The following is a 112,401-nucleotide window of genomic DNA, read 5'->3' on the forward strand; positions in this document are numbered from 1 at the left end:
TACCCAGTTCGAAACCCGTGGCTCGGTCACTGCCTCGAACCGCTCGCTTCAATGGCGCGACAAGGTGGTGGATCCCCTGTTCGAAAGCTTGCCGGACGAGGTCATCATGGCCAAGTTCGCCAACAAGTTCGGCTGGGCGGATCGTCTGTTCCGCAACATCGAGATGGACGACCCGGAAACCCCGAATGTTGAAAGCATCACGCGTGAGTTCAACTCGGGCCTCTGGACCATCGGCTATACCGGTCAGTCGCCAGAACGTCTGAAAAGCCACATGGCAAACCAGCACACGTTCGATAGAACCACGCTGCAAGCCATTGGTGGACCCAACGACGGCGAGTATTACGGTCTGCCCTGGCCTTGCTGGGGAACGCCAGAGATGGGTCACACAGGGACACCGAACCTTTATGACATGTCCAAGCCGGTGGCCGAAGGTGGCCTGACCTTCCGCGCCCGTTTCGGGGTGGAACGCGATGGTGACAACCTGCTGGCCGAAGGGGTCTATAGCGTCGGATCGGAAATTCAGGATGGATATCCCGAATTCACGATGCAGATGCTGATGGACCTTGGTTGGGATGGAGACCTGACGGCGGAGGAACGCGCGGCAATCGACGCCGTTGCGGGACCAGAGACCAACTGGAAGACCGACCTCAGCGGCGGTATCCAGCGGGTCGCGATCGCTCATGGCTGTGCGCCCTTCGGGAACGCAAAGGCACGCGCGGTTGTCTGGACCTTCCCGGATCCGATCCCATTGCACCGCGAGCCGCTCTACACGAACCGGCGCGATCTCGTGGAGGACTATCCAACCTACGAGGACCGTCAGGCCTATCGTCTACCCACCCTTTACGCTTCGATCCAAAAGAACGACTTTTCAAAGGATTACCCGATAATCCTCACGTCAGGTCGTTTGGTCGAATACGAAGGCGGTGGCGATGAGACACGGTCTAACCCGTGGCTGGCCGAGCTTCAGCAGGACATGTTCGTCGAGATCAATCCGCGCGATGCCAACAACCTTGGTATTCGGGACGGATCGCAGGTCTGGGTCGAAGGTCCTGAGGGCGGCAAGGTCAAGGTGATGGCGATGCTGACCAACAGGGTCGGTGCCGGCGTGGCCTTTATGCCGTTCCACTTTGGCGGCCATTTCCAAGGCGAGGACCTGAGGGAGAAATACCCCAAAGGTGCCGATCCCTACGTGCTGGGTGAAAGTACCAACACTGCCCAGACCTATGGCTATGATTCAGTGACCCAGATGCAGGAGACCAAAGCGACTCTCTGCAAGATCTGGTCAGCGTAAGGAGGAGAAGAGAAAAATGGCAGCAAGAGCAAAATTTCTCTGCGACGCTGAACGCTGTATCGAGTGCAACGCCTGTGTCACCGCGTGTAAGAACGAACACGAGGTGCCATGGGGCATCAACCGCCGTAGGGTGGTAACGATCAATGACGGCAACCCAGGCGAACGCTCGATCTCGGTGGCCTGTATGCATTGTTCGGATGCGCCTTGCATGGCGGTGTGCCCGGTCGACTGCTTCTATCAGAACGAAGAAGGCGTCGTCCTGCACTCCAAGGACCTGTGCATTGGCTGCGGCTATTGCTTCTACGCGTGCCCCTTCGGCGCGCCGCAATACCCGCAGGCGGGCAACTTCGGATCGCGTGGCAAGATGGACAAATGTACCTTCTGCGCCGGCGGCCCCGAGGAAACGCACTCGACTGCAGAGTTCGCCAAATATGGTCGCAACAGGATCGCTGAGGGCAAACTGCCCATCTGCGCCGAGATGTGCTCCACCAAAGCCCTGCTCGCCGGTGACGGCGACGTCGTCTCGGCCATCTACCGCGAGCGTGTCGTCGCGCGCGGGTTTGGCTCGGGCGCGTGGGGTTGGGGCACGGCCTACGACCAGAAAGACGGCTAATTCGTCTGTGTAAGAAACAGGTGACCCGCAAATGTGGGTCACCTGCATTTGGAATTTTGACCGAGGTTCAGATGTTCCGTCTCATTTTCGCCCTTCTGTTCACCCTTGGGCTGACCCAGTTCGCCCTTGCCCAAAGCACCGAGACCGAAGACCCCGCCGCGGATGCGCGCGCCTCGACTGGCGGTGCCACGACTCTCGAAGATATTCTGGCGCGGCAGCGGGGCGAGAAAGTGGACAACGCCTATCGCTCGGAAAACACCGGTCAGGGCAATGTCGAGGGGCTGCTGGGCCAATTCGGAACAAGCGGCGTTGCCTCGGACAGCGACGTGTATCGGGCTATTCGCTTTGGCTCGGCCGATACAACGGTGTCGTCTCAAGGGCCTGCCGCTGGTGTCCTGATCCAAGATGGAGGCATGTGGTGGTGGAACTTCCGAACGGGTCCACTGCGTGAATACGGCAGCTACATCATTGCTGGGATGGCGGCCGTCATTCTGCTGTTCTTCCTGATCCGCGGTAAAATCCGCATTGATGGGGAAAAAACGGGCCGCACGGTTCTGCGCTTCAACAGCTTTGAGAGGTTCGGGCACTGGCTGTTTGCCGGATCGTTCCTGATCCTCGGTATCACCGGCTTGCTGACGCTTTATGGCCGCGACTTCCTGATCCCAGTCTTCGGCAAGGAAGGCTTCGCCACCATGGCGCAGGGCTGTAAATGGCTGCACAACAATCTCGCTTGGGCCTTCATGTTGGGCTTGATCATCGTCACTGTGAACTGGATCGCCCATAACATCCCAAACAAAACCGACCTGAAATGGCTGGCCGCCGGAGGGGGATTGTTCACCAAAGGCAGCCATCCGCCTGCAAAGAAATTCAACGCGGGCCAGAAAATCATCTTCTGGGCCTGTATCCTGCTGGGTATCTCGATCAGCCTGTCCGGCCTGTCGCTGCTGTTCCCGTTCGAGTTGCCGATGTTCGCCAAGACCTTCTCGATCGCCAACTCCACCGGCATTCCGCAGGCGCTTGGCTTAAACCTGCCCGTCCAGATGTCGCCGCAGGAAGAGATGCAATACGCACAGGTCTGGCACGTCATGGTGGCCTATGTCTTCATCGCCATCATCATCGCCCATATTTACCTCGGCTCGGTCGGGATGGAGGGCGCGTTCGACGCCATGGGTACCGGCGAGGTTGAAGAGCAGTGGGCGCGTGAGCATCACTCGCTGTGGCTGGAAGAGGTGCAGGAAAAAGAGGCGGGCAAAGCAGCGGCCTCTCCCGCTGAATAGATGCGCTGGCTCGCCGTCGCGCTGGCCCTGATCCCCCTGCCCGCATGGTCCGAGTTCTTTACGCTCAAGGGCCATGGCGGGCCAATCATGGGCATCGCAACCGCGCCTGACGGGCGGATCGCCACGGCCAGTTTCGACAATTCGGTTGGCCTGTGGTCGGATCAAATGCCCGAATGGTTGGAGGGCCACGAAGCCGCCGTCAACTCCGTCGTCTTCAACGGAACCGCCATCTACTCCGCTGGAGACGACTTCACCCTGCGCCGCTGGCCGGGCGGAGAGGTTGTTGGCCAGCACAAAGGCAAAATCGTGGGCCTTGCAGCCTCAAAAGCCCATGTCGCCACAGCCAGCTGGGACGGTACAATAGGGTTGTGGCCGGTGGACGGCTCCGCCCCACAAATGCTGGGCCCGACAGCAGGCGGTGTGAACGCGGTGGTGTTTTCACAAGATGGAACCCGGCTGTTCTCGGCGGGTGTGGACGGCAGCCTACGCGAATGGGACGTGGCCAGCGGTCAGGAAACCCGGCGCGTGGTCGAACATGGCTTTGGCATCAATGAGTTAGCTCTGAACGAACAAGACGGCTGGATCGCCTATGGCGCTGTAGACGGCGGGACCCGTATCCGCGACCTCAGCACGGATGAAGAGAGGGATTTCACCCTGGACCGACGCCCTATTCTGGCACTAGCCCTCAGTCCTGATCGCAGTCTGTTGGCCGTCGGGGATGGCGAGGGCTACATAATGGTGATCGACACAATAGACTGGCGTATCGCCCAAGATTTCCGCGCCACGCTGCGAGGGCCGGTCTGGGCGCTGGCGTTCTCGGCTGACGGCAAGAACATCCACGCGGGCGGAATTGATGAGGCCATGTATAGCTGGCCGGTCGCCGCCCTGAGGGATCAGGAGCAGATGGCTGCGTCTGAGCCCAGCTTTTTGAAAGACCCCGACCAGATGAGCAACGGCGAACGGCAATTCGCCCGCAAATGCTCAATCTGCCACAGCTTGACACCGGACGGGCAGCGCCGTGCAGGTCCAACACTCTACGAAGTGTTCGGACGGCAAGCCGGAACCCTGCAAGGTTATTTCTACTCGGAAACGTTGCAAGACTCTGATATCATTTGGAATGACGAGACGATAAATGCCCTTTTCGATGAGGGGCCGGATCACTACATTCCAGGATCAAAGATGCCGATGCAGCGGATCACGCAAGAACAGGACCGGGACGACCTGATCGCATTTCTACGTCGCGCAACGGTTGATCCGAACTGAACCGGAGGAAACGATGAAAGCCTTTCTTGCCGCCGCAACTGCAATGGTCGTCATCACTGTTGCCGCCCCCTTTGCGCTGAATCAGATCGGTTTCAGCGCGGAACAGGCGACCTCTGGCCCTGCTGTGCGCCTCGACTGAATGTCCGAATACCTGACGACGAAAGAGCTGGCCGACCTGTTACGGATCGGCGAGCGGAAAGCCTATGATCTCGCCTCCTCGGGTGAGGTTCCTTGTGTTCGCGCCATGGGCAAGCTGTTGTTTCCCCGCTCCGAGGTGATTGCATGGCTTAACGCTTCCCGCTCCGGCCCACAGGTAGCGGAACCGCTCCTGCCGCCGATCGTTGCGGGCAGCCATGATCCACTGTTGGACTGGGCGCTGCGGGAGAGCGGGTCTGGCCTAGCGACGTATTACGATGGCTCCTTCGACGGTCTTAGTCGCCTTGGCAGTCGCAGCGCGCAGGCCGCAGCGCTGCATATCCATGAGGACGGCGGCTTCAACACCCAATCCCTGCGCGATGCTTTGGGCGAGGCCCCCGTGGTCCTGATCGAGATCGCGCAGCGACAACGCGGGCTTTTACTGTCCCCAGAGACCTCGGACATTGCCGGTTTTGACGACCTCAGAGGCCGCCGCGTCGTCCTGCGCCAGAACAGCGCCGCCAGCCAACGTCTGTTTGATGCCGAACTTACAACCCATGGCCTGACCCGAGACGACCTGACCGCTCTGCCTGCCTGCGCCCGCACCGAGGAAGAGCTGGCCATCACTCTGCACGACAACAAAGCCGAGGCCGGGTTTGGTCTGGGCGCATTGGCCAGCCTCTACAACCTACGTTTCGTACCGACCCACTCGGAACGGCTGGATCTGGCGATCTGGCGGCGGGCCTATTTTGACGAGCCAATGCAGAAACTGCTGCGCTTCATACGCTCAGATCAGTTCCGCACCCGCGCCTCTGAATTTGATGGATATGACCTGACGGGTTTGGGCCAGGTCCACCACAATAGCGCCAGCGGTTAACGCTTCATCGTTTCAAGAATACGCTCACCGCAGGCCAATTTACTGCGCATTTGGGAAAAACACCTGCTGCCCTTCTAGCCGGAAGTCCGCAATCGCCGCCTGCCCGTCCGGCCCCGTCAGCCAATCAATGAACCTCTGCCCGGCATTGGCGCGCGTTTTCGGATGCCGCTCGGGATTCACCAAGATCACACCATATTGGTTGAACAATCGCGGATCGCCCTCGACCTGAATCTCAAGATCCCCTCTGTTGCCAAAGGAAAGCCAGGTCGCCCGGTCGGTCAGCGTATAAGCCCCCATGCCGCTGGCGATGTTCAGCGTTGCCCCCATGCCGGAACCGGTCTCGCGATACCATTCACCCGACGCTTCGGTCGGATCCAAACCGGCATCCGCCCAGTGGCCCATCTCGGCCTTGTGCGTTCCGCTGTCATCCCCGCGCGAGGCGAATACGGCCTCAGCCGCCTCGATCGCAGAAAGCGCGGACAGGATATCTGACCCCCCTTTGACGCCCGCCGGGTCCGATTTTGGTCCGACCAGAACAAAGTCATTATACATCAGATCAAAACGCTCAACTCCCCAACCATCTGCGACGAACTTCTCTTCCGCAGGCTTGGAGTGGACCAGCAACACATCCCCATCGCCATTCACCGCATTGCGAATGGCCTGACCAGTGCCAACGGCCACGACGCGGACATCAATACCGCTTTCCGCCTCAAAGCCCGGCAACAGATAGTCCAGCAACCCCGAATTCTGGGTCGAGGTCGTGGATTGCACCACGATAAATGGCTCTTCCGCTGTGGCTATGCCGGCCATCATCCCAAGCCCAAGCGCCGCTGCGCGCAAAATTGCCCGTCTCATCACATGCTCCAATGTTTTTGTTATGTAACCAATGCGCCCGAGAGATAGCGACGTGATGCGTCGCTTTCTGGGGCATCCAGAACCTGTTTGGCAGGTCCGTGTTCCACCACACGCCCGCCCTGCATCATGACAATATCCGCAGCCAACCGCCGCGCCTGTCCGATATCATGTGTCACCATAACGATCCGCACCCCACGCGCCGAGGCTCGCAGGATCATACGTTCAATCATCTGCACAGCGCTTGGGTCCAGTGCGCTGGTCGGCTCATCCAGAAAAAGGGTCTCAGGAGTCATCGCCAAAGCCCGCAGGATCGCCAGCCGTTGCGCCTCCCCGCCCGACAAAGACCGCGCGGGCTGGCGGGCCTTGCCCTCAAGGCCACCTTCGGCCAACAGCTCGGCAATCCGAAGTTTGCGCGCGCGACGCGCCAGCCCCTGCCGTTTTAGCACAAAGTCCAGATTGGCGGACACCGATCGACGCAGAAGAACGGGTTGTTGAAACACCATTGCCTGCCGTGCTGTATGAGAGGCATTTAGCGGAGTGCCATCTTGAACAACCTGTCCCTGATCTGGTGAGATCAACCCATGCAGACACCGCAAAAGCAGGCTTTTGCCCGCGCCGTTCGGACCCAGCAACAGTGTTGGACCAGGTCCGCCCAGCGTCAGATCGGCCACATCCAACAAGACCTGTCCGTTGCGTCGGATGACCAGATCGCGGACCTGCAGGGACTGTGTCATCTCGAAGGTCAGATCACGCATGGCGCAACCCCTCTCGTTCGGCGCGGAGGCTGGCAGCGCTGACCATGGCGTTCACAGCCACCGCGATACCGATCAGGATCGTACCCAGCGCCAGCGCCAAAGCCAGGTTCCCTTTCGAAGTCTCGAGCGCAATTGTCGTCGTCATGACCCGCGTTACGTGATTGATGTTGCCGCCAACGATGATCACGGCGCCCACCTCGGCAATGGCACGTCCGAACCCGGCCAGAAGCGCGGTGATCAAAGCCAAGCGCGCATCCCACAACAACACCGGAACCGAGGCCAAACGCGACACTCCAAGTGAACGGAGTTGTTCTGAATACTCCTCGGCCAGCATCTCGACCACTTGCCGGGTCAGTGCGGCGACGATGGGCGTGACCAAAACCACCTGCGCGATGATCATGGCGGTGGGCGTATAGAGCAGTTCCAACACTCCCAAAGGTCCCGAACGGGACAGCATCAGGTAGACTAGCAGGCCGACCACTACCGGCGGGAACCCCATCAGAGCATTCATCAGCACGATCAACGCTCGGCGGCCGGGAAAGCGCGCCACGGCCAGCGCTGCCCCAACGGGCATCCCAATCAGCGCCGAGATCAGCACCGCGAATACGGATACTTTCAGAGACAGGAAGACAATCGCCCATAGCTCCGCATCCCCATCGAGGATGAGAGAGAAGGCGTGACTGAATTCTTCTGCAAATCCTTGCATTTTATCCTTCTAAACGCGCCAAGATGGATGATTTGCGTTAAATTACAAGGAAATACTACTATAGATTCACCAAGAGTACATACACGAAACCGACAGTCAGAATAGAAAACGCGGCCCCGTTTGAGACCGCGTCTTTGTTTAAGAAAAGTCTTGGTGGTTTAGTTGAGCGCCGCGTCGGTCACCTGATGGGTCCATGCCCCTTCCGGCTTCGCGGTGATGACCGGATCGGAACCACCTGCAAGCAGTGTGCTCACCGTCCGCTCAAAATCAGCCGGGTCCAGCGCCCCGTTCGATCCTGCGGTCAGTTTAGCAATCTCGCCCATCATGCGTTTCTGATGCTCTTCGGTCTGCGCACCAGTAGCGTCATTGTCGAGAACGATCAGAGCGGCCTCATCCGGGTTCTCTTCGGCATATTTCCAACCTTTCATCGAGGCCCGCACAAAGCGCTGCATTTTCTCAACAAAGGCTTCGTCGCTCAGGTTCTCTTCCAGCACGTAAAGACCATCTTCCAGCGTTGCCACGCCCTGATCTTCGTACTTGAAGGTCACCAGCTCGTCCGGGTTCACGCCTGCATCAATGACCTGCCAGTATTCATTGTAGGTCATAGTGCTGATGCAATCTGCCTGACGCTGCAGCAGAGGATCCACGTTGAAGCCTTGCTTCAGCACCTCTACACCGTTTTCAGCCTTACCGCCTGTGTCGATGCCCAGCTGGCTCATCCAGCTCATAAACGGGAATTCGTTGCCAAAGAACCAAACGCCGAGGGTGCGGTTCTTCAGATCCTCGGGTGAAGAAATCCCCGCGTCCTTCCAGCAGGTCAGCATCATGCCTGAGCTTTTGAAGGGCTGAGCGATATTGACCAGCGGCAAGCCTTTTTCCCGTGCGGCCAGTGCGGCCGGCATCCATTCGACGGTCACATCCGCACCGCCACCCGCGATCACCTGAGTGGGCGCGATATCGGGACCGCCCGGCAGGATAGTGACGTCCAGATCTTCTTCCTCGTAGAACCCCTTGTCCTTCGCGACGTAGTAGCCTGCAAACTGCGCCTGCGTGACCCATTTGAGCTGCAACGTTACCTCATCGGCGGCCAGTGATGCACTGGCGGCCAGGCTAAAGGCGGCAACCGCCCCGCTGAGTAGCTTTTTCATCTTCATCTTCTCCTTGTTACGAATTGTGCCCCGTTTTCGGGGTCTGGTTGGTCTTGTTATCTGCGTTGTGAGGGGTGCCAAAAGGTTACCATTTTTTCGAGCCCTGCCACCAAAGCATAGAACACTGTTCCGGCGACTGCTGCCACTGCGATTTCTGCCCAGACGAGGTCGATCGACAAGCTGCCCACCCCGGTTGAAATCCGAAAGCCCATACCGCGCGTGGGTGAGCCGAAATATTCGGCCACAATCGCCCCGATCAGCGCCAGTGTGGTGGCGATCTTGAGGCCATTGAATATGAACGGCATGGCCGCAGGCAGGCGTAGCTTGATCAGCGTTTGCGTATAGCTGGCGGCATAGGTCCGCATCAGGTCGCGCTGCATCGCGTCCGCCTCACGCAGGCCTTGCACTGTATTTACGAGGATCGGGAAGAACACCATCACCACAACCACCGCCGCCTTGGAGTGCCAGTCGAACCCGAACCAACTGACCAGAATTGGGGCGATCCCGACGATAGGCAGCGCGGCCACAAAGTTACCGATTGGCAGCAAACCTCGGGTCAGAAAGACGGACCGGTCGATAAGAACGGCCGTCAGAAACGCGGCAGAGGCACCGATTGCGAAGCCGGTGAACGCCCCTTTGAACACGGTCTGTTTGAAGTCCTGCCACAGAATATCGGTCGAGTTCACAAAGGTCTGCGCCACCATCGACGGCGGCGGCAAGATCACGGGTGAGACGCCCAGTCCTTGCACCAGCCCCTCCCACAGGATCAGCAGCGTTACACCAAAAAGTACGGGAACAAAGACGCGCACGCCTTTGGAATCACGGTAGATTGACCGCGCCAGCCATGCGTTCAGCCACCAGGCACCGGCCCAGAAGAGGAGGGAAAAGATCAACCAGCTCATGCGCTCATCCCCATACGTTTCAGAGTCACTCGCTGCAGTATGTCCAGTAAGGTCACCAGAATTCCCGCCAGAATTGCAGCTGCGAACAAGGCCGCCCAAATGGCCAGAGGCGTACCGAACTGATCTCCGATCAAAATGCGCGCGCCGAGGCCTGAAATTGCACCGGTCGGCAGCTCGCCCACAATTGTCCCGACCAAGGCCGCCGCGATTCCAACCTTCAGCGAAGTGAACAGGTAGGGCACTGAGGACGGTAGGCGCAGTTTCAGAAACGCCTGCAATCCGGTCGCGTTGTAGGTCTGAAGCAAATCCAGCTGCGAAACGGCTGGCGAGCGCAGCCCTTTAACCATCCCAACCAGTACAGGGAAATAGCATAGGTAAGCCGAGATAATCGCCTTGGGTACCCCGCGCCCTTCGATCCCCAACTGAGAACTCAGGACGATGATCATAGGGGCCAGTGCCACAATCGGCACGGTTTGGCTGATGATGGCCCATGGCATCAGGCTCATATCCACAACGCGGGAATAGACGATGGCCACGGCCCCCAGGATGCCAACGGCCGTGCCCAGCACAAACCCCCAGAGCGTGGATTGCAGCGTGATCCACCCGTGATAGATCAACGAGCGTTTCGACAACGCCCGCCCTCGCATCACCATTTCGCCGGTGGTTTTCCAAAGCTCCTGCCCGACTTGAACGGGCGTTGGCAGGCGCGGCCGGTCCAGCTCATAACCACCTGCAATATGCGACGGGTTTTGCACCATCAGAACCCAGACCGAGACCTGCTGACGGTCCCTCGACGTCTCGGGCGTCACGGTTTCCCCTGCCCGTTCCGCCTGATCGAGCGAGACACGAACATTCATTGGCGCGACGGCCAGATACCAAAGGACCGCAATGGCCAACAGCACAGTCAGTACAGATAAGACCTGCTTCATGCGTGCCACTCCATCCGGTAGACCGGCACGGTGTCCGGGGGCACGGGAGGCTCTTCGCTTGTAACCTCGAACCCTTCGCGCTGATAGAACCGTTGCGCCGAAGTGTTCGGTGTGTGTGTCGTCAGCCAAAGAAACGCGCGTCCCTCTTTGGCCTTGTCGACAAAGCGCTTGCCGATGCCCTGACCGGTCCGCCTGCAATAAAGCGCACCGATCTTCTGCTCATTCGGGTCCACGGACATGTAGCAATCGACCGGGTTACCGGTGACCCAGACCTCACGATGATCGAACGCCTCTTCAATCAAGGCTGTCAGTTGATCAACAGGCAGCTCTTCCGGCATCCAATCTGTCCGGCGGGCCCAATCATGGATCACTTGCGCACAGGCCGGCACGTCCTGCAACGTAGCGCGCCTTATCATATCCGAGGCCCCATCAGTCATCATAGGAATGCCCCGCCCGCAGGCCGTCCCGCACCCGGTGTGCAACCTCAATAAACTCCGGGGTATCGCGGATATCCAACGGCCGCTCCTTGGGCAGAGGGCTGTCGATCACATCCGTAATCCGCCCGGGCCGAGGGCTCATCACCACGATCTTGGTGCTGAGATAGACGGCCTCAGGGATCGAGTGCGTGACGAATCCAATCGTCTTCTCGGTACGCGCCCAGAGCGCCAGAAGCTGCTCATTGAGGTGATCGCGAACGATCTCGTCCAACGCACCAAACGGTTCGTCCATCAGCAGGATATCCGCGTCAAAAGCCAAGGCCCGCGCGATACTGGCCCGCTGCTGCATACCACCCGACAGCTGCCACGGGAATTTCCCACCAAATCCAGCAAGATCAACGAGTTCGAGAACTTTGTTCACGCGCTCTTCCTGCTCGGACGCGGAATAGCCCATGATCTCAAGCGGCAGCTTGATGTTCTTGGAAATGGTCCGCCACGGATACAGACCCGCCGCCTGAAACACATAGCCATAGGCCCGCTTGCGCCGCGCCTCATCCGGGGTCATGCCGTTGACGGTCAACGTACCGCCCGTCGGGGTCTCCAAAGCCGCGATGCAGCGCAGAAAGGTGGTCTTGCCGCAGCCCGAAGGGCCGATAAAGCTGACAAAGTCGCCTTTGTCGATCGTCAGGTTCACATCTTTCAGCGCGTGAACCGGGCCGTCATTCGTCTGGAAGGTGAGATCCAGCTGCCTTGCCTCGATCACAGGCTGGGTCGTAGAGTCAGTGTTCATTCCATAGCCTTGAAAAATTTGATTGCGGGCCGCCCAAAAGCGGCCCGAATGCGTCAGACACCCGTCGCCGGAATACCCGTCCGCTCCACCGGGCGCGGGGCGGTCAGTTCTTTCCAGGTGCTCAGCGCCTTGTTCACATGGGTGTTGGCCTCACGCGATACGAATTTCCCGTGCCCTTCCTGTGTCTGGATCTCACCATCATGCACAGCAACCGAACCACGGGTCAGCGTGAATCGCGGCAACCCGCGCACTTCTTTACCCTCGAACACGTTGTAGTCGATCGAAGACTGCTGCGTTTCGGCCGAAATCACCTTGGCCTTGTCCGGATCCCACACCACCAGATCAGCATCTGCGCCCGCCAAAACCGCACCCTTTTTCGGATAGCAGTTCAATATCTTGGCGATGTTTGTTGAAGTAACGGCTACGAACTCATTCGGCGTCAAACGCCCTGTATTCACCCCATAGGTCCAGAGCATCGGCATCCGATCCTCCAACCCTCCGGTCCCGTTCGGGATCTTGGTGAAATCACCCACGCCATAGCGTTTCTGTTCGGTCGTAAAGGCACAATGGTCCGTCGCGACCACGCTCAACGTGCCCGATTGCAGACCGTTCCATAGGCTATCCTGATGCTGCTTGTTCCGGAACGGAGGGCTCATGACCCGCCGCGCCGCATGTTCCCAATCGTGATGGAAATACTCGCTTTCATCCAAGGTCAGGTGCTGGATCAGAGGCTCTCCCCACACCCGCTTGCCCTGCATCTTAGCGCGCCGAATGGCCTCATGCGCCTCTTCGCAGGAGGTATGCACCACGTACAGAGGCACACCGGCCATGTCCGCAATCATGATCGCGCGGTTGGTCGCTTCGCCTTCGACCTGCGGCGGGCGGGAATAGGCGTGTGCCTCGGGGCCGGTATTGCCCTCGGCCAGCAATTTTGCGCTCAGCTCGGCCACAACGTCACCGTTCTCGGCATGAACCATCGCGGTGCCGCCCAACTCTGCCAGGCGTTTGAACGAGGCAAACAACTCATCGTCATTCACCATCAAGGCGCCTTTGTAGGCCATGAAATGCTTGAACGTGTTGATGCCACGCGTCTCGATGACAGTCTTGATGTCATCAAACACCTGCTCTCCCCACCAGGTCACCGCCATGTGGAACGAGTAGTCACAATTCGCCCGCGTCGATTTATTGTCCCAACGCTTGAGCGCGTCCAGCAAGCTTTCGCCCGGATTGGGCAGCGCGAAATCCACCACCATCGTGGTGCCACCGGCCAAGGCCGCACGCGTGCCGCTTTCGAAATCGTCGCTGGAATAGGTCCCCATAAAAGGCATCTCAAGATGCGTGTGCGGGTCGATCCCACCGGGCATGACGTAGCACCCCGAGGCGTCCAGCTCCTTGTCGCCGCGCAGGTCCGGCCCAATCTCGGTGATCACGCCACCTTCAACTTTCACATCCGCCTTATAGGTCAGATCGGCGGTTACGATGGTCCCGTTCTTGATGACAGTACTCATTTCAAACTCCCTGTTGCGGTCTGCGCCGCTTGCTTCATCTGGCTAATAATATCCCGGGGGAGTCGCCCTTTGGGCGACGGGGGCAGCGCCCCCTATTCCACGATCTCCGCCGTCTCAACGACCGCATGCAGCAAAACATCCGCCCCGGCAGCCGCCCAGTCCTTGCTGATCTCTTCAGCCTCGTTGTGGCTCAGGCCATCTACGCAAGGGCACATCACCATCGCGGTCGGCGCGACCCGGTTGATCCAGCAGGCATCGTGCCCGGCCCCCGAGATGATGTCCGTATGGGAATACCCCAGCCGCTCTGCCGCGTCGCGCACGGCGGCGACACAACCCTCATCGAATTTGACCGGATCGAATCCACCGACCTTTTCGAATTCAATCTGAAGGCCCATTTCGTTCACGATATCCTCGGCCGCCACACGCAGGCGATTTTCCATATCAGTGATCACATCCAACTCGGGCGAGCGGAAATCGACGGTAAACACCACCTTGCCCGGAATCACATTGCGAGAGTTCGGATACACATCAATATGCCCCGCAGCCCCAACCGCATGCGGCGTATGTGACCACGCAATCTCATCCACTTTTTCAAGAATACGTGCCATCGCGAGACCCGCATTTTTGCGCATCGGCATCGGGGTCGAGCCGGTATGGGCATCCTTGCCGGTCACTGTGATCTGGGTCCAACTCAACCCCTGGCCGTGGGTTACAACACCGATATCCTTGCCTTCGGCCTCCAGAATCGGCCCTTGTTCGATATGCAGCTCAAAGAACGCATGCATCTTGCGCGCGCCGACCTCTTCCTCGCCGCGCCAGCCGATACGCTGCAATTCATCGCCGAATTTTTTGCCCTCGGCATCCTCGCGGTCATAGGCCCAATCCTGCGTGTGCATCCCGACAAACACGCCCGAGGACAGCATCGCGGGGGCATAGCGCGTGCCCTCTTCATTCGTCCAGTTGGTCGCCACGATTGGATGTTTGGTTTTGATTCCCAGATCGTTCAGCGTGCGGATGATCTCCAACCCGCCAAGCACCCCTAGAACCCCGTCGTATTTCCCGCCGGTCGGCTGTGTATCCAGATGAGAGCCAACATAGACAGGCAGCGCGTCCGGGTCCGTGCCCTCACGCCGTGCGAACATGTTGCCCATCTGATCCAAGCCCATGGAACAGCCCGCATCCTCACACCAGCTTTGGAACAGCGCGCGCCCTTCGGCGTCTTCATCGGTCAGCGTCTGTCGATTGTTGCCGCCCGCAACGCCGGGGCCGATCTTGGCCATCTCCATCAGGCTGTCCCACAACCTGTCGCCATTGATCCTGAGATTCTGCGCCGGAGCTGCCATAGTCTTCTTCCCTGTTGCTTGCGAGTTTGCTTGCTTTTGGTGTCTTGATTTGACCAACTGGTCAAACTCACGCTATCACGGGTTCGACATCAGTCAAGAAATTGCGCGCCATCGCTGGAGTTTTCAGCAAAATCCCCTATGAACTGGCGCAAAAACAGACACGTTGGATACATGCCGAAAGACCGCGCACCCACCAGAATACAAAAGAAAAATCGCGCTGCGATTCTGGAAGCCGCGCTCGAGGTCTTTTCGACCCACGGGTTTCGCGGGGCAACCGTGGATCAGATTGCATCCGCTGCCGGGCTGAGCAAACCCAACCTGCTCTATTATTATCGCAGCAAAGACGCGATTTATGCCGCCCTACTCGAGCGTCTTCTGGACACTTGGCTAGACCCGATGCGCGCGATTGATCCCGATGGCGACCCCCTGACCGAGCTGTTGGGATATATCCACCGCAAGCTGGAAATGAGCCGCGACTACCCGCGTGAAAGCCGCCTATTTGCCAATGAGATCATTCGTGGCGCGCCTCATATCTATGACGTGCTGTCCACCGATCTGAAAGCACTGGTTGATGAGACCTCGGCCCTGATCCGACGCTGGATAGCCGAGGGTCATATCGCCGAAGTGAACCCCTATCATCTGATCTTCTCGATCTGGTCTTTGACCCAACATTACGCGGATTTCGACGTCCAGATCCGCGCCGTTCTTGGCTCTGATGAAGCCGATCCCTACCCCGACGCGAAAATCTACCTTGATCAGGTGTTCACGCGTCTTCTGACGCGGTAGCCGCTATTTCGCAGGTTTTAGCGCCAGAATACGGCGCAAAAGCACGATCACCATTGCGATCAGAATGGTCAGGTCGCCCATGGTTTTGACCGTATTGATCTTGGGCACCTTGCCGGCATCCTTGACGATCGCGGTGTACATTTTCGGCTGCTGCACCCCAGCCATGTGATCCTTGGCCGAGGCCTTCACGTAGGCGTCAAAATTCTGCAGCGCCTTAACTTTTTTGACCACCTGCCCAAGGAAACGTTGGTCCAGTTGACGCTCTTCCTTCAACTTCGACATCATCTCTTCGAGAGAGCGTTTCAGCTTCTCAAGACTGTCCACGTCACGTTTGATCTGCTTCTGATGCTGAAGAAAATTCTTGGCCGCCATCGCATCACGTTGCTTGGCCTTGGAGAGGGCAACGTTCTTTTTGGACGTGTCACGGTCAAGCTTGGTGACCTTGTTGCCGCCCTTGTTCCGGCCCGGTGGTGCCGCTGGCATGACATTCTCCTTTGATCCTGTCTGTCAGCGGCAGTGTAGCACCGAACCGGCTTTTTAGGGATGAGTGTTTCCCTTACTCCGCCGCTTTCGCCATCGGATTGTTCGGATGCGAGGTCCAGTTGGCATAGTCTGGCTGCACAGTTTTGCCGGTGCGCGGATCGACCTCACCAGCTGCCATCGGCTCCATCGTGATGCAGCCTTCGATCGGGCAGACATCGACGCAAAGGTTGCAGGCAACGCATTCGTCATCCATCACCTCAAACACTCGATCATCAGACATCGAGATCGCCTGATGGCTGGTATCCTCACAAGCCGCATAGCACCGGCCGCATTTGATACACTGGTCCTGATCAATCTTGGCCTTGGCAACATAGTTCAGGTTCAGATACTGCCAGTCGGTGACATTGGGCACCGCACGACCGATGACCTGATCGATGCTGGTATAGCCTTTCTCATCCATCCATTCGGACAGTCCCGCCGTCAGTTCATCAATGATCTTGAAGCCGTAGGTCATCGCGGCGGTACAGACCTGCACATTGCCACAACCAAGCGAGATAAACTCGGCCGCGTCGCGCCAGGTGGTTACGCCGCCAATGCCGGAGATGGGCATGCCATGAGTGGCCTCGGCCCGCGCGATTTCGGACACCATCGACAGGGCAATCGGTTTGACCGCAGGACCGCAATAGCCGCCATGGCTGCCTTTGCCATCAATCGAGGGCTCAGGGCTGAACGTATCCAGATTGACGCTGGTGATCGAGTTGATCGTGTTGATCAGCGACACCGCATCTGCGCCACCATTCCGCGCGGCCGCTGCAGGTTTGCGGATGTCGGTGATGTTGGGCGTCAGCTTCACAATGACCGGGCGGTCATAGTATTTCTTGCACCAACGGGTCACCATCTCGATATATTCCGGCACCTGCCCCACGGCAGACCCCATGCCGCGTTCGCTCATGCCATGCGGGCAGCCGAAGTTCAGCTCGATCCCATCCGCGCCTGTCTCGGCGACGCGCGGCAGGATGGCTTTCCACGCCTCCTCCTCGCAGGGCACCATGATCGAGGCGATCAGCGCGCGATCCGGATAGTCCGCCTTGACCCGCGCCATTTCCTCAAGGTTCACCTCCAGCGGGCGGTCGGTGATCAGCTCGATGTTGTTCAGACCCAGCAGCCGCCGATCAGCACCATAGATCGCGCCATAGCGCGGCCCGTTCACATTCACGACCGGAGGGCCCTCGGCCCCCAGTGTTTTCCACACAACGCCGCCCCATCCGGCCTCGAACGCGCGGCGGACGTTGTATTCCTTGTCCGTCGGCGGCGCAGAGGCCAGCCAATATGGGTTGGGGCTGGAAATGCCCAGAAAGTTTGTCGTCAGATCGGCCATGGCTTCTCCCTTCCCGGCTCAGCCGGTTTTTTTGAATATCATTTCAGTCGGGCGAATGCGCCCGGCCTTTAGGTTTTTTACGTAGTTTTGGAACTTCTCAGGTGCCGTCTCGCCCATCATCAGGTGGATCCCCAACGCGGGCGGGCCGCTTTCTGCCATGCGCGCAAAGACTTCCTCGAAGAACACTAGAGCGAACTCGGTACGATCCGTCTCAGTCACCAGTTCCAGGCCCACAGCGCTTGCGGCAACGCGGTAGACATCGGGCGCGTGGACGAAGGACGTTTCGGCCACGGTGGACCATGGCAGAGGAAACGCCAACGGCTCAGCCGCCTCACCGCCCATCACGTCGAACAAGGCAAAAGTACCGCCTGTCGCCAGAGCCCGAGAGACTTCGGCGAACAATCCCGCTTTGTCTTCGATGTTCATGCCAACATGAAACATCACAGCCAGATCGAACCCAGCATCGGGAACCGGCATGTCGAGGGCGCTGCCGACCAGAAACTCTGACTTGTCGGAATGTCCCACAAGATCGCTGAGCGTCTTGGCCGTTTCGACAAATTCGGGCGTCAGGTCGACGCCTGTGACCGTCGAGTCATACCGATCCACGATATAGCGCGATGTCCCGCCGATACCGCAGCCAACGTCCAGCACGCGCGTTGCGTGGGTCGGCGAGAGCTGGGCGAACAGGTTATCGGTCGCCTTCACACCACCCGTATGAAACTCGTCGCCGGCCTTGAGGTCGGCTACGGTGGCTGCATCCGGGTCAATACCACTGGCCTCAAGCGCCGCGCGGACGCGTTCGGTCAGGGCACCGGTTGTGTAGTGTTGGGCAACAGCTTGTTCGATCTGGGACATGACGATACCTCAGCAGCAAAAAAAATGGGGTGAATACCCCACCTTATCACGAAACGAGCGTTGCGTGGATGTCCATCGCCGCGTCCCGGCCCTCGGCCACGGCTGTCACGGTCAGATCCTCGCCGCCCGCGGCACAGTCACCGCCGGCCCAGACACCATCCAGAGAGGTTCTCCCCGCCCCAGTGACAGCGATCTTGTTGCCGTCGAGCGTCAACCCTTCGGGCGCACCTTCAAGCGTTTGACCGATGGCCTTGAGGACCTGATCAGCCGGAAGCCGGATCATCTCGCCCGTCCCTTCAAGCCTACCGTCACGAGTGGTCGTGTATTCCAGCTCGATATCGACCGCAGAGCCATTGCCGTAAACGGCAACCGGCTGCACGTTCGTCAGGATCCGCACCCCATGCGAGGCGGCGAGGTCCTGTTCGTACCGACTGGCACCCATCGCATCGCGCCCTCGGCGATAGGCAATAGTGACATGCTCAGCGCCCAGCAGTTTTGATTTCACGGCGGCGTCCACCGCTGTCATGCCTCCGCCGATCACGACCACATTCCGCCCGACCGGCAAGTGAGCCAGATCTTCGGCCTGACGCACATCCGAAATGAAATCCACAGCAGCCCGCACACCGTCCTTTTCGGTGCCTTGCGCACGCAGCGCATTCACACCCGCCAGACCGATCGACAGGAACACGGCATCATAGTTCTCGACCAACCCGTCCAGCGAAATCGTATCTCCCAGAACCGAGCCCGTCTCGATCGCAATGCCACCGATTTTCAGAAGCCAGTCCACTTCGGCCTGAGCAAAGTCATTGGTCGATTTGTAGGCTGCAATCCCGTATTCGTTCAGACCGCCGGGTTTCGGCTTGGACTCGTGAATAACCACGTCATGCCCCAGCATCGCCAGCCGATGGGCACAGGCAAGACCAGCTGGCCCTGCCCCAATCACGGCAACCGTTTTGCCCGTAGGCGCGGCGCGTTCGAAGGGGTGATCCCCCGCTTCCATAACGGTGTCAGTCGAATAGCGCTGCAAGCGACCGATCTCGACCGGTTTGCCTTCGGCGGCTTCGCGAACGCAAGCTTCCTCGCACAAAGTCTCGGTCGGACAAACGCGGGCACACATGCCACCTAGAATGTTTTGCTCTAGAATCGTGCGACCAGCTGCTTGCGGCTGACCGGCCTGGATCTGGCGAATGAACAATGGAATATCGATATCCGTCGGACAGGCCGTCACACACGGCGCGTCATAGCAGAAATAACAGCGATCTGCCGCCACGGCGGCCTCATGCGGGGCCAAAGGCGGATGCAGATCGGTGAAATTCGAGGTCAGCTCATCGCTGGAAAGCCGCCCTGGGACAATCCCGGGTGCCATCTGGCCCTGTGCCATCACTCTACTCCCTGTAGATATGTTTGTTGTGAGGCTCAGCTTGCCACAATCTGATTTTTTATCAATTGGTAAATTTTATCATTCGGTCAAAAAATGAAAAATCCGGGCTTTTGACCCGGATTTCCTTGATTTTGCTCAAAATTGATGCGGGATCGGGTCAGATCATGCCCGTCAAATGCCCAGATTTCATCCAAACACGCGCGCCATCCGGCCCCGCAACGGCCTTTGACTGCGATCCGGGAGGCAGACGCAGCCAATCCCAAGCAGCGAATGAATCACCGCCCTCGTCAAAGCTGCCGGTGATGACAAACACCTCAAGCCCACCTTCAGCGTTCAAATCAATGGTCTCACCCTCGGCCCATTGCGCGATGCGCACATCCTCATGCTCATCCTTGAACAGGCGCAGATCGCCCTGACCGTTGATCGAGCGTTTAACCTCGGTCCGGTCGGAGGGGTCGAATTGATGCAGCTTTACCAGAATGGTCGCCCCGTCGCCCGCCGAAGGCGTGTGGGATGAGGTCGGAGGGTTGCGAACATAGCTGCCCACCGGAAAATCTCCGGTTTCGTCCTGAAAGACGCCATCCAGAACCAGATACTCCTCCCCGCCATCATGAATATGGGCCGCGAAGGCGCTGCCGGGGGCGAAACGCACGATCGTAGTGGCGCGGGCGACTTCCTCACCGATGCGGTCCAGCATTTTGCGCTCGACCCCTGCCGCTGGCGATTGCACCCACTCGGTCTGATCAAAATGCACCGCAGCGCGTTTGGTGAAATCCGCGTTGATCCTCATGGTGGCCTCTTGCTTTGAGTTTCCTGTTTGAGATGGGATGGAGAACGCGAAAATCAATCCAACGGTTTTGACGCCCTCTGCGGCTTGCTGTAATCCCAAGGAAAACGGGCGACAGGAACAGACACGAATGGCTTCGCAGAAATTCAACATCGTCGTCATCGGGCAGAACAACCGCCTGCAATATGAGGCCCTTCTGTTCGCCGCGTCCCTGCGCCACTGTTCCCCCGGTTTTGACGGCAAGCTGTATGTCGCCACGCCAAACCCCGGCCCCCGTTGGAGCCAGAACCCCAGCCTCCAAAACGAGGATGTGCGCAAGGCGCTGTTTCAGCTGGATGCTGAGATCCTGCCCTTCGACAACCATGTCTTCGGCGAGAGCTATCCGCATGGCAACAAGATCGAGGCCCTGCTGGCCCTGCCCGAAGGGGAACCGTTTGTCTTCTTCGACAGCGATACGCTGATCACCGGCGACCTGACCTCGGTCCCGTTTGATTTCGACCGTCCGGGCGCCTCGCTCAAGGTTGACGGGACTTGGCCAAAACCCACCCTCTATGGGCCCGGTTTCGAAGGGATCTGGAGCGCGCTCTATCGCCGCTTCGGGCTGGATTTCGACAGCTCGATTGATGACAGCCAACCCAAGGAGCACTGGAAGCGGTTTCTGTATTTCAACGCAGGCTATTTCTTCTACAAATGCCCGCGCCAATTCGGCGAGCGGTTTTTGGACTATGCGAAAACCATTCGCGACGAGGAGATACACGAACTCACCGGGCAGAACCTTGATCCCTGGCTGGATCAGGCCGCATTGCCGCTGGTGATCCACTCCTTCGGTGGCGGGCGCGATGCCTTGCCGGACGGGCTTCTCGATAGATCGGTCAGTTGCCACTACCGGCTGTTTCCGCTGCTCTACGCTCGTGAGAGTGACCACGTGATTGAGGTGCTCGAGACCGTTTCAGCCCCCAACAAAGTCAAGAAAGTCCTCAAGGCCTATGACCCGATGAAGAGACTGATTTTCCAAGGCAAAGGCCACAAAATCCGCGAGATGTTCGACCAGAACGCCCTGCCCGGCCGCGAACAGGCCATCCGAAAGGCGATCAAGACCAAAGGTCTCTGGCTGCGCTGACAGGATCGTCCAGAGGATCGTTGTGCAAGGGTCTGCAATAGCCTACAGATTCGCCAACACACATTCCAACAGGAGATTTTCACGATGTCTGACGGCCCTACCTACGGTTTCGACACTCTGCAGATACACGCGGGCGCACGCCCCGATCCCGCAACCGGCGCGCGCCAGACTCCGATCTATCAATCGACGGCTTATGTCTTTCGCGATGCGGACCACGCGGCAGCGCTGTTTAACCTACAGGAAGTGGGCTTTATTTATTCGCGCCTGACCAACCCAACCGTCGCCGTTTTGCAGGAACGTGTCGCGACGCTGGAAGGTGGCGTTGGCGCGGTGTGCTGTTCCTCGGGGCACGCGGCGCAGATCATGGCGCTGTTCCCGCTGATGGGACCGGGCTGCAACGTGGTGGCCTCAACCCGCCTGTATGGCGGCACTGTCACGCAGTTCAGCCAGACGATCAAACGCTTCGGCTGGTCGGCCAAATTTGTCGACACTGATGATCTGGAGGCCGTGAAAGCCGCCATAGACGAAAACACCCGCGCGGTATTCTGCGAATCCATCGCTAACCCCGGCGGCTATGTCACCGACATCCGCTCTCTGGCGGATGTCGCAGACGGCGCAGGCATTCCGCTGATCGTCGATAACACCTCGGCCACGCCCTACCTGTGCCGCCCGATTGAACACGGCGCGACTCTGGTCGTGCACTCGACCACCAAATATCTGACCGGCAATGGTACCGTCACCGGCGGCTGCATCGTGGATTCGGGCAAGTTCGACTGGTCGGCGAATGACAAATTCCCTTCACTCAGCCAGCCCGAACAGGCCTATCACGGGTTGAAGTTCCATGAGACCTTCGGCCCGCTGGCCTTCACCTTCCACGGCATCGCCATCGGCCTGCGCGATCTGGGCATGACGATGAACCCGCAGGCGGCACATTACACGCTGATGGGGATCGAGACGCTGTCCCTGCGGATGGAGCGCCATGTCGAGAACGCCCAGAAGATCGCCGCCTGGCTGGAAGCGGATGACCGGGTCGACTATGTGACCTATGCGGGCCTGCCCTCGTCGCCCTATCATGACCGGGTCAAGGCGCAGTATTCGCGAGGTGCCGGTGCGCTGTTCACCTTTGCGGTCAAGGGTGGTTATGACGCATGCATCAAACTGGTGAACGCATTGGAGATCTTCAGCCACGTTGCCAACCTCGGCGACGCGCGCTCGCTAATCATCCACTCCGCCTCGACCACGCACCGTCAGTTGACCCCCGAGCAGCAAGAGGCCGCAGGCGCTGGCCCCAACGTCGTGCGCGTCTCGATCGGGATCGAGGATGCCAACGACCTGATCGCCGATTTGGATCAGGCTTTGGCCAAAGCCAGCGCATAAAGCCATGAGCGGACACGACACCAACGCACTTGGTCAACCCATCGGACGGCCGGTCACGGGCGAGTTCCCGCGCCCGACGCCGCCTTATACCCCGATGGAGGGCCAGTATTGCTCGGTCGTGCCACTGGATGTGAACAGGCATGCGCCCGGATTGTTCCGGGCGTTTGCCAATGATGCCGAACACCGGAACTGGACCTACCTGCCTTACGGGCCGTTCGGGTCTGAACAGGAGTTCGAAACCTGGGCTCGTGCGAATTGCATGGACGCCGATCCGATGTTTCACACGGTTCTGGATACAAACGACGTGCCCGTTGGCATGGCATCATACCTCAGGATCGAACCGGCCGCCGGTGTGATCGAGGTCGGACACATCCACTTCTCGCCCCTGCTGCAGCGCAAGCCGCAATCGACCGAGGTCATGTATCTGATGATGCGACGTGTATTCGATGAGTTGGGCTACCGTCGCTACGAATGGAAATGCGACGCGCTGAATGCGCCATCTTGCAGTGCGGCCCAAAGGTTGGGTTTCACCTATGATGGCACGTTCCGCCAAGCGACACACTATAAGGGGCGCAATCGCGATACGGCCTGGTATTCGATCCTCGACAGCGAATGGCCACGTATTCGAGATGCGTTTGAGGACTGGTTGTCCCCGGATAATTTTGACGAAGCGGACCAGCAACGAAAGCCGCTGATGGCCCGCACGAGTGCGTGAGCCTATTCTGAAATCTCGAACTCCATCGAGACACTGACAGAAACCGAGATCTCTCCGCCAGCCACAGGCACTCCGCCTGTGTCGGCCATCGCCATCGTTCGCATCTCGGCCATCGGGCGCACACCGCCACCACGCTCCGAGATTGTCTGAACTGGCCCCAATGTGACATTGGCGGCTTGGGCAAGTTGTTCAGCCTTTGCGGTTGCTTCGCTCACGGCTTTTGCACGGGCCTGAACCTCAATCGGCTCAGGGTCTTGCAGACCAAAGCTCAACCCGCTGAAATCGTTGGCCCCGTCCTGAATGACCGCATCCATGACCTCTCCCAGTTGGGTCAGATCACGCACCCGCACGAACACCCGGTTCGAGGCGACAAATCCGGTGATCTCCGGCGGTTCCCCGTTTTGCTGATTCCGATTCGACCAGATCGGCGACAAAGACAGGTCGCGGGTCTGCAAATCCCGCTCGTCGATGCCCATGTCAGCCAACCGCGCTAGCACCTGTGCCACAGCCTCGGAGGTGGCTTTCATGGCTTCTGAGGCCTCGGGGTTTTGATGTGTCACACCCAGGGTGATCGTCGCCATATCGGGGGCAACCTGAACGGTTCCGGTAGCATCCACGTTGATGCGACGTTCTTCCGCATGTGCCAGCCCAGCGGTGGTTGCGGCCATCATCGCGGCCAGAAAAGCGAATGTCTTCAAGGTGATCCCTCCAACTTACTCTGTCTCAACATGGGTCCGAGGGGCATACACGCACAAGGGGAAGTCCCGGCTTTTTCTTTCCCTCGGCGGGTTCCTGCTTTAGTATCACCCTGCGAATACAAAGGTATTTGCGTTGATATGGTTAACTGTGGTTCCTCCGGATTATGAAACCCGCTTTTGCGCTGACCTTTTCTGCGACCGGAATTTCCCTTCAACACCATTCGGATGGTGAATGGTACGACATTGGCGAAGTGCCTTTGTCGGCCCCGGATCTGAGTGACCAGATCAAAGCCCTGCACGACAAAGCGTTTGCATTGGAAAACGACCTCAGCTGCAAACTGGTGCTGCCCGCAGATCAGGTACGGTATCTTGCCCTGCCCACGGAAGGCCAAAGCGAAGATCAGATCGCGTCCGAGGTTCAAGCCGCAGTCGCCGAAGCAACGCCCTATGAGTTGGCCGATCTGTCCTACGACAGCGCAACCGAGGGGTCGACCACCTTTGTCGCCGCCGTCGCGCGCGAGACGCTGGATGAAGCGCAGGCCTTTGCCGCGCAGCACGGGTTCCTGCCAGTCACCTATAGTGCAGCCACGACTGAGGCCGAATTTCCGCGCGAGCCTGTATTTGACATGACCAGCGAGCCGCAGGTCGCTGCGCCTTCACCCGAGCCCGAGCTAGAAAGACCCCCGGTTCACGCCATAGCGGATGACGCGGCGCCCACAGAGTTCCGCTCTCCTGACCCTACTCCGGCTGCAATCGCGTTACCTCCCACATCGAACAAAGCGCAACGTTGGGCGTTTCCTGCGATTGCCGCGCTGCTCTGCGTCGGGTTTGGTGTTTGGGCGTGGTCTCTGATCGGGGCAGACCCAGACAACGACACGTCTGCCGAAAACGATGTGGCCGAACTGTCTGCACCGCAGTCTCAGGACACTTCACCGCCTGAGACGGATCCAGAGCCTGAAACCGAAATCGCGGCGGCACCGGCAGCGGAAGAAGCGCCAGAACCTGAAGCCCAGCCAGAATTGTCCCCGACAGATGCCGCTATCCTCGAAGCGCTGAAAGTTGCGCCGACACCTGTCGAACAGATTGCACAGGACCCCGAAGCACAAAGCGACATCGAAGAGGTCGCGGGCACCCTAGTGGAGGCCCCCGAAGCGCCGATTACCCCGGCATTGATTTCCGAGGATGACCTCTACCTCGCGTCTATTCACAACCCGGATCTGTCCAGCGACGCGATTGCCCTGCCCGATCAAGGCAGTTTCGACACGGATGCCGCCTTTGAACGCATCCCCGGCCCCGCAATCGCAGGCGCGCAATACGAACTGGACGAACGCGGCTTGGTCGTACCGACCGCAGAAGGCGCGCTGTCGCCCGAAGGTATCCTGGTCTATTTGGGTCGCCCATCAAAAGTCCCTCCCAAAGTACCGGTACGGTTCGAAGAAGAACCTGTGGTCGATGAGGTCAATCAAAGGCTGGCCGAACTCCGCCCCCGGCCTCGCCCCGTCAATCTGGTCGAGAATTTCGAACGCACGCAATTGGGTGGGCGCAGTCTTGAAGAGCTTGCGGTCGTACGGCCCAAGTTGCGGCCCGAAAGCCTGCAGGTGCAGCCCGAGGTCGACGACACACCTACCGCCTTGGCCGTTGTTCGCGTCCCGCGCCCTAAATTGCGGCCCGCGCGGGCCGTAGCCTCGGCCAGCGCGAGCGGATCAAATCTGGGATCAACCCCAGCAGTCGCGTCCAGCAATGACGAGGCCGGGTCATTCCAACCGAAATCCGTGGCCCCCAAAATCCCGACAACGGCCTCGGTCGCACGGCAGGCCACAATCGACAATGCTCTGAACCTGCGCAAGCTGAACCTGATCGGCGTCTATGGCACACCCGCAAATCGCCGTGCCCTCGTCCGGCTTCCGAGTGGTCGGTACAAAAAGCTCAAGATCGGAGACCGGATCGACGGGGGCAAGGTCATCGCCATCAGCGACAGTGAGTTGCGGTATCAGAAGAAGGGTCGCAACCTGACTTTGAAAATGCCGCGTGGCTGAAGACGACCTGCATTTTCAGACTGTAAAAGCTGGATACGAGCATGCCGCCCACCGATTGATCCCGGCCTATGAAAACCTTTCTCCTACCGATGTCCTGCGCCCGGTTCTGGATCATGTGCCTGATACCGGGGCGAGTGTTCTGGATGTGGGCGCTGGTACTGGAACGGTGGCGCGTTGGCTGGCCAAACGAGGCTGCAACGTGACGGCGATCGAGCCAGTCGACGCCTTTCGCAACCACGCGATGCACGGTGACGGCGCGCAATCCGTTCAGTGGCTTGATGCTTGTCTGCCTAGACTAAGCGCTCTGCCAGATGGTGTCGTTTTTGACTCCATTCTGGTCATCGGCGTCCTGCATCACCTGCCCCCGCGCGACCAACACATAGCGATCCGCGCCCTGTCTAAACGCCTGCGACCGCAAGGACAGATGATTTTGTCGCTCAGACATGGCCCCTGCCCGCCAGACCGACCCGGTTATGTGATTTCTGACGACGCCATCGTCGATCTTGCGGTAGGTTCAGGTTTGCGGGTTCACCACAGGTCCCGAACCTCATCGATACAACCGGCCAACCAGCGCGCTGGTGTGACCTGGACGTGGCTGGTCTTTGGCGCAGCTTTTAGCGTTTCGGTTTAAACCTGCGACACGAATACCCTGCCACGCTTTCAGCGTTCTCGGGACATTCGTGCCACTTGGCGCTTCAGGTAAAACCGAAACGCTTTAGGCCGCCGAAATCTCACCGCTTTCGATCTGTTCGCGTTCGATGGATTCAAACAGGGCCTGGAAGTTACCCTCACCGAACCCGTCATCCCCCTTGCGCTGGATGAACTCGAAGAAAATCGGGCCGATCACGGTTTTTGAGAATATCTGCAGCAGAATCCGCGTCTCTCCCCCATCCACAACGCCTTCACCATCGATCAGAATGCCGTGCTTCATCATCCGATCCAGCGGCTCATCGTGGTCCGTTACCCGGTCTTTGGACATGTCATAATAGGATTGGTTCGGACCCGGCATGAACTTCAAACCGTTCTCGGCAATGGCGTCGGTCGAGGCATAGATGTCCTCGCTGCCCACCGCGATATGCTGAATGCCCTCGCCCTTGTACTTTTTCAGGTAAGAGACGATCTGACCCGTCTCACCCCGGTCCTCGTTGATCGGGATACGGATGCGGCCACAGGGCGATGTCAGAGCGCGGCTATAGAGACCGGTGAACTTGCCCTGGATATCAAAGAACCGGATTTCACGGAAGTTGAACAGGTCGCCATAGAACTTGAACCACTTGTCCATGTTGCCCCGGTAGACATTGTGGGTGAGGTGATCGAGATAGTAGAACCCCTCGCCGCGCGGTTTCGATTCTTTGATCCACGCGAATTCCTCATTGTAGGGCGAGGTATCGTAATACTGGTCAATGAAGTAGATCAGCGATCCCCCAATCCCCTTGATGGCCGGGACATTCATCGTCCTGTCCGCGCCGTCATACGGCTCCGCCCCTTTTGCGACGGCATGCTCGTAGGCTTTCTGCGCGTCCACAACGCGCCAGCCCATCGAAGGTGCGCAAGGGCCGTGTTCCGCGACGAACTTGTCCGCATAGCTTTCGGGATCCGCGTTCAGGATGTAGGTGACATCGCCCTGCTGCCACAGCTCGACCAGAGGTTTGGTTTTGTGGCGCGCAACCAGATCGAAGCCCATTTTCGCGAACAGATCACGCAGCTCCTGAGGTTCAGGATGAGCGAACTCGACGAATTCAAACCCGTCGGTACCTGCGGGGTTTTCGGGACTGATGACAGATTTCGGGGCGTTATGCGGGAAAGGACCCATGGCGCGTCTCCTTCGAAACAGGAATTTCTTTGCTGATTCCAAAATACGCCTTAAGCAGTGCTGTTTCCGCGCATTGTTTTCATGTAAACTATCCAAGTGCGCGCAAACTGCGCATGAATGACCTGAAATTTGAGATCTTGCCGCATATGCTTGATGCAACCGATACACGCCTGCTCTCAGCGCTTCAAAAGGACGCGCATCTGACTGCGCATCAATTGGGTGAGCTGCTGAACCTCTCCCCCAGCCAGGCAGGCCGCCGCCGTCAGCGCCTTGAGGCTGAGGGCTATATCACCGGCTACGCGGCTCGGCTGGATCCGCTGAAACTCGGCTTGCAGGTTCAGGGCTTCGTTCAGGTTCATCTGGGCACTCACGGCCCCGATCAATCCGCCAGCTTTGCCCGGATGGTCAACACCCAACCCGAGATCACAAGCGCCTGGACGATGACGGGCGAGGCAGACTACCTGCTTCACGTCTATTGTGACGATCTTTCTGCACTCAACAGCTTGCTTCACGAGGTGATCCTGCCGCATCCTGCAGTGGCACGGGTACAAAGCCAGATCGTGATGGACCAACTCAAACGCGACGCACCCCTGCCAACCTGAGCGGGCAATGAGGACATAGATGGACGATTTCCTATATCAGGCTTCTATTTATCTGGCTGCGGCCGTGATTGCTGTGCCCCTGTCGGCGCGGTTGGGCCTTGGGTCGGTTCTCGGATACCTGGCGGCTGGCCTGATCATCGGCCCCGTCCTCGGCCTTGTGGGCGCCGAGACCGAGGACCTGCAACATGTCGCCGAGTTCGGCGTGGTCATGATGCTGTTCCTCATTGGGCTCGAGTTGGAGCCGCGCGCCCTGTGGGATATGCGCGACAAGCTGTTGGGTCTTGGCGGGCTTCAGGTTCTGTTGTCCACCGCCGTTATTGCCGGTGTCGCGATGTACGCAAACCACCCGTGGTCCGTCGCTCTGGCGGTCGGGTTAACTCTGTGTTTGTCCTCGACCGCGATCGTGCTGCAAACCCTGTCTGAAAAGGGCTTGATGCAAACGAACGGAGGCCGCGCGACGTTCTCAGTTCTGCTGACGCAGGACATTGCCGTCATCCCGATTCTGGCCCTACTGCCGCTGCTCGCGCTGCCTGCCATGCCGCATATTGAGGCGGACGGCTCCATCGACCGCGGCGCGGAGCATCTGCATGAAGCCGGGCATCATAGCCTGTCTCTGGTCGAAGGACTGCCGGGCTGGGCTGTCACTCTGGTCACCATCGGCGCTATTGCCTTTGTCATTCTGGCGGGCGTCTACCTGACCCGCCCACTGTTCCGGTTCATTCACGCAACCCGCCTGCGCGAGATGTATACCGCGCTGGCGCTGATGATCGTGGTCGGGATTTCATTCCTGATGACACTGGTGGGCCTGTCACCCGCTCTGGGCGCGTTTCTGGCGGGTGTGGTTTTAGCCAGCTCGGAATTCCGCCATGAAATGGAAAGCGACCTTGAGCCGTTCAAGGGCCTCTTCCTAGGGCTGTTCTTCATTACGGTCGGAGCCGGGATCAACGTCGGCTATTTCTTCAACGATCCGTTTGACCTGATCGGTTTGGCCCTGCTGGTTATCCTTGTCAAAGGCATCATCCTCTATCTCGTCGGCAAAGCCTTCAAACTGAAGGGCCGGGATCACTGGCTGTTCACCCTTGGACTGGCCCAGGCGGGTGAGTTCGGCTTTGTCCTTCTGGCGTTTTCGACGCAGCAGAATGTCATCCCGCCGGACCTGTCGCAAAAGATGCTGATGATCATTGCGCTGACCATGCTGATCACCCCGCTTCTGTTCATCATCTACGACCTTCTGTCCCGCAAGATGGCCGACACCAGCGCTGCGCCAGAACCCGATGAGATCGACGAAAAAGGCCCCGTGATCATCGCCGGGATCGGTCGGTTTGGTCAGATCGTCAACCGGCTGGTTCGCGCCAGCGGGTTCAAAACCGTTGTTTTGGACCACGATATCGAGACGATCCAGTTGATGCGTCGTTTTGGCGTAAAAGGCTTTCTAGGCGATCCGACCCGACCGGAACTTCTGCGCGCTGCGGGGCTTGAGAAAGCCTCGGTGCTTGTAGCTGCGATGGATGATCGAAAGACGGTGACCCGTTTGGTCGGCTACGCCCGCCGCCAGCGCCCCGATCTGCACATCATCGCGCGAGCTCATGATCGGACACATGTGTATGAACTGTATCAGGCCGGGGCCAATGACATCGTGCGCGAAATGTTCGACAGCTCTTTGCGCGCGGGCCGCTATGTGCTCGAGAATATCGGGCTGAGCGAGTACGAGGCCGCGCAGGCCGAACAGACCTTCTATCACCACGACCGGACGTCCGTGCGCGATTTGGCCGAGTTGTGGATTCCCGGCATGCCCACGTCCGAGAATACGAAATACATCGAACGCGCGCAAAAGCTCGAGAAGGATCTGGAAACCGCGTTGCTGGAATTGGCGGAACAGCACGCAAAGGATTCTGCCTGACCGAAGCAATTGCCCGGTCAGGCTTTGGGGTCATCCGTCCGAGACGCCCGCCTCAGCAAAGGTTGCCATGCCCGAATGGCAGGCAACCGCGCTCTTGAGAATGTTGATCGCGAGCGCACCGCCGGATCCCTCACCCAGACGCAGGCCGAGGCTCAGCAGCGGCTCTTTGCCCAGTTTTGAGAGCATCGCTGCATGCGCGCCTTCTGCGCTTTGGTGCCCCGCGATGGTATGATCCAGAGCCGAGGGCGAGATACGCGCCAGACAGGCCGCGGCCGATGTGCAGATGAAGCCATCCAGAATGACCGGAATGCGCAACATACGGGCCGCCGCCATCGCTCCGGCCATGGCCGCGATCTCGCGCCCGCCGAGGCAGCGCAAAACCTCCAACCCGTCGTCACTGCCATGCAGCGCAACGCCTTCAGCCACTACGCGGGTCTTGTTGGCAAGGCCCGCATCGTCGACCCCTGTACCGCGACCGGTCCAATCGGCGGCCTCGCCTCCGAAAAGGGCGCAGGCAATAGCAGCGGCGGGGGTGGTGTTGCCGATCCCCATCTCGCCGACCACCAGCAGGTCGGACTTCGGGTCCACCGCCTGCCAGCCGGTTTGAAGTGCGCTCAGCAACTCGGCCTCACTCATGGCCGGGGCTTGGGTGAAATCTGCAGTGGGATGATCCAGATCCAGCGCGTGGACGTCCATCTTCGCGCCCGCCGCCTTGGCCAACTGATTGATCGCCGCGCCGCCATGTTCAAAATTCATCACCATCTGAACGGTCACTTCGGGCGGAAACGCTGAAACGCCCTGCGCCGTGACCCCATGGTTACCCGCAAAGACAATGACCTGAGGGGCCGTAACCTGCGGTCGCGCATCCCCACGCCAGGCCGCGTACCAGATCGCCAGATCCTCAAGCCGCCCCAGTGCGCCCGGCGGTTTGGTCAACTGACCGTTGCGTTCAGCCGCGCCATCCGCCGCCGCCATGTCCGGCCCTCGAGCGTTGGTCAACGCGTCGCGGAACGTGTTCAAATCATTCAGTTCAGGCAGCATCAAAGCCTCATTGCATCAGAGTGGTCCTGTGTGTTTAACCGAAGCACTGAATCCAACAAGGCCTCGAAAGGCGCAGAAGTGCAAAAAAACGACACCAATCCAGTTTCCGCATGGGATATCCCGTTGGCTCTGGTCCTGTTGACGCGCCTGCCCTTGCCCCGTTTGCCTGAGAGGGTCTTTGCCCGGCAAGCGCAGGCGGTTTGGGCCTTTCCGGTGGTCGGCTTGGTGATTGGTATATTGGCTTGCGTCATCGGATGGCTTGCACTCACACTGTCGGTTCCGCCATTCGTCTGCGCCGTTTTGCTCGTGGCGACCCTGACCATGACAACGGGCGCAATGCATGAGGACGGGCTGGCCGATACGTTTGACGGCCTATGGGGCGGGTTCACGCCAGAACGCCGGTTGGAGATCATGAAGGACAGCCACATCGGCACATATGGCGTGCTGTCCCTGATTGGTTCGCAGCTGATACGGATTGCAGCGGTCGCCGCCCTTTTGTCAGCCGGTGCGTTTCTGGCGATCATTGCCGCCTGTATGGTGTCACGCGCTTTCATGCCCTTGCTGATGGCTGCATTGCCCAATGCGCGTAAATCCGGTCTCAGCCATTCTATCGGTGCCCCGTCCGTGGGTCCTGTCGCGGTTTCGCTTGCTCTGGCGGGATTGACGGGACTGTTGCTGATCGGTGGGCAGGTCATTTTGCCCGCCCTATGCGCCGCGCTCGTCGTGGGTGCTCTGGCCCTCGTGGCGAAGGCCAAGATAGGCGGCCAGACGGGAGATATCCTCGGCGCTTCTCAGCAATTGGCTGAGATCACCTTTTTGATCGCAATGGCAGCGCAGCTTTAAGACACCCCACCCGTCTCAATCCGCAGGGTGCAGCCGCAGTGCTTGCAATGCACCGCGTCCGGATCATGCCGAAACAGCCCGCAGCTGGGGCATTTGTGGCGCACTTTCTGCGGCATGAAAATCGCCTGCGCGAGGCGCACGAACAAGGCAACTCCAACCACCATGATAAACACCGAGAACAGCTTGCCCCAAGGCGTAGACAGGGTGATGTCGCCAAATCCCGTCGTCGTCAGGGTCGCCATGGTGAAATACAGCGCGTCGATATAGGGGTTCTTAGCATCTTCAGGGATGAAAAAAACAAGAACGGCTGTCGATGTTGCAAACACGAAAACCAGCAGATTGATGGCCGCGATGACCGCATCTTCATGCGTGCGGAAAAAGGTACTGTCGCGCCGCAAATCCCACAGCAGATGGTACGAGTGGATCAGCCGAAGGGCGCGCAGGATACGCAGGAATGCGAGATTGCCGGTTAAAAACGGGTCGAGGATCAGCGACACGATCACCACGATATCCGCCAGCGTGTAAATCTTGCGCAGCAGCTTCCAGCGGTCCTTGGCGATCCACATTCTGGCCGAAAAATCCAGAAGGATAATAAAGCCAACCACCCAGCTGATCCCTGTCACCCATGGGCCGTGCGGAAAATGCGCAGTGGCAACAAAGAAGATGATCGTGACCACATCGAACAGGATCAACCCATAGCGGAACCAGACCGAAATCGGGGCCTTTCCGATATATAGGAACTTGACCGTCTTCTTCATGCCGAACCGGTATCTGCTTGCATCTACAGAAAAACTAACCGGTTTTCACCAATCCACCAAGCAACGAAAAAGGCCGCCCCGATGCCGGAGCGGCCTTGCAGTTTCAATCGTCGTAGACTTAGGCTGCAGCGGCGCGCGAAGTCAGGACATCATCCACCTGCTTGGCGGCAGAAATCTCTCCGTCTCCGGACACGGCGGCAACCTCACGGGTCAGACGCTCTAGCGCGGCTTCATAAAGCTGACGCTCAGAATAGCTTTGTTCGCGCTGGTCATCGGTGCGGTGCAGGTCGCGAACCACTTCGGCGATCGAGATCAGATCACCCGAATTGATCTTCTGTTCGTATTCCTGCGCCCGGCGCGACCACATGGCCCGCTTGACCTTGGCCTTGCCCTTCAGCGTTTTCATCGCCTGAGAGATCACATCCGGCGAGCTGAGCGAACGCAAACCGGATTCGGTCACTTTGTTTGTCGGCACGCGCAGGGTCATCTTGTCTTTCTCAAAAGAGATGACGAACAATTCGAGCGAAAATCCAGCGACGTCCTGCTCTTCGATCGAAATGATCTGACCCACACCATGGGCGGGGTAGACAACATAGTCGTTCGGGCGGAACTCAAGCTTTTTCGACTTCGACATTCAATTCATTCCTTGGTTTTGGACCGGGATGCGAACAACAAAAAACCCACGCTCGGTGCCTATTGTGGCCCCGGCAGGCGGTCTGTTTGTCGCAAATTCAGAACTCCAAAGCGAGCATACTTACGGAGTACATCCCAATCTCAGTCATCATGTAGGGATGGAGTATATCACAAAAATAGGACACTCAAAAGTTTCCCTAAGGGAATTTTTTTATAAACGGCCTGCAATCAAGGGATTAGGCTTTGCAGACCGCTTTTCTTAGCCATCCAAATGGGGCGCGAATCACTTACCCGCCTTCCCCCGGAGCTTCGGAGAAATACTTCTCCATCTTGCCTTCCTCGCCATCGCGCTCCTCCGCCTCTGGCAACGGGTCTTTTTTGGTCACGATGACCGGCCACATTTCAGAGTATTTGCGGTTGAACTCGACCCAAGTTTCCATGCCTGGCTCGGTGTCGGGACGGATTGCATCAGCCGGGCATTCAGGTTCACAGACACCACAGTCGATGCATTCGTCGGGGTGAATGACCAGCGTGTTCTCACCTTCATAGAAACAGTCCACAGGGCACACTTCCACACAGTCGGTGTACTTGCAGCCGATGCAGTTTTCGGTAACGACGTAGGTCATGTTCAGAATCCCATTCAGGTTTGGCGTCTAGCTAGTTCAGTCCGGGTTTGGCTTCAAGATGTGGGGCCGCTTGGCGTGCGAGAAAGATCAAGCGCGCGCCGATCTTTCTTGGTTGGACGACCTTTTCCCTCATATGACGGGTTTTGGGGCGCTGCGTCCTGCTTTTCCGTCATATCGAAGTACAATGTTTGTGCTTCGGGGGCCGGACCGCGGCGCTCGCCGAGTTTTTCAACGCGCACAACCCGGATGATTTTACCCTGCGGAAAGGTTAGAACGTCGCCCGGGCTTACCGTCTGGGCGGGTTTCAGGACCCGGTTGCCGTTCAGCCTGACATGGCCGCCGCTGACCTGTTTGGCCGACAGGCTACGGGTCTTGAAGAACCGCGCCTGCCAGAGCCATTTGTCGATCCGCAGCTTGGCCTGATCCATGACGGATCAGTTGCCGCCCTTCAAACCCATCAGCGCTGCTGCAAACGGGTTGTCGGGGTCGATCGCCTTTTCCTTCTTCGGAGGTCGGGAAGAGAAGGATTTTGCGCCCTGCGGCTTGCCGCCCTTCTTGCCTTGCGGCTTGCGACCGTCCTGAGGTTTCCCACGCGGCTTGCCTTTGCCCTGCCCCTGCTCGCGGCGAGGGCCGCGATTTTGCTGGCGCTGACGGCCCCATGTGAAGGTGTAGAACACCTCAACCTCTGGTTCGTCACTTGCGGGTTCTGCGGCCGGAGCCTCGGCTGCCGCCTCGGTGCTTTCGGTGGCCTCGGCTGGCGCCTCGGCGGGTGCGGCGACCTCATCTGTCGAGGCCTCGACGGTCGGCGTTTCTTCGGCGGCGGGGTGTTCTGCCGCTTCAGTCGCTGGTGCCTCAGCCGGTGCCGCTTTGACCTTTTCACGCTCGCCGCGTTCGGCCTTGTAGCCCAGTCCCTGCATCAGGTCCGCAAACTGATCCAGCGTCATGCCGGTGATCGATAGCATGTCAGGTTTGGCTTCAAAGCCGCCCCGGCTGTCCTCAGAGCGCAGCATATCGGCCAGACGCTCCAGCATGTCGATCCGGATCGAGCGTTCGCCCGCATCGCGGTAGCCGCACATGGTATCGTAGCCCTGCGGCGCATCCTTTGCGACCGGTATAGTAACTAGACCCGGGGGCGGTGCCTCGGGGAATTCCTGCAGACCACTGGACAGTGCCCAGAGAACCAGACGCAGGCGCGTCGGAGCAGGTTTCAGCAGCAGCGGCATGAAGATGGTGAACTGACCAAAACGGATGCCGTGCTTGCGCAGCGCGCCGCGAGCGTCCTGATCCAGATCCTTGACCTCTTGCGCGACCTGCGCGCGGGGCAGCACGCCCAGCGCCTCGACCATGCGGAAGGCAAAGCCTTTCGCCAGACCGGACAGTTCCTCATCTCTCGACAGGTTCAGCAGCGGTTCGAAAAGCGCGGCCACTTTGCGGTCGATGAAGTGCTGCAGACGGCGCTGCACCTTCTGTTCGACGTCCGGCCCCGCGGCCTCATCCACAAAAACCTCGACCATCGGCTTGAGAGGCTCGGCCCCGGCAACCAGTTTGCCGACAGCGTATTCGCCCCACATCAGGCCGCCCTGATCCGTGAAATCAATTTCGGTATCGGGTGCATTGTAGAAGCGATCGGCACGCAGATGGAATTGCGGCGCGAGTGCTTGCAATGAGGCCGACTTGAGCGCTTTCGCCTCAGCCCCTTGCGCGCTTTTGTCCGGTGTAAACCGGAACCCTTCCAGACGACCGACGAATTCGCCTTCGACGGTCACTTCACCCTTGTCATTTACTTCGGCCAAAAGGGCCTCCTTCTGTTTGAGCCGGCGCAACAACACCGAGGTGCGCCGGTCCACAAATCTTTGCGTCAAACGATCATGCAGAGCGTCCGACAACCTGTCTTCTACAGTGCGCGTTTCCTCACGCCAATGCGATTCGTCACGGACCCAGCCGTTTCGTTGCGCAACATATGTCCAAGTGCGAATATAAGCCAACCTTTTGGACAGCGCATCAATATCTCCATCCGTGCGGTCAATCCGGCGGATTTGCCGCGCCATGAAGTCGTCCGGGATCGCGCCGCGTTCGTGCAGGTGGCCGTAGATCACCTCGAGCAGATTGGCATGTTCCGAATGGCTAATGCCCCGAAAATCAGGAATTCGGCACACATCCCATAGCAAACGGATCGACGGGCCATCGCTGGCGCGGGCTGCGACCTCAGTCACTTGGGACAGCGATTTCAACACGTTCAGGTCGTCTGCAGGGCGGGCCTTGGTCAGATGTTCATCATTCGGACTGACTTCTAGCGAGTCGATCAGCGCATCCACCGAGCCGAAGCGAAGGGCGGCATTCCGCCAGTTCAGCTTTTTCATCGGCGTAAAGCGGCTGTCCATGATGGCCTGCGCAACGCCTTCGTCCAATGGCGGGGCCTCGCCGGTCACGCCGAACGTGCCATCCGACATGCCCCGGCCTGCCCTGCCCGCGATCTGGGCCAGCTCATTCGGGGCCAAGGGGCGCATCCGGCGACCGTCGAATTTGGTCAGGGACGAAAACGCCACGTGGTTCACATCCAGGTTCAGGCCCATCCCGATGGCATCGGTGGCCACCAGATAGTCGACCTCACCATTCTGATACAGGTCGACCTGCGCGTTTCGCGTGCGCGGGCTGAGCGCGCCCATCACCACAGCGGCCCCACCCTTTTGGCGACGCAGTAGTTCTGCGATGGCATAGACGTTTTCGACCGAAAACCCGACAATGGCGCTGCGCGGGGGCATTCGGCTGATCTTTTTCGACCCCGAATACACCAGCTGAGACATCCTCTCGCGCCGGACAAACTGCGCCTCGGGCACCAGTGCCGCAATCGGGCCGCGCATGGTGTCGGACCCCATGAACAGCGTCTCATTCGTTCCCCGCGACCGCAGCAACCGGTCGGTAAAGACGTGGCCACGCTCGGGATCCACGCAGAGCTGGATTTCATCAATCGCGACGAAATCGGCGCCCATGCCTTCGGGCATCGCCTCGACTGTGCAGACCCAGTACTGCGTGCGCGGCGGTACGATCCGCTCCTCGCCGGTCACCAGCGCCACGACCGAGGGGCCGCGAATGGCGACGATCTTGTCATAGACCTCACGCGCGAGCAGACGCAGAGGCAGGCCGATAACACCAGTCCGATACCCCAGCATGCGTTCGATCGCGTAATGAGTTTTACCTGTGTTCGTTGGGCCAAGTACGGCCACTACTCGGGATGACCCGCTCACCTTTGCCCCCTGCGCCCTGAGACTTACAGCGCCTTGCCTTCAACCTGAGGCTTCAGCCGATTCACGGCATTGGTTACTTCTTCATGATGGGGATGTATAGCCAACGCGCGGGAATAAGCCTCAAGCGCCTGATCGGGTTTGCCGACGACCTCGAAGATCAGGCCCAGACCGTAAATAGCCTGATAGTTGTTCGGGTTGAGGGTCAGCGCGTGTTCAAGATCGGCGGCTGCCATTCCAAACCGGTCGATGCCGAAAAAGGCCGAGGCCCGCACGTGCCAGCCTTCGGCAAATTCGGGCGCGTGGTCGGTCAACGCGGTGAGATGTTCGATCGCGGCCTCGATATCGCCGTCATCCAGCGCTTCGCGCCCCCGCTCAAGCAACAGATCAGCCGAGGCTGAACCCGATTGCGACCAGAGCGCCTGCAACTGACGATCCAAACCGATGGCCTGCTCTGGCGTTGCCTGCGCCAGTTGCCTCAACAGCGCTTCTTCGTCGCGGGAATCCGCTTGTTGCGCTCCACCACTGGTGGAAAACATGACTAGAACGGCAAGTGCCGCAACGGTACCTTTGAGATTGGTGATTGCAATACCCATAACAATGGTCAGTGTAGCGTTGCGACCGAGGATGTCCATTCACGGCGCATAAACAATATGAGGAAAAGCATGAGCGAGATTCTTGAAAAGGCTGCGGCCGCGCTGAACGAAAAGCTAGCCGGCGGTGGCTTTGATGCGTCCGCCAAGTTTGCAATCGCCGATCTGGGCGCAATTGTTCTGGACGGAGACGGTGCCCGCGTCAGTGATGACGAAGCAGATGTGACACTCAGCGCGGATGCGGACACGTTCGAACAGATCCTCAGCGGCGATCTGAACCCGACCGGCGCGTTCATGTCCGGCAAGCTCAGCGTCGACGGTGACATGGGAATCGCCATGCAGCTTGCATCGGTTCTGGCCTGATGGAGTACTCGCCGGCCCCCTTTTATGATGACGTGGCCGGCGACCCTGCCGGTGGTACAGCCCATTGGCTCCACACCGCCGACGGCAAACGCATCCGTGTCGGGCATTGGCTGCCCGAGGATGCAAAGAACGGCACGGTCTTCCTGTTTCCGGGCCGCACCGAGTACATCGAGAAATACGCGAGCACCGCAGGGGAATTCCTGAATCGCGGATTTGCCGCCCTCGCCGTCGACTGGCGCGGACAGGGTTTGGCCGACCGCATGCTGGACGAACCCCGCATCGGGCATGTCGATAAATTCACCGATTATCAACATGACGTCGCCGTGGTGCTGGAACTGGCTGAGACACTGGACCTGCCGCGCCCGTGGTACGTGATCGGGCATTCGATGGGGGGCGCCATCGGCTTGCGCGCGGTCATCCAGAACGATTGCTTTGCAGCCTGTGCGTTTACCGGGCCGATGTGGGGCATTTTCTTTGTCCCGCTCATGAAGCCCCTAAGCCGTCTGACCGCCTATTGGGGCACGGCGCTGGGATTGGGGGAACGCACCCCGCCCACCACTTCGTTGACCAGCTATGTTCTGGCGGAACCGTTCGAGGGTAACTCCCTGACGCGTGACCCGGACATGTTCAAGATGATGCAGGATCAACTTAAGGCGCACCCTGAGCTGGCGCTGGGCGCCCCGTCCAACCAGTGGTTGCGTGAGGCGCTCAGCGAATGTGAATGGCTGATGGAGCAACCGGCGCCTGACACCGCGTGCCTGACCTATCTGGGCAGCCACGAACAGATCGTTGACCGCAAGGCGATCCGGGCACGGATGGCGAACTGGCCCAACGGCCGTCTGGTCGAGATCCCCGATGGTGAGCATGAGGTGCTGATGGAGGCCCCCGAAGTTCGCAACCCGGTTCTGGACGAGCTGACCGCGCATTTTCTGGCAAATCGCCCCTAAGGCGTCCGCACGGCACTGATCTTGACTGGCGGCTTGTGATCCGGGCGCGCCAGCCCTAGATGTTTGGCAACAATGCTATTCAGAGGTGTTCCATGCGCGACCTGCCCTTTCCCGTCCGTGATGCAAATGCAGTCGGCGGTTCCGACAACCTTGGCAACCTGCCCGAATGGGACCTGACCGACCTCTATGCCTCGGAAGAGGCGGCCGAGCTGACGCGGGATCTGGACTGGCTTGAGGGCGAATGCGCGTCATTCGCGGCAGACTACGAAGGCAAACTGGCCGATCTGGACGCCGAAGGCCTGCTGACCTGTGTGCATCGCAACGAAAAGATCAACGCCATCGCCGGGCGGATCATGTCCTTCGCCGGTCTGCGCTACTACCAACTTACGACCGACGCCGATCGCGCAAAATTCCTGTCGGACATGCAGGAAAAGATAACCGTCTTCACCACCCCTCTGGTGTTCTTCACGCTCGAGATCAACCGCATCGAAGACGACGTTCTGCAGGCGCATTTCGCGGCCAATGCTGATCTTGCGCGTTATGAGCCCGTCTTCCGCCGCATTCGCGCGATGAAACCCTACCAACTGCCTGACGAATTGGAGAAATTCCTCCACGACCTCGGCGTTGTCGGTGACGCGTGGGAGCGTTTGTTCGACGAAACCATCGCGGGCCTGACCTTCACCGTCGACGGCGAAGAGCTGAACATCGAAGGCACCCTGAACCTGCTGACCGAACAGGACCGCAGCAAACGCGAGGCGGCCTCGCGCGAGTTGGCCTCGGTGTTTCAGGAGAACATCAAAACCTTCGCCCGCGTTCACAACACGCAGGCCAAGGAAAAGGAAATCGTCGACCGCTGGCGCAACATGCCAACCGCTCAGACCGGTCGCCACTTGTCGAACGACGTCGAGCCCGAAGTGGTCGAAGCCCTGCGCGAAGCCGTGGTCGCCGCCTACCCCAAGCTGAGCCACCGGTACTACGAACTCAAACGCAAATGGCTGGGGCTTGACGTGATGCAGGTCTGGGACCGCAACGCGCCACTGCCAATGGAAGACACCCGCATCGTCGGCTGGGACGAGGCCGAGAAGACGGTGATGGATGCCTATAGCGCCTTTGATCCGCGCATGGGTGAGATTGCCTCGCCGTTCTTTTCTAAAGGCTGGATCGACGCGGCGGTGAAGCCGGGTAAAGCGCCCGGCGCCTTCGCCCATCCGACCGTGACCGATGTCCACCCTTACGTGATGCTCAACTATCTGGGCAAACCGCGCGATGTGATGACCCTCGCACACGAATTGGGCCACGGTGTCCATCAGGTCCTGGCGGCGGATCAGGGCGAGATGCTGTCCTCGACCCCGCTGACACTGGCCGAGACCGCTAGCGTGTTTGGTGAAATGCTGACTTTCCGCAAAATGCTGGACAAGGCCGAAACCAAGGAACAGCGCAAGGTGCTTCTGGCTGGCAAGGTCGAGGACATGATCAACACGGTCGTCCGCCAGATCGCCTTCTACGATTTCGAATGCAAGCTGCACGCCGCCCGCCGCGAGGGCGAACTGACCCCGGACGACATCAACGCCCTATGGATGAGCGTTCAGGCGGAAAGCCTCGGGCCGTCATTCGAATTCATGGAAGGGTATGAAACGTTCTGGGCCTATATCCCCCATTTCGTGCATTCCCCCTTCTACGTCTACGCCTATGCGTTTGGAGACGGCCTCGTGAACGCGCTTTATTCGGTCTACGAAAGCGGTGCTGAGGGGTTCGAGGACAAGTATTTCGAGATGCTGCGCGCCGGTGGGTCGAAACACCACAAGGATCTGCTCGCTCCGTTTGGGCTGGACGCAAGCGATCCCAAGTTCTGGGACAAGGGCCTGTCGATGATCTCGGGATTCATTGACGAACTGGAAGCGATGGAGGGCTGATCACTCCTGTTTCTTTGTCGTCAGGAAGACTGCAGCCACAATCAAAATAGCTCCTAGGGCCGCAATCGGTGTGATCGCGGCCCCCAGGAACAGCGCCGAATTGATAAACGTGAAAACGACAGAAGCGGCAAACATCAACGTTGCCGTCAAGGTCGATACGCGCGCGGCGGCCTCGTACCAGAGGTAGTAGGCCATCGCCGTGGGAAGGACGCCCAGTAGGATCAGAAAAATCACATCCTTCGCCGTCGGGGTTTGCAGGGAAAACGCAGCCAATGGTAGCAACAGTGCACCAGCGCAGACAAAAATTCCGAATAGAAAGTTCAATCGCTCGGCTGTTGAGGTCGAATTGCGCATGGCCCGGCTACTTGAAACCAGAAACACGGCCCAACTAAGCCCTGCGCCAATTTCCAAAAGATCACCGAACAAAGGCTCTCCGCCACCCTGAAAATCTCGGAACACGGTCAGGAACACCCCAAAAATCGCTAGTATCGTGGCGAGTACATCCACGCGCGTAACTGGTGTATCTGCAAAGAAATAAAGGAAAAGCAGCACGAAAAACGGGGCGGTGTTTTCCAAGACCATTGCATTGGCGGCGCCTGTATGTTCCAGCCCTATGTGAAACAGGACATAGTTCACGAAAGTCGACAGTACGGCTAGCCGAAAGTTCCAGTCTTTGTGTTCGATCGAAACGGGCACACGCATGACCCGCAAAATGCAATAAATCGCCAGTGCCGCGATGAACAAGCGGGTCACTGCGATCTGCAGTCCACCCAGATCGCTCGTCAGATAGCGTACGATTACACTATGCGTGCCCCAGAGAAACGCGGCTAGAAACCCAAGTAGCAACCCGTTCTGCATCATTGGTTGTTTCGCAGCAGAGTTAGGCATCTTGCGCCTAGCCTATTTCAACTGGCTGTCTTTTGATCCGCGCCGGTTGATGCCTGCCCGTTGCTGATAGGTCCCATCCCTATCCTGCTGGCAGTCCAGACACAGCTTGACACCGGGCAGCGCTTAGCGGCGCTTTTCGGGAATGGGTTCCTCACATTCCGCGCAATGGGTCAGGCTTTCGCCTACGGGGCGTTTTTGCGCCTGCATGCGGGCCAGTTCGTCGGAGATCGACGCTTCGATCTGTTCACTGACCGCACCATCGCGGGCCCAACCTCCGGCCATGACACCTCTCCTTTTGTGGATGCAGCACAGAATACGCGCTGCGGGCGACTGCTGGCAAGTCAGAGGGGAACGGCATCCGCGAACACGCGATCAATCATCTCTTGCGTCCCGCGCGAGAATTCCAGCGGGCATGGATAGGCCACCCCGTCGCGGACCGAGCGGCAGAAGGCCTCAACTTGCAGTTTGTAGTGATCGTCGCCTGGGAACCGGGTCACCTGAACCTCAAGCCCCGGTCGATGCACCTCGACCCGCGCCTCGCCGAACACCCGCGCGTTGAACGGGGCTGTCAGGCGGATAACACCGCCCTCGCCGTGAAACACCATCTCTTGATGCGGGTGCATCCGGATCGAGACATAGGCCGAATAGGTAAAGCTCGGGAATTGCGCGCGAATTTCGGTGAACGTGTCGATGCCGTCCTGCCAACGGACCGCGGACTGAACCGCGGAGGGCTCCTGGCCTGTGGCAAACCGGGCGCCGCCGATAACGTACACCCCGATATCCCGCAGCCCGCCCCCGCCGGTCTCTGCACGATTGCGAATGTTGGTCACTTCCTCTCGATTGTCGAAACTGAACGCGCCGGTCACATGGACCAGCTTGCCAATGGCACCATCAGCGATCAGTTTCTGCACCAACTGCCACTGAGGGTGATGCACGATCATATAGGCCTCAGCCGCCAGCAAACCTGTCTGATCGCGCTTATCGATCAGAGCATCGAACTCAGCCGCCTGCATCGTCATCGGCTTTTCACACAGCACATGTTTGCCCGCGTCCAGCGCCTTCAGGCTCCATTCGACATGCATGTGGTTTGGCAGAGGAATATAGACGGCCTCGATCTCGGGATCATCCAGCAGCGCGTCGTAGCTGTCATATACGGTCATATCCGGGCAAAAGGCCTGAAAAGGCTCGGTCTTGGCCGCGTCCGAGGTCGCTAGCCCGGCCAACCGCGCCCCATTCGCCGCGTGGATCGCCGGGGCCATATACTGACGCGCGAACTTGGCCGCGCCAAGGACACCGAATTGAACAGGTTTTTGCATCGTTTTCCCCTCGCGTTTTCCGGCCCGATATTGGATCGCCTGTGTAGATCGTAGCCCGTGCAACCTAACAGACAGCCACGATCTCGCCAGTCTTTTCCCTGACTAAAAAACGCGACTTCTCAGCTAAAAATAGTGAGAGCAACTCTGGCTTGAAATTGACGCTTCTCGACTTTTCAAACTACACCTCGCTGGCCTCACACGTTTTTTTGCAAACATTAACATTCATTCGCAAACCACCGTGAAGTCATTATTTTTCAGTGAAACCGCTCTAAAACCTCAGATCAAAAAGAAAAAAGCTCTCATATTCAGTGATCCGTATCCGACTACGACCCGTAGCCCATTACATCGCACGACTTGGCTTGGGGTTGTTTCTGACGGACCTCCAACCTGGGTCGAATAACTGGGTGGGAGATTCAGAAATATGAAAGATATTCAGACTGAAGTTGAAATGGACGACACAGGGTCATCCGACGGCACACAAACGATCACCGGTTTGGTTCTTGAAAGCGGCGCTCCGGGAGAGTTCGACAAGGATTCAGAGGATTTCGATATACTGAGAGAAGCGGTACTCTCAGCCGATCTGGGTAATGCTCTCAACAACCCCGATGCGATGCTAACACTCTTCGCACCACGAGACTCGGCCTTCATCGGTCTGGCGCAACAGTTGGGATACACCGGCTCAGACGAGGCTGGGTCGCTCAGCTTTATCGTTAAAGCGCTGACATTGCTGGGCGGCGGCGATCCCATTCCGTTGCTAACCCAGATCCTGACATACCACGTCGTGGGTGACGCTTTCACGCTGGAACAGGTCGCGGGTTTGGGCAATGGTGCAGAGATTCCTACCCTTCAAGGCGGAACGCTGGAGCTAAACCTCGAAAGCACGCCGCCAAGTCTCGGAGATGCAGATGATGGCATCGAAGACCCTGGGCTAGTTGCTTTCGACACGATTGCTTCCAACGGTGTCATACATGAATTAGACGGTGTGCTGCTGCCTGTGTCTGTCACCAGCATTCTATCGCAGAAAAACACCGATTTCGTGCTGGGAGATGACACTGACGAGTTCATTTTCACAGGACGTGGCCAGGACTTCATCCATGGCGGGGGCGGCAAAGATGTCATACGCGCCGGGTCGGGTGACGATGTAGCCCTTGGTGGCGCAGGCAACGACGTGATCTTCGGTGGTCGCGGCGCTGACATTTTGCGCGGCGATGAAGGCAACGACAAAATCTTCGGTGGTCGAGGTGCCGACCTGATCGATGGTGGTGCTGGCAACGACAAACTATACGGTGGGCGCGGGCCGGACACGTTCGTCTACGACGAAGGCGACGGAGATGACTGGATTTTCGGGTTCCGCGCCGGTCAGGACAAAATCGATCTGACTGGATATGACGGAATCACAAGCTTCGAAGATATCGAGGATGACATCTCTGGTCGCTTCTTCCGTACGGAAATCGAATTCGATGATGGTGGCAGCATTACCCTCGCGGGCGTTCGGGCGCACCAATTGTCGGAAGAAGACTTTATCTTCGCATAGTCGTACAAGCATCGGCCCGCAAAATGTGCGGGCCGATGTAGTTGCTATATCAGCGGGTCGCCAACATGCCCTTCTCACGGGCCAGATCGCGCATTTTCTTTTGAAGTTTCTCAAAAGCGCGGACCTCAATCTGACGAATACGCTCGCGGCTCACATTATATTGCGTGCTGAGCTCCTCCAAAGTCACCGGCTGATCCATCAAGCGGCGCTGGGTCAGGATGTCCTTTTCGCGATCATTCAGCACCTCAAGGGAGGCTGCTAGCAGCTCACGTCGGGCGTCCAGTTCATCACGGGCTTCGTAGTCACCCGCCTGATCGGCGTCTTCGTCCTCAAGCCAGTCCTGCCATTGCATGGTGCCTTCGCCTTCGGACCCGACGGTCGCGTTCAGCGAAGCATCGCCGCCCGACATACGGCGGTTCATGCTGATGACTTCTTCCTCGGTCACGCCAAGATCATTGGCGATCTGAGTGACGTTCTCAGGACGCAGGTCGCCCTCTTCCAACGCACCGATACGCGCCTTGGCCTTGCGCAGGTTGAAAAACAGCTTTTTCTGAGCCGAGGTCGTGCCCAGCTTCACCAGCGACCAGGACCGCAGGATGTATTCCTGGATCGAGGCGCGAATCCACCACATTGCATAGGTCGCCAGACGGAAGCCCTTTTCCGGGTCGAACCGTTTGACCGCCTGCATCAGGCCCACATTGGCCTCGGAAATAACCTCGGCCTGCGGCAGACCGTAGCCGCGATAGCCCATGGCAATCTTGGCCGCCAGACGTAGATGCGACGTGACCATTTTATGAGCGGACTCGGTGTCCTGCTCTTCGACCCAGCGCTTGGCCAGCATGTATTCTTCTTCCGGCTCCAGCAGAGGAAACTTGCGAATTTCCTGCATATAGCGGTTCAGGCCGCCCTCAGGCGTCGGCGCGGGGAGATTTGCGTAATTTGCCATTTTGATGTCCCTCCGACAAATGTTTAGCTCTTTAACATACGATATGGGTAAAGAACCCATCCCTTTCAAGAGGTACCGTTAACAGTTTGAAATTAAGCTTGGGTAAAGGAAAGCTAAGAAACTCTTACTCACAGGAGTTTGCGTTTTATGACAGAGGGGCGCGCAGCGTTTCAATCAGATCCTGCATGTCCTGCGGCAGATCCGCTTCAAATCGAAGGTTTTCGCCTGTTACCGGGTGTTCAAAGCCCAAAACGGCGGCATGCAGTGCCTGACGCGGAAAGGCGCGGACGGCCTCAGAAGTTGCCGCACTGAATGCTTTCGCTGCCAATTTGCGTTTGCCGCCATAGACCGGATCGCCGACCAGACCATGACCTGCATGAGCCGTGTGCACGCGAATCTGATGGGTGCGCCCTGTTTCCAGCCAGCATTCGATAAGTGCCAGCCCCGCCGGAGCACCAAATGTTTCAACCACACGCGCCCGCGTCACCGCGTGCCGCCCTCCGTGAAACAGAACCGCCTGTTTCTGACGGTCGGTCTTGTGCCGAGCTAGCTGAGTGGTCAAGCGCATGATGTTGCCCGGCTCGAAACTGACACCTTTGACACCCCGCAAGCGCGGATCATTGGCATCCGGCACTCCGTAGCAAACCGCTCGGTAGTAGCGTTCAACACTATGCGCCTCGAATTGCGCCGCAAGCCCGTGGTGAGCTGCATCCGACTTGGCGACCACAAGTAGCCCACTGGTTTCCTTGTCGATACGGTGGACAATGCCAGGTCGTCTAATCCCGCCAACCCCGGACAAGTCTGCCCCGCAATGATGAAGCAGCGCATTCACGAGCGTTCCACTCGGCGAACCTGGCGCAGGATGCACGACCATCCCCGCAGGTTTGTTCACCACAATCAGGTCGTCATCCTCGAAGACCACGTCCAGCGGGATATCCTCGGGGCCGATATGGCTGTCTTCGGCCTCTGAAACCGTGATGACCACCGTGGCGCCTTCCGCCACCTTGGCCTTCGGATCGCGCACCTCAGTGCCCTCGACCAGAACTGAGCCCTCTTCGATCAAACGCGCCAGACGGGTGCGTGACAGGTTTTCCTCGGCTGGCACATCCCGCGAAAGCGCCTTATCAAGGCGAGGCGGCGGAGCGGCCGCGATCTGAAACTCAACCTGTCGGGTGCCCATGACTGTCCCTTCTGAACCCCAAGAAGAACCGCAGGAAACGCCGCAGCTGAGGCTGCTTCGGCGCATGGTCATGCTACTGACCGCGGTGATGATTGGCGGGGTTCTAGTGACATTCGCACTGATTGTCATCCGGCTATCGGACCGAACCCCGACCCTGCCCGATCAGATCGAACTGCCGGACAGCGCCAAAGCACAAGCGGTCACGATCGGCAACAACTGGTATGCCGTCGTTACTGACGACAACCGCATCCTGATCTTCGACAAAACCACTGCGAAACTGCGGCAAGAAATAGTGCTGGAACCCTAGGCGTCGGCTTGTTCGAAGACTTCCGCAAAGGTCTTTTGCAGGGCAGTATCCACATCTGCCATGGTAACCGGCAACCCCAAGTCAACCAGCGATGTCACGCCGTGCTCCCGAATGCCGCAGGGCACAATGCCCGAGAAATGGTCCAGCTCAGGCTCAACATTGATCGAGATGCCGTGAAAGCTGACCCATTTGCGCAGGCGCAGACCAATAGCGGCGATCTTGTCTTCCGCGGGTTGTCCGGTGATTGTCAGCGGTTTGTCGTCTCGCTGCACCCACACGCCAACGCGCCCGTCGCGAATCTCGCCTTTGACGTTGAACTCATCCAATGCGGCGATCACCCAGGTTTCGAGCTGTTTAACGAATAGGCGCACATCGCGGCCTCGCTTGTTCAAGTCGAGCATGACGTAGGCGACGCGCTGACCGGGGCCGTGATAGGTGTATTCCCCGCCGCGCTTGCTCTCATAGACAGGGAACCGGTCAGGGTCAGTCAGATCCTCGGGTCGCGCAGACGTACCTGCCGTGTAAAGAGGCGGGTGTTCGAGCAACCAAACGCATTCCTCGGCCTCGCCTGCAGCAATAGCCGCTACGCGTGCCTCCATAAAGGCGACGGCCTCTTGGTAGTCGGTCAGCCCGTCTGAGATCTTCCATTCCATGCTTGCCTCATACCGTGCCGGTCGGTTGGGGGAAAGAGGTCACGCGGCCTCTTCCAGACATTGCTTGAGGACATTGGCGTACGTCTCGACCCCTTGCGCCCCTGTAGTCAGGTATTTCCCGGCGAATACCATCGAGGGTACGCCGGAAATGCCGCGACTGGTCCAGAATTGCTGTTTCTCCCGCACCGAGGCCTGATGATCCCCGGATGCCAAAGCCGCCCGCGCGGCTTGCGGGTCCAACCCGGCAACCTCAGCCGCGTCTGCCAGTACATCGATGTCAGAAACATCCTTTTGATCCGTGAAATATGCTTCGAAAAGCGCAAGCTTCAGGGGATGCTGCCGCCCCTGCCCCTCGGCCCAGTCCAACAACTGATGCGCCAGGAACGTGTTCACCATGCGGCTGTCGTCGGTGAAATTGAAAGCAAAGCCAAGCTCTGCCCCAATCGAGGTCAGCCTCTCGCGCGCCTGAACGCTTTGCTCGGCGGTGCTGCCGTATTTCTTCATGATGTGTTCGCGCAGGTTCTGCCCCTCGGCTGGCATCTGCGGGTTCAGCTCGAACGGATGCCACCTGAGCCGCGCGAGTACGTTTTGCTGCTGCAACGCCTCATCAAGCTGTTTGAAGCCGACGATACACCAAGGGCATACAACATCAGAGACAACATCGATCTGAACAACGGGGCGGGTATCCGGGGTGGTCATCGGGGGCTCCTACTGGAGGTTTGGCTTTTACAGATATGAACGCCGGTGTTGAATTTAAACCAACGCGTTTTTGCCTCTTCACATCCTGGTTCCAAGGGTCTATACGCCGCGCTACCAAGTCATTGGCAGTGCGGTCGTGGCGGAATTGGTAGACGCGCAGCGTTGAGGTCGCTGTGGGGTAACTCCCGTGGAAGTTCGAGTCTTCTCGACCGCACCATTTTCATAAATATAATCTAATAATTACAGTATTTTAAAGTAAAACTTCGAAACGTGGACTACCTTGTAGACCACCCTCTTCATTTCCCTGTAGGCAGCTTTTCCATCAAAAGTGGCTTTCAAGAGAAGACTAAGCTGCCCAAGCCCATCTCTCTTCGACGCCCGTGGACATGAACCCGCAGGAACCACTTGCCGCCGTCACCATCTTTTTTGTGCAACCAGAGGCCCCCGCCGTCCGAGTATTTGCCGGGTTGGGCATTCTTTACTTGCAACGATGATAACTTGTTGAGTGCTGGTATTGGCCCACCCTCTGGTCCACCTTTTACTGTCAGACACAGTGAACCATCCTGAAACGGTCGGAAACATGCGTGTTCAAGTCTTTAATACATCTCGACCGCGTCACGAAAATTCATTTCGTTGTGTAATTTCAGTTTATCGTGTTGGCGTGAACGATCTTGGTCCACCTAAAGGCTTGTGAATTGGTCATTAGCACGACGTAGTCGCTTTCGCGGCTTCTGCACGCGTGCGCTGATGCCTCCGATCATCGAGTAGAGTGCCCTACAACCGATCAAGTACATAATTGGCTTCCACCAATTACTGTTTATCGAGGATGACTCTCCATTGCTGGTTAAAAGTCAGTATGAGTGCGTCAACGAAATTAGCTGCCGCACTTGTGAAGGCTGATCAGCCGCGAATATAGAGATAAACGTGCAATACGGGCTTAAGTACTGTGACGACCATACAATCTGAGTTGGGCGTCAAAACTTGAGTGAATTAGTTCAGATAGAGTGCGTCGAATCGATGAAGAAGCTGAATATGTTGACAGTCCGGCGGTCATTAGCTTCTTTGTTTCCGGTTTACATCAATTAGAACAACTGAAACGAACAAAACACGAGAAATTCTCGGTGCTTGGACAGCTCACCCCTTATGATGTTCGTTGAAATATTGCGGCCTGCAAGTAGTAGGCCTATTTGCCGAAAGTTGTGATCCTGCTGCGTCTTCGGAAATGTATCTGGTAACGAGTGTGCTGTTCCGATCTCATGACCGGAACAGCATTTTCTTTTTTTGGGAGTTGCATTGGCAATATGCAGGCTCCCTCATTTTACCGCAGGCGGTTTTGAGCTTGTCATGAGGGCATGTAATTTTGGCTTTAACTTCACTGCGAAAAATCCGCTCTGAAACCATGGGATTCCTTCGAAAAGCATGGTGACCGGCTTAGTGGGATTCGGCTAAAGTTGCTTGGATTGCACGGCGCAGGTTAGTGAGGTGTGCTCGGCTCGGGCGGAACCTACCTCGTGCCCGCTTATTGCGGGAAACAATACAAAGAACTCTGTGCCTTCACCAAGTTTGCTTCTGTAGTCTATTGTACCGCCAAATTGCTCAACAATTTCCTTTGAAATGTGCATCCCGAGTCCGGTACCGCCTGCGTGACGTTCATCGGAGGAGTCTATCTGGGAAAAGCGATCAAAAACTTTGTCATGGAATCCCTCAGGTATCCCGATGCCATGGTCTTTGACGAAGAGGCGAATATTCCCGCCGACTTTCTCGCATCCGACGGTTATCTCGCCTCCATCGAGGGAGAACTTAGCTGCGTTGGAGATAATGTTAGCCAAAACCTGAAGAAGGCGGGAGGCATCACCTTTAACGTACAGATCGTTGTTTCCCCTTAAGTCTTCTGCAATTTCTACGTTGTGAGCACTGGTGTATCCCATGTTACAGGCAATCGCTTCCTGAATCAGCGCATGTACATCGACAGTTCCTTCACGGTAGTTCATCTCGCCCGCTTCCATTTTTTGAATGTCCAGCACATCATTGATTAGGGATGCGAGCCTTTCGCAGTTTTTACCTGCTAAATGAATGAGGCTTTGCATTGATTCGGGAGCTTCACCCAATGCGCCTGTGTTGATTAGGTCAAGTGATCCCTTGATCGAAGTGAGAGGCGTACGCAGTTCATGGCTAACTGTCGATATGAACTGAGTTTTCGCAATGTAGGCCGCTTTTGTTCTTTCGTGCTCTGCTTTGAGCTTTTCGAGTTGTTCCAAATTCCTGCGGTAGAGCTTCAGAAACACCATCGAACAGTCAATCAGAAAGTACATTACAAAGATAACGGTGAAGAAGTGCAGCCAGAGTTCAGATGAAAGCTCGGGGCGTTCGGTCCAGATATCCTTGACGACAATCAACATGAACGATACGCCGTACATGGTCAGACGGACAATCATTGCCCACAGAAACTGATGGTTGTTCATTGCTGCAAACAACGCCGCAGCAAACAAGAAGAACATTGGAGTAAAGTGACCGCCGGCGGGTTGTGCGAAAGCTACTGAAACAGCATACAGGCAGATTGCAGTTGAGCTGAGGATCGTGTTCAACAGAATCCAAACAACCATCATACTAATTGCTTTGTGCTGATCTGGTTTTAAGCGCGGTACGCGTTTGGCCAGCAATAAATCTTGCGCTTCGCAAATGAGGATTGTCCCGTAGAACAGTATGGCGTTAATGGGATCGAAGAAGAACGCAGTCAAAATGGTCGTGGCCAGATAAATAGCCTGCCGCTGCCACAGAAGCGCAAAGCTCATGGCAGTATAATCTATGATGTTTTGCAGAAGCCGGTTTTCCGTTTCACCGGAGTCCCGGTCCGGCAGACTGGCGTCGATGGCTGTCATCTAGATGTCTTCGTTTTATTAGCGCTTGGACAGTACCATTAGCGGCACAATGAGGACTTAGTTGGTCTGAATTGGGTTCACAGTTTGGCGCTAATCCTTTGAAGGCCACCGTGATTGTTGGCGTTACACGCAAGGTTCTGGTGTGAGAGGTTGAAAAATTTTTGTTGCGCAAATGCAGTTTGGGGCGCCCAAAATTGACGATCTCGTTGCTAAGTGCATTTTTTTTTATCTTAATGTGCCAGAAAGAAGGAGAAAATCTAAAAGGGTTGGGGTTTGACTGCAGTTGAATTTACGAAGTTGGGACAGGGCGCTGTCGCTCCTGTTTCGGCTAGGCTTGCAAAAAAGCCGGTGACACTGCTTCAGTTTGCAAGGTCCGCTGGTCGAAACATGTTTGAAGTCATCCCGGCCGATACTTTGCGTGAAACTTATGTTCGTGGGCCTTTGAACATACACTATATCTGCGATCCTGAAATAATAACCGAGTTACTTGTCGGGCAGGGCCGTTCGTTTCCCAAAGCCAAGTTCACTAAAGACATTATTGGATCGGCTGTAGGCAACGGGTTGATACTCTCTGAAGGGGAAAAATGGCGTCAGCAGCGGCGTAGGTATTCTCCACTATTCGCCGCCAGGAACCTCCCGGTTCTGACTCGGCATTTTGCAGAGACTGGTGTCGAGATTGCAGATTCATTGGCGGAACACGAAGGCCCCGTAGATGTTGCACAAATTGCGCCTGCATCAACGTTGACGAATATTTCTAGGGTGATTTTTTCGGGTAACAAGAAAGTCAGTTCAGAGCAAATACGCGTGGGGCTGATCAAGTATTTTGAGTACATTTCTGATTTGTCTCTTTTCGATTTAATGGGTTTGCCAAAATGGGTGCCGCGCAAGAATTGGCTACGCAGCCTGGCCCCGGTCACCAATATGCGAAACCTCGCCAGACAGGTTATTGATCAGCGTCGCTCCGAATGCCGCAGCGAGCCACAGGATTTCCTCGATTTCATGATTGAGGCGTTAAAAACAGATTTCGAGGATGAAGCGACAACCGTTGACAACCTTTTAACCTTTGTCGTCGCTGGTCATGAAACTTCCGCCAACGCTCTGGCCTGGGGGTATTATCTGCTGGCGTTGCACCAAGATATGCAAGCTATGGTTAGACAAGAAATTCGGTCGGTTCGCCCAAAAGGTCCAATGGAGTTTTCTGACCTGGAGGCAATGCCACTCCTGCGCGCCCATGTAAAAGAGACGCTGCGGCTTTACCCTTCAGCCGCGTTCTTTGCTAGAGACGCATCTGCCGACCTCGAAATCAAAGGGGTAAAGATTGCAAATGGTGACGCGCTGTTCTTTCCAGTTTACTCTTTGCACAGAAACGAAAAACTATGGGATGCTCCTGACCACTATCGACCGGAACGGTTCTTGGGATCTGCACTATCTCGAGGTCAGTACATTCCATTTGGAGATGGTCCCAGAATCTGCATAGGTGCTCAGTACGCTGAAACTGAAATCATGGTACTTATGGCTTCGGTGCTCCGTCGAATAAATTTTTCGATTACAGAGTCTCAATTACCAGAACCAGTTTTGACATTCACCATGCGTACCAGTGGCCCACTCATCCTCAATGCCGAACGGGCTCGCGAATAAAGTTGATATCTAAACTACATTGCCTAACCTTTGATCGACGTCAGGCCTGACGATAGAATTAGCTTACTGCCGGCGAGTGAGGTAAGTGTTATCGCCGTACAGCTCATGTAAGACTACATCAAACAATCTATCGTCGACCATTTCTTTGCGATGCGGTGTGGGCTCTGAAAATGTGGAAGAGGTTGTAACCAGGCCCTTTCTGAGATTGGCCTCGCGATGATTCACTTTTTTGATAGCCATGTCCAAAGAAGCGAATGCTCCAACCTTCGTAAAAGAACGAAGCGATACCGGTGTACCTTTCACCACTTTAAGATGGACAGATGCGCAGCGGTTGCTGAGAACAGTCCCTAGTTCTTGGTTTAGGAAAGCTTCGGTCGGAATATTCTGGGTGCGTTCCCGCCCATGTGTAACAACGAGAAATGTGCCACTCCCGCGATAGGAATAGATTCCCCCAACAGCCTGTGTTGTTCTTTCAATGCAGAATCCAATGTCGGAAACAGATCGCCGAAAATCACCAAAATTCCCCAGATCAAAGTGATACTCGGCGTCACGATATTTGATTGCGGTGACCCAGGTGTCAAATCGACGCCTCCGTGAAAGCTGCTCGACATAGTTGTCGAATTCGACATACCCCAAGCATTTTTCCTGCTCGTCGATTGACAAAGGATCCTTAAAATTGAATTTCTGGTTGAATTCCAATTCACTGCGAAGATTTTCTATCGACACCGATGAGGATTGGGTTTTCTTTCTCTCCATCATCAGAAGGTGAGCAGCGTTCATACGGCTGCGCAATTCAAAGAAGTCGAAGGGTTTAGTCACATAATCAAACGCGCCTTCCAAAAATGCCTTCTCGATGTTCTGCCTGTCATCCAGTGCAGTCAGCATTATGACAGGTGTTTCCAGATTTTCCGGCAGGTTTCGGATTTGTGAAAGCAACTCTATCCCTGAGGTTCCGGGCATCTGAATGTCAACAAGCATACAGTCGAACGGGGATTCTGCTGATTCTATCATCCCAAGCGCTTCATCAGCTGAACTGGCAGCAGCCACATTGCAGTTTTCGAGTTCAGGAAGTGCTGACTGGAGCAATTTCAAAATGTCAGGATCATCATCAACCGCCAGTACAGTAAGTGCGGTCTTTCTTTGTGCTCGATGCTCTAAATTTCTTTGGAACCGATCACTGCCAATTGTGGAATGTCTCATAACTGGTGAACCACCGATATCCTCATAACGGGATAAACTTATGAGGAGAGTGGGTCGAAACAGCGGCAAAAATGGAGAAAGTCTTCGTAGAAAGGGGCTTTTTCTTGACCTTTATTTGGCGCCAACGGCCTCAACAACGAATTGCCAGTTTTTGTTGTGAACTAGCGTCGCTTTCTCTTAACCTTTTTTTTCGGCAATCTGTTGGCGCTAAATGGCAGTCTACGATCGCAAAACTACGGGATTGAACAACGTTTGGAAGTCTACGCATCGCCTCTGGAAACCCCACGAAAATGCAATACAGCCGAGTTTTCCCAATAGTCTCAAAATCAACCTTAGTTGCAATGAAATATGCGTCGGGCGTCCAAGAGAAAATAAGACAATCTAGTGGGTGAGGTGTTCCATTTACTTTTGGATATTGAATAAAACCGACTGACTGATGGTGCCATCGATGGAAAACTTTGCGCCGACAGGCGAGGCATTGATGCCCAGTCGCCGTGACCACCGCGCCCAGACTGACGGGACGATGCCCAGGATGCTGGTTGCACCACCTTCCATCGCGACAGTAGTCATCTGGTGAAACAACTCCTGTTGAACCGGAAGCCTGCGTGACGATGCAACATCCTTTGCCACGAAGAAACGGGATGCTTCCCAAACAGAGCGCTTTACCGGGGCGTCAATAAATAGAACGTCAGATGGTATTCCTTTAAGGATACCTCTTTGCGCGTCGCGCAGCATATAACTATATACCCCGCACTCTGCGGTCGTGGGCAGAAGTCGCACACCTCCTAAGACCTCACCGAACTCATGCAACACAACCCATCGACAGGCTGGCGTGTCGTATTGGTCAAATTCCATACCGTCAGCTTCACCAACTTGCCACTTTAACTGGTCAATGAAAATTGATTTTCTCGTTTCAAGGTATTTTGTCAGAAGGTTGCCATGCTCGGAAATATTGCGAAAATTAAGTGTAGTCGCGCGAATATGGCCAATATTGCCTCGTGGCATTGGCGGACTGCTATTGACAGCAAAAATTTCTAGTCGCGCCACAGTATTTGGTGCGCCTAAAGTGCCGTTAGCAGGTGTTAGTTCCGGAAGCTTCTCCGGGACCGGGTATGTTTGCTTATACCTGAGTGGTTGGTCCATATTTTACTCATACTTCTGACACACTTATGGCAAGATTCAACTCAGCTAGTCCACAACCCTATGCGGTAGTTGCCCGAATAGATGGACAGGTGTGTCTAAATCTCCTCCCTTCCTTTGATTACCTTCGCTGACTGACCAAAAACTTTAGAAAGTTCTTGGCTTCTATTTTCTCCCGCAGGTTCCGTTTTTTTCCCATGTCTGGCAACACTTTGAAAAAAATACAGCTTCTCTGTTGTATTCATTTCAAATTCTCGATGGATCAGGCGCTGTTTAGCTATCCGATAGTATTTCGAGGCCGTCGTGACGGCTGATAGGAGCAAAGATAAAATGGCATCAAGAATTGGAGGGATTTGCTTTTCAGTATGCGCTCTCGCACGGGAAGGATTGTACAAATTAAAAAAATGTACAAACATAAGGAAGCCCACCTTATGTCACCGTTTTGCCGCCTTCGTAAGAGAGGCTGAGAAAATCCTGAGTGTATCATTCGCGAGCCAACCGTTGCCTGAAGTCTGCAATGCCCAACGTTTGGTGAGATGTAAAAGGTTGGTGAAAAGTTATGCGTATACTTGCTGTAGACGACGATCCTAGCATCCTGGAGTTGCTGGATAGAGTTCTAGACGCGTTCGGTTATAAAGACGTTGTCACCGCCAGAAGTGGGCCAGAGGCCATTGAAATACTGTCACGACCTAACGAAGCGTTCGACTGCTTGCTACTAGATGTGCAGATGCCGCAAATGAACGGCATAACTCTTTGCGAAGAAGTGCGAAAATTACCAGAGTACACGTACACGCCCATTATCATGGTGACCGCCATGGTGCAAAAAGAGTACATCGACGAAGCATTCGGAGTTGGGGCAACGGACTACGTTACAAAGCCTTTTGAGTTCTCTGATCTAAAGCAGAGGTTGTCTGACGCCTATAGAATGGCAGCGGAACGCAGAGCCGCAATCGAAGTGCTGGAAGCTGAAGCGGATTTTGAGTTGTGTTTTGGCAATAGTCCGAACGTTCGCTTAAGTGATCCGCAATGTTTCGGAGATGTGCCCGGTTTCATTGGGTTAGCTGAATTTGAGAACTACGTAATTCAGCTTTCGACGATGCACTCTATGGCTGCAAAGCTTGTGGCGGTGAAATGCATAGAAGCCGAACAAATCTATGAGACGAGCACGGTCAGTGAATTCCGTAGTGCCATGACTTTAGCTGGTACCGCGCTTCTGACAGCCAATCAGCAAGGGCGCAAAGTGGCGACCTATTGGGGAAATGGCATATTCTTGATGATCTATGACAATCAAATTGATTTGAGTGTGGACCAGTTGGGTGCTCCGCTTCCCGAGTTATTGAAGGAAATTTCCGGTGACACAACTTCAGGTCGGCCAATTGGCTTCCAAGTTAGCGAAGAAGTTATGCTTAAAGCCAAAACCAAGATGGAGGCGTTGTTCTTGATAGACAAGGCCGTCGAAATGGCTGAAATGTCGGAGGATCGAGCGGCGAATATCGCTTGAAAGACTGCATATATGGATGGTGATTAAGACCAGGCTGTTGGTGCAAAAAATACACTAGCACGCCCTGAGTTTTTCATCTTGCTGGTTGAAATAGATCCGCGCGCTCGTTCATCAGACGTTCAACCTTTGTGCTTTTGGCCTACTTTGTCCGATCTCAGTGCCTACCCGGCGGCGGCAACTCGGAGAAAGAACCTGTAAGCTTCTTCTCGAAATTTGATCTGATGCGAGATCTGGCGTATTCGCCTTTCTCTAATTTCCTGAAGGTATCTTTCGCGACCACGGTCAAAGCGTGATCGGTCTAAGCAGCTTCCCGGCGTATCCGTTCTTGTTCTTTGATGGGGTCTTTGCCTTTACGGGCTACGGGCCGCCATTTCTCGGCTTCCTCGCGCTTCCTTCAAAGATACGGCTGACAAAGCCCCCAAACCCATCTCTCTACGACGCCCGTGGACATGTACTCGAAGGAACCACTTACCACCTTCACCATTATTTTTGTGCAACCAGAGGCCCCCGCCGTCCGAGTATTTGCCGGGTTTGGCATTCATTACCTGCAATGATGATAGCTTGTTGAGCGCTGGCATTGGTCCACCCTATGGTCCACCTTCTACTGTGAGACACAGTGAACCATCCTGCGACGAATGTAATCTAAGTTTTTATGTTTTGCAGTGGTTTAGAACAATTCCTGAGGCAACCTGAAACGGACAGAAATATGCGAGTTCAAGTCTTCAATGCATCTCGACCGCACCAAAAAAACAATAGCTTGGCCGTTTCCCCTCAATGCCGCGACTAATCTTTGTAACTGAAAAGTAGCTTTGCGTCCGTCTTTGACGGATCACCATTGCCGCGCCTTTGTTTTCTGACTGTCGCACAACAAAACGACTTTAGCTCCAAGAAGGTTGTCCCAGGCACCCAGATACGCGATCTTGTTTGGAAGGCTGAAGTACCGGCGGCGCATTGCAATAGGGTAGGACTAGAGCCTCAAGGCACTATTGTCCGCAACCGCGTTCGTCGCACTCTTTTCCTATTGGCTATTGGTCCCGAGCCTAGCGCATCAAATGCCCTGATCGAATCGCCGAGACGCCCAAATCCACGTACAATCCCTACGCACGCGCCCCTCTGTTTCCAAGCTGCAGCTATCGGTCATTTCAACCCTGCAATATTCGACGGCAATTGTGGCCATTTAAGTAAAAGCTTAACCAAATTCCACTAAACCGGCATACATTCGCCCGGTTAAAGAGTAACATTGTCCTACCAGTCTTGAGTGAGTGGTATGTTAACCGGTAACCCGGATCTGCTCCGGTGACCCGTAAAGTGTATGAGTACGAGTCTGCCGTTCCGACCCCAAATCGGAACGGCAATTTCGTTCCGGGCTATGTTTCAGGCGCCTATGGCGGTCCAATACCCGAATGCTCTAAGCTTAGAGCGCGGCCTTGATTTGCTCAGCGTGTTTGGCGATCGCTTCGAAATCCCCCATCTTGCCAGGTGCGCGCAGGGGTTCACCTTCATGTCGAGGCAGAATGTGAAAATGCAGGTGGAAGACCTCCTGCCCGCCTGCGGCTTCGTTGAATTGCTGAATCGTCACCCCACCGGCGTCGAACGCCTGCTTGGCAGCACGTGCCAGTTTCTGAACGGTTGCCATAACGGCATTCAACTGCTCGGGCGTCGCATCCAGCACATTGCGGCACGGAGTTTTCGGAATGACCAGGAGATGACCATCGGCGCGAGGCATGATGTCCATAAACGCCAGCGTCTCATCATCTTCGTATACGCGGGTCGAGGGGATCTCTCCTCGCAGGATTTTGGCGAAAATATTGTCCGGATCATATGCTGACATGTCGGGCCTCTGAAATTGCAATGGGTTCAAAGGAGTTCTGCGGTTCGAACGTGCGTCGGTCAAGGCGGAACTCGGCCGATTCAGGCCAACGAACCTGCGCGACCTCTTGAAAGAAGAAATGAAATAGCCAGATTCGAGCCACTCATGATCTGAATTCGCGGCGCAGCGCTCTGCCCGCGACAATTATTCTTGATCCAGATCAAACTCGGCCATTGAAGGCAACCTCAACGCAATCTAAAACCAGCAGTAATCGCGCGCACCGGAGAGGTCTGGTTGCGCGGCGTAGTTGCAACAGGAGGCACCTAAAATGGCAGACGCAGCCATTCATGGCCACGATCATGAAGACGAGCGCTCGTTCTTTCAGCGCTGGTTCATGTCGACCAACCACAAGGACATCGGGATTCTCTACCTGATCTTCTCGGCTATCGCCGGGTTCATCTCGGTGGCAATGACCGTTTACATGCGGCTTGAGCTGATGCACCCCGGTGTTCAGTACATGTGCCTGGAAGGCTTCATGGCCGATCCATGTACGCCAAACGGCCATCTGTGGAACGTGATGATCACCTATCACGGTGTTCTGATGATGTTCTTCGTTGTCATCCCCGCCCTGTTTGGCGGATTTGGCAACTATTTCATGCCGTTGCAGATCGGCGCGCCGGATATGGCGTTCCCGCGGATGAACAACCTGTCCTTCTGGCTGTACGTCGCTGGTACCTCTCTGGGTGTGGCTTCGCTGCTCAGCCCCGGCGGTAACGACCAGCTGGGTTCAGGCGTAGGCTGGGTTCTATATCCACCGCTGTCCACGACTGAGGGCGGCATGTCCATGGACCTCGCGATCTTCGCCGTTCACGTTTCGGGCGCGTCATCGATTCTGGGCGCGATCAACATGATCACCACCTTCCTGAACATGCGTGCCCCAGGCATGACCCTGTTCAAGGTGCCGCTGTTCAGTTGGTCGATCTTCGTCACTTCCTGGCTGATTCTGCTGTCGCTGCCCGTTCTGGCCGGCGCGATTACCATGCTGCTGATGGACCGCAACTTCGGCTTTACGTTCTTTGATCCGGCCGGTGGCGGTGACCCAATCCTGTATCAGCACATCCTGTGGTTCTTCGGCCACCCGGAAGTGTACATCGTGATCCTGCCCGGCTTCGGCATCATCAGCCACGTGATTGCAACCTTCGCACGCAAGCCGATCTTCGGTTACCTGCCGATGGTCTGGGCAATCATCGCGATCGGTGTTCTGGGCTTCGTCGTTTGGGCGCACCACATGTACACCGTTGGCATGTCGCTGCGTCAGCAGGCCTACTTCATGCTGGCCACGATGGTTATCGCAGTTCCGACCGGCGTTAAGGTGTTCTCGTGGATTGCCACCATGTGGGGCGGCTCGATCGAGTTCAAGACACCGATGCTGTTCGCCTTCGGATTCCTGTTCCTGTTCACCGTAGGCGGTGTGACCGGTGTGGTTTTGTCGCAGGCCGGTATCGACCGTGCCTATCACGACACCTATTACGTCGTGGCACACTTCCACTATGTGATGAGCTTGGGTGCCGTCTTCGCGATCTTCGCTGGCGTCTACTTCTACTTCTCGAAGATGACCGGTCGTCAGTACTCGGAGTTCTGGGGCAAGGTTCACTTCTGGATGTTCTTCATCGGCGCCAACCTGACCTTCTTCCCGCAGCACTTCCTGGGCCGCCAAGGCATGCCGCGCCGCTATATCGACTACCCTGAGGCATTCGCTCAGTGGAACTTCGTGTCATCGATCGGTGCATTCGTGTCCTTCGCTTCGTTCCTGCTGTTCTTCGGAATCGTGTTCTACGCCCTCTTCCGCGGCGCAAAGGAAACACGTCCGAACCCATGGAACGAATACGCGGATACGCTGGAATGGACCCTGCCCACCCCGCCGCCCGAGCACACGTTCGAGCAACTGCCAAAGCAGGAAGACTGGGACAAAGGCCACGCGCACTAAGCCCGAGCTGAGAAACAAACAAACCCCGCCATCCCGGCGGGGTTTTTCTTTTCGCACTCACCTTTTGGAACAACACATCGCCAGATCGGGCAAAATAGGCTATTCTGGTAAGGGAAACTCATCCGGCAATCCGGGGAGGGTCCAGATGCCCGAAATTGACTTTTGGTATTCGATCGGCAGCACATACAGCTTTCTGACGATCATGCGCCTTGATGATTGGTGTGCCGAAAACGACGCCTCTGTGCGTTGGCGTCCGTTCAACGTGCGCAGCGTGATGTCCGAACAGCAGAACGTACCCTTTGCCGGTAAGCCGGTGAAATCTGCCTATATGTGGCGCGATATCGAACGCCGGGCGGCCAAGTATCACATCCATGCCAAACTGCCCGCGCCCTACCCTATTTCGGACCTGCCTCTGGCCAATCAGATCGCCCTACTCGGGATGAGTGAGGGTTGGGGTAAGGATTTCACCCAGAACCTCTATCGGATCTGGTTTGAAGACGGCGTCGAGGCGGGCAGCGAGACCGCTCTGTCCGAGGCCCTTTTGCGGTGCCAGCAAGATCCCCGCCTTGTACTTTCCCGCGCGCGCAGCACCGATGCCGTCGCGGCGCTAGAGGCTGAGACAGAACACGCAAAACGCCTCGGGGTTTTCGGCGCACCCAGCCTTGTCGTCAGAGGCGAGGTATTCTGGGGCGATGACAGATTGGACGATGCGCTTTCCTGGGTCCGGGTTGGCCATGTCGTTTGATCTTTAACCTTAGACAGCACATAACTTTGCGCTAGTTTTCCGCTATGCCCTATCAATGGAATCATACATCGGACACCGAACAGGAATTGCGCCTCTGGCCGCATAACTCATTGCCTCCGCGTGGCGCGATGATTGTGATTCTGTCGGTTTTCACCTTCGGTCTTATTCCCGTTCTGGCCATGCTGGGATCGGTAGTCTTGTGGGGGTTGCTGCCCTTCCTGTTGCTGACAGTTCTGGGCCTGTGGCTCGCGATCCAGACGAACTACCGAGCGCGCAGCGCGGTCGAGGTTCTAACCCTCAGCGGCTCACAGGCGCGTCTGATCCATCAGTCACCGGGAAAACAGCAGCAGGAATGGTCTTGCAACAGGTATTGGGCCCGCCCCGAGATGCACGAAACCGGTGGGCCAGTGCCGCACTACGTGACCCTGATCGGAGCTGGTCGCGAGGTCGAGATTGGCGCGTTTCTGTCCGAGGATGAGCGGATCACCCTCTATGACGACCTGATAGCAAAACTGCGCGGACCGGCCGCGCAGTAAAGGGGTTCAGTCTCAGCAGTCGCCGTTCGAGGCGGCGCACAGATGGTCTTTGACCATCGGACCGACCTTGCCGAAATCCATCTGACCGGTGTAGCGCGTCTTCAACTCGCCCATCACCTTGCCCATATCGCGGATCGAGCCCGCGCCAGTCGCGGTGATGGCGGTCTGAATCGCTTTCGAGACCTCATCTTCATCCAGCTGCTTGGGCAGGAATTCCTCGATCACCGAGACTTCCAGCAATTCCCGTTCCGCCAGATCCAGACGTCCGCCCTCTTCATACGCGCGGGCGCTTTCCTTGCGCTGCTTGGTCATTTTACCAAGAATTTCAAGAACCTCGGCGTCGCCGCAGCCCTTGGCTTCTTCGTTTTGCGAGCCGCGTGCGGCGATATCGCGATCCTTGATCGCAGCATTGATCAACCGCAGAGTCGACAACCTTTCAGCGGCCTTGTCTTTCATCGCTTGCTTCAGGGCGGCATTCACCCGTGATCGCATATCCATATGGTTTGTCCATCCCCATGACAAAGGAACCCCGAACATATCCAAACAAAAAGCGTGATACAACAGGGGGCGAATACCGATAAGCTATTGAAAAACAACAATAGCCTAAAAAATGATCAGACTTGACCCGAACGTGTAACCCCCTTAGGTATGCGCCGATTTACCTATAGGAGAGTTGCGCCATGGCCCAGAACGCCCCGTCCAAGCCCACCGCATGTCTGGCTTTGGCCGACGGAACTTTGTTCTACGGAATGGGCTTCGGCGCCACCGGACAGACCGTGGCCGAGCTGTGCTTCAACACTGCCATGACCGGCTACCAAGAGATCATGACCGACCCCTCCTATGCCGGGCAGATCGTGACCTTCACCTTCCCGCATATCGGCAATGTCGGCGTGAACCCCGAAGACGATGAAACCGGTGATCCGGTGGCTGCGGGCATGGTCGTCAAATGGGACCCGACCGAGCCATCGAATTGGCGCTCAGCTGAAGAGTTGAAGGGCTGGCTGGAGCGTCGTGGCCGTATCGCGATCGGTGGCGTCGACACCCGCCGCCTGACCCGCGCGATCCGCCAGCAGGGTGCGCCGCACGTCGCATTGGCCCACGACCCCGAGGGTAATTTCGACATCGAAGCTCTGGTTTCCGCCGCACGCGGCTTTGCCGGGCTTGAAGGGATGGACCTCGCGAAAGACGTCACCTGCGCCCAAAGCTACCGCTGGGATGAGATGCGTTGGGCCTGGCCTGACGGCTACCAACGGCAAGAGGCCCCTGCCCACAAGGTTGTAGCACTTGATTTTGGCGCAAAGCGCAACATCCTGCGCTGCCTGGCGTCGGCCGGATGTGACGTGACCGTTCTGCCCGCAACTGCCACAGCGGGCGAGGTTCTGGCCCATGAGCCTGATGGCGTCTTCCTGTCCAACGGCCCCGGCGATCCGGCGGCCACAGGCGAATATGCCGTACCGATGATCAAGGAGATCCTCGACACCACCAAGCTGCCGGTGTTCGGTATTTGCCTCGGTCACCAGATGCTGGCCTTGGCGCTTGGCGGGCAGACCGTCAAGATGAACCACGGCCACCACGGCGCGAACCACCCGGTCAAGGATCTGGAAACCGGCAAGGTCGAGATCACCTCGATGAACCACGGATTCGCGGTGGACGCGCAGTCACTGCCCGACGGCGTGGTGGAAACACACCGTTCGTTGTTTGACGGCTCCAACTGCGGCATCCGCATGACCGACCGCCCGGTGTATTCGGTTCAATACCACCCCGAGGCCTCCCCCGGACCGCAGGACAGTTTCTACCTGTTTGAACGTTTTGCCAGCGCGATGGCGGACGCAAAAGCACAGGCGTAAACACAAAAATTCCGTGTGTTTATCAGAGTTAACCGCGCGTTAACCTTAGTCGTTCAACCCTGACGCCAACAAAAGGCGTCGGGGTTTTTTTCTTTTATGGTTGATTTGAACGCACAACAAATCTCTGCAACACATCCGATCCCGTCGCCTGAGCTTCGCAAACCCGTAGGGGCGTGTCTGGTTGATGCCGGGGTGATCACGCAGGACCAGCTGGCTCAAGCGTTGGACCTTCAGGCCCGCCAGAACGCTCCGCTCGGAGAAATTCTGGTGAGTGAAGGCTGGGCCAACCGCAAAGATGTTCTGGCCGCTTTGTCCGCGCAAACCAATCTGCAGATCGCCGATCTGCTACAAACCCCGCCTTCGGCAGAGTTAAGCACTCTCAAACCAATGGAGTTCTGGCTGCGCCACAACGTGATCCCTTGGCTGCAGATCGGTCCGTTTCTATTTGTCGCCACCGCGCGCCCGGATCGCTTTGCCACTGTGTCAGCCGAAATGGTGGGCTGCGACTTGACCATCGTTCCGGTTGTCGCCGCTGCCGATCAGATCGACCGCTCGATTGCGCAGATCTTCTCGGACCAGTTGGCCCAAAACGCCGAGGCCCGCGTGACCGAGGATCATAGTTGCCGCACCTGGACCGCCTGGAGCCGGACCCGAAGCGCCAGCATAGTGGTGCTGGCATTACTGGCTTTCGTTTCGTTTCCGTTGACGGGGATGGCCGTTCTGGCGACGGCGGCTGTGGTGTCCCTGCTGTTGTTCATGATCATGCGGTTCTCAGGCCTCTTGGCCTTTGCCCACCAAAACTTGCGCCCGCAGCCTGCACCGTCCTCGCCGGTGACCGCTCTGCGGCAGCCCTGCGTGTCGATCATGGTGCCTTTGTACAAAGAGCGTGAGATCGCAGGCGCGCTGATCCGACGCCTTCAACGCCTGACCTACCCCAAGGCGCTACTGGATGTGATTTTGGTGCTAGAGGAAAAGGACGATGTCACACGGGACACATTGTCAAAGGTTGACCTTCCCAGTTGGATCCGAACCATCGAAGTGCCCGAGTTGAACGGCCTGACCACCAAACCTCGCGCCATGAACTACGCTTTGGATTTCTGTCGGGGCGACATTCTGGGGGTCTGGGATGCCGAGGACGCCCCGCAACCCGATCAGATTGAGCGGGTCGTTGATCATTTCACACAGGCTGCGCCCGAAGTTGTCTGCCTGCAAGGCGCGCTGGACTACTACAACCCGCGCACTAACTGGCGCTCTCGCTGCTTTACGATCGAATATAACAGCTGGTTCCGCGTTATTCTTCCGGGGATCGCCAAACTGGGTTTCGTGGTCCCTCTGGGCGGCACGACCTTCTTCTTTCGCCGCGACAAACTGCTGGAGCTTGGCGGATGGGACGCCCACAACGTGACCGAGGACGCCGATCTGGGCGTGCGCCTCTGCCGCGCCGGCTACCGGACCGAGATCGTGAACACCACCACCTTTGAAGAGGCCAACTTTCGCGCCTGGCCTTGGGTCAAGCAACGCTCGCGCTGGCTCAAAGGCTTCATGGTCACCTACCTTGTCCATATGCGCGCACCCTTGCGCTTGCTAAGGGATCTGGGGCCGCTGAAATTCATCGGTATTCAGGCGTTTTTTATGGGTACGGTAGGGCAGTTTTTGCTGGCCCCCGTTTTGTGGATGTTCTGGCTGACCACGCTGGGGTTAGATAACCCATTCCTACAAGTGATCCCGATGCAGACCTTCAAAACCCTGATCTGGCTGTTTTTGGCCGCAGAAGCGTTGAACTTCATCATCGGCGTCATCGCCGTCTGGGCGAAAGAGCGACGGTTCCTGCTACCCTGGGTCCCTACGATGATCCTATACTTCCCACTGGGGGTCGTGGCGGCCTACAAAGCATTGTGGGAACTGGCCGCCAAACCGTTCTTCTGGGACAAAACCCAGCACGGGCAGGCTTCTGAGGACCTGCCGCCGCAAGAGGTCTAGCCGTCACGCCGGATCGCATCCTGCTTCAGACGGGTCATGAACGCGACCGAGATATGCTCTTTCAGGGCCTTCGCTGCGGCCTCTTCATCCCGTGCGGCGATGGCTTCGACGATGCCCTTATGTTCACTCTGCGCGATTTCACTACGCCCTTGCGCGGCCAGAGACGTGGTCGCCATCAGCGCCATGGTGCGATGCACAAGGTCCAGTTGCTGCACCAGATAGCGGTTGTGTGAGGCCAGATGGATCTGCTCATGAAACCGTCGATTCGCCCTCGACAACGCCGCCGGATCATCGACCAAGGCGTCATCCTCGGCCACCATCTCCTGCAACACGCGAATTTCTTCCTCGGTCGCATGTTTGGCCGCGAGGCTCGCCGCCAGCCCCTCCAGCTCGCGCCGCACGATGTAAAGTTCGGCCATCTGGTTGTGGTTCAGGGAAGCCACGATCAGCGATCGCCCGTCCCGTTCCAGCAGAGACTGCGTTTCCAGACGTTGCAGCGCCTCGCGAATGGGGGTGCGGGATACGCCGAACCGTTCGGCCAACTCGCTTTCGACCAGACGATCTCCGGGCTTGTAGATACCGACATCAATGGCGTCGAGTATCAGCGTATACGCGTCTTTGCTGGGGTGTCTGGATTGGGGCATGGGGCGATTGGTCTCCTCGTTCGAACCTGTCTATCCGCCCTGACCGCCTGCAATCAAGTGCGGCATTGAAAACCCGCCCGCAGCGCCCTACACCCTAGGCATGGTCAAACCGTCCTTCAGCCACGTCACGCAATGGGTGTTCGATCTGGACAACACCCTCTACCCGCCACAGATGCGCCTATTCGATCAGATCGAGGTGTTGATGACGGATTACGTCGTGCAAGCGATTGGTGTCGACCGGGCCGAGGCTGATCGGCTGCGCGGGCACTATTGGCGCGAGTACGGAACCACGCTGGCCGGTTTGATGGCCGAGCATGACCTGGACCCCGACCCTTACCTAAACGCGGTTCACCAAGTCGACCTGAGCCATATGGACCCAGACGCGGAACTTGCCGACCATATCCGCGCCCTGCCCGGTCGCCGCATTGTCTACACCAATGGCAGCGCGCCCTATGCGGAGCGTGTCCTTGAGGCGCGCGGACTGAATGGTCTGTTCGATGCCATCTACGGGGTCGAGCATGCCGGATATCGTCCCAAACCCGAAAAGGCCGCGTTCGAGGCAATCTTTGCACAGGACGGAATCACAGCAGAATCGGCCGCAATGTTCGAAGACGACCCCCGCAACCTGGCCGCTCCGCATGAGATGGGAATGCGCACGGTTCACGTCGCGCCTGACCCTCATGACGCCGATCATATCCACCACCACACAGACGATCTGACCGCCTTCCTCGCCCGCCTGCGATAGGCTGTCACACTGCGACGATCTGTATATTCTGCAGCTGCAAAATCATCCCTATATGCCGGTCTGCGACGAACAGAACGGAGACCCCGATGACCGCGACAATGATGCCGCAGCGCCTGCCGATTTGGCAGCGCCTGCTCTTTGCAATTCCCCTCTTTGGCTGGATGGCCCGCGACGTGGCCGATGGCCGCCCCGAGGATCTGGGCTATACCGCCGCTGCGATTGTCAGCATGTGGGGCTGTTCGGCATTGCTGTTTGGTCTGCCGGGCCTATACATCCCTGCATTGATGATGGTTCCGATGATGTTTCTGGTCCTCATCCTGATTTCGCGGGGCTGACACGCGGGACAGGATGTCGCTTGGCGCAGAGGCATGAACCGAACTAGGTTTTGCCGAGAACGGAGAATGCGCCATGACTGACAGCTGTGACATCCTGATTTCCGGCGGCGGCATCGCCGGGCTGACCGCTGCCGCCGCATTTGGCGCCGCTGGGTTCAACGTGGTCTGCGTGGACCCGACACTGCCAATCACCGAACGCGACGCGGATGGCTCTGACCTGCGGACCACCGCGTTTCTGCAACCCTCCCGCATTTTGCTGGAACAATGCGGAGTGTGGGACCGGCTGGACAGCCCCGCCGCACCGCTGCAAGTCATGCGGATCGTTGACGCAGGCGGAGACATTCCCGAACCGCGCGTCGTGCGGGACTTCAACGCCTCGGACATTTCCGAGCAACCTTTTGGCTGGAACCTGCCCAACTGGCTGCTGCGGCGCGAGATGGTCGCGCGCCTGTCCGAGCTGCCCAATGTCGATTTCCGTCCTGGCACCGCGACGGTCAGCCTGTTCACTCGTACCGCCGAGGCCCGAGTAGGGCTGAGCGACGGTAGCCGTATCCGCTGCAAGCTGGTGATCGCCGCAGACGGTCGCAACTCACCGATGCGCGAAGCCGCCGGGATTTCCGTTCACACCACGCGTTACGGTCAAAAGGCCCTGGCCTTTGCGGTGACACACCCCATTGCGCATGAGAATGTCTCGACCGAGATCCACCGTTCTGGCGGGCCATTCACCTTGGTGCCCTTGCCCGATTGGCAGGGTCAGCCATCGTCGGCCATTGTCTGGATGGAGCGCGGCCCGCGCGCGGTCGAACTGCTGAACCTCGACACCGAGGCTTTTGAGGCCGCGATGACAGAACGCTCTTGCGGGTTGTTCGGACCTTTGAAGCTGGCCTCACGCCGCACGATCTGGCCGATCATCAGCCAATCGGCTGAGCGGTTGTCGGGTGAACGTATTGCCCTGATGGCCGAAGCCGCCCATGTCGTGCCGCCCATCGGCGCGCAGGGTCTGAACATGTCATTGGGCGATCTGCGGACTCTGCTGGACCTTGCACAGGCCCGCCCCGATGGTCTGGGTGACGCACAGATGCTAGAGGCCTACCACAAGGCCCGCCATGCCGAGATCGAGCTGCGGGTGAAGGGGATCGACCTTCTGAACCGCACCTCGATGCTTGAGGCGCGACCCCTGAGGGACGCGCGCGCCATGGGCCTGAACGCGCTTTATTCCATGGCGCCGGTGCGCAAGACTTTGATGCAGATGGGCCTCGGCATGCGCTGAGGCCCTAGTGGCTTACAGAACCTGATCCAACACGCGCTTCAAACGCGCAATCGTACCATCGACGTCGTAGAGCTTGTCGAGACCGAACAGACCCAACCGGAAGGTGCTGAAACCGGCAGGCTCATCACATTGCAGAGGCACACCAGCCGCGATCTGCATCCCCAAAGCGGCGAATTTCTTGCCGTTCTGGATCTCGGGATCAGCCGTATAGCTGACCACGACGCCCGGAGCGCCAAAGCCCTCGGCCGCGACCGAAACGATGCCCTTGTCTTTCAGCATCGCGCGCACGCCATTGCCCAAGGCCCATTGCGCCTTACGCAGTTTCTCAAAACCGTAGTCCTGTGTCTCGGCCATCGTATCGCGGAACGCGCGCAGCGCGTCGGTTGGCATGGTCGCGTGATAGGCATGACCACCATCCTCATAGGCCTGCATGATTTGCCGCCACTTCTTGAGATCAATGGCAAAGCTGTCGGACTGGGTGTCCTGTAGCCGCGCCTCGGCCCGGTCCGAGAGCATGACCAGACCGGCACAAGGCGACGCGCTCCACCCTTTCTGGGGGGCCGAGATCAGAACGTCCACACCGGTGGCCTTCATGTCGACCCACACGCAGCCCGACGCGATGCAATCCAGAACCATCAGCGCGCCGACCTCATGCGCTGCTGCGGCCATGGCCGAAACATAGTCATCCGGAAGAATCACCCCGGCCGAGGTTTCCACATGCGGGGCAAACACCACATCCGGGCGCTGCTCGCGGATCGCCGCAACCACATCGTCAATTGGCGCGGGCGCAAAAGGCGAAGGACTGTCATTGCCGGTCTCACGCGCCTTCATCACGGTGACCGATCCGGTCAGAGCGCCGTTTTCGATAATCTGGCTCCAACGGTAGGAAAACCACCCGTTGCGCACCACCAAGACATTGGCATCACGGGCAAATTGACGAGCCACGGCCTCCATCCCATAGGTGCCACCACCGGGGATGATGGCAACGCCATCCGCATTGTAGACCTGTTTCAGCATGCCCGAGATTTCGCGCATCACCTGCTGAAAGCTTGCAGACATGTGATTCAGAGATCGGTCCGTAAACACAACCGAAAATTCTTCGAGGCCATTTGGGTCGATGGAGTCCAGCAAGGCGGGCATTTGATGTCCTTTCAATCAGTGTTGATGGCACCTTCAACACATTATCATTGCGGGTAAAGCGCATTTCCGACGAAAAGGTGACGCAAAGTCACCTTTGTTTTTCAGTTAAAATTAACCCTCAAACACGCCAATTCTTTAGTATTGACGCCAACTAGTATCACATACCCTTTACACTTCTGCGTGCTTCTGCCCAGATGCATACACTTTTAAAACGAAGGGAAATTAAAACCCGTGACTGCAAATAAGCGGATCAGCTTTCAGAGTGTTCGAGATGAGGTAAAACGCAGGATCGAAAGCCGAATTTGGCCTCAGGGATCATTGCTGCCGACCGAGACCCAGCTGGCGGAAGAATTCAATTGTGCCCGCGCGACCGTTAACCGCGCCCTGCGCGAACTGGCTGATCAGGGGGTCGTCGAACGCAAACGCAAAAGCGGAACACGCGTCAAGAAAGAGCCCAGCAAACATGCCAAGCTGGAGTTTTTCTTGACTCGTCAGGTGGTTGAAAACCAGAACGCGGCATATCGCTATGCCCTGGTCGAGCGCAACGTTGTCACCAGCCCCGGCTGGCTGGCATCGCAGCTCAGCGTGGCGCCAGATGCCCGCATCCTGCATGTCATATGCATGCACTACGCCGACAATAGGCCATTTCAGCTGGAAGAGCGCTGGATCAACCTTGATACCGTGCCCGAAGTCGAGGAGGCTGATCTGAACGACAATGGCCCACATGAATGGCTACTGAACGCAGCGCCGTTCACCGATGCCGAGGTCGCCTTTTGCGCCGTGTCAGCCGACAGCCGATTGGCCGAATTCATGGGCACCACCGCGGGCACGTCGATGATTCAATTGGAGCGCACAACCTGGAAAGATGAAAAGCCCCTGACCTTTGCGCGGATGACGCATCATCCGGGCTTCTGCATTCGCACCAAGTACTGATCCGGTTCAACCAATTGGTCCGGGTAACCGTTCTTCGCTGAGCAAGACATTTGCCTCGACATCGCCGGCACCGGGAAGGGTCATAATCCGCCGCCGCAGGACCCGTTCGAAATCCGACAGGTCTCGGGCAACCACGCGCAGGCGGTAATCGTATAACCCCAGAACATGCTCGACGGTCTGTACCTCGGGGATGGCGCTGACGGCGCGTTCGAAATCCTCAAGACTCACCTGCCCCTTGCGCGCCAGTTTAACTCCTAGGAAGACGGTCACGCCGAACCCCAAAGCCTCGGCATTCAGGCGAAGACGACGGCCCTTGATTACGCCCGCCTCTTCCAGCCGGCGAATGCGCCGCCACGTGGCGGGTTGCGACAGGTCCAGACGACGCCCAAGCGCGCCGGCGCTTTGGGTTGCGTCCTGAACCAGCGCGCGGAGAATCTTGCGGTCGATCTCATCCAGCTCGATCATACTGGTAGTACCTCATCCCGTTTGACGCGCGCGATGTGCATCAAGGCCTCGATATCGGCGATATGCGGTAGGGTCAGAATGCGGTCCCGATAGACCTGCTGATAGTGGGCCATATCCCGCGCTAGTACCGAAAGGCGCACATCCACGCGGCCAAGGAAGGTTTGAATCTCGATTACCTCGGCAACCTCGCGCGCGGCCGCAGTAAATTCGTCAAACGCACGTGCTTGTGTCTTGTCCAGTGTGATCCTCAACGAGACCTCGACGGCGTAGCCCAAAGCGGCCCAGTCGATCACGGCCTCTTGGCCTTCGATCACCCCCGCCGCCTGCATTTTTTCGATCCGTCGCCAGCAAACACCCGAACTGATACGGCACCGTTCGGCAAGTTCGGCCGTTGTCAGGCTTGGCTCCGCCTGAAAATGGCGCAGTATCCGCCGATCAACATCATCAAGCATGATTTTTTCACGTTTCCACAATTCAGAGAATTATTCTTCATCTTTTTTACAAATACTCAGTCTCAACCCTATCGCCAATACCAAAGGCTCAGGCTAAAAGCACAGCAATCGAAACAGAAAGGACCAGCGAAATGCGCGTCTATTACGATCGCGATTGCGACATCAACCTGATCAAAGACAAAAAAGTGGCCATCCTGGGCTATGGCTCGCAAGGTCACGCGCACGCGCTGAACCTGCGCGACTCGGGTGCGAAGAACCTGGTCGTTGCCCTGCGCGAAGGCTCGCCCTCGGCCAAGAAAGCCGAAGCTGAAGGTCTGGAGGTCATGGGTATCGCCGAAGCGGCAGCCTGGTGCGACGTCATCATGTTCACCATGCCCGACGAACTGCAGGCTGAAACCTACAAGAAATACGTGCATGACAACATCAAACCGGGCTCAGCCATTGCCTTCGCTCACGGGCTGAACGTCCATTTCGGCCTGATCGAGCCGAAAGAAGGCGTCGACGTCATCATGATGGCTCCCAAAGGCCCCGGCCACACCGTACGTGGCGAATACACCAAAGGCGGCGGCGTGCCTTGCCTTGTTGCCGTCAACAACGACGCAACCGGAAAAGCACTGGAAATCGGCCTTTCCTACTGCTCGGCCATCGGTGGCGGCCGCTCGGGCATCATCGAAACCAACTTCCGTGAAGAATGCGAAACTGACCTCTTCGGCGAACAAGCCGTTCTGTGCGGTGGCCTCGTAGAGCTTATCCGCTGCGGCTTTGAAACTCTGGTCGAAGCGGGCTACGCGCCCGAGATGGCTTACTTCGAGTGTCTGCACGAAGTGAAGCTGATTGTTGACCTGATCTATGAAGGCGGCATCGCCAACATGGATTACTCGATCTCGAACACGGCTGAGTACGGCCAGTACGTCACCGGCCCGCGTATCCTGAAATACGACGAGACCAAAGCGCGTATGAAAGAGGTTCTGAACGACATCCAGCAGGGTAAATTCGTTCGTGACTTCATGCTGGAGAACGCGGTTGGCCAGCCCACTATCAAAGCATCGCGCCGTGCCAACGACGAGCACATGATCGAGGAAACCGGCGCCAAACTGCGCGCCATGATGCCCTGGATCTCGGCCGGCAAAATGGTCGACAAAGAAAAGAACTAAGCCCGGCTTGGTCGGTGAAAGGGCGGCCCGTATGGCCGCCCTTTTCATTTGCACTTGCATAAAACTCAGCCCATAAACGCCTGATAAAAAGTGTTTTTACCCCAAACCCACAGGTACTACTATGGTGTCCCAGCCCACAAAACAGGATTGGATCGGCGTCTTCTCGCTTGGCCTTATCTGGGGCGGTACATTCATGGTCGTAGCCATGGCGCTTGAGGGGTATGGCCCGATCACGGTTGCGACATCCCGCACTACGCTTGGCGCTTTGACGTTGCTCTTGCTGATGCGGATCACTGGACGCCGGTTTCCAACCCTCACCACGGCACTTGGCGGCTCAATCATCCTGATCGGCCTGCTGTCCACGGCGATACCGTTCATGCTGCTGAGTTGGGGGCAGCAATTTGTGCCGTCGGCCTTTGCGGGCCTGTCTATGGCGACCATCCCCTTGATGGTGCTGCCACTGGCGCATTTCTTCTCGGACGAACCGCTCAACTTGCGTCGTTTTCTGGGGGTGTGCCTTGGGTTTTCCGGCGCATTGGTCCTGATAGGTCCGGGGCTTTTGCAACTGGGCCAAGGAACCGAGCCACTTGCGCAAATGGCCTGCATCACGGCGGCATTGTGCTATGCGGTTTCATCCATCCTGACGCGACGGTGCCCCCCGGTTGATCCGGTTGCACTGGCGGCCCTGACATTGCTGGTGGGCGCGGCGCTGCTGCTGCCAATCATGCTGATGACCGAGGGGTTGCCCGAATGGCAAGGCACCCGCCCCACTCTGGCGCTGATCGTACTGGGCCTGGTACCGACAGCCTTGGCGAACCTCTTGCGTGTCTCGATCACGCGCAGCGCGGGGTCGGTATTTCTGACCCTCGTGAACTATCAGGTTCCCGTCTGGTCGATGGTTTTCGGAGCATGGATTCTGTCCGAAGCCCTGCCCCTGCGATTCTACATCGCACTGACCTTGATCCTGACGGGCATGGCCATCAGCCAGTGGTTCAGCCTGCGCAAAGCTCTGATGGGCCGCTAGTACGCCGCCGCCTCAACCTCGGCCACGATGCCATCAACCACCTGCGCCAACAGGGTGGCGTCCTCGCATTCAGCCATGACGCGGATCAGAGGCTCGGTCCCTGACTTGCGGATCAGCAAACGACCCTGCCCGTTGAGGCGCGCTTCGGCATCGGCAATCGCTGCTTGAACGCTGGCCACCTCAAGCGGCAGTTGACCCTGTTGGTAGCGTACGTTTTTCAACAGCTGAGGAACCTTTTCAAACTGCTGCGCAAGCTCAGAAGCTTTGCGTCCGCTCAGAACCATCTCCGATAAGAAATGCAGCCCAGCCATCAGGCCGTCGCCAGTTGTGGCATAGTCGCTCATGACGATATGGCCGGATTGCTCGCCACCAAGGTTAAAGCCACCCTGGCGCATCCGTTCTACGACATACCGATCCCCGACCGCTGTCCGCTCCAGCCGCAGGCCTTGCCCTTGCAGATGCCGTTCCAGCCCGAGGTTGGACATGACCGTCGCTACCAGGGCACCACCACGCAGCTGCTCAGCCCGAGCCCAAGCCCCGGCCAACAGGGCCATCAGTTGATCGCCATCGGCAACCTTGCCATTTTCATCAATAACGACAACCCGATCCGCGTCGCCATCGAGGCAGATACCCACATCCGCGCCATGCGACACAACGGTTTCTGCAGCCACGCGCGGCTTGGTTGAACCACATTCGAGATTGATGTTCTTGCCGTTCGGCGACACGCCCATCGGGATAACTTCGGCGCCAAGCTCCCACAGGACCTCGGGCGCCGTGCGGTGGGCGGCACCGTTGGCGCAGTCGATCACCACTTTCAAACCATCCAGACGCACATCGCGCGGAAGCGAGGATTTGACCCGCTCGCCATAGCGGAACCGCGCGTCATCAACCCGGCGGGCACGCCCGATATTTTGCGCCTGAGCGGGGTTGACGCCTTCTTCGATCAAACGCTCAATTTCAAGCTCGGCCTGATCTGAGAGTTTATATCCGTCAGGCCCGAAGAACTTGATACCGTTATCTGCCGCCGGATTGTGGCTGGCCGAAATCATGACGCCCAGATCCGCGCGCATGGATTGGGTCATCAGACCCACCGCAGGGGTCGGCACCGGACCCAGCAGCAACACGTTCATACCGGTCGAGGTCAATCCCGCCGTCAGCGCGTTTTCCAGCATATAGCCAGACAGTCGCGTGTCCTTGCCGATGACCACGCGGTGAACCCCAGTCGTATCACGGCGAAAATAACGCCCAACCGCCGCACCTATGCGCAAGGCCATTTCTGCTGTCATCGGATGCGTATTAGCTGTGCCTCGCACACCGTCAGTTCCGAACAGCTTGCGCATAGTCGACTCTCCGTATAATTCGCTTGTGACCGGATTAACGGACGGCAGCCCATAGGCGCAAGGCCTGAGCTGTCTCGGCCACGTCATGGACCCGAATGATCTGCACGCCCTGGGACAATCCGTCCAGAGCAACCGCGATTGACCCCGGCGCGCGCGCGGTTTTTCGCGGCTCCTGCCCGATGGAGCCGATAAAGCCCTTGCGCGAGACGCCCAGTAGAATCGGGCAACCCAAACCGTGGAACAGGCTTAAGTTGCGCAGGAGGGCCAGATTGTGGTCCTCGGTCTTGCCGAAACCAATGCCCGGATCGACGATTATCAGATCCCGGTTCAGGCCCAACGCCTCAAGCCGTTCGATCTGACCGACCAGAAAATCGTAGACATCCAGCACGACGTTTTCATAGACCGGATTGTCCTGCATGGTCGCAGGATCGCCCTGCATATGCATGACACAGACTGGCGCGCCCAGCCCTGCGCAGAAAGGCGCAAGCTCCGGGTCGAATGTGAAGCCCGAGACATCATTGACCAGACCCGCCCCGGCCTCGCAGGCCGCTTTGGCTACAGCGGTCTTGCGTGTGTCGATTGAGATCAGGGCGTTGGTCTCAGCCCGGATCGCTTCGATCACCGGGCGGGTCCGGGTGATCTCTTCGTCTGCGGGCACAAAATCTGCTCCGGGACGAGTGGATTCTCCGCCGATATCTAGAATCGTGGCGCCGTGCGAGACCATCTCAATGGCCCCTGCCCGCGCCGCCTCGACCGAGCTGTGGATGCCACCGTCCGAGAAGCTGTCAGGCGTTGTGTTCAGGATGCCCATGATATGTGGACGCGCCATATCCAAACCGGACAGGGCCGCGCGCGGGCGGCTGAGACGCTGTAGCACATCCGCGGGGATATCCGCTGCGGCTACGACCTGAGACGCTCCATCGCGCGAAAGCGCTTCGGCATGAGTGAACCAGAGCGATTGCCCGGCCAAAGGCATGGCGTCATCCGGACGAGCCGCACCGTGCTGTACCAGTGGTCGGTAGTAGCGGCTCACAATTGTGCCTGATCAATGGCCACAGCACGCAGCGGCGTTTTCGGCTCCTTGGGCAAGGCGCCTCCGATCACCATCATCTCGCTGGCCTCAAAGGTGGCCGCAAACCATGCGGCCAGCGCAACCGCGTCGGATGGCGCGGCCGAGGGGCCGTCGACAGCATCGAGAACGATCTTTGACGGGGCCCAAACGCAAATCTGGCCGTTCTTCATCGCCCAATCCAGCTCGGTCCGCGTCGAGACGACCACGCAGCGATGATCGCGCGCGGCCAGAACCCACGCGTTCTGTTCGATCGACAACAGGTCGATGCGGCGCTGGGTCATGGCGTGACCGGTCTGCGGCACTGGAAGGTCCGAGGCCCCGACACACAGGATCAAGGGACGCTGACGGTTTTCCAACTGATCAATCCAGCCGGTCAGGTTATCCGAGGCCATCGCCTCATTCGATAGATAAACAAGACGCGGATGTGGGCGTTCCTCTTCGACTACGTCGTGGTGCACGGCGTCCTTGCCGCGCACTATCTCGATCCCGAGCGCACCAGGGCCGCGATCCAGCTTTTCGATACGGACAAACACCCTGACGGCCTGTGGTTCAAGTAGGATACGTTCGGCCACGCGTTCAGCCAGCGTTTCCAACAGGTTCAGACGCTCGGCCGCCAATTCATAGGCAATCGCCTCGGTCACGCGGTCATAGGACAGGATACGATCCACATCATCGTCAATATCCGAGGTCAGCGGACGCACCTCAACCACGATATTAAAGCAGATACGCTGGGTTGTGCCGCGTTCGGCCTGAAAGGCACCGATCTCAACCTCGACAGTATGATCACGAAGCGAGATGCGATCCAAAGGCCCTCTGGGCGAGGTCGCCTCGGACCGTTCAGAGGGGTGCGCAAAAGCGAGGCGGATTTCAGAACTCATGGGTCAGGCCTTCTTGGGCTCGTTGAAACATTCGCCAAGTCTAGGCGTTTCGAGGGCCTATAGCATTCATACAAACGCCATTCCAACCGCTGATTTCGACGCTTTTTCTGCGTGCAATGGTATACGCTGCGCCTTGAATTCAAGACGCAGCGCTAGACCTGCCTCAGTTGCTCGCAGTGCGGTAATTGTGACGGTAGAAGATGTGAACACCAATCTTCGCCGTCTGTTTATAAACCCGCGCCCAGGACGGGCGGACCGCAGTGGTATGATAGTGGGTCGCCCCTTCAGTCAGCTCTTTGGCAACGCCATCCATCGCCGCGCGGGCGACTTTCGAGACACGCTCAAAGGCTTTCTTCTCGTGGATCACTTCCTTGCGGCCATCGCATGTATAGGTGAACTGGCACTGGTACTTTTTACCGGTTCCCTGACGGATCACACCGCAAAGGCTATCGGGAAAGCGGCTGCTCTTGACCCGGTTCAGGATAACCTCGGCCACTGCAAACTGACCGCGCACGCTTTCGCCGCGGGCTTCGAAATACAGCGCCTCGGACAGGCATTCCCAGCCTTCATCTCCGGACGCTTTGGGCTGTTGGTCCAGCCAATCCTTGGAATAGGACACTTTGATCGGTTCCACCACTTTGCGCGGCTGGAACAATTTCAGATAATCCCGAAAGCTCTGACCCGGCAATTCACTGCGGGCAACTAGTTCTTTCTTATTGGCATCCGTAGCTTCCCTCTCAGCGTAGGACGCACTCGGCAGCACGGTTGCCGCCAATGTGGCAACAGCCATTATGTAACGTAGCATCAGATAACCTCGCACAGGCACTTCACGCGCCAAACCCTCCCCCGGCGGGCGCGACGAGGCATTTAGCGCAGTCTTGCGCAAAGGTCCAGATCAGAGGCAAATACAAGTGGAAATTCGCTCGTGGAGAAAAACAATTCCGCCACAAGTTCGCTTATTGACCACTAATCATTGGGTTTCAGGCTGCTGTCAACCCCCAAGTCTGGACGAAATCGTCAGTTGAGCGGCAGCCAGCCGAGCGACCGGTACTCGGAACGGAGAGCAGGACACATAGTCGAAGCCCAGATCGCGGCAAATGGCGATTGATTCGGGGTTTCCGCCGTGTTCTCCACAGACCGAAAGGGTCACATCGGGTTGGGCCGCGCGCCCCCTTTCAGACCCGAGCTTGAGCAATTCGCCCACCCCGTCCGCGTCCAGAACATGGAACGGGTCTTCGGTGAACACCCCCTGCCGGACATAGGCCGACATGAAACGCCCCGCGTCGTCGCGTGAAAGACCATAGGTCATCTGGGTCAGGTCGTTGGTTCCGAAGCTTAAAAACGCGGTGTTTGGTGCAATCTCTTCAGCACGCAGGCAGGCGCGTGGTGTTTCAACCATCACGCCGAGGCGGTATTCGAACTCCTGCCCCTTTTCCGCTGCAACAGCGGCCGCCACCGAGTCGATCCGGGATTTTACCAGCTCGACCTCCCGCTTGGCCGAAACCAGAGGGATCATCACCTCAGGCACGACCGGCGCGCCGTTCTTCCGAGCCTCCAGCGTGGCTTCAAAGATCGCGCGAGCCTGCATGTCGTAGATTTCAGGCACTGTAACGCCCAGACGAACCCCGCGCAGGCCCAGCATTGGGTTGTATTCGGTCATTGCGGAGACGCGACGCTCTACATCCGAGACAGGCAGATCCAGCGCTTCGGCCAGTTCGCGCTGGCCGCCGCGGGTGGTGGGCAGGAATTCGTGCAGCGGCGGGTCAAACAGGCGAATGCAGACCGGTTGCCCCTCCATGATACGGAAAAGCTGCACAAAATCGTCGCGCTGCATGGGCAGCAAACGCTCCAACACGGCGGCACGACCCGAGGAGGTCTGCGCAAAGATCATCTCGCGCATCACGATCAGGCGGCCGGGATCAAAGAACATATGCTCAGTCCGGCACAAACCGATGCCCTGCGCTTGAAAATTCCGCGCGGTCTGCGCATCCGCAGGGGTATCTGCATTGGCGCGGATTTCGATGTCCCGCTCGGCATCAGCCCAGCCCATGAGTGTCTGGAAACAGTCGTCCAGCGCGGCCTCGAGCATCTCGGGCTGCCCCGCCAGAACCTGCCCCGAGCTTCCGTCGATCGTCAGAATGTCACCGGTCTTGAACACACGTCCATCCGGGGTCGTCAGCATTTTCTTCTTGGTCTGGAACCGCATCTCAGACGCGCCGACAATGCAAGGCAGACCCAAACCCCGCCCGATTACGGCGGCATGGCTGGTCATCCCGCCCTTTTCGGTCAGAACGGCAACGGCAGCATGCATGCCCCGCACATCCTCGGGCGAGGTTTCGCGGCGCACCAGAACACAGGCCTCACCCCGCGCGGCGCTGGCTTGCGCCTCGGCGGCCGTAAACACGATCTTGCCGGTCGACGCCCCCGGACTTGCGCCAATCGCGGTGGTCAGCACATCCCGCTCTGCCTCGGGGTGGACCTGCCGGTGCAGCAGTTCGTTCAGTGCATGAGGGTCCACGCGCATCACCGCCTCTTGTGGCGGGATGATACCGTCTTCAGCCAACCTCACCGCAATCCGCATCGCCGCGCGCGAGGTTCGCTGAACACGCACGCCGTCCAGAATATGCACGTTGCCGTTCTGGATCACGAATTCGACCTGCATTTCCTCGCGCAGCTTCTCGCGCATCAAAGCGGCCTGGGCCTTTAGTTCGGCAAACGCAGTAGGAGCCACTTCTTCCAGCGACGGCCCCCGTGGGTCTTTCTCAAGATACAGCGCCGAGACGTTTTCGCCCAACGCATCTCGCCCCTGGCTCTGGCTCAGATAACGGCCGGTGATCTGAGGCATCCCAGTGGTCGGATCCACCAGTTGCAACACGCCCGAACCGCATTCGCCCTGCCCGACGCCTGGGATCATCTCTTGGATGACGAGCCCCAATCCCGCATCGGCCGGAGCTCCTTTGGCCTGACGCAACAGGCGCGCCGAGGTGCCATCCCAAGCCCGCGCCATGGAGCGCAAAACGCCAATCAACTGCTCACCGCGATCCTCGGGGAAAACCTCATCGGTCTCATCCTCGTAGGCGTGCAGAGTACGCTTCAACCCCGCGACACCGTCCTCGTCGATCTCGTCGAACACATCCGCATCCAGACGCGCCACATGGATCGCGTAGCTTTGCACAAAGCGCAGATACATGGCTGCGGCAGGCTCATCGCCCATCGAGTTCGACAGCTCGGCAAACCGCGCTTCGTTCATGCCGATATTCAAAACCGCACCGGGGCCGCCCCAATCGGGGTCCTCGGAACTGGGACGCACACACAGCAAGGCCGTAGGCTCGAATTGCTCAAGGATTGCGGCCAGGTCGGGGATTTGTCCTTCGGCAATGCGCTGCACCGCGTCAAAAGACAACGCGACCGTGCGCGGCACCGGCATCTCCAACCGGACCAGACGTTGCAGGCACTTTGCCCGCCCCCCATGGGTGTGCGGGGCAACTGGCGCGGTGGACGTGATGAGCGTGGTATGCGGATTATTCTGCACTGCGGCACCTTTTGGTTTCACCGCAGCATAGGCCCATGCGCCCGTCACGCAAGGGTGATCTGGGCGCGCAAATCCGCGCGCCCAGAGCTTTAGCCTTCGATCTTGGTCAGATCGGCAACGCTGGAACAGACCGAGCGTACCTGACTGAGCAAGTTCAGACGGTTGCGGCGCAGGATGTCATTGTCGGTGTTGACCTGAACATCCTCAAAGAACGCATCCACCGGCCCGCGCAAAGCGGCCATGGCCGCCATGGCGGTTGGGAAATCCTCGGCCCTGAGCGCCGGATCAATCTGCGCCTGCGCCGCGTCAAGCGCCGAGAACAGAGCCTTTTCGCTGTCGGTCTCGGCGAATTTCACATCCGCACCGTAGGAGTATTCGACCCCGTCCTTCTCTTCGGCCTGTGTCAGGATGTTGTTGGCCCGCTTGAACCCCTGCACGAGGTTTTCGCCATCCTCGGTCGCGATCACCGCGTTCAGCGCGCGGGCGCGTTTGACCAGCAGGTTGAGGTCATCATTGCCGTCCATCGCAATACAGGCGTCGATGACGTCGTGACGGATGCCCTCATCACGGAGGAAGACTTTGAGGCGGTCGTGGAAGAAGGAGAGGAGATCGTCAGATGCATCTGGGACCTTTTTCTCAAGTTCAAGAAAAGCTGCCGCAGGCAAATCATCTATTTTGTCAATTACCGTCTGGAATGCAGCACCAAAGACACCTCGTTCTGCGATTTCTTCCAACAGATCAAGAACATTGGCTTCCGGCAGCGCCTCATTGATTGCGCTTTCTGCTCGTATCAGTTGGCTGTCAAAGAACCGATCCAAAGACAGCCGTAGATCGTTTTCGAGTATCAATCGAGTTACACCCAATGCGGCACGACGCAGAGCAAACGGGTCTTTCGAACCGGTCGGCTTCTCATCAATCGCCCAGAACCCGGTCAGCGTGTCCAGCTTGTCGGCCAGCGCCACTGTCACCGAAAGCGGCGCGGTCGGCACGTCATCTGACGGGCCAAGCGGCGAGTAGTGATCCTGTGCCACCGCGGCCACGGCGGCATCCTCGCCTGCTGCTTCGATGTAATAGCGGCCCATAAGCCCCTGAAGTTCTGGGAATTCATAGACCATCTCGGAACTCAGATCGGCCTTGGACAGACGCGCGGCTTTCTCCGCCTGAATAGCGTCCGCTCCGGTCACAGGCGCCAGTTCGCGGGCCAGTGCGGCGACGCGGTCGATGCGTTCTGCCTGAGTGCCCAGCTTGTTGTGGAAGGTCACATTCTCCAGCGCGCGGGTCCATTGGGCGATGTCCGATTTGGCGATGCGCAGGTCGTTTTCCCAGAAGAACTTGGCATCCGCCAAACGGGCCGAGAGGACCTTTTGGTTCCCGGCCAGAATCGTCGCGCCATTGTCGGCGGTCTCGCGGTTGGCGACGGTGATGAAACGCTCGATCCGGCCTGTCTTGGGGTTCTTCACGGAAAAGAACTTCTGATGCTCTTTCATCGAGGTCTGCAGCACCTCGGGCGGCAGGTCCAGGAATTCGTCGTCGATCTGCCCCATCAACACCACGGGCCATTCGACCAGACCAGCGACCTCGGCCAGCAGGCCCTTGTCGTCGACCACTTCCAGACCGGCGGCAAAGGCCATGTTCTGGGCGTCGTTCCAGATATGCTCGGCGCGTTCCTCGGGCGAGAGGACCACAAAGGCGCGTTTCAGCTTGGCGGCGTAATCCTCGAACGAGGAAACGGCAAAGCGGTTCGGGGCCATGAACCGGTGGCCCTCGGTCGTGTCACCGGATGTGATGCCTTCGACCTCAAGCGGGACAACCTGCGCGCCCGCCTCATCGGTCAGGATGCACAGGATCGAGTGCAGAGGCCGCACCCACCGCATCGGTCCACTGCCCCAGCGCATCGACTTGGGCCATGGAAAGTTACGGATCGTGGCCTCAAGCACTTCGGCCACGATCTCTGCCGCCGGGCGTCCGGGCTTTTCGATCTGGGCGAAAAAGACCGCACCTTTAGGGGTGTCGCGTTCTTCCAACTGCTCGCGGGTCAGACCTGCACCGCGCAGGAAGCCTTCGATCGCTTTGTCAGGTGCCCCGACCTTGGGGCCTTTGCGTTCCTCACGGATCGTCGGGCTCTCGGCCAGCAGCCCTTCGACCGCCAAGGTCAGACGGCGCGGCGTAGTCAGGGCGGCGGCAGAGGCATAGGTCAAACCGGCCTCGACCAAACCATCGGTGATCCGCTTTTTCAGGTCCTCACCCGCGCGGGTCTGCATACGCGCGGGGATCTCCTCGGAAAACAGTTCGATCAGCAGGTCGGGCATTTTCGGTCCTTAGAAATTTACGATCGTCTGGATGACGATGGCATTGGCGATATCCACAAAGAATGCGGATACAAGGGGCAGCACGATAAAGGCAATAGGCGATGGACCATATCGCTTGGTTACCGCGGTCATATTCGCAATAGCAGTGGGGGTTGCGCCCAAGGCGAAGCCTCCGAACCCCGCAGCCAACACCGCGGCGCGATAGTTTGAACCCATGACCGGGAACAGCACCCACAGCACAAAAACCACCGTGAACAGGGTCTGGGCGGACATGATGACGACGATGGCCATGCCAAGCTCGGCGATGGTCCAGAGCTGAAGGCTCATCAGTGACATCGCCAGAAACGCGCCCAAGGCAAATTCCGAGATCAACGCCAGCGATGGCGTTCGCGATACCGGTGGGGCTGACGGTGCCACTAAGGCGCGCACATTGGCGATGACGATTCCCATGATCAAACATGGCACGAACAGCGGCAGCTTGAGACCGGCAGCTGAGATCGCTTCGCCCAGAGAATAACCCGCAATGATCGCGAGGTTGAGATGCAGCAAAACGCGCATGATCGACACGTGGTCGATATCGAGCGACCTGCCTTCTGTTTCGTCCGGCAATCCGACACTGGGCCCTTCGTCTGGACGGTCGGGGCTGAGATTGCGCCCTTCAACCAGCAACCGCGCAATCGGTCCACCGACCAGGGCGGCCAGAACCAAACCTAGCGTTGCAACGGCAACACCCAACTCGGTCGCGCTGTCCAACCCTGTCGCCCGCGCAACTTCGGGCGCCCATGCGATTGCGGTCCCGTGCCCGCCGATCAGCGCCGCCGAGCCGAACAGAACACCCGCCTGCGCCGGATAACCAAACATGGAAGCGCCAGCCGCACCGATCACGTTTTGCAAAACGATCGTCACAAGGGTCAGGATCAGAAGCAAAAACAGCGGCTTGCCGCCCGAAATCAGGTCCGAAAGACGTGCATTCAATCCGATCCCGGCAAAAAATACGACCAGTAGAAAATCCCGCGTACCCAGCTCGAATGCGAGTTCAAGATCGAATATCAAATACAGCGCCAGAACGGCAAACGAAGCCAGCAACCCTCCGGTCACGGGTTCGGGGATGTTGAAATTGCGAAGTGCGGCGACTTGATCATTGATCCGCGCGCCAAGCAGGTAGACGGCAAAACCTAAGGTCGCCGTCAGAAACTCAGGGATTTCGACGACGTGCTGCATGGCGGTCTCCTTACTGCTGCGGTCTGGGTGGGCATTCCTCGCCGACCACGGTGCCATCATAGGCTTTTTCACCGCAATTGTTCAGAGAATGCCAGACAAAGCCACGCCCATCCTCAGCAATCACAACAATGCGGTCCACCCCGTAGTGGATATTCTTCGCGCTCATGTAGGCCTGCGCCTGCCCCGTCTTCAACGCATCGGCTATAGCGACCGCATCATAGCAGTCGAACCAACCCGGAGCGGTCAAAGGCTCTGCATTCTCGACCGTTGTGAAACCCGACAATTGTTCCTTGGAGAGATCCGTGTTGAAGCAGGCCCGGTACCGGATCGGAGAGCTGTCTGCATCAATCGCCTGAAACAACGAATAGGCAATCGGCTGAGGAGTTTCACCGCCCACAGACAAAAGAGTAACGTCCTGTCCGGGCTTGGTTTCGACCTCATAATAAAAGCCGTAGACTTGCAGGTAATACATGCCCGCCCCGGCCAGCACGGCCGAAAGCCCCAGAATGATCGCAAGCAATTTTCCCGTCATTGTCTTAGGCTGCCTCTTTCAAGTTCCTGAAAAATGGGACAGGTTTCGCAGTAAAACTTTAAACCACAAGGGTGTTTTCATGGAATCGACCCTCGCCGTTGGGTTCTTTGGTGCGCTGTTTGCGATCATGAACCCGATCACCAACCTGCCTGTGTTCCTGAGTGTTACGCAGGACCTGCCCCCTGCGGATCAACGTAAAGTCGCAGTCAAAACCGCGCTCTACTGTTTGATCCTGGGCGGTGCGTTCGCGGCCATTGGCAGTCAGACGCTGAGCCTGTTCGGCATCAGCGTAGACCATCTGCGCGTCGCCGGAGGGTTGGTCGTGCTCATGATCGGCCTGAACATGCTGAACGGCAACGAAAGCAGCTCGCATCACGGGACGGACGGAGAAAAAGAGGCCTATCCTGCGCCTGACACAGTCGCGTTCTACCCGCTGGCCTTTCCCATTCTGGTCGGTCCAGGCACGATCACAACCCTGATCCTGTACGCGCATCACGTCAACAAGCCGCTTGAAGCTGTTGTTTTCGCAGGTGTATTCCTGACCGTCGTCGCCTTGCTTCTGGTTACGTTCTGGAATGCCCCATGGCTGTCCAAACGTCTTTCGAGCAACGCGCGTGTCATCATGAGCCGCTTCATGGGCATGATCCTTTCGGCCATCGCCATCGGCATGATTTCTGACGGCCTCAAGGCATTGCTGCCCGGATTGGCCTGAACGCTGCATCAGGCCTCGTACCCGGCGGCCTCGGTCAGAACGAACGCATCCGCGCATTGCTTCGCCAGCGCCCGTACACGGCCGATGTACGCCTGCCGTTCGGTCACCGAGATCACCCCGCGCGCGTCCAGCAGGTTGAAGATGTGGCTGGCTTTAATGCACTGATCATAGGCCGGGTGCGCCATCACGATGCGCTTGCCGGTTTTAGGATCATCATGCTGTTGCTCCAGAATGGTGGCGCATTCGGCCTCAGCTTCTTCGAAATGACGCAGCAAAACCTCAGTGTTGGCCACATCAAAGTTCCAACGGGCGTATTCCTCTTCGGTCTGCTTGAAGATGTCACCGTATGTCAGCGGGCTGGGGGACTGAGGATCGTTGAACGGCATATCCATCACATGGTCGATGCCCAACACATACATCGCCAGACGCTCTAATCCATAGGTCAGTTCACCTGAGACCGGCGTGCAATCATGACCACCGACCTGCTGGAAATAGGTGAACTGGCTGACTTCCATACCGTCGCACCAAACCTCCCATCCTAGGCCCCACGCGCCGAGGGTCGGGCTTTCCCAGTCGTCCTCGACAAAACGGATGTCGTGCAGCTCCATGTCGATGCCGATGGCCTCGAGGCTGCCCAGATACAGCTCTTGCAGGTCCGGCGGGCTGGGTTTGATCAGAACCTGATACTGATAGTAGTGCTGCAGACGGTTCGGGTTCTCACCATAGCGCCCGTCGGTCGGACGGCGCGAAGGCTGAACATAAGCCGCGGCCCATGCCTTGGACCCCAGCGCGCGCAGGGTTGTCGCCGGGTGGAACGTCCCTGCACCGACCTCCATGTCATAAGGCTGCAAAATCGCACAGCCTTTCGAGGCCCAATAGGTCTGAAGCCGCAGGATGATCTCCTGAAAAGAACGAGGTGCGCTGGACTGATCGGTCATGACATTCCCTTTGGGCGCGCCTGCGCCCGGTTCCGATGGGTTTGGCCCTTCCTATGCAAGGGGCCGAGGGGCGTCAACGGGCCAATAGGTCCCTGCTGTATCTGCGCTGCCACACCGCAAATTCCCCGCATTCCCACCATGGCTTTCGCCACCCGAAATCGGGTATTCTGAGCAAAAGCATCAAAACTGCATAAACGGGCAGAAAATGACACGAGTATTTACGGCAATTCTATTGTTTCTTTTGGTCGGCCTACGCGCGGCAACCGCCCAGCAAGATCAGGGCGTCTGGGTTCAGGTCGAGGCGCAGCCATCCCTGCGTGAGGCACAAGATCGTGCGCAGGATTACGCCCGCGCACTGCCTGACGTGAACGGCTTTCGCCTGGGCAGCGGTTGGTACGCCATTGTGATCGGCCCCTATCTGCGCAGCGACGCAGAACAGGTGCTGCGGGTTTACCGCGCCGAAGGACAAATTCCTCGCGACAGTTTCATCACTTTCTCAAGTTCCTTGGGCCAGCAGTACTGGCCGGTTGGCGCGAATGTGCTGAACCGGGGCACCGTCGCCCCGACCGTTGAACCCGAACAGCCCTCCGTCGACACGCTGTCCGATGCAACCACGCAGTCGTCGGATGAAACCCGTGCCCAAGCGTTGCAATCTGAGCGTTTGCTGACGTCTCAGGAACGTAAGGACCTGCAGACAGCCCTTCAGGCCGCGGGGTTCTATAACTCGACCATAGACGGAGCCTTCGGCCAAGGTACACGTCGTTCGATGGCCGACTGGCAGAGTTTTAACGGATATGAGGCAACCGGCGTTCTGACCACCGTCCAACGCGCCGCATTGATTGAAGACTATAACGCTCCGCTAATCAGCGTCGGAATGGCGCGATACACCGACGATCAGGCCGGGATCTCGGTCGATCTGCCGCTGGAGGCCATCGCCTTTGACCGCAATGAGGCCCCTTTCGCGCATTTCCAAAGCACCTCTGACCTGAACGCACAGGCGCTGCTGATCAGTCAGGAGGGTGGCAAATCCACCCTGCGCGCGCTGTATGAGGTTATGCAGTCGCTGGAAATCGTGCCGCTGGACGGTCCACGAGAACTGCGCGGCGATCGCTTTACTCTGGAAGGGCGCGGCAAAGGCATCGTCTCTTACACCGAAGCGGCGCTGAAGGATGGCAAGATCAAAGGCTTCACCTTAGTCTGGCCCGAGGGCGATGAGGCCCGCCGTGCCCGTGTTCTGGCTGCGATGAAGGCCAGCTTTGCCACCACCGACGCGGTTCTGGATTCCAGCGCAGGCACAGATGCTGAGCAACGCGTCGATCTGGTCTCGGGGCTTCAGGTTCGCAAACCGCGCCTGTCCCGTTCGGGCTTCTTTGCGGATGCGTCCGGCACTGTCCTGACTGTGTCCGAGGCCGCCGACAGCTGCAGCCGTGTCACGCTGGAAGGCGATCAGGAGCTTCAGGTGGCCTGGACGGACGCCGATCTGGGCGTGTCTGTTCTGCGCCCGCGCGAGTCTTTGGCCCCGATCAACGTGGCCGAGTTCCGCTCAGACCAGCCGCGTATTCAGTCCGAGGTCGCGGTCTCCGGTTTCTCTTACGAAGGGGCTTTGGGGGCACCGACGCTCACCTTCGGTCAGATCGCAGACGTGCGCGGCCTGAACGGAGAAGCCGGTGTGAAACGTCTCGCTCTGGCCGCACAGCCGGGCGATGCCGGTGGTCCGGTCTTTGACGACAGTGGCAGCGTTGTTGGCATGCTTCTGCCCACCCCGTCCGAAGGCCGCACCCTGCCCGGCTCGGTCAGTCTGGCGGTTTCGACCCAAGGGCTGAATGACGTCCTGACGCAAGCAGGTATCTCGGGCCAAGCGGCGCAAGAAACGGCTGAGATCTCACCCAACGAGCTGAGCCGCCGCGCCAACGGGATGACCGTTTTGGTACATTGCTGGGACTAACAAAGTCCCGAAACTGAAAAAGCCGCTGCGCATCTGCGCGGCGGCTTTCTTGTTTCCCAACTAAAGAATGTCCGGCGTCACGTAGATCAGTGTCGGTCCCGTGGCCTGAAACGCGGCTTTGACCGCCTCCTGCATCTCATCCACAGTTTTCGGAGCACTGGACAGTGCCCCGAACGCCTCGGCGAGTTTGCAGAAATCAGGATTGCGCACCACAACCGCGTTAGGCGCAATCTGGCTGCGGACCATGCTGTCCTCGATCTCTTTCAGCTTGCCGTTGTCCCAGAGGATAATCGGTAAAGACAGGCCCAGTTCCACCGCCACGCCCAGTTCTTGTATCGTGTAGTGGAACCCATAATCCCCGGCGATCACCGCCGTCGGCCGACCCCGTCGCGCCACCGCCCCGCCAATGCCAGCGGGCAACGCATAGCCCAAGGTGCCAAAGCCGGTCGGATGGTGCCAATGATGGGGATAGGCCATATCCCAGACCTCTTTCGCGGCATAGGCGAATTGGGTCATGTCGGAATAGATCATGGTGTCGGCAGGCATCGCGGCGCGCAGCGCATCAGCGACGGGCAGGATACCCGGGCGCTCAGCATCGACCTCGGCCCGCCAACGGGCGCGCGCCTCGGCGACTTCCTCAGCCGTCCAGCCTGTCGCAGGTTTGGCGCTTTCGGTAATGGCCCACAGAGCGCGGGCAAAGCTGGCACTGTCGGCCTGAATTTTGACTGCGGCGCGATGGCGGTCTGACAGGACCTCGGGGTCCAAGTCGACGCGGACCAGATGCGCCGAATGGCCAAGCTCTTCCCGCCAGAGGTCAACCTCGCCCAGCTCGGCCCCAACAGCGATCACCAGATCGGCTGAGGCGATCACCTCGGCGCTGCCGGGCCGAGGCAGCATCGCCCCGAAATCCAATGGATAGTTCGCACCGACCAAGCCACGCCCTGCGTAGGTGGTGAAACAGGCCGCTCCCAGCTGAGTCAGGATCTGCCGCCATTCGTTCGATTTGCAGCCGCCGCCCAGAATGAACAAAGGTCGTTTGGAGATGTTCAGCAAGGACACAACAGGCGCGACGTCCGGGGCAAACACCTTGGGGCGTAAGGCCGGTTGGTTCGGGAATGGCGCGGGATCGGCATCGCCCTCAAGCTGCGCAATCGGTACTTGAATGTGCTTTGGCCGCGGACGCGAGAGTTCGAATTCCTCAAACGCACGCTCGACCAGACCATAAGCGGCCTGCGCGGTGTTCGCCTGCGCCGACCAATCCGCGACCGTGCCCGCCGCCCCTTGCTGGTCCTTCATCTGGTGCAACTGACCGCGCTGCACCTGCGTCTCATCCAGACAGGATGACAGCACCAGCATCGGGACCGAGTCGCTATAGGCCTGCCCCATCGGCGTCATGATATTGCACAGCCCCGGACCCGTGATGACATAGGCAACGCCTGGCTTGCCCGTTGCGCGCGCATAGCCATCAGCCATAAAACCGGCGCCCTGCTCATGCCGGGCCAGCACATGGGTGATCCCGGCCTCTTCAATGCCGCGGTACATTTCCTGATTGTGGACGCCGGGAATGCCGAAAATCACATCCACGCCGCGATCCCTCAGCATGTGAGACAGCTGCGCGCCAAGGGGTCTTTTCATAAGTCTCTCCAGAATTGCACGGTAAAGATTGCGTACACGGCCAGCAACTCAAGCCGGCCGACCAGCATGCCTGCGGTCAGCAGCCATTTCGCGGTGTCGTTCAGGCCAGCAAAATTGCCCGCCGGCCCGATTTGGTTCCCCAGCCCCGGCCCGACATTGGCCAACGCCGTCGCGGCACCCGAAACAGATGTGATGAAGTCCAGTCCGGTCAGCGCCAGCGCCCAGGACAAAATCCCCATCGACAGGACGAAGAACATGAAAAAGCTCATGACCGAGGTCAGAACGTCCCGGCTGACGGGCCTCCCGTCGTAAAGCGGAACGAACACCCCATGCGGCGATCGAATGCGCCGGATCTGCGTTTTGATTGACGCAAACAGAAGCTGATAGCGGAACACCTTGATCGAACAGGCGGTCGATCCGGCGCAGCCTCCGATCAGGCCGATCAGGAAGAACAACATGATCGGGAAGCTACCCCACAGCATGTAGTCAACACTCGCATAGCCAGTGCCCGAGATGATTGAGGTGATGTTGAACAGCGACTCGCGCAGGGCCCTTTCCCAATGGTGCGGGAAGACCGAGGTCAGGAAGACGGACATGACCACGACCAGAACCAGTATGGTTGCCAGAAAGGCGCGGATCTGACTGTCCTGCCATAGCGACGAGGTGTTGCCATTGGCCAGTTGCACGTAGCGTACGAAAGGCAGTGCCGCGAGGATCATGAAGACCGAGGCCGCGTATTCCGCCGGGCCACTGAAGGTTGCAAACGAGCTGTCGTAGTTCGAAAATCCGCCCGTTGCGATGGTGGTCATGGCGTGGACCGTCGCGTCAAAGAACCCCATCCCAACGGCTGCATAGACAAGGCTACAGGCCAGTGTCAGGAACACATAGATCAGCGATATCTGACCCGCAATCTCCTGCGCGCGGGGAAGGATTTTCCCCATGGTTTCAAAACCTTCCGAGCGGAAGATTTGCATACCACCGACCCGCAGCTCGGGCAGAAAAACCATAGCCACAACGATGATCCCGATGCCGCCCAGCCATTGCAGGATACCGCGCCATAGCAGCAGGCCCTGCGGTAGGTCATCCAGACCCGAAATCACGGTCGATCCGGTGGTGGTCAGGCCCGACATCGCTTCGAAATACGCGTCGACAAAGCGCAGCTCGGTCTCGCCAAACAGAAACGGAATTGCTCCGAACACCGGCAGCGCGACCCAGACGCCCGAGGTCAGCAAAAAGGTCTGACGGATGGTCAGACCTTCGCCCACGCCATTGGCGCAGCTCAGCGCAAGGACAACCCCGGTCAGAACGGTGATGATCGCGCTTTCAAGAAAGACATGCCACTCGCCCCGCCCCTCGATCATGTCGGCAAGCATAGGCAGCAGCATGGTCGCCCCCAGAATGGCGACCAGCATGCCAATCACATATCCGACCGGGCGAAGATCCATCATGACGCGCAGCGTTGGCGCGCCAGCCCGACCGTGTCAAGCAGATGACCCCGATTACTCGTCGGATTTCGCAACGACCTTGGGCATCGCGGGCGGTTTAGACGGCGCGCGCGTCTTGCGAGGGGCCGGTTTAGGGGCCTCTGTGGTCGCTGCAGCCGCTTTGGCCGGCGCCGCGATTGGTGCCTTGGCCGCGGGTTTTGGCGCAGTCTTGGGGGCCGCAGGAGTTTTGGCCGGTGCCGCCTTTTTAGCCACGGTCTTTGCCGGAGTTGCCTTAGCCGCAGGTTTAGGTGTTGCGGGCGCAGGGGCAGCCTTGGCCGAGGGTTTGGATGTCGCCGGTGTAGGCGCTGCCTTGGCCGCTGGTTTTGTCTTTGCTGTTGCCGGGGTCGTCTTAGCAGCCGGTTTGGGCTTTGCTGCCGCCGGCGCAGCCTTAGCCGCCGGTTTAGGCGTTGCAGGTGCGGGGGCAACTTTGGCGGCTGCGGGTTTTGCCGCCGGGCGCGGTTTGGCGGTGAATTTTGCAACCGGCTCGGCCTTAGGCTTAGATGCGGCGGGTTTGGATTGCACCTTCTTGGCAGTCGAGGCCCGCTTAGCCGGAGCAGGTTTTGCGACCGGTTTGGCAACAGGTTTAGGTGAAGCCGCACGTTTTGCTGCAGGTTTGGCCGGCGCCGGCTCCGATGCTGTATTGCGCAGCGCGTGCAAGGGCGCCATCGGCAGTTCCATGGCCGACCGGGCCATGATCTGCATAATCTTCATCTGGCTGACCACGGCGTATCCAGCCACGCGCATTGCAGCCGCCTGCAGCTCCAACGGTTGGGAAATTGGGTTCATGACATGTCTCTCCTGTAAATGCGATGCAGCCGGAACACTGAGAGAGGGATGCCCAGCCCGCGCCGATCACTCGGGCGGTTGGCGGGGTCTTGCAGTCCAAGGCGTCGCACGTCTCGGCTTCCTTCCGGGGGCGGCACACCCGTCCTAGAACGGGCAAGCGGCAGCTGCATTCCCTGCCTTCATAGCCCATTTACTGCGCAGACGCAGCAAGTTTTGCTGCATTGCGGCGAAAAAGCGCTGTTTAGGAGAAGACGCGGCTAAATTTTCCGCATCTCCGGAGGGTTAGCCCACGTGGAATAAGGTCGTGAACAGACGCGGATCAAGGCTGGAGGCCGCAAATGTAGGCCCTTCCGTCAGGATCGAGACCGCATCATGGCTGTGCAGGCTCTCCTGATGGCTGGCGATCACACGGAAATCGCCCACGTGATGATCGGCCAGCAATTCGGCACAGAACAGGCGCGCAGCGTCTTCGACAAAGATCGGATTGGCCGCGTTCAACTCGGCAAAAGCCTGTTCATCCTCGCGCTTGACCATGACCTGCGTTTCCGTCGGGACTGCACGGCGGCACAGCTCGATCAGGTCTTCGAACCACAGGCAATCAGCGTCGCAATCCACCAACACTGAAATCCGCGCGACCGAGCGCTGCGAGTGCGGCGTCGCCAACTGTCCACGCTGCGACCGGGCGTGCTCGCTCAGTTCCAGCGAGCAAGGACAGGTCGAGGAATAGACATAGTCCAGATGCATGATCTTCTGGCGCACACCGTTCTGTTCGATCAGCTCCAGCGCGATGTCGTAATACTGGTAGCCCTCCAGCCCAGAGCGCAGGCTTTTCACCTTGGCCGGATAGGAAAAGCGCATCTGTAGACGCGCATCGAAACTGTCGAGGTCGGTCAGATAGTCGCTCAGCGCCGCTTCCATCACCTCAAAGCTGAAGGTCCGCTCGGCGTGTTTGTAGAAGGACCGCATGATACGGGACATGTTGATGCCCTTCTTCTCGGCCTCGAGGCTCACCGTGCCAGTGACTGAAGTCTCGAGCGTCAGATCGTCCCCATCCTTGCGATGAAAACGGATCGGCAGGCGAAAGTTCGAGATGCCCACGTGCTGGATCTGCTGCTTGGCCCCCCGGATCAGGCTGGACGGGCCGTTTTGCAGGTCGGGCAATGTTGCCCGATACGCCTCATCCGCGACAAAACCTTCGGGGTATTCACGTGACAGGGACGGATAGTTCACCGCCGACATGCCGGGCACGAGCCGCGCCAAGGACGGGTCAAGCTGGCTGATCTCGGCCGCAGGCGCGGTCTTGGCCCATTGCCGCAGCAATTTCAGCGCTTCAGCGGCCTGTTCCCGGTTTGGGGCGTCGTCGATGTCACGGGGGTGAACATTCATAGGCTGAGGTTCCTCGGTTGGCCGTCGAAATTCAAACGGCTGAAGTTCAGTATCCAGTTTAACCCGATACGGGCCAATTAACAGGATGGATCGAAAAAACCCAGTGTAAATCCGGCATTCTGCGCGCGGCAGCGACACAGTTTACGCTAACCTCGGTGGATCAGAGAGGCAGGTTGCACCGCCTCTCTGTCTATAACGGCACCTGCTAGCCCTGCGAAACCTCCAACGCATGCTGGATATCGGCCAACAGATCGTTTGCATCCTCAAGACCAATGGACAGGCGGATCAGACCGGGTGTGATGCCAAGCTCATCTTTCTGTTCATCACTCAGACGCTGATGGGTTGTGGTTGCAGGATGGGTCGCGATGGATTTCGCATCCCCCAGATTGTTCGAGATCACCGGGATCGTCAGCGCATTCAGAAATGCAAATGCTGCGTCCTTGCCGCCCTTGATGTCCAAAGACAGCACGGTTCCGCCCTTGCCCCCCAGTTGCGTCTGTACCAGAGCATTCTGTGCATGGGTTTTCAGACCCGGATACAGCGTCCGCTCCAGCGCCGAGTGGCCTTCCAGCGCCTCGGACACGGCCTGCGCTGTTGCGGCCTGCGCGTTGACCCGCAGGGCCATCGTTTCAAGACCCTTCAGCATGATCCACGCGCTGAACGGGCTGAGCGCGCCGCCGGTATGTTTCATGTAGGGCTCGACCGTGCCGCGGATGAACTCCTTGGTGCCAAGGATCACACCGCCCAGCGCCCGGCCCTGACCGTCGATATGTTTGGTCGCCGAATAGATCACCACATCCGCGCCCTGTTCGACCGCGCGCGAGAACACCGGGGTCGAGAACACGTTGTCCACCAGAACCAGTGCACCAACCGCATGGGCCAGTTCTGCAACGGCGGCAATGTCGATCACCTCGAGCGTCGGGTTTGACATGGATTCGAAGAAAACAGCCTTTGTGTCCGGGCGGATCGCCGCCTTCCACTGGTCAAGATCGGTGCCATCGACAAACGTCACTTCAACGCCGTAGCTGGTCAGGATGTTTTCCAGGATGAATAGGCACGACCCGAACAGCGCTTTGGCCGAGACCACATGGTCGCCCGCCTTCAGCATCGAGGTCAACGCACCATTGACAGCCGCCATGCCAGACGCGGTGGCAAAGGCATCCTCGGCCCCTTCTAGCGCGGCGATGCGCTGTTCGAACATCGACACAGTCGGGTTGCCATAGCGGGCATAGATGAACTCATCCGGGCCACATTCCAAGAACCGGGCCTCGGCCTGCTCGGCAGTGTCGTACACGAAGCCCTGGGTCAGGAAGATCGCTTCGCTCACCTCGTTGTACTGACTGCGACGGATGCCGCCATGGACGGCTTGGGTGCGTTTGGTCCAGTTCTCGATCATGTCATTCCTTTCGGCCTCGATCCCAGAGGCGCATCAAAAAAACCCCAGACGCGGTCAAGCGAAAGGGGCCTTTCATCCTGACCTTTTAGCGGTGTTGTTTAGCGTGGCCCGCAATCCGGTAACAAATCGCCACGTGGTGTTGTTGCCCTTACGCCGCAGTTGCGAATTCGTCAAGCCCGACACCTGCAACGTCACGGTTCTGTAATCGTTCATTCACGGAAACGTCATAGCGTCATGACAAAGCGGCACCACAACATCTTGTATGAGGCAGAGCTATGCCAGTAGTCAGGATCAACGCTGTTAACGGACGTGCTGAGTTGCATGGTAGTTCCCGACCCTTGATCGGGGCTGTTCAAGAAGCCCAGCAAACCGACGGGCCAGTCATTGTCATGACCCACGGATACAAGTATCGGCCCGACGATGCCGGTGCTTGCCCACACCGGCATATTCTATCGCTGCACCCCAAGGCGATGCCTTGGTACAGCCCCAGCTGGCCGCAGCATCTGGGCTTTGGCAGCGGGTTTGAGGACGAAGGTCTTGCCATTGCCGTTGGTTGGGACGCGCGGGGCCCGCTCTGGTCAGCGCAACGTCGTGCCGTTGAAGCGGGCAAGGTACTGGCTGACGTCATTCGTAAAGTGCATCTTTTGAACCCAAAGCGTCCGATCCATTTCATCGGCCATTCCATGGGTATCGAAGTGGCGCTGGAGGCGCTACATCACATTCCACCCGGCGCGCTCAGCCGGATCATTTCTCTCACCGGGGCTGCCTATCAATCCCGCACCGTCGCGGCCCTGACTACACCTGCCGGGCGCGCGGCTGAATTCATCAACATCATCAGCCGCGAAAACGATCTATTCGACTTTCTTTATGAAACCTTCATCCAGCCACCCCGTCGTGGCGATGTCAGCATTGGCGCGGGCCTGACGGCACCAAACTCGGTCACATTGCAGATCGATTGCCCGGACACGGTGGATCACCTGTCGGCGCTGATCTCCCAGCTCGCCGCGCCCGAGCGGCGTATCTGCCACTGGTCCAGCTACACACGCCCCGGCGTGCTACGCGTCTACAACGCCTTGCTGCGCGACCCCGAGCGCCTATGCCTGCAAAGGCTCAAACGCGGTATCCCCGAAAAACCGCACAGGCGCTGGTCACGGTTTTTTGCCCTACCCCGCCCACAGGGCCTCTTGCCGTTTGCTCAGAAAGCTTCATGATCCCCTTAGCTTTAGGAGACATCATGATCGACCTGTATTTCTGGCCCACCCCGAACGGTTGGAAAGCCTCTATCGCACTGGAAGAGATGGAGCTGCCCTACAACACGCATCTGATCAACATCGGTAAGGGCGACCAGTTCGATCCGGAGTTCCTGAAGATCTCACCCAATAACCGCATGCCCGCCATCGTCGATCCGGACGGGCCTGATGGTGCGCCAATCACGGTTTTCGAAAGTGGCGCGATCCTGATGTATCTGGCGCGCAAGACCGGCCGGTTTTATGGCGCAACCGAACGGGACAGGGTTGCGGTAGAAGAGTGGCTGATGTGGCAGATGGGCGGCGTTGGCCCGATGGCGGGTCAGGCGCATCACTTCCTGAAATATGCCCCTAACCTGGAGCCTCCGCAGGACCTGCCCTACGCCAAAGACCGCTACCGGACCGAGGTCGCCCGGCTTTACGGCGTGCTGGATCGTCGCCTGGCCGAGAATGAATATGTCGCAGGTGATTTATACTCGATCGCCGATATGTCGATTTGGGGCTGGGCGAGCCTTTGGGAGGGTCAGCAGCAGGTTCTGGACGATAAGCCTCACTTCGCCCGCTGGCTAGAGGCCGTGAGCGCCCGCCCGGGCGTGCAAGCCGGACGCGCCTTGTATGCAGAGCTGCGCGGGGATCACCGGGATAAGCAATCGCAAGGGGTGCTGTTCAAGCGATAAGAACAGCGCCAGAACGGACTCCCAAATTTCACCGACTGCGGCGTGATTTCCCGGTCGTCCTGAAGAAGCAAGATTCGACTTCGTTTAGTTCCCGTTTTCAGTGTAAGCTCTTGGAATTTGGAGGGTTGAATGCGGCTACTGGTAGCGACACTCATGTTGTGCGCAAACGCAGTGCGTGCGGAACCGGATTGCGCAGAAAGTCCGCCATCTCAGCAAGTCGACCTTATTGCAGTAGAGCTGACGGATGAGATAGCTCTTCAGCCCATAACCGTCAGCGCGGTAGATGACAAAGGGGTTGTGGTTTCCCGCAGGCCAGCCCTGAGACCGTGTAAGTTCAGAAATTTTGAACTTGGTCGCGCGCTTATGCGTGAACGTGGCGCGGTGTGCGGCGATTGGACAATTCTGGGCAAGGTCCGCACGCCTATAGCCGGGAAATTCAGAGGGTGCGGCATCGCGAACCCGGTTCAGGTTCACAGGATTTCTGACATTTACCTCAGTCAACTGGCGCTGATGGATTGCGAAACGGCTATTACGTTGAAGACCTGGATTGAGAATACAGCCAAACCAGCTTTTGCGGGTCAAGGTGGTGGCCTAAAGGGCATGCGCCTTGTCGGCCACTATGCGTGCAAGACGCAGAACAACCAGCCCTTCGCGCGTCTTTCCGAGCATGCAAGAGGGCGCGCAATAGATATTTCCTCATTTATCTTAATGGACGGCACCATTCTTTCGGTCCGTGACGGCTGGGAGGACGACGCTTCAAACCAGGTCATGCGCGAGTTGCACAGCGGCGCTTGTGGCCTGTTTGGCACCGTGCTTGGTCCCGAGGCAGATCAGTATCACAAAGGGCACTTCCACTTTGATACAGCGCGTCGCGGCAGCGGACCTGTCTGCCGTTAGGGCTTTGCACAGATTTGCCCTAACCCATCCCCCCGCACCAGCACATCCAGCATCCCCGAGATATCCTCGATCTCTTCCGCGATGACATGGATCACCGCGTCGGCCTTCTGCATTCGGCCCGTAACCTTCAGCAACCGTCCCGAGATCACCGCGCGGCGGAATTGTTCGTAAATCTTGCGCCAGACCACGATGTTCACGATCCCCGTCTCATCCTCAAGCGTCAAAAAGATCACCCCTTTGGCGGTTCCGGGCCGCTGTCGCAGGATCACCAAACCCGCCACCGCCACCCGCGCGCCTTCGGGCGGCTGATCCAACCGGTTGGCAGGCAAACAGGCCGGCGGTCGGGGCCAGGTTCGGTTTGAAACATCAGGACAAGTCGCGGCAACAAGCATGAGAACAAAAATAGAACAATCACGCAGAAAGTCCAGACGCGGCGCACAGAGTCGCAAATGAGGCTAGAAAGACCTAAATGCCTTGATTAAGGAAGAATTCGAACATCGCAAAAGGAAGACGCAAGCCATGGCAAAGATCACCTATGTCGAGCATAGCGGTACTGAACATACAGTCGACGTCGCCAATGGGCTGACCGTTATGGAAGGTGCCCGAGACAACAACATTCCCGGCATCGAGGCCGATTGCGGCGGCGCCTGCGCCTGCTCGACCTGCCACGTCTACATCCACCCCGATTGGGTCGAAAAAATCCCCGCCAAGGATGACATGGAAGAGGACATGCTGGACTTTGCCTATGAGCCCGATCCCGCCCGCTCGCGCCTGACCTGTCAAATCAAGGTCACGGACGCATTGGACGGTCTGGTCGTGCAAATGCCAGAAAAACAAATCTGATGCCCTCCAAAGCGCCGCGTCCCCCCGTCTGCCCTTGGCGCCGTCGGGCACGCGGCGCGACACCGATGTTTTGCCTATGGCTGCTGAGCGCAAGCTCTGCAGCGGCGCAAGAAGAAATCATCGAAGCCCGATTTACCGAACCCACAACACGCTACGCCCATGGCGTATTGGGGGACGACGTGGAATACGGCGCCTTAGAGCTCCGGGTCGAAACTCGCGGTTCAGACAGTGCGCAAACGCTACGAACAATACGCCTGCCCCAAGATCGGGTTTTCGAAGACCTTTCCCCTAGACTGGTGGACATGGACTCGGACGGAACGCCCGAAGTTGTCGTGGTCGAATCGCACGCCCAATTTGGCGCACAACTTGCAATCTACGACGAAAGCGGCACAAAGATCGCTGCCACCCCGCATATCGGAACCCGCTTTCGCTGGCTTGCCCCGATCGGCGCCGCCGATCTGGATGGCGATGGCTATACCGAGATCGCTTATATCGACCGCCCTCACCTCGCCAAAACCCTTCGCATCTGGCGCTACAAAGATGGCGCGTTGGCCGAGATCGCCTCTTTACCCAGTCTGACCAACCATCGCATTGGTGAAGACTACATCTCTGGCGGCCTGCGTGACTGCGGCGAGACGCCAGAACTGATCACAGCCAGCGCCGACTGGTCGCGCATCATCAGCGTCACCTTTAACAGTGGATGGACCACGTCAGACCTCGGCCCCTTCACAGGCCGTCAAAGCCTGAACCAAGCCTTAGAGTGCTGATCCGCCCTTCATCTGGCTAGAAATATACTAGGGATGAGGCCGCAGGCCGAGGGGGCAAAGCCCCCTGACCCACGTCAAAGTCAAAGCGCCCGCCACCCAATATCGCGCCGAAAAAAGCCCTCGGGCCAATCCACCCCGTCAACCATGGCATAGGCCCGATCTCGCGCTTCTTGCAACGTTGCGCCGCGGGCGGTGACGTTCAGAACACGTCCGCCAACCGCTTGTATCTGCCCCTCAACAGCCTTTGTCCCCGCGTGGAACACCATGTTGCTGCTGTCTTCAGGAAGGTTGTCCAAACCTTTGATAACCGAGCCTTTCTCATAAGCACCCGGATACCCGTTGGCTGCCATAACAACGGTCATCGCATGATCATCGGCCCAGTTCACGCGCGTTTCGTCCAAACGCCCTTCGGCTGCGGCATGCATCAGGTCCATTGCCTGCGCACCAAGACGCATCATCAAAACCTGACATTCGGGATCGCCAAACCGGACGTTGTATTCCACCAAACGCGGCTGTCCATCCTTGATCATCAGACCGGCGTAGAGAACCCCTTGGAAGGGCGCACCCCGGCGCTTCATCTCGGCAATGGTTGGGCGGATGATCTCATCCATCGCCTGCGCCTCAATCTCGGCGCTTAGAACAGGAGCCGGGGAATAGGCCCCCATCCCGCCCGTGTTCAGACCTGTATCCCCCTCGCCCACGCGCTTGTGATCTTGTGCGGTGCCGATCGACAGGATGTTCTCTCCATCGCAGAGAACGAACAGCGAGGCCTCTTCGCCATCCATAAATTCTTCGACAACAACTTCGGCACCGGCCCCGCCGAAGGCCCCGCCAAACATGTCGTCAATTGCGTCCAGAGCGGTCTGCTCGTCCATCGCCACAATCACGCCCTTGCCCGCCGCCAGACCATCAGCCTTGACCACGATCGGAGCGCCCTGCTCTTGGATGTAGGCCTTAGCGGGCGCGGCTTCGGTGAACCGCGCATAGGCCGCTGTCGGCGCGCCCGAGGCATCGCAAACCTCTTTGGTGAAACTCTTCGAGGCTTCCAACCGGGCCGCTTCGGCAGAGGGGCCAAACACCAGCACACCGGCTTCACGCAACCGGTCGGCCACGCCAGCGGCCAGAGGGGCCTCGGGGCCGACGATCACGAAGTCAATCGCGTTGGCCTCGGCGAAATTGACAACCGCACCTCCATTCTCGATATCCAGCGACGCGCATTCGGCGATCTGAGCGATCCCGGCATTGCCCGGCGCAACGATCAGACGGTCGCATTTGGGGTTCTGCATCACCGCCCAAGCGAGGCTGTGCTCACGCCCACCGCTGCCGAGAATAAGAATGTTCATTGGGTCGTCTCCGATCTGCTTGGCCTCGCCTGCGCGGCGTTCTAAGCTGGCACGGCATTTGACACAAGGCGCTGAAATGTCCGACCTGCTTGACGACCCAATTCCCGGCCAAAACACCCCTGAATACTCGGTTTCCGAGATTTCTGGCGAGGTGAAGCGCACGCTCGAGGGCTCGTTCGGGCGAATCCGTGTACGCGGCGAGGTCGGCCGTGTGTTCAAGGCGCGCTCGGGCCATCTGTATTATGACATCAAGGACGATCGGAACGTTCTGGCCTGCACCACGTGGAAGGGTCAGATTTCCGGCCTGTCCGTTGTTCCCGAAGAAGGGTTGGAGGTCGTCGTCACCGGTCGCCTCACAGCATTCGGCGCGCAATCCAAATACAACATGAATGTTGATGAGGTCGCCGTCGCTGGCCAAGGCGCGCTGATGGCGCTGTTGGAAAAGCGTAAGAAGCAGCTGGAGACCGAAGGGCTGTTCGCGCCTGAGCGTAAGAAACCACTGCCCTACCTGCCCCAGATCATCGGTGTCGTGACCTCTCCGTCCGGGGCGGTGATCCGCGATATCCTGCATCGCCTGCGCGACCGGTTTCCCCGCAAGGTTCTGATCTGGCCTGTCGCCGTGCAGGGTGCAAACTGCGCGCCCGAGGTAACCCGTGCCATCGAAGGCTTCAACGCGCTTACGCCCGGTGGGGCACTGCCGCGCCCCGATCTGATCATCGTTGCACGCGGTGGCGGCTCAATCGAAGACCTATGGGGGTTTAACGAAGAAAATGTGGCCCGCGCGGCTGCGGCCTCAGAGATCCCGCTGGTCTCAGCCGTCGGGCACGAGACGGACACGACGCTGATCGACTTTGTCTCCGACCGCCGCGCACCTACGCCAACAGCCGCAGCCGAATTGGCCGTCCCCGTGCGGATGGAATTGATGGCCTGGGCCAACGAACAAGGCGCGCGCCTTTCGCGGGCTGCGAGTGATGCGGTTCAGCGCCGTGCGCAGCGTCTGCGTGACGTGTCTCGTGCGCTTCCGCGCCCGGATAGCTTGTTGAACTCTCCACGGCAGCGCCTTGATCTGATTGCAGAACGCCTGACACCCGCATTAGATCGCGGGGTGCAAAATCGCCGCCTGCAACTGGTCGAGATGTCGGCGCATCTGCGCCCGTCGACTTTGCGAGGCGTCGTCTCCTCCCGTCAGGAACACCTGCGCAACCTGTCTTCGCGTCTGTCCCTCCGCCCGATCCAGCGCGAAATTGAACAGCAACGCCAGGCCACCGCCCGACTGGCTAAGCGGCTGGACGCGGCCCAAACCGTCCGACTGGAGCGCCTGCGCCAACAACTGACAGCAACCGACCGCCTACGCGAAACGCTCAGCTACAAGGCAACGCTGGCGCGGGGCTATGCGGTTGTGCGCGCCGAGGGCGACGTCGTGACCACCAAGGCTCAGGCTGGCAAACACGCGGCGCTTGAGATCGAATTCTCGGACGGTCGCCTGGCGACCGGTTCCGCTGGCCGCCCTGCCGCGAAAAAATCCAAAACCGACGCACCGGATCAGGGATCGCTGTTCTAGCGTTTAAACCCCGACTTCAGGCCCCAGACATACCATCTCTTCCCCGAGGTCTTCCGCCTCGTAGAGTTCAGTCGCTTGCGGATCACCTTCGAACTGCGCGATCAGCCCACCGCCCGAGCGCGTGAATACCCAGCATTGCGGGTCCAGCCGGTCTTCGTAGACGAAACAAATCTGATCCTCGCGCTGATACCAGACGCCTTCTTTGCACTGTCCGTCCAAAAACGACCAGATCACGCGGCGGTTGGGCAAGTATCGCTCAACGCCATAAACCTGCCCTTCAAAACCATAAAACAGGGTTTTGCCCTGCGTGTACTCATCGAACTCGGCCCCGGACAGCGCCGTTTGCGCGCCCGCTGTCTGCGCCGAAAACGCCAATAGAATCACAAGATGCCTCAACATGAGGCCATAGTGTCAGATGCGGGCGGGCATGGCCAATCACCACGCCGGTATTCGCCTGCCCCCACGTTATTATTGTGCCGCGTGCCTCCGCAAAGAACATTGGTCCCTAACAAGACAAAGGGGACCGACGTGACACACCTGCTATTCTGGCTCGCCGCCGCTTGCGCTTTGGCCTATTGGCCGCTGTCCCCACGCCCGGCAAGTTTGCTCCGCACCGTTCTGAAAACCGCGTCGGTTGCTGTGCTGGCGCTCGTCGCCCTCCTCAGCGGTGGCGCATCCTTGTTGGTTGTCGCATTGGGCCTCTGCGCGGTTGGGGATGCTCTGTTGTCTCGAGAGTCCGACACTACCTTCATGACGGGTATCGGCGCGTTTGCTGCGGGCCATATCGCATATATCGCGCTGTTCCTAACGCACCCCAGCAGCAATATTGACCTCACACTGGAACGGCCGGGATATTTCTGGTCGCTCCTCATTCTGGGGATCGTTGCCGCCACTTTGCTATCCCCGCGCGCTGGAGAACTAAAACTCCCTGTTCTGATTTACATCCCGATCATCCTTGGCATGGGCGTCGCAGTTCTGTCTTTGCCTGAGACCGGAATGCTGCGTTGGGCCTTACCCGCGGCACTGGCCTTCATAGCCTCGGACCTTGTGCTGGCGACCGAGAAGTTTCTGCTGCCCCAAGGACATCCAGCCCTGAAGCAAACCCCCTATATGGTCTGGCCGCTTTATTGGGCTGCGCAGGCTGGACTACTGATCGCTTTCACCTGACCCTTTGCAACTCCGGCAAATCCACATTAGGTGGAGGGGAACACCTGCGGAGACCGAAAATGGCGTTTTTTTCAAAGCTGAAGGACAAGCTGTTCAAATCCTCATCCCGTCTTGAGGAAGGGCTGGACGCCATTGTCGAAGACGGAGGCGAAGAAACCACCGCACCAGAGCCGGTGGCGCAGACGCCCGAACCCGCCCCGCAACCGCAGGAAGCGGCTCCGCAACCCGAGACGGCGCAAGACGATCAGACCGCATCCAGCGGATTGCTGGGTCGCCTGTTCAGCCGCTCGGAGACCAAAGCCGAAATTCGCCGGACCCTGGATGACGATATGCTTGAACAGCTCGAGGAGCTGCTTATCGCCTCGGATATGGGCGTCGACACCGCCCTACGCGTTACCTCGAACATGGCCGAGGGGCGTTTTGGCCGCAAACTCTCGTCCCGCGAAATCAAGCAACTGTTGGCGCAGGAAGTGGCCCGCGTGATGGAACCGGTCGCCCGCCCCCTGCCAATCTACCCCAAACGCCCGCAAGTGGTTCTGGTGGTTGGCGTCAACGGCTCGGGCAAGACCACAACCATCGGCAAACTGGCCAGCCAGTTCAAATCCGCTGGCAAAAAGGTCGTGATCGCCGCCGGAGACACATTTCGCGCCGCCGCTGTAGAGCAGTTGCAGGTTTGGGGTGACCGCGCTGGTGTCCCGGTTCTGACCGCGCCCGAAGGCTCGGACCCTGCCAGCCTTGCCTTTGACGCCCTGACCAAAGCGCAACAGGACGGTGCCGACCTTCTGATGATCGACACTGCAGGCCGCCTGCAAAACCGCGCCGACCTGATGGAGGAACTGGCCAAGATCGTCCGCGTGATCCGCAAGGTCGATGAAACCGCGCCGCACAACACGCTGCTTGTGCTGGATGCGACCACGGGCCAGAACGCCCTCAGCCAGGTGGAAACCTTCCGCAAACTCGCCGATGTGTCGGGCCTTGTGATGACCAAACTGGACGGCACAGCAAAAGGCGGCGTGCTGGTCGCGCTGGCCGACAAGTTCGGCCTGCCCATCCACGCCATCGGCGTCGGAGAGCAAATAGACGACCTCGCCCCGTTCGACCCCGAAGAATTCGCAGCCGCGCTAACAGGTCTCGACCAAAACTGATCCGCCTCTTCATCTGGCTAAAAGTATCCTCGGGGGTCTGGGGGCAGACAGCCCCCAGCCTCGCCACACTGGACAAGTTCTGACAATTGAGCGACTGGCTGATCTCACTCGAAGGCACCGAAGCGGGCCACAATCTCGCCCTTGGCCTGGCGTTGATGGCAGCTTTTCTGCACGCGGTCTTCGGAGCACTGCAAAAGGGCCGCCACGATCCGTGGCTGTCTCGTGGGGCCATCGACGCCTGCTATTGCCTGATGGCCATCCCCTTTGCCCTATTCGTCGTGCCATGGCCCGAACCCTATATGTGGCCCATTTTCGGCATCGTCTGGCTGATCCACATCACCTACAAGATCCTTCAGGCCTTGGCCTATACCAAAGGCTCCTACACGGTGGTTTACCCGGTCGTTCGCGGTACCGGCCCACTTTTCACTGTGATCGGAGCCTACCTTCTGTTCGGAGAAACCTTCACAGGCACGCAATGGTTCGGTGTGGCCGTCCTTCTGGCCGGTATCTTCGGGCTGGCTGCCTATAACTTCCGGTTTCTGGAAACCAATCGTGAGACTCTGGGTATCGCGCTCACCCTGGCGATTGCCACCGGCCTCTTCGTGGCGCTCTACACGACTTATGACGCCTATGGCATCCGCGCCACCGCCGATCCGTTCACCTTTCTGGCCTGGTTCTTCATGATCGACGGCTTCGCGATGCCGATCTACGCGTTCCTCAGATGGCGTGCCATGATCAACCGCCCTTCCCCAGGTCCGCTGATGCTGCGCGGGCTCGCAGGCGGCTTGATCGCGCCGCTGTCATTCGGAGCCATCATGCTGGCCACCCGATTGGACAAAGTCGGAGAAGCGGCTGTACTGCGCGAAACATCAACTGTATTTGCAGCCTTGATCGGCTGGCTCGTTTTGAAAGAAACCGTTGGCCCAAGGCGCATCGCCCTGATGGCACTGATTGCATTGGGCGCTGTAATCGTTGAAATGGGCGGATAAACAGCAGGACAACACGATGACAGGCAAAAAAGAGATCAACCCGTTTCTGAAACAGGTGCTGGAGCTGGGCCCCCCGCTGGCCTTCTTCTTCATCTACCTGCGACTGCGTGATGACAGTTTTCTGATCGGCGGTGTCGAGTATTCAGGCTTCATCATCGCTACTATCCTCTTTGTCCCGCTGATGCTGGCGGCAATGGGCATCTTGTGGTTCCTGACAGGCAAGCTCAGCCGGATGCAGATATTTACCGCTTTCATGGTGATCTTTTTCGGAGGCCTGACCGCCTGGTTCAATGATGAGCGGTTCTTCAAAATGAAAACCACGCTGGTCTACGGGTTCTTTTCAGTCATCCTCGGGATCGGCTTGCTGCAGGGCAAGTCCTATCTCGCCTACGTTCTGGACGAGATGCTGCCGATGAAGCACGAAGGTTGGATGATCCTGACACGTCGCCTCTGTGCTTGCTTTGCCGTTCTGGCCATCGCCAATGAGATCGTCTGGCGCACCATGTCCACCGATCTGTGGGTCAAGATCGAAACCTTCGCCTTTCCCATCGCGCTAATGGCCTTCCTGATGTACCAGTTCCACCGCCTGCAGAGCTATCTGGAAGACCCCGATCGCCAGTAGTCGACCCAAAGCCCCCTTGGTATCAGTTTGACACTCATCCGAGGAAACCACTTGGCTTGTTGACCTTGCTGTGAATAATTGAGTAACCACTCACCATCCTACTCCGGAGATTAGTACCCGAATGGCGGTATTCCCAAATAGCGGCTTCCTGTCCGATGCATCCGAAGGCCTGCGCGAGATGCTCTCGGCGCTGGCGACGGAAATCTCTTTGGATAAAAACGAAACCCTGTTCGATCAGGACGATGAAGGCGATGCGCTTTATGCCATTGTCGAAGGGACGCTCGAAGTGTCCTTCCTGGCCATGAGCGGCCGGAAGCTAGCGCTGACGCTCATGCGTCCGGGCGAAGTCTTCGGTGAGATTGCCCTTTTCGACAGCGGCCCTCGCACGGCCACTGTAGCGGCCGCCGAACCTTCTCGGGTTTTGCGGGTGCGTCGCCGGGACGTGATGGAGCAAATCCGTCAACATCCCGATCTTGCCGTTGATATGGTCCGTCTGGCCGGATTGCGCATGCGGTCGATGAGCTCGCAGTTGAACGAGCAGGTCTTTCTGCCGATGCCGATTCGACTGGCGCGCAAACTGCTGCACCTGTCGTCTCTGCAGGACGATCCCACGGAACGTATTACCCTGTCGCAAAGTGAATTGGCCGAATTCGTCGGGGCAACGCGTGAGGCCGTCTCGAAAACCATTTCGATCTGGAAGCGGGACAATGTGGTCGAGGCATCGCGGGGCGGATTGCTGATCCACGACATCGAAGCTTTGCGCGCTTTGGCTGAATCAGACTTGATCTGACCCTTTGTGATCTTGTTCACAGACGACTCGGAGGTCAGTGCCCTAGGGTAAACCTGTTACCGTAGGAGGTCAGTAATCATCCCCGATATCTGTCCACTGATCTCTCCCTGTACCTAAGCCATATGCCCAAAAGGCATATGGCTTATTTTCTTTCTGCCGGGCCTAAAAGGACATGAAAAAAGGCCGGAGAAACCCCCGGCCCTTTTCGGTAGTTATGTGATGAGCTTATTTTACAAGGCTCAACGCGACAAAGCGCGGGTCGCCGCCGCGGCGTACCAACAGCAGCAGCGATTTGCGCCCGGCTTCGGTAGCTTCTTCAATACGCGCCTCAAGGTCGCTGATGGATTCGACCTTCTGCTGTCCAGCTTCGGTGATCAGGTCACCCGCGCGCAGACCCTTGGCAAAGGCTTCCGAGGCTTCATCAACCTCGGTCACGACCAGACCGTCCGCCTCGGCATCCAGCCCCAGATCTTCACGCAGCGTATCTGTCAGCGGCGAAATGGTCAGGCCGAGAATGTCAGCGTTTTCATCACTTGGCGCGTCCGGAGTATCTTCCTCACTCGTCTCGGCACGCTCCGCATCCTCACGGCGCCCGAGTGTGACCAGAATAGTCTGAGTGCCACCGTCGCGATGTACGACCACGCGAACCGATTTGCCTACGGTCGTCTCACCGACCTGACGGACCAGACCGCGGGTATCCTCGACTTCGACCCCGTCAAAGCTGAGGATCACATCCCCTGCTTTCAGACCGGCCTCTTTCGCAGGACCCTCCGGTACATCGCTGATCAGCGCGCCACCGGGTTTGTCCAAACCCATCGCCTCGGCCATGTCTTCGGTCACATCCTGAATGCGCACGCCCAACCAACCCCGGCGGGTTTCGCCGAACTCACGCAGCTGGTCGACGACCTTGGTTACGACATTGGAGGCCATCGAAAACCCGATACCGATCGAGCCGCCGTTGGGAGACAGAATCGCAGTGTTCACGCCAATGACCTGACCATCCATGTTGAACAGAGGACCACCCGAGTTGCCCCGGTTGATCGCCGCATCGGTCTGGATGTAGTCGTCATAGGAGCCGCTGAGCGCACGATTGCGGGCCGAGACGATCCCCGCGGAAACCGAGAATCCCTGCCCAAGCGGGTTGCCCATGGCAATCACCCAGTCACCAACACGCGCCGTGTCGCTGTCGCCGAACTGAACGTATTGGAGAGGGCCTGAAGCCTCGACTTTCAACAGAGCGATATCGGTTTTCTCATCCGTGCCGATCACCTTGGCAGGCAGTTCCTTCACGGGTTGACCATCGCCGGGGAAGAACTCGATCAGGATCTCATCGGCCTCGGCGATGACGTGGTTGTTTGTAACGATAAAACCGTCTTCCGAGATCACGAACCCCGACCCCAGCGCGTTGCTGCGGCGCGGGCGGTCGCCATTATCGCCGTTGCGATCCTGAAACTCGCGGAAGAAGTCTTCGAACGGAGAGCCCTCGGGCACGATCCCCTGCGGCCCGGTCTGACCTTCGATCAGGGTCGACGTTGTGATATTGACCACCGCCGGACTGATCTGTTCGGCCAGCGGCGCAAGGCTTTCCCCTCGTGCATAAGCCGCAACCGTTTGCGCTGCGATCAGAACCATCGCTCCGAAGGTCAGCCACATCAGTCGCATGAAACCAACACCATCGTCCCGCCGGACGGAAATACTGCGCGCTTGTGCCTGCACTTGGAAACTCCTTGTCGTCAATTTCATACAGACCGCCCTAAGGCAGACTATCTTTCCACCCAATGTAGTCGGTTTGATCACGCTCGCAACTGAGGATCGCGGGGAAATCACCGGCAAGTGAGGTCAGCAGGTCAAAACCCCAGCTGATAGGCGCCCCAAAGCAGCACAAGACCGCTGACAACACAGAGCAGCCCTGCCAAACGCCGCGCTTGTTCTGGCAGCGCGCGCATCGCTTCTAACATACGTTCAATAAGCGAAGGGGCCAGCGCATAGGCCAGCCCCTCGACAATCAGCACCAGCCCAAAGGCCAGAAGGATCATACCCATTATTGGGTCGCCTGTCCGGTGGGCGATTTAAGGTAATTGAAGAACTCCGAATCCGGGCTGAGAACCATTGAGCTGTTCCCACCCTGCAACGCGCGCTCATAAGCTGACAGCGAGCGGTAGAACTCAAAGAACTCTGGGTCTTTGCCAAAGGCCTCGGCAAAGATCGCGTTGCGTTCGGCGTCTGCCTCACCGCGGATGATCTCGGCCTCGCGGTTAGCGTCTGACACCAATTCAACCACGGTCCGGTCAGCCTGCGCGCGGACACGCTGCGCGGCTTCATTACCACGGGCGCGTTCGTCGGTTGCTTCACGTTCCCGTTCGGCCTTCATCCGGTCAAAGGTCGCCTCCAAGTTCGCCTGCGGCAGATCGGTTGCTTTCAGACGCACGTCGATGACATTGACGCCCAGCGCCCGCGCTTCGGCAATTGCGCTATTGCGGATCCGCAGCATGAGGGCCGCACGGTCAGAACTGAGGATATCCCGCGAGGAGACCGAACCCAGAACTTCCCGAGTTTCCGCACGAAGGATACGGTCCAGACGGTCCTCGGCCACCGGAATACCGCCAACACCAACGGCCTGACGGAACTGCTCTAGATCCGAAATCCGGTAACGCGCGAAGGCATCGACCACCAGACGGCGGTCATCAAGGGGTGTCACCTCAAGCGGCTGCACGTCGATCGACAGGATGCGGTCATCATAGCGCACAACCTCTTGAATCAGAGGAATTTTAAACGCCAATCCGGGCTCTTCCTTGACCGCAACAACGCGACCAAACTGCAGAACCAGAGCGCGTTCACGCTCATCCACGATAAAGATCGAGGACAGAACACCGACAATCGCGAGGAAGACGACCGGTAGGATAAATGTCGTTTTACGCATCAGTTGCTCTCCGCTGCAGGGGTACGACGCAGTTCATTCAACGGCAGGTACGGCACAACGCCCTGCCCCGAGCCGCCGGTGTTTTCGTCAAGGATGATCTTGTCCACGTCACCCAGAACCTGCTCCATACGCTCCAGGTACAAACGCTTGCGGGTCACATCTGGTGCTTTGGAGTATTCCTCCAGAACCGCGCTGAAGCGGCTGGCCTCACCCTGTGCACTGTTGATCTGCTGGGCGCGATAGGCTTCGGCCTCTTCCAGAACCTGAGCAGCTTCACCGCGCGCTTCCGCGAGAACACGGTTCGCATAGGCATCCGCGACGTTCTGCAGACGATCCCGTTCCTGCGCAGCGGCCTGAACGTCACGGAACGCGGCAATCACGTCCTGCGGCGGGTCAGCCTTGTCGAAGTTCACGCGGACTATGTTCACACCCGAATCGTAGCTGTCCATTGTCGCCTGAATCAGTTCTTGCAGACGTTCTGCGATAATGCCGCGGTCTCTGTTCAGGATCGGAGCAAGTTCGCTTTGCGCGATAATCTCACGCATCGCCGATTCCGACACCGCCTGAATCGTTTGACGCGGGTCGCGCAGGTTAAAGAGGAACTTGGCGGGGTCGTTGATGTTCCAAACGACCTGATAGTCGATATCGACCACGTTTTCGTCACCGGTCAGCATCAGACCATCGTCGCTTCCACGAGCGCCGCCCATGTCTTCGTTCTGTTCCCGTGTAACAGGGATGACCTCGGCGGTCACAAAGGGCCAAGGCGCAAAGTTCAGACCGGGATTTCCAACAGCCGAGAATTCGCCAAGGAACAGTTCAACCGACTGTTCTTCGGGCTTAACGGTGTAAAAGCTGGCCGCAGCCCAGAGGCCGATCGCAACCAATGCGCCAATCGCCACGGTGCCTTTGGTAAAGATCGGACCACCGCCGCCACCGCCTGAACCGTTGCTGCCACGGCCACCGCCGCCGCGACCGCCCATGAGGACACGCAGCTGCTCTTGCCCTTTTTTCATCAGCTCATCGATCTCGGGGATCTGCGGGCTCTCCCCTTCGGGAGGCTTACGCCCGTCACCGTTGTTACCCCGATTTCCTCCACCACCAGAGGAGCCTCCGCCCCCCCAGGGGCCACCGCTGTTGCCCGCCATATGTGTCTATTCCCTTATGTTTGACCGCGTGATCACGGTGTTCCTTGTAACTTGGTTGCGCGCAGTTGCAAATCAAGCCGTGCGTACAGGTTGACGCATTGTCACCAGTTCTTCGGCCATGACCGGGTGAACTGCAACCGTGCGGTCGAAATCTTCCTTGGTCGCGCCCATTTTGACGGCAATGCCCGCCAACTGGATCATCTCACCCGCGCCAGGTGCCACGATGTGGCAACCCAACACCTTGCGCGTCGCTTGAGACACGATCAGCTTCATCAGAACCCGCTGAGTGCCACCGGCAAAGGATTTCTGCATCGGCTTGAACGAAGTCGCATAGACTTCAATCGGTTCCTGCGCTGCTGCCTCTTCCTCGCTGAGGCCCACGGTGCCGAATTCGGGCTGGGTGAAAATCGCGGTCGGGATCAGTTCATGATCCACTGGCGTCGGGTTGCCTTTGA

110 protein-coding genes, 1 tRNA gene, 1 pseudogene and 1 riboswitch (2 of these 113 running past the window's edge) are annotated in these 112,401 nt (G+C 58.1%); of the genes and pseudogenes, 49 read left to right on the top strand and 63 right to left on the bottom strand.

The window, feature by feature from the left end; genetic code table 11:
- The 6 genes from ACXAH8_RS08995 to ACXAH8_RS09020 all read left to right on the top strand — a co-directional run.
- Positions 1-1,291, top strand: partial view of a formate dehydrogenase subunit alpha gene (locus tag ACXAH8_RS08995; protein WP_170376584.1) — the 3' end only. Its footprint begins 1,604 nt before the window's first position; only the last 1,291 of its 2,895 coding nucleotides appear in the window; its start codon lies beyond the left edge, outside the window; it ends in the stop codon at positions 1,289-1,291.
- A gap of 16 nt (positions 1,292-1,307) precedes the next feature.
- Positions 1,308-1,904 carry a formate dehydrogenase FDH3 subunit beta gene (gene fdh3B / locus ACXAH8_RS09000; RefSeq protein ID WP_170376582.1) on the top strand — a complete coding sequence of 199 codons (597 nt, stop codon included), beginning with the start codon at positions 1,308-1,310 and terminating at the stop codon, positions 1,902-1,904.
- A 71-nt stretch (positions 1,905-1,975) separates the two neighbouring features.
- Complete coding sequence (locus ACXAH8_RS09005) at positions 1,976-3,181, top strand: formate dehydrogenase subunit gamma (protein WP_475217730.1); 1,206 nt, start codon at positions 1,976-1,978, stop codon at positions 3,179-3,181.
- Positions 3,182-4,444 carry a c-type cytochrome gene (locus ACXAH8_RS09010; protein ID WP_475217732.1) on the top strand — a complete coding sequence of 421 codons (1,263 nt, stop codon included), beginning with the start codon at positions 3,182-3,184 and terminating at the stop codon, positions 4,442-4,444.
- 13 nt (positions 4,445-4,457) lie between these two features.
- Positions 4,458-4,583, top strand: a complete 126-nt coding sequence (locus ACXAH8_RS09015; RefSeq protein WP_256439764.1) for a hypothetical protein — start codon at positions 4,458-4,460, stop codon at positions 4,581-4,583.
- Positions 4,584-5,456, top strand: coding sequence for a substrate-binding domain-containing protein (locus tag ACXAH8_RS09020; protein WP_475217735.1), 873 nt, complete (start codon positions 4,584-4,586; stop codon positions 5,454-5,456).
- Between the two features lie 39 nt (positions 5,457-5,495).
- Here the strand turns inward: ACXAH8_RS09020 and ACXAH8_RS09025 are convergent, their stop codons facing one another.
- The 10 genes from ACXAH8_RS09025 to ACXAH8_RS09070 form a co-directional block, all read right to left on the bottom strand.
- Entirely contained in the window at positions 5,496-6,311 is an 816-nt protein-coding gene (locus ACXAH8_RS09025) for an ABC transporter substrate-binding protein (RefSeq protein ID WP_475217737.1), read from the bottom strand.
- A 20-nt stretch (positions 6,312-6,331) separates the two neighbouring features.
- Entirely contained in the window at positions 6,332-7,066 is a 735-nt protein-coding gene (locus ACXAH8_RS09030; RefSeq protein WP_170660393.1) for an ATP-binding cassette domain-containing protein, read from the bottom strand.
- On the bottom strand, positions 7,059-7,772 hold the full coding sequence (locus ACXAH8_RS09035) for an ABC transporter permease (RefSeq protein WP_170660394.1): 714 nt from the start codon (positions 7,770-7,772) through the stop codon (positions 7,059-7,061). Before ACXAH8_RS09035 ends, ACXAH8_RS09030 begins: the two co-directional genes overlap by 8 nt.
- Positions 7,773-7,930: 158 nt before the next feature.
- The gene (locus tag ACXAH8_RS09040; RefSeq protein ID WP_170376562.1) at positions 7,931-8,920 is read right to left on the bottom strand and encodes an ABC transporter substrate-binding protein; all 990 of its coding nucleotides are present in this window, start codon (positions 8,918-8,920) and stop codon (positions 7,931-7,933) included.
- Positions 8,921-8,976: 56 nt separating this feature from the next.
- Positions 8,977-9,822, bottom strand: a complete 846-nt coding sequence (locus ACXAH8_RS09045; RefSeq protein WP_475217740.1) for an ABC transporter permease — start codon at positions 9,820-9,822, stop codon at positions 8,977-8,979.
- The gene (locus ACXAH8_RS09050; RefSeq protein WP_170660396.1) at positions 9,819-10,751 is read right to left on the bottom strand and encodes an ABC transporter permease subunit; all 933 of its coding nucleotides are present in this window, start codon (positions 10,749-10,751) and stop codon (positions 9,819-9,821) included. Before ACXAH8_RS09050 ends, ACXAH8_RS09045 begins: the two co-directional genes overlap by 4 nt.
- Positions 10,748-11,191, bottom strand: coding sequence for an N-acetyltransferase family protein (locus ACXAH8_RS09055; protein ID WP_475217743.1), 444 nt, complete (start codon positions 11,189-11,191; stop codon positions 10,748-10,750). The genes ACXAH8_RS09050 and ACXAH8_RS09055 overlap by 4 nt, the downstream gene beginning before the upstream one ends.
- Positions 11,181-11,978 (bottom strand): ABC transporter ATP-binding protein, encoded by a 798-nt coding sequence (locus ACXAH8_RS09060; protein WP_170376555.1) that lies wholly within the window; start codon positions 11,976-11,978, stop codon positions 11,181-11,183. Before ACXAH8_RS09060 ends, ACXAH8_RS09055 begins: the two co-directional genes overlap by 11 nt.
- A gap of 53 nt (positions 11,979-12,031) precedes the next feature.
- Entirely contained in the window at positions 12,032-13,486 is a 1,455-nt protein-coding gene (gene hydA / locus ACXAH8_RS09065; protein ID WP_475217744.1) for a dihydropyrimidinase, read from the bottom strand.
- Positions 13,487-13,578: 92 nt separating this feature from the next.
- On the bottom strand, positions 13,579-14,829 hold the full coding sequence (locus ACXAH8_RS09070) for a Zn-dependent hydrolase (protein ID WP_475217745.1): 1,251 nt from the start codon (positions 14,827-14,829) through the stop codon (positions 13,579-13,581).
- 171 nt (positions 14,830-15,000) lie between these two features.
- Between ACXAH8_RS09070 and ACXAH8_RS09075 the strand changes: the two genes are divergently transcribed.
- A complete protein-coding gene (locus ACXAH8_RS09075) occupies positions 15,001-15,615 on the top strand; it encodes a TetR family transcriptional regulator C-terminal domain-containing protein (protein WP_475217747.1) in 615 nt (204 codons plus the stop codon).
- Between the two features lie 3 nt (positions 15,616-15,618).
- Here the strand turns inward: ACXAH8_RS09075 and ACXAH8_RS09080 are convergent, their stop codons facing one another.
- The 5 genes from ACXAH8_RS09080 to ACXAH8_RS09100 form a co-directional block, all read right to left on the bottom strand.
- Complete coding sequence (locus ACXAH8_RS09080) at positions 15,619-16,098, bottom strand: PAC2 family protein (RefSeq protein WP_170700810.1); 480 nt, start codon at positions 16,096-16,098, stop codon at positions 15,619-15,621.
- Between the two features lie 73 nt (positions 16,099-16,171).
- On the bottom strand, positions 16,172-17,476 hold the full coding sequence (gene preA, locus ACXAH8_RS09085) for an NAD-dependent dihydropyrimidine dehydrogenase subunit PreA (protein ID WP_475217750.1): 1,305 nt from the start codon (positions 17,474-17,476) through the stop codon (positions 16,172-16,174).
- Between the two features lie 18 nt (positions 17,477-17,494).
- Positions 17,495-18,331: a class I SAM-dependent methyltransferase gene (locus tag ACXAH8_RS09090; RefSeq protein ID WP_475217753.1), complete on the bottom strand. Its 837-nt coding sequence runs from the start codon at positions 18,329-18,331 to the stop codon at positions 17,495-17,497.
- 46 nt (positions 18,332-18,377) lie between these two features.
- The gene (locus tag ACXAH8_RS09095) at positions 18,378-19,712 is read right to left on the bottom strand and encodes an NAD(P)-dependent oxidoreductase (protein ID WP_475217756.1); all 1,335 of its coding nucleotides are present in this window, start codon (positions 19,710-19,712) and stop codon (positions 18,378-18,380) included.
- A gap of 157 nt (positions 19,713-19,869) precedes the next feature.
- Positions 19,870-20,502, bottom strand: a complete 633-nt coding sequence (locus tag ACXAH8_RS09100; RefSeq protein WP_475217757.1) for a cupin domain-containing protein — start codon at positions 20,500-20,502, stop codon at positions 19,870-19,872.
- A gap of 127 nt (positions 20,503-20,629) precedes the next feature.
- Between ACXAH8_RS09100 and ACXAH8_RS09105 the strand changes: the two genes are divergently transcribed.
- From ACXAH8_RS09105 to ACXAH8_RS09115, 3 genes are all read left to right on the top strand, one after another.
- Entirely contained in the window at positions 20,630-21,619 is a 990-nt protein-coding gene (locus ACXAH8_RS09105; RefSeq protein WP_475217758.1) for a hypothetical protein, read from the top strand.
- Between the two features lie 84 nt (positions 21,620-21,703).
- Positions 21,704-22,996: an O-acetylhomoserine aminocarboxypropyltransferase/cysteine synthase family protein gene (locus ACXAH8_RS09110; protein ID WP_475217760.1), complete on the top strand. Its 1,293-nt coding sequence runs from the start codon at positions 21,704-21,706 to the stop codon at positions 22,994-22,996.
- Between the two features lie 4 nt (positions 22,997-23,000).
- Positions 23,001-23,711 carry a GNAT family N-acetyltransferase gene (locus tag ACXAH8_RS09115; RefSeq protein WP_475217762.1) on the top strand — a complete coding sequence of 237 codons (711 nt, stop codon included), beginning with the start codon at positions 23,001-23,003 and terminating at the stop codon, positions 23,709-23,711.
- Between the two features lie 2 nt (positions 23,712-23,713).
- On the opposite strand, the gene ACXAH8_RS09120 is transcribed toward ACXAH8_RS09115, so the two are convergent.
- The gene (locus ACXAH8_RS09120; RefSeq protein ID WP_475217763.1) at positions 23,714-24,409 is read right to left on the bottom strand and encodes an SIMPL domain-containing protein; all 696 of its coding nucleotides are present in this window, start codon (positions 24,407-24,409) and stop codon (positions 23,714-23,716) included.
- Positions 24,410-24,573: 164 nt separating this feature from the next.
- Between ACXAH8_RS09120 and ACXAH8_RS09125 the strand changes: the two genes are divergently transcribed.
- Complete coding sequence (locus ACXAH8_RS09125; RefSeq protein WP_475217764.1) at positions 24,574-26,445, top strand: hypothetical protein; 1,872 nt, start codon at positions 24,574-24,576, stop codon at positions 26,443-26,445.
- On the top strand, positions 26,438-27,076 hold the full coding sequence (locus tag ACXAH8_RS09130; protein WP_475217765.1) for a class I SAM-dependent methyltransferase: 639 nt from the start codon (positions 26,438-26,440) through the stop codon (positions 27,074-27,076). The genes ACXAH8_RS09125 and ACXAH8_RS09130 overlap by 8 nt, the downstream gene beginning before the upstream one ends.
- A gap of 84 nt (positions 27,077-27,160) precedes the next feature.
- Here the strand turns inward: ACXAH8_RS09130 and hppD are convergent, their stop codons facing one another.
- Positions 27,161-28,258 carry a 4-hydroxyphenylpyruvate dioxygenase gene (gene hppD / locus ACXAH8_RS09135; protein WP_475217767.1) on the bottom strand — a complete coding sequence of 366 codons (1,098 nt, stop codon included), beginning with the start codon at positions 28,256-28,258 and terminating at the stop codon, positions 27,161-27,163.
- A 146-nt stretch (positions 28,259-28,404) separates the two neighbouring features.
- On the opposite strand from hppD, the gene ACXAH8_RS09140 reads away from it, so the two are divergent.
- On the top strand, positions 28,405-28,860 hold the full coding sequence (locus ACXAH8_RS09140; RefSeq protein ID WP_170376867.1) for an Lrp/AsnC family transcriptional regulator: 456 nt from the start codon (positions 28,405-28,407) through the stop codon (positions 28,858-28,860).
- A gap of 19 nt (positions 28,861-28,879) precedes the next feature.
- Positions 28,880-30,760 (top strand): monovalent cation:proton antiporter-2 (CPA2) family protein, encoded by a 1,881-nt coding sequence (locus ACXAH8_RS09145; protein WP_170660409.1) that lies wholly within the window; start codon positions 28,880-28,882, stop codon positions 30,758-30,760.
- Positions 30,761-30,790: 30 nt separating this feature from the next.
- Here ACXAH8_RS09145 and cobT read toward each other — a convergent pair whose 3' ends face one another.
- Complete coding sequence (gene cobT, locus ACXAH8_RS09150; RefSeq protein WP_475217769.1) at positions 30,791-31,801, bottom strand: nicotinate-nucleotide--dimethylbenzimidazole phosphoribosyltransferase; 1,011 nt, start codon at positions 31,799-31,801, stop codon at positions 30,791-30,793.
- Between the two features lie 78 nt (positions 31,802-31,879).
- On the opposite strand from cobT, the gene cobS reads away from it, so the two are divergent.
- Positions 31,880-32,644 carry an adenosylcobinamide-GDP ribazoletransferase gene (gene cobS / locus ACXAH8_RS09155; protein WP_475217770.1) on the top strand — a complete coding sequence of 255 codons (765 nt, stop codon included), beginning with the start codon at positions 31,880-31,882 and terminating at the stop codon, positions 32,642-32,644.
- Here cobS and ACXAH8_RS09160 read toward each other — a convergent pair.
- From ACXAH8_RS09160 to ACXAH8_RS09185, 6 genes are all read right to left on the bottom strand, one after another.
- Positions 32,641-33,402, bottom strand: a complete 762-nt coding sequence (locus ACXAH8_RS09160; RefSeq protein WP_170469956.1) for a potassium channel family protein — start codon at positions 33,400-33,402, stop codon at positions 32,641-32,643. The two genes, cobS and ACXAH8_RS09160, sit on opposite strands and share 4 nt — an antisense overlap.
- Positions 33,403-33,520: 118 nt before the next feature.
- The gene (locus ACXAH8_RS09165; protein WP_170376497.1) at positions 33,521-34,036 is read right to left on the bottom strand and encodes a CarD family transcriptional regulator; all 516 of its coding nucleotides are present in this window, start codon (positions 34,034-34,036) and stop codon (positions 33,521-33,523) included.
- A 286-nt stretch (positions 34,037-34,322) separates the two neighbouring features.
- Complete coding sequence (gene fdxA / locus ACXAH8_RS09170; protein WP_170469959.1) at positions 34,323-34,661, bottom strand: ferredoxin FdxA; 339 nt, start codon at positions 34,659-34,661, stop codon at positions 34,323-34,325.
- Between the two features lie 53 nt (positions 34,662-34,714).
- A complete protein-coding gene (locus tag ACXAH8_RS09175; RefSeq protein WP_475217772.1) occupies positions 34,715-35,089 on the bottom strand; it encodes an RNA-binding S4 domain-containing protein in 375 nt (124 codons plus the stop codon).
- Between the two features lie 6 nt (positions 35,090-35,095).
- The gene (locus ACXAH8_RS09180; RefSeq protein WP_475217773.1) at positions 35,096-37,906 is read right to left on the bottom strand and encodes a helicase-related protein; all 2,811 of its coding nucleotides are present in this window, start codon (positions 37,904-37,906) and stop codon (positions 35,096-35,098) included.
- 23 nt (positions 37,907-37,929) lie between these two features.
- Complete coding sequence (locus ACXAH8_RS09185; protein ID WP_475217774.1) at positions 37,930-38,538, bottom strand: tetratricopeptide repeat protein; 609 nt, start codon at positions 38,536-38,538, stop codon at positions 37,930-37,932.
- 30 nt (positions 38,539-38,568) lie between these two features.
- Here ACXAH8_RS09185 and ACXAH8_RS09190 point away from each other — a divergent pair, with 30 nt between their 5' ends.
- The 3 genes from ACXAH8_RS09190 (at position 38,569) to ACXAH8_RS09200 (ending at position 41,719) form a co-directional block, all read left to right on the top strand.
- Positions 38,569-38,859 (top strand): SCP2 sterol-binding domain-containing protein, encoded by a 291-nt coding sequence (locus ACXAH8_RS09190; protein WP_170376483.1) that lies wholly within the window; start codon positions 38,569-38,571, stop codon positions 38,857-38,859.
- Complete coding sequence (locus tag ACXAH8_RS09195) at positions 38,859-39,806, top strand: alpha/beta hydrolase (protein ID WP_475217776.1); 948 nt, start codon at positions 38,859-38,861, stop codon at positions 39,804-39,806. Before ACXAH8_RS09190 ends, ACXAH8_RS09195 begins: the two co-directional genes overlap by 1 nt.
- Positions 39,807-39,898: 92 nt before the next feature.
- Positions 39,899-41,719, top strand: a complete 1,821-nt coding sequence (locus tag ACXAH8_RS09200) for a M3 family oligoendopeptidase (protein ID WP_475217777.1) — start codon at positions 39,899-39,901, stop codon at positions 41,717-41,719.
- Here the strand turns inward: ACXAH8_RS09200 and ACXAH8_RS09205 are convergent, their stop codons facing one another.
- From ACXAH8_RS09205 to ACXAH8_RS09215, 3 genes and pseudogenes are all read right to left on the bottom strand, one after another.
- The gene (locus ACXAH8_RS09205; protein WP_475217778.1) at positions 41,720-42,607 is read right to left on the bottom strand and encodes a DMT family transporter; all 888 of its coding nucleotides are present in this window, start codon (positions 42,605-42,607) and stop codon (positions 41,720-41,722) included. It abuts the gene before it with no gap.
- Positions 42,608-42,619: 12 nt separating this feature from the next.
- Positions 42,620-42,889: pseudogene (locus ACXAH8_RS09210) on the bottom strand (DksA/TraR family C4-type zinc finger protein).
- A gap of 59 nt (positions 42,890-42,948) precedes the next feature.
- Positions 42,949-43,923: a Gfo/Idh/MocA family protein gene (locus ACXAH8_RS09215; RefSeq protein WP_475217780.1), complete on the bottom strand. Its 975-nt coding sequence runs from the start codon at positions 43,921-43,923 to the stop codon at positions 42,949-42,951.
- Positions 43,924-44,344: 421 nt separating this feature from the next.
- Here ACXAH8_RS09215 and ACXAH8_RS09220 point away from each other — a divergent pair, with 421 nt between their 5' ends.
- Positions 44,345-45,457, top strand: coding sequence for a fasciclin domain-containing protein (locus ACXAH8_RS09220; RefSeq protein ID WP_475217781.1), 1,113 nt, complete (start codon positions 44,345-44,347; stop codon positions 45,455-45,457).
- A 49-nt stretch (positions 45,458-45,506) separates the two neighbouring features.
- On the opposite strand, the gene rpoH is transcribed toward ACXAH8_RS09220, so the two are convergent.
- Together rpoH and ACXAH8_RS09230 are read right to left on the bottom strand one after the other, a co-directional pair.
- The gene (gene rpoH / locus ACXAH8_RS09225; protein WP_170376464.1) at positions 45,507-46,403 is read right to left on the bottom strand and encodes an RNA polymerase sigma factor RpoH; all 897 of its coding nucleotides are present in this window, start codon (positions 46,401-46,403) and stop codon (positions 45,507-45,509) included.
- Between the two features lie 145 nt (positions 46,404-46,548).
- The gene (locus tag ACXAH8_RS09230; RefSeq protein ID WP_475217783.1) at positions 46,549-47,583 is read right to left on the bottom strand and encodes an RluA family pseudouridine synthase; all 1,035 of its coding nucleotides are present in this window, start codon (positions 47,581-47,583) and stop codon (positions 46,549-46,551) included.
- Here ACXAH8_RS09230 and ACXAH8_RS09235 point away from each other — a divergent pair.
- The gene (locus tag ACXAH8_RS09235) at positions 47,582-47,890 is read left to right on the top strand and encodes a DUF6476 family protein (RefSeq protein WP_475217784.1); all 309 of its coding nucleotides are present in this window, start codon (positions 47,582-47,584) and stop codon (positions 47,888-47,890) included. The two genes, ACXAH8_RS09230 and ACXAH8_RS09235, sit on opposite strands and share 2 nt — an antisense overlap.
- On the opposite strand, the gene lipB is transcribed toward ACXAH8_RS09235, so the two are convergent.
- Positions 47,887-48,543: a lipoyl(octanoyl) transferase LipB gene (gene lipB / locus ACXAH8_RS09240; protein ID WP_475217785.1), complete on the bottom strand. Its 657-nt coding sequence runs from the start codon at positions 48,541-48,543 to the stop codon at positions 47,887-47,889. The genes ACXAH8_RS09235 and lipB overlap by 4 nt on opposite strands.
- Before the next feature lie 39 nt (positions 48,544-48,582).
- Entirely contained in the window at positions 48,583-49,242 is a 660-nt protein-coding gene (locus tag ACXAH8_RS09245; RefSeq protein WP_475217787.1) for a DsbA family oxidoreductase, read from the bottom strand.
- A gap of 130 nt (positions 49,243-49,372) precedes the next feature.
- Here ACXAH8_RS09245 and ACXAH8_RS09250 point away from each other — a divergent pair.
- Together ACXAH8_RS09250 and ACXAH8_RS09255 are read left to right on the top strand one after the other, a co-directional pair.
- A tRNA-Leu gene (locus ACXAH8_RS09250) sits at positions 49,373-49,459 on the top strand.
- Between the two features lie 787 nt (positions 49,460-50,246).
- Positions 50,247-50,399 carry a hypothetical protein gene (locus ACXAH8_RS09255; protein ID WP_475217788.1) on the top strand — a complete coding sequence of 51 codons (153 nt, stop codon included), beginning with the start codon at positions 50,247-50,249 and terminating at the stop codon, positions 50,397-50,399.
- 288 nt (positions 50,400-50,687) lie between these two features.
- Here ACXAH8_RS09255 and ACXAH8_RS09260 read toward each other — a convergent pair whose 3' ends face one another.
- The gene (locus tag ACXAH8_RS09260; RefSeq protein WP_475217789.1) at positions 50,688-52,121 is read right to left on the bottom strand and encodes a sensor histidine kinase; all 1,434 of its coding nucleotides are present in this window, start codon (positions 52,119-52,121) and stop codon (positions 50,688-50,690) included.
- 387 nt (positions 52,122-52,508) lie between these two features.
- Here ACXAH8_RS09260 and ACXAH8_RS09265 point away from each other — a divergent pair, with 387 nt between their 5' ends.
- Positions 52,509-53,759 carry a cytochrome P450 gene (locus ACXAH8_RS09265; protein ID WP_475217791.1) on the top strand — a complete coding sequence of 417 codons (1,251 nt, stop codon included), beginning with the start codon at positions 52,509-52,511 and terminating at the stop codon, positions 53,757-53,759.
- 63 nt (positions 53,760-53,822) lie between these two features.
- Here ACXAH8_RS09265 and ACXAH8_RS09270 read toward each other — a convergent pair whose 3' ends face one another.
- The 3 genes from ACXAH8_RS09270 to ACXAH8_RS09280 all read right to left on the bottom strand — a co-directional run bounded on the left by ACXAH8_RS09270 (position 53,823) and on the right by ACXAH8_RS09280 (position 56,515).
- The gene (locus ACXAH8_RS09270) at positions 53,823-54,959 is read right to left on the bottom strand and encodes a response regulator (protein ID WP_475217792.1); all 1,137 of its coding nucleotides are present in this window, start codon (positions 54,957-54,959) and stop codon (positions 53,823-53,825) included.
- 402 nt (positions 54,960-55,361) lie between these two features.
- On the bottom strand, positions 55,362-56,102 hold the full coding sequence (locus ACXAH8_RS09275) for an acyl-homoserine-lactone synthase (protein ID WP_475217793.1): 741 nt from the start codon (positions 56,100-56,102) through the stop codon (positions 55,362-55,364).
- Positions 56,103-56,197: 95 nt separating this feature from the next.
- Positions 56,198-56,515, bottom strand: coding sequence for a hypothetical protein (locus ACXAH8_RS09280; RefSeq protein WP_475217795.1), 318 nt, complete (start codon positions 56,513-56,515; stop codon positions 56,198-56,200).
- 143 nt (positions 56,516-56,658) lie between these two features.
- On the opposite strand from ACXAH8_RS09280, the gene ACXAH8_RS09285 reads away from it, so the two are divergent.
- Entirely contained in the window at positions 56,659-57,600 is a 942-nt protein-coding gene (locus ACXAH8_RS09285) for a response regulator (RefSeq protein ID WP_475217796.1), read from the top strand.
- Positions 57,601-57,950: 350 nt separating this feature from the next.
- Here ACXAH8_RS09285 and ACXAH8_RS09290 read toward each other — a convergent pair whose 3' ends face one another.
- Both ACXAH8_RS09290 and ACXAH8_RS09295 read right to left on the bottom strand, forming a co-directional pair.
- On the bottom strand, positions 57,951-58,178 hold the full coding sequence (locus tag ACXAH8_RS09290; protein WP_475217797.1) for an Arm DNA-binding domain-containing protein: 228 nt from the start codon (positions 58,176-58,178) through the stop codon (positions 57,951-57,953).
- Between the two features lie 836 nt (positions 58,179-59,014).
- Positions 59,015-59,431 carry an HIT family protein gene (locus ACXAH8_RS09295; RefSeq protein WP_170470012.1) on the bottom strand — a complete coding sequence of 139 codons (417 nt, stop codon included), beginning with the start codon at positions 59,429-59,431 and terminating at the stop codon, positions 59,015-59,017.
- A gap of 307 nt (positions 59,432-59,738) precedes the next feature.
- Between ACXAH8_RS09295 and ctaD the strand changes: the two genes are divergently transcribed.
- From ctaD to ACXAH8_RS09310, 3 genes are all read left to right on the top strand, one after another.
- Positions 59,739-61,397, top strand: a complete 1,659-nt coding sequence (gene ctaD, locus ACXAH8_RS09300; RefSeq protein ID WP_170470015.1) for a cytochrome c oxidase subunit I — start codon at positions 59,739-59,741, stop codon at positions 61,395-61,397.
- 145 nt (positions 61,398-61,542) lie between these two features.
- A complete protein-coding gene (locus tag ACXAH8_RS09305; protein WP_475217799.1) occupies positions 61,543-62,142 on the top strand; it encodes a DsbA family protein in 600 nt (199 codons plus the stop codon).
- A gap of 44 nt (positions 62,143-62,186) precedes the next feature.
- Positions 62,187-62,678, top strand: coding sequence for a DUF2244 domain-containing protein (locus tag ACXAH8_RS09310; protein ID WP_170689929.1), 492 nt, complete (start codon positions 62,187-62,189; stop codon positions 62,676-62,678).
- A gap of 12 nt (positions 62,679-62,690) precedes the next feature.
- Here the strand turns inward: ACXAH8_RS09310 and ACXAH8_RS09315 are convergent, their stop codons facing one another.
- Entirely contained in the window at positions 62,691-63,176 is a 486-nt protein-coding gene (locus ACXAH8_RS09315; protein WP_170457931.1) for a GatB/YqeY domain-containing protein, read from the bottom strand.
- Between the two features lie 182 nt (positions 63,177-63,358).
- Between ACXAH8_RS09315 and carA the strand changes: the two genes are divergently transcribed.
- Positions 63,359-64,525 (top strand): glutamine-hydrolyzing carbamoyl-phosphate synthase small subunit, encoded by a 1,167-nt coding sequence (gene carA / locus ACXAH8_RS09320; protein ID WP_475217800.1) that lies wholly within the window; start codon positions 63,359-63,361, stop codon positions 64,523-64,525.
- 96 nt (positions 64,526-64,621) lie between these two features.
- Positions 64,622-66,505, top strand: a complete 1,884-nt coding sequence (locus ACXAH8_RS09325) for a glycosyltransferase (RefSeq protein ID WP_475217802.1) — start codon at positions 64,622-64,624, stop codon at positions 66,503-66,505.
- On the opposite strand, the gene ACXAH8_RS09330 is transcribed toward ACXAH8_RS09325, so the two are convergent.
- Positions 66,502-67,149, bottom strand: coding sequence for a GntR family transcriptional regulator (locus tag ACXAH8_RS09330; protein WP_170376422.1), 648 nt, complete (start codon positions 67,147-67,149; stop codon positions 66,502-66,504). The two genes, ACXAH8_RS09325 and ACXAH8_RS09330, sit on opposite strands and share 4 nt — an antisense overlap.
- A 100-nt stretch (positions 67,150-67,249) precedes the next feature.
- On the opposite strand from ACXAH8_RS09330, the gene ACXAH8_RS09335 reads away from it, so the two are divergent.
- The 3 genes from ACXAH8_RS09335 to ACXAH8_RS09345 all read left to right on the top strand — a co-directional run bounded on the left by ACXAH8_RS09335 (position 67,250) and on the right by ACXAH8_RS09345 (position 69,499).
- Entirely contained in the window at positions 67,250-67,894 is a 645-nt protein-coding gene (locus tag ACXAH8_RS09335) for a pyrimidine 5'-nucleotidase (RefSeq protein ID WP_475217803.1), read from the top strand.
- Between the two features lie 86 nt (positions 67,895-67,980).
- Positions 67,981-68,229 (top strand): hypothetical protein, encoded by a 249-nt coding sequence (locus ACXAH8_RS09340; protein WP_170660432.1) that lies wholly within the window; start codon positions 67,981-67,983, stop codon positions 68,227-68,229.
- 73 nt (positions 68,230-68,302) lie between these two features.
- Positions 68,303-69,499 (top strand): UbiH/UbiF family hydroxylase, encoded by a 1,197-nt coding sequence (locus ACXAH8_RS09345; protein WP_475217804.1) that lies wholly within the window; start codon positions 68,303-68,305, stop codon positions 69,497-69,499.
- Positions 69,500-69,511: 12 nt separating this feature from the next.
- Here ACXAH8_RS09345 and ACXAH8_RS09350 read toward each other — a convergent pair whose 3' ends face one another.
- Positions 69,512-70,639, bottom strand: a complete 1,128-nt coding sequence (locus tag ACXAH8_RS09350; protein ID WP_475217806.1) for an aminotransferase class V-fold PLP-dependent enzyme — start codon at positions 70,637-70,639, stop codon at positions 69,512-69,514.
- A 231-nt stretch (positions 70,640-70,870) separates the two neighbouring features.
- On the opposite strand from ACXAH8_RS09350, the gene ACXAH8_RS09355 reads away from it, so the two are divergent.
- Positions 70,871-71,572 carry a GntR family transcriptional regulator gene (locus tag ACXAH8_RS09355; RefSeq protein ID WP_475217807.1) on the top strand — a complete coding sequence of 234 codons (702 nt, stop codon included), beginning with the start codon at positions 70,871-70,873 and terminating at the stop codon, positions 71,570-71,572.
- A 6-nt stretch (positions 71,573-71,578) separates the two neighbouring features.
- Here the strand turns inward: ACXAH8_RS09355 and ACXAH8_RS09360 are convergent, their stop codons facing one another.
- Both ACXAH8_RS09360 and ACXAH8_RS09365 read right to left on the bottom strand, forming a co-directional pair.
- Entirely contained in the window at positions 71,579-72,037 is a 459-nt protein-coding gene (locus ACXAH8_RS09360) for an Lrp/AsnC family transcriptional regulator (protein ID WP_170376412.1), read from the bottom strand.
- The gene (locus ACXAH8_RS09365) at positions 72,034-72,489 is read right to left on the bottom strand and encodes an Lrp/AsnC family transcriptional regulator (protein WP_170551518.1); all 456 of its coding nucleotides are present in this window, start codon (positions 72,487-72,489) and stop codon (positions 72,034-72,036) included. The genes ACXAH8_RS09360 and ACXAH8_RS09365 overlap by 4 nt, the downstream gene beginning before the upstream one ends.
- A 131-nt stretch (positions 72,490-72,620) precedes the next feature.
- Here ACXAH8_RS09365 and ilvC point away from each other — a divergent pair, with 131 nt between their 5' ends.
- Both ilvC and ACXAH8_RS09375 read left to right on the top strand, forming a co-directional pair.
- Positions 72,621-73,643: a ketol-acid reductoisomerase gene (gene ilvC, locus ACXAH8_RS09370; protein WP_170457922.1), complete on the top strand. Its 1,023-nt coding sequence runs from the start codon at positions 72,621-72,623 to the stop codon at positions 73,641-73,643.
- A gap of 121 nt (positions 73,644-73,764) precedes the next feature.
- Positions 73,765-74,667 carry a DMT family transporter gene (locus tag ACXAH8_RS09375; protein ID WP_475217809.1) on the top strand — a complete coding sequence of 301 codons (903 nt, stop codon included), beginning with the start codon at positions 73,765-73,767 and terminating at the stop codon, positions 74,665-74,667.
- On the opposite strand, the gene glmM is transcribed toward ACXAH8_RS09375, so the two are convergent.
- The 8 genes from glmM to ACXAH8_RS09415 form a co-directional block, all read right to left on the bottom strand.
- A complete protein-coding gene (glmM, locus tag ACXAH8_RS09380; RefSeq protein WP_475217810.1) occupies positions 74,664-76,007 on the bottom strand; it encodes a phosphoglucosamine mutase in 1,344 nt (447 codons plus the stop codon). The two genes, ACXAH8_RS09375 and glmM, sit on opposite strands and share 4 nt — an antisense overlap.
- Before the next feature lie 34 nt (positions 76,008-76,041).
- Complete coding sequence (gene folP / locus ACXAH8_RS09385; protein ID WP_475217811.1) at positions 76,042-77,040, bottom strand: dihydropteroate synthase; 999 nt, start codon at positions 77,038-77,040, stop codon at positions 76,042-76,044.
- Entirely contained in the window at positions 77,037-77,957 is a 921-nt protein-coding gene (locus tag ACXAH8_RS09390) for a dihydroneopterin aldolase (RefSeq protein WP_170551528.1), read from the bottom strand. The genes folP and ACXAH8_RS09390 overlap by 4 nt, the downstream gene beginning before the upstream one ends.
- A gap of 163 nt (positions 77,958-78,120) precedes the next feature.
- Complete coding sequence (locus ACXAH8_RS09395; protein ID WP_475217813.1) at positions 78,121-78,762, bottom strand: cell wall hydrolase; 642 nt, start codon at positions 78,760-78,762, stop codon at positions 78,121-78,123.
- Between the two features lie 186 nt (positions 78,763-78,948).
- Positions 78,949-81,510 (bottom strand): putative PEP-binding protein, encoded by a 2,562-nt coding sequence (locus ACXAH8_RS09400; RefSeq protein WP_475218087.1) that lies wholly within the window; start codon positions 81,508-81,510, stop codon positions 78,949-78,951.
- 68 nt (positions 81,511-81,578) lie between these two features.
- A complete protein-coding gene (gene glyS / locus ACXAH8_RS09405) occupies positions 81,579-83,798 on the bottom strand; it encodes a glycine--tRNA ligase subunit beta (RefSeq protein WP_475217814.1) in 2,220 nt (739 codons plus the stop codon).
- A 9-nt stretch (positions 83,799-83,807) separates the two neighbouring features.
- On the bottom strand, positions 83,808-85,019 hold the full coding sequence (gltS, locus tag ACXAH8_RS09410; RefSeq protein WP_170376394.1) for a sodium/glutamate symporter: 1,212 nt from the start codon (positions 85,017-85,019) through the stop codon (positions 83,808-83,810).
- Positions 85,020-85,029: 10 nt separating this feature from the next.
- Positions 85,030-85,551: a DUF6446 family protein gene (locus tag ACXAH8_RS09415; RefSeq protein WP_475217815.1), complete on the bottom strand. Its 522-nt coding sequence runs from the start codon at positions 85,549-85,551 to the stop codon at positions 85,030-85,032.
- A gap of 79 nt (positions 85,552-85,630) precedes the next feature.
- Here ACXAH8_RS09415 and ACXAH8_RS09420 point away from each other — a divergent pair, with 79 nt between their 5' ends.
- Positions 85,631-86,263, top strand: a complete 633-nt coding sequence (locus ACXAH8_RS09420; protein WP_475217817.1) for a MarC family protein — start codon at positions 85,631-85,633, stop codon at positions 86,261-86,263.
- 8 nt (positions 86,264-86,271) lie between these two features.
- On the opposite strand, the gene ACXAH8_RS09425 is transcribed toward ACXAH8_RS09420, so the two are convergent.
- Positions 86,272-87,201, bottom strand: a complete 930-nt coding sequence (locus ACXAH8_RS09425; RefSeq protein ID WP_170689909.1) for a glycine--tRNA ligase subunit alpha — start codon at positions 87,199-87,201, stop codon at positions 86,272-86,274.
- Between the two features lie 205 nt (positions 87,202-87,406).
- Here ACXAH8_RS09425 and ACXAH8_RS09430 point away from each other — a divergent pair, with 205 nt between their 5' ends.
- On the top strand, positions 87,407-89,146 hold the full coding sequence (locus ACXAH8_RS09430) for a serine protease (RefSeq protein WP_475217818.1): 1,740 nt from the start codon (positions 87,407-87,409) through the stop codon (positions 89,144-89,146).
- A 60-nt stretch (positions 89,147-89,206) separates the two neighbouring features.
- Here ACXAH8_RS09430 and ACXAH8_RS09435 read toward each other — a convergent pair whose 3' ends face one another.
- Together ACXAH8_RS09435 and ACXAH8_RS09440 are read right to left on the bottom strand one after the other, a co-directional pair.
- On the bottom strand, positions 89,207-90,781 hold the full coding sequence (locus ACXAH8_RS09435; protein ID WP_475217820.1) for a 5-guanidino-2-oxopentanoate decarboxylase: 1,575 nt from the start codon (positions 90,779-90,781) through the stop codon (positions 89,207-89,209).
- Positions 90,778-92,229 (bottom strand): TrkH family potassium uptake protein, encoded by a 1,452-nt coding sequence (locus ACXAH8_RS09440; RefSeq protein WP_475217821.1) that lies wholly within the window; start codon positions 92,227-92,229, stop codon positions 90,778-90,780. The genes ACXAH8_RS09435 and ACXAH8_RS09440 overlap by 4 nt, the downstream gene beginning before the upstream one ends.
- On the opposite strand from ACXAH8_RS09440, the gene ACXAH8_RS09445 reads away from it, so the two are divergent.
- A complete protein-coding gene (locus tag ACXAH8_RS09445; protein WP_475217823.1) occupies positions 92,228-93,199 on the top strand; it encodes a hypothetical protein in 972 nt (323 codons plus the stop codon). The two genes, ACXAH8_RS09440 and ACXAH8_RS09445, sit on opposite strands and share 2 nt — an antisense overlap.
- Positions 93,200-93,333: 134 nt before the next feature.
- Here ACXAH8_RS09445 and folE2 read toward each other — a convergent pair whose 3' ends face one another.
- A complete protein-coding gene (gene folE2, locus ACXAH8_RS09450; RefSeq protein ID WP_425083340.1) occupies positions 93,334-94,437 on the bottom strand; it encodes a GTP cyclohydrolase FolE2 in 1,104 nt (367 codons plus the stop codon).
- 205 nt (positions 94,438-94,642) lie between these two features.
- Positions 94,643-95,833 carry an O-succinylhomoserine sulfhydrylase gene (metZ, locus tag ACXAH8_RS09455; RefSeq protein ID WP_475217825.1) on the bottom strand — a complete coding sequence of 397 codons (1,191 nt, stop codon included), beginning with the start codon at positions 95,831-95,833 and terminating at the stop codon, positions 94,643-94,645.
- Between the two features lie 65 nt (positions 95,834-95,898).
- A riboswitch (SAM riboswitch) is annotated at positions 95,899-95,976 on the bottom strand.
- A 132-nt stretch (positions 95,977-96,108) separates the two neighbouring features.
- Between metZ and ACXAH8_RS09460 the strand changes: the two genes are divergently transcribed.
- The 3 genes from ACXAH8_RS09460 (at position 96,109) to ACXAH8_RS09470 (ending at position 98,654) form a co-directional block, all read left to right on the top strand.
- Positions 96,109-97,044, top strand: a complete 936-nt coding sequence (locus ACXAH8_RS09460) for a DUF726 domain-containing protein (protein WP_475217827.1) — start codon at positions 96,109-96,111, stop codon at positions 97,042-97,044.
- Positions 97,045-97,067: 23 nt separating this feature from the next.
- Positions 97,068-97,757 (top strand): glutathione S-transferase N-terminal domain-containing protein, encoded by a 690-nt coding sequence (locus ACXAH8_RS09465; protein WP_475217829.1) that lies wholly within the window; start codon positions 97,068-97,070, stop codon positions 97,755-97,757.
- A 363-nt stretch (positions 97,758-98,120) separates the two neighbouring features.
- A complete protein-coding gene (locus ACXAH8_RS09470) occupies positions 98,121-98,654 on the top strand; it encodes an extensin-like domain-containing protein (protein WP_475217831.1) in 534 nt (177 codons plus the stop codon).
- Here ACXAH8_RS09470 and ACXAH8_RS09475 read toward each other — a convergent pair.
- The gene (locus tag ACXAH8_RS09475; protein ID WP_475217833.1) at positions 98,651-99,046 is read right to left on the bottom strand and encodes an OB-fold nucleic acid binding domain-containing protein; all 396 of its coding nucleotides are present in this window, start codon (positions 99,044-99,046) and stop codon (positions 98,651-98,653) included. The genes ACXAH8_RS09470 and ACXAH8_RS09475 overlap by 4 nt on opposite strands.
- Positions 99,047-99,173: 127 nt before the next feature.
- On the opposite strand from ACXAH8_RS09475, the gene ACXAH8_RS09480 reads away from it, so the two are divergent.
- Together ACXAH8_RS09480 and ACXAH8_RS09485 are read left to right on the top strand one after the other, a co-directional pair.
- Positions 99,174-99,497 carry a 2Fe-2S iron-sulfur cluster-binding protein gene (locus ACXAH8_RS09480; RefSeq protein ID WP_170376365.1) on the top strand — a complete coding sequence of 108 codons (324 nt, stop codon included), beginning with the start codon at positions 99,174-99,176 and terminating at the stop codon, positions 99,495-99,497.
- Positions 99,497-100,264 carry an FG-GAP repeat domain-containing protein gene (locus ACXAH8_RS09485; RefSeq protein ID WP_475217835.1) on the top strand — a complete coding sequence of 256 codons (768 nt, stop codon included), beginning with the start codon at positions 99,497-99,499 and terminating at the stop codon, positions 100,262-100,264. Before ACXAH8_RS09480 ends, ACXAH8_RS09485 begins: the two co-directional genes overlap by 1 nt.
- An 80-nt stretch (positions 100,265-100,344) precedes the next feature.
- Here the strand turns inward: ACXAH8_RS09485 and purD are convergent, their stop codons facing one another.
- Positions 100,345-101,607: a phosphoribosylamine--glycine ligase gene (purD, locus tag ACXAH8_RS09490; RefSeq protein WP_475217836.1), complete on the bottom strand. Its 1,263-nt coding sequence runs from the start codon at positions 101,605-101,607 to the stop codon at positions 100,345-100,347.
- 76 nt (positions 101,608-101,683) lie between these two features.
- Between purD and xseA the strand changes: the two genes are divergently transcribed.
- Complete coding sequence (gene xseA / locus ACXAH8_RS09495) at positions 101,684-103,168, top strand: exodeoxyribonuclease VII large subunit (RefSeq protein WP_475217838.1); 1,485 nt, start codon at positions 101,684-101,686, stop codon at positions 103,166-103,168.
- A 3-nt stretch (positions 103,169-103,171) separates the two neighbouring features.
- Here the strand turns inward: xseA and ACXAH8_RS09500 are convergent, their stop codons facing one another.
- The gene (locus tag ACXAH8_RS09500; RefSeq protein WP_475217839.1) at positions 103,172-103,567 is read right to left on the bottom strand and encodes a hypothetical protein; all 396 of its coding nucleotides are present in this window, start codon (positions 103,565-103,567) and stop codon (positions 103,172-103,174) included.
- A 129-nt stretch (positions 103,568-103,696) separates the two neighbouring features.
- Here ACXAH8_RS09500 and ACXAH8_RS09505 point away from each other — a divergent pair, with 129 nt between their 5' ends.
- The 5 genes from ACXAH8_RS09505 to ACXAH8_RS09525 all read left to right on the top strand — a co-directional run bounded on the left by ACXAH8_RS09505 (position 103,697) and on the right by ACXAH8_RS09525 (position 107,881).
- On the top strand, positions 103,697-104,335 hold the full coding sequence (locus tag ACXAH8_RS09505) for a lysoplasmalogenase family protein (RefSeq protein ID WP_475217844.1): 639 nt from the start codon (positions 103,697-103,699) through the stop codon (positions 104,333-104,335).
- A gap of 59 nt (positions 104,336-104,394) precedes the next feature.
- Positions 104,395-105,480, top strand: coding sequence for a signal recognition particle-docking protein FtsY (ftsY, locus tag ACXAH8_RS09510; RefSeq protein ID WP_475217846.1), 1,086 nt, complete (start codon positions 104,395-104,397; stop codon positions 105,478-105,480).
- Between the two features lie 86 nt (positions 105,481-105,566).
- Positions 105,567-106,469, top strand: a complete 903-nt coding sequence (locus ACXAH8_RS09515) for a DMT family transporter (RefSeq protein ID WP_170689884.1) — start codon at positions 105,567-105,569, stop codon at positions 106,467-106,469.
- 16 nt (positions 106,470-106,485) lie between these two features.
- A complete protein-coding gene (locus ACXAH8_RS09520) occupies positions 106,486-107,091 on the top strand; it encodes an inner membrane-spanning protein YciB (RefSeq protein ID WP_170638981.1) in 606 nt (201 codons plus the stop codon).
- A 121-nt stretch (positions 107,092-107,212) separates the two neighbouring features.
- Entirely contained in the window at positions 107,213-107,881 is a 669-nt protein-coding gene (locus tag ACXAH8_RS09525; RefSeq protein ID WP_170376330.1) for a Crp/Fnr family transcriptional regulator, read from the top strand.
- A 225-nt stretch (positions 107,882-108,106) separates the two neighbouring features.
- Here the strand turns inward: ACXAH8_RS09525 and ACXAH8_RS09530 are convergent, their stop codons facing one another.
- The 5 genes from ACXAH8_RS09530 to gor form a co-directional block, all read right to left on the bottom strand.
- Positions 108,107-109,543 (bottom strand): Do family serine endopeptidase, encoded by a 1,437-nt coding sequence (locus ACXAH8_RS09530; RefSeq protein ID WP_475218089.1) that lies wholly within the window; start codon positions 109,541-109,543, stop codon positions 108,107-108,109.
- A 185-nt stretch (positions 109,544-109,728) separates the two neighbouring features.
- Positions 109,729-109,923: a DUF2065 domain-containing protein gene (locus ACXAH8_RS09535; protein WP_475217849.1), complete on the bottom strand. Its 195-nt coding sequence runs from the start codon at positions 109,921-109,923 to the stop codon at positions 109,729-109,731.
- The gene (hflC, locus tag ACXAH8_RS09540; RefSeq protein WP_170689879.1) at positions 109,923-110,801 is read right to left on the bottom strand and encodes a protease modulator HflC; all 879 of its coding nucleotides are present in this window, start codon (positions 110,799-110,801) and stop codon (positions 109,923-109,925) included. Before hflC ends, ACXAH8_RS09535 begins: the two co-directional genes overlap by 1 nt.
- On the bottom strand, positions 110,801-111,946 hold the full coding sequence (gene hflK / locus ACXAH8_RS09545) for an FtsH protease activity modulator HflK (protein ID WP_170470140.1): 1,146 nt from the start codon (positions 111,944-111,946) through the stop codon (positions 110,801-110,803). Before hflK ends, hflC begins: the two co-directional genes overlap by 1 nt.
- A 72-nt stretch (positions 111,947-112,018) precedes the next feature.
- Positions 112,019-112,401, bottom strand: partial view of a glutathione-disulfide reductase gene (gor, locus tag ACXAH8_RS09550; protein ID WP_475218091.1) — the end only. Its footprint extends 976 nt past the window's final position; the window shows 383 of its 1,359 coding nt (coding positions 977-1,359); its start codon lies off the right edge, out of view; its stop codon occupies positions 112,019-112,021.

This window comes from Ruegeria sp. ABV3_008, assembly GCF_056161185.1.

Excerpts from the sequence above, each read along its gene's own strand:
- ACXAH8_RS09015 (WP_256439764.1), top strand. The coding sequence starts at position 4,458 with ATGAAAGCCTTTCTTGCCGCCGCAACTGCAATGGTCGTCATCACTGTT.
- xseA (WP_475217838.1), top strand. The coding sequence starts at position 101,684 with ATGTCCGACCTGCTTGACGACCCAATTCCCGGCCAAAACACCCCTGAA.
- ACXAH8_RS09445 (WP_475217823.1), top strand. The coding sequence starts at position 92,228 with ATGACGCGCAGCGTTGGCGCGCCAGCCCGACCGTGTCAAGCAGATGAC.
- ACXAH8_RS09175 (WP_475217772.1), bottom strand. The coding sequence starts at position 35,089 with ATGGATCAGGCCAAGCTGCGGATCGACAAATGGCTCTGGCAGGCGCGG.
- ACXAH8_RS09270 (WP_475217792.1), bottom strand. The coding sequence starts at position 54,959 with ATGAGACATTCCACAATTGGCAGTGATCGGTTCCAAAGAAATTTAGAG.
- ACXAH8_RS09265 (WP_475217791.1), top strand. The coding sequence starts at position 52,509 with ATGTTTGAAGTCATCCCGGCCGATACTTTGCGTGAAACTTATGTTCGT.
- ACXAH8_RS09330 (WP_170376422.1), bottom strand. The coding sequence starts at position 67,149 with ATGCCCCAATCCAGACACCCCAGCAAAGACGCGTATACGCTGATACTC.
- ACXAH8_RS09105 (WP_475217758.1), top strand. The coding sequence starts at position 20,630 with ATGGCTTCGCAGAAATTCAACATCGTCGTCATCGGGCAGAACAACCGC.
- rpoH (WP_170376464.1), bottom strand. The coding sequence starts at position 46,403 with ATGGCAAATTACGCAAATCTCCCCGCGCCGACGCCTGAGGGCGGCCTG.
- ACXAH8_RS09235 (WP_475217784.1), top strand. The coding sequence starts at position 47,582 with ATGACTGTCCCTTCTGAACCCCAAGAAGAACCGCAGGAAACGCCGCAG.
- lipB (WP_475217785.1), bottom strand. The coding sequence starts at position 48,543 with ATGGAATGGAAGATCTCAGACGGGCTGACCGACTACCAAGAGGCCGTC.
- ACXAH8_RS09165 (WP_170376497.1), bottom strand. The coding sequence starts at position 34,036 with ATGTCGAAGTCGAAAAAGCTTGAGTTCCGCCCGAACGACTATGTTGTC.
- ACXAH8_RS09275 (WP_475217793.1), bottom strand. The coding sequence starts at position 56,102 with ATGGACCAACCACTCAGGTATAAGCAAACATACCCGGTCCCGGAGAAG.
- ACXAH8_RS09290 (WP_475217797.1), bottom strand. The coding sequence starts at position 58,178 with ATGCCAGCGCTCAACAAGCTATCATCATTGCAGGTAATGAATGCCAAA.
- ACXAH8_RS09365 (WP_170551518.1), bottom strand. The coding sequence starts at position 72,489 with ATGCTTGATGATGTTGATCGGCGGATACTGCGCCATTTTCAGGCGGAG.
- purD (WP_475217836.1), bottom strand. The coding sequence starts at position 101,607 with ATGAACATTCTTATTCTCGGCAGCGGTGGGCGTGAGCACAGCCTCGCT.
- carA (WP_475217800.1), top strand. The coding sequence starts at position 63,359 with ATGGCCCAGAACGCCCCGTCCAAGCCCACCGCATGTCTGGCTTTGGCC.
- ilvC (WP_170457922.1), top strand. The coding sequence starts at position 72,621 with ATGCGCGTCTATTACGATCGCGATTGCGACATCAACCTGATCAAAGAC.
- ACXAH8_RS09345 (WP_475217804.1), top strand. The coding sequence starts at position 68,303 with ATGACTGACAGCTGTGACATCCTGATTTCCGGCGGCGGCATCGCCGGG.
- ACXAH8_RS09335 (WP_475217803.1), top strand. The coding sequence starts at position 67,250 with ATGGTCAAACCGTCCTTCAGCCACGTCACGCAATGGGTGTTCGATCTG.
- ACXAH8_RS09190 (WP_170376483.1), top strand. The coding sequence starts at position 38,569 with ATGAGCGAGATTCTTGAAAAGGCTGCGGCCGCGCTGAACGAAAAGCTA.
- ACXAH8_RS09045 (WP_475217740.1), bottom strand. The coding sequence starts at position 9,822 with ATGAGCTGGTTGATCTTTTCCCTCCTCTTCTGGGCCGGTGCCTGGTGG.
- ACXAH8_RS09110 (WP_475217760.1), top strand. The coding sequence starts at position 21,704 with ATGTCTGACGGCCCTACCTACGGTTTCGACACTCTGCAGATACACGCG.
- ACXAH8_RS09245 (WP_475217787.1), bottom strand. The coding sequence starts at position 49,242 with ATGACCACCCCGGATACCCGCCCCGTTGTTCAGATCGATGTTGTCTCT.
- ACXAH8_RS09480 (WP_170376365.1), top strand. The coding sequence starts at position 99,174 with ATGGCAAAGATCACCTATGTCGAGCATAGCGGTACTGAACATACAGTC.
- ACXAH8_RS09425 (WP_170689909.1), bottom strand. The coding sequence starts at position 87,201 with ATGACCGATCAGTCCAGCGCACCTCGTTCTTTTCAGGAGATCATCCTG.
- ACXAH8_RS09005 (WP_475217730.1), top strand. The coding sequence starts at position 1,976 with ATGTTCCGTCTCATTTTCGCCCTTCTGTTCACCCTTGGGCTGACCCAG.
- hflC (WP_170689879.1), bottom strand. The coding sequence starts at position 110,801 with ATGCGTAAAACGACATTTATCCTACCGGTCGTCTTCCTCGCGATTGTC.
- ACXAH8_RS09010 (WP_475217732.1), top strand. The coding sequence starts at position 3,182 with ATGCGCTGGCTCGCCGTCGCGCTGGCCCTGATCCCCCTGCCCGCATGG.
- ACXAH8_RS09415 (WP_475217815.1), bottom strand. The coding sequence starts at position 85,551 with ATGACGGGAAAATTGCTTGCGATCATTCTGGGGCTTTCGGCCGTGCTG.
- ACXAH8_RS09485 (WP_475217835.1), top strand. The coding sequence starts at position 99,497 with ATGCCCTCCAAAGCGCCGCGTCCCCCCGTCTGCCCTTGGCGCCGTCGG.
- ACXAH8_RS09050 (WP_170660396.1), bottom strand. The coding sequence starts at position 10,751 with ATGAAGCAGGTCTTATCTGTACTGACTGTGCTGTTGGCCATTGCGGTC.
- ACXAH8_RS09080 (WP_170700810.1), bottom strand. The coding sequence starts at position 16,098 with ATGCCAGCGGCACCACCGGGCCGGAACAAGGGCGGCAACAAGGTCACC.
- preA (WP_475217750.1), bottom strand. The coding sequence starts at position 17,476 with ATGGCCGATCTGACGACAAACTTTCTGGGCATTTCCAGCCCCAACCCA.
- ACXAH8_RS09460 (WP_475217827.1), top strand. The coding sequence starts at position 96,109 with ATGCCAGTAGTCAGGATCAACGCTGTTAACGGACGTGCTGAGTTGCAT.
- ACXAH8_RS09160 (WP_170469956.1), bottom strand. The coding sequence starts at position 33,402 with ATGAAGAAGACGGTCAAGTTCCTATATATCGGAAAGGCCCCGATTTCG.
- metZ (WP_475217825.1), bottom strand. The coding sequence starts at position 95,833 with ATGATCGAGAACTGGACCAAACGCACCCAAGCCGTCCATGGCGGCATC.
- ACXAH8_RS09395 (WP_475217813.1), bottom strand. The coding sequence starts at position 78,762 with ATGCTACGTTACATAATGGCTGTTGCCACATTGGCGGCAACCGTGCTG.
- ACXAH8_RS09075 (WP_475217747.1), top strand. The coding sequence starts at position 15,001 with ATGCCGAAAGACCGCGCACCCACCAGAATACAAAAGAAAAATCGCGCT.
- ACXAH8_RS09285 (WP_475217796.1), top strand. The coding sequence starts at position 56,659 with ATGCGTATACTTGCTGTAGACGACGATCCTAGCATCCTGGAGTTGCTG.
- ACXAH8_RS09020 (WP_475217735.1), top strand. The coding sequence starts at position 4,584 with ATGTCCGAATACCTGACGACGAAAGAGCTGGCCGACCTGTTACGGATC.
- folE2 (WP_425083340.1), bottom strand. The coding sequence starts at position 94,437 with ATGAATGTTCACCCCCGTGACATCGACGACGCCCCAAACCGGGAACAG.
- ACXAH8_RS09470 (WP_475217831.1), top strand. The coding sequence starts at position 98,121 with ATGCGTGAACGTGGCGCGGTGTGCGGCGATTGGACAATTCTGGGCAAG.
- ACXAH8_RS09025 (WP_475217737.1), bottom strand. The coding sequence starts at position 6,311 with ATGAGACGGGCAATTTTGCGCGCAGCGGCGCTTGGGCTTGGGATGATG.
- ACXAH8_RS09530 (WP_475218089.1), bottom strand. The coding sequence starts at position 109,543 with ATGCGACTGATGTGGCTGACCTTCGGAGCGATGGTTCTGATCGCAGCG.
- ACXAH8_RS09520 (WP_170638981.1), top strand. The coding sequence starts at position 106,486 with ATGACAGGCAAAAAAGAGATCAACCCGTTTCTGAAACAGGTGCTGGAG.
- ctaD (WP_170470015.1), top strand. The coding sequence starts at position 59,739 with ATGGCAGACGCAGCCATTCATGGCCACGATCATGAAGACGAGCGCTCG.
- ACXAH8_RS09435 (WP_475217820.1), bottom strand. The coding sequence starts at position 90,781 with ATGAAAAGACCCCTTGGCGCGCAGCTGTCTCACATGCTGAGGGATCGC.
- ACXAH8_RS09030 (WP_170660393.1), bottom strand. The coding sequence starts at position 7,066 with ATGCGTGATCTGACCTTCGAGATGACACAGTCCCTGCAGGTCCGCGAT.
- ACXAH8_RS09305 (WP_475217799.1), top strand. The coding sequence starts at position 61,543 with ATGCCCGAAATTGACTTTTGGTATTCGATCGGCAGCACATACAGCTTT.
- ACXAH8_RS09375 (WP_475217809.1), top strand. The coding sequence starts at position 73,765 with ATGGTGTCCCAGCCCACAAAACAGGATTGGATCGGCGTCTTCTCGCTT.
- ACXAH8_RS09340 (WP_170660432.1), top strand. The coding sequence starts at position 67,981 with ATGACCGCGACAATGATGCCGCAGCGCCTGCCGATTTGGCAGCGCCTG.
- ACXAH8_RS09280 (WP_475217795.1), bottom strand. The coding sequence starts at position 56,515 with ATGTTTGTACATTTTTTTAATTTGTACAATCCTTCCCGTGCGAGAGCG.
- ACXAH8_RS09095 (WP_475217756.1), bottom strand. The coding sequence starts at position 19,712 with ATGGCACAGGGCCAGATGGCACCCGGGATTGTCCCAGGGCGGCTTTCC.
- glyS (WP_475217814.1), bottom strand. The coding sequence starts at position 83,798 with ATGCCCGACCTGCTGATCGAACTGTTTTCCGAGGAGATCCCCGCGCGT.
- ACXAH8_RS09125 (WP_475217764.1), top strand. The coding sequence starts at position 24,574 with ATGAAACCCGCTTTTGCGCTGACCTTTTCTGCGACCGGAATTTCCCTT.
- hppD (WP_475217767.1), bottom strand. The coding sequence starts at position 28,258 with ATGGGTCCTTTCCCGCATAACGCCCCGAAATCTGTCATCAGTCCCGAA.
- ACXAH8_RS09420 (WP_475217817.1), top strand. The coding sequence starts at position 85,631 with ATGGAATCGACCCTCGCCGTTGGGTTCTTTGGTGCGCTGTTTGCGATC.
- ACXAH8_RS09500 (WP_475217839.1), bottom strand. The coding sequence starts at position 103,567 with ATGTTGAGGCATCTTGTGATTCTATTGGCGTTTTCGGCGCAGACAGCG.
- ACXAH8_RS09215 (WP_475217780.1), bottom strand. The coding sequence starts at position 43,923 with ATGCAAAAACCTGTTCAATTCGGTGTCCTTGGCGCGGCCAAGTTCGCG.
- ACXAH8_RS09100 (WP_475217757.1), bottom strand. The coding sequence starts at position 20,502 with ATGAGGATCAACGCGGATTTCACCAAACGCGCTGCGGTGCATTTTGAT.
- cobT (WP_475217769.1), bottom strand. The coding sequence starts at position 31,801 with ATGCTGCCTGAACTGAATGATTTGAACACGTTCCGCGACGCGTTGACC.
- ACXAH8_RS09390 (WP_170551528.1), bottom strand. The coding sequence starts at position 77,957 with ATGAGTTCTGAAATCCGCCTCGCTTTTGCGCACCCCTCTGAACGGTCC.
- ACXAH8_RS09475 (WP_475217833.1), bottom strand. The coding sequence starts at position 99,046 with ATGCTTGTTGCCGCGACTTGTCCTGATGTTTCAAACCGAACCTGGCCC.
- ACXAH8_RS09035 (WP_170660394.1), bottom strand. The coding sequence starts at position 7,772 with ATGCAAGGATTTGCAGAAGAATTCAGTCACGCCTTCTCTCTCATCCTC.
- ACXAH8_RS09195 (WP_475217776.1), top strand. The coding sequence starts at position 38,859 with ATGGAGTACTCGCCGGCCCCCTTTTATGATGACGTGGCCGGCGACCCT.
- ACXAH8_RS09090 (WP_475217753.1), bottom strand. The coding sequence starts at position 18,331 with ATGTCCCAGATCGAACAAGCTGTTGCCCAACACTACACAACCGGTGCC.
- gltS (WP_170376394.1), bottom strand. The coding sequence starts at position 85,019 with ATGCAGCACGTCGTCGAAATCCCTGAGTTTCTGACGGCGACCTTAGGT.
- ACXAH8_RS09060 (WP_170376555.1), bottom strand. The coding sequence starts at position 11,978 with ATGAACACTGACTCTACGACCCAGCCTGTGATCGAGGCAAGGCAGCTG.
- ACXAH8_RS09230 (WP_475217783.1), bottom strand. The coding sequence starts at position 47,583 with ATGGGCACCCGACAGGTTGAGTTTCAGATCGCGGCCGCTCCGCCGCCT.
- ACXAH8_RS09315 (WP_170457931.1), bottom strand. The coding sequence starts at position 63,176 with ATGGATATGCGATCACGGGTGAATGCCGCCCTGAAGCAAGCGATGAAA.
- ACXAH8_RS09325 (WP_475217802.1), top strand. The coding sequence starts at position 64,622 with ATGGTTGATTTGAACGCACAACAAATCTCTGCAACACATCCGATCCCG.
- hydA (WP_475217744.1), bottom strand. The coding sequence starts at position 13,486 with ATGAGTACTGTCATCAAGAACGGGACCATCGTAACCGCCGATCTGACC.
- ACXAH8_RS09185 (WP_475217774.1), bottom strand. The coding sequence starts at position 38,538 with ATGGACATCCTCGGTCGCAACGCTACACTGACCATTGTTATGGGTATT.
- ACXAH8_RS09465 (WP_475217829.1), top strand. The coding sequence starts at position 97,068 with ATGATCGACCTGTATTTCTGGCCCACCCCGAACGGTTGGAAAGCCTCT.
- ACXAH8_RS09440 (WP_475217821.1), bottom strand. The coding sequence starts at position 92,229 with ATGATGGATCTTCGCCCGGTCGGATATGTGATTGGCATGCTGGTCGCC.
- ftsY (WP_475217846.1), top strand. The coding sequence starts at position 104,395 with ATGGCGTTTTTTTCAAAGCTGAAGGACAAGCTGTTCAAATCCTCATCC.
- ACXAH8_RS09260 (WP_475217789.1), bottom strand. The coding sequence starts at position 52,121 with ATGACAGCCATCGACGCCAGTCTGCCGGACCGGGACTCCGGTGAAACG.
- ACXAH8_RS09360 (WP_170376412.1), bottom strand. The coding sequence starts at position 72,037 with ATGATCGAGCTGGATGAGATCGACCGCAAGATTCTCCGCGCGCTGGTT.
- fdh3B (WP_170376582.1), top strand. The coding sequence starts at position 1,308 with ATGGCAGCAAGAGCAAAATTTCTCTGCGACGCTGAACGCTGTATCGAG.
- ACXAH8_RS09295 (WP_170470012.1), bottom strand. The coding sequence starts at position 59,431 with ATGTCAGCATATGATCCGGACAATATTTTCGCCAAAATCCTGCGAGGA.
- ACXAH8_RS09055 (WP_475217743.1), bottom strand. The coding sequence starts at position 11,191 with ATGATGACTGATGGGGCCTCGGATATGATAAGGCGCGCTACGTTGCAG.
- ACXAH8_RS09430 (WP_475217818.1), top strand. The coding sequence starts at position 87,407 with ATGACACGAGTATTTACGGCAATTCTATTGTTTCTTTTGGTCGGCCTA.
- fdxA (WP_170469959.1), bottom strand. The coding sequence starts at position 34,661 with ATGACCTACGTCGTTACCGAAAACTGCATCGGCTGCAAGTACACCGAC.
- ACXAH8_RS09205 (WP_475217778.1), bottom strand. The coding sequence starts at position 42,607 with ATGCCTAACTCTGCTGCGAAACAACCAATGATGCAGAACGGGTTGCTA.
- ACXAH8_RS09115 (WP_475217762.1), top strand. The coding sequence starts at position 23,001 with ATGAGCGGACACGACACCAACGCACTTGGTCAACCCATCGGACGGCCG.
- ACXAH8_RS09070 (WP_475217745.1), bottom strand. The coding sequence starts at position 14,829 with ATGGCAGCTCCGGCGCAGAATCTCAGGATCAATGGCGACAGGTTGTGG.
- hflK (WP_170470140.1), bottom strand. The coding sequence starts at position 111,946 with ATGGCGGGCAACAGCGGTGGCCCCTGGGGGGGCGGAGGCTCCTCTGGT.
- ACXAH8_RS09310 (WP_170689929.1), top strand. The coding sequence starts at position 62,187 with ATGCCCTATCAATGGAATCATACATCGGACACCGAACAGGAATTGCGC.
- ACXAH8_RS09535 (WP_475217849.1), bottom strand. The coding sequence starts at position 109,923 with ATGGGTATGATCCTTCTGGCCTTTGGGCTGGTGCTGATTGTCGAGGGG.
- ACXAH8_RS09220 (WP_475217781.1), top strand. The coding sequence starts at position 44,345 with ATGAAAGATATTCAGACTGAAGTTGAAATGGACGACACAGGGTCATCC.
- ACXAH8_RS09200 (WP_475217777.1), top strand. The coding sequence starts at position 39,899 with ATGCGCGACCTGCCCTTTCCCGTCCGTGATGCAAATGCAGTCGGCGGT.
- glmM (WP_475217810.1), bottom strand. The coding sequence starts at position 76,007 with ATGCGCAAGCTGTTCGGAACTGACGGTGTGCGAGGCACAGCTAATACG.
- ACXAH8_RS09145 (WP_170660409.1), top strand. The coding sequence starts at position 28,880 with ATGGACGATTTCCTATATCAGGCTTCTATTTATCTGGCTGCGGCCGTG.
- ACXAH8_RS09350 (WP_475217806.1), bottom strand. The coding sequence starts at position 70,639 with ATGCCCGCCTTGCTGGACTCCATCGACCCAAATGGCCTCGAAGAATTT.
- ACXAH8_RS09140 (WP_170376867.1), top strand. The coding sequence starts at position 28,405 with ATGCTTGATGCAACCGATACACGCCTGCTCTCAGCGCTTCAAAAGGAC.
- ACXAH8_RS09040 (WP_170376562.1), bottom strand. The coding sequence starts at position 8,920 with ATGAAAAAGCTACTCAGCGGGGCGGTTGCCGCCTTTAGCCTGGCCGCC.
- ACXAH8_RS09525 (WP_170376330.1), top strand. The coding sequence starts at position 107,213 with ATGGCGGTATTCCCAAATAGCGGCTTCCTGTCCGATGCATCCGAAGGC.